Below are 115,343 nucleotides of genomic sequence, written 5' to 3' on the forward strand. Positions count from 1 at the left end.
GGCTCTTCCGGATTCTAACCGGTAAGCCATATCTAAAAAGGTATCTCTTACCTGTCGTACCTGTGCAACAGTTGTGCCGATACCAACCTGCTGCTGGCTTACAGCACCGTACTTAATCGTATTATATAATGTATCTGATTGTACAACCTGTTGTCTTACATAACCTGTCGTTCCGATATTCGCCAGGTTGTGCGCGGTTGTATTTAATGCATTCTGACTCGCTTGTAAGCCAGAAACACCAATGTATAGGCTGCCCATTCCACCCATCGTTCGTCACCTCATCATACTTTCTTATTGTTTCGCATCAAAGCCGCTTGTATTAATAAGTACGTCTCCTTTGTTATAGGCATCCTTGCCATAATTAGCTGTTTCTGGTGCTTTTCTCATACTTTGGTACAGACTTATCTCAAATCCGACCATCTCCAGAGAATGTTCTAACAGCATTTGATTATTCTCATTGATTGCCGCCATCATCCTAACCGTCTCACCTAGCTTATCATGCAGCTCGGCAAGCCTTTCTTGTTCTGTCGGCTGACCCTTCAGCATCTCAATGATAGTTCTCAGCTTTAGTTCTTCAACATCCTTGTTGAACACGATTGCAATATCTTTCATTACTTCTGCTCTGGTTTGCTCCAACTGCTGGATGTTCTCCACAATCGGCTGCTCCCGTTCCGTAATTTCATGTAGTTTTTCAATGTTTCCCTCTACAATTATGGTTGTCTTTTCCTTGGATAGTTCAATCAGCTGCTCATATGCGCTATCTTCTTTCTCTAAGACATCCATCAAAGTTTCCATTAAACTTGCCACTTGACATCCTCATTTCATTTTCTAATTCCGTTTTACCGGTTTAGTACATAAGTTTCTCATAGCTTGCAATCACCTTACTTGCAAAATCATCTGCACTTACATTGTAATCACCTGACTGAATTTGAGATTTTATATTATTTACCAGTTCTTCCCGCACATCATCGGCTTCTGCCACTGCTTTTTTCGCAATCTGGTAATCAAGACCTTTTTGTGAAATTTCTAACTGGTCGTTCTTGCCTTTCGGTGCTGTCTGCTGTACATTCTTTGTCTTCTCTGTATTGTAAATCTGGCTTATTTGATTATAGGCTTCTATACGCATAATAACACTCCTTTCTGCATTTCAAATAATTCTTACTATATTTATCGGCCGTTTGATTTAATACTTTAGGTTTTTTTTAATTTTATTTTAAGAAATCACTAAAAACGGCTCTGCTAGCACCGCAGAGTCGTTTTATGTAAACCAGTTATTTTACTTTTTTTAATATAACAGTTGCAAAGCTTTCAAGCTTTTCATTTTCCTCGCCATAAATAATCTTATATTCTCCAAGCGGCAGTTCCATGTTCACCGACTCTCTGTTAAAATTCTGGACAAAGAGATACATCGCCGCTTCAGATTCCCTTGTCGTCACCTCGACTCCTCTTGGGATATCAGAAATCGGTACTTCCAGCTTTTCCTCTCTGACCACCGCCTGAACAAGGTCATCGTAAAAAGCGCCTTCCATATCTGCACAGATGTAGTACGCCTTTCCTTTTTTGTATTCATTGCAAGTCAGAACCGGGAGCCCCTTGTAAAAATCATCTTCGTACTCCATAAGCACCTTTGCATCGGACACTCTCACCAGCTCGCACAGGTTTTTACAAGTGTAGCGTTTATGCAAAGCAAGCGCATTGTTTTCTACAGGAACTCCGGCATTTTCCTCACCGTCATACAATCCATCAATCTCCGTACTTCTCAGACCAAATACATCCATAAGTCCGTTTGGTGTACCGCCCAAGAAACAAGAATCGGTATCGTCCACAATTCCTGACCAGAATGTCATTATTGCAATTCCGCCATTCTCTACAAAACTCTTTATTTTGTCAGCAATTCCGGCACGAAACAGATAGAGCATCGGAATGAGCACGATACGATAGGCCTCCAAATCATCCTCCATATCGATGATATCGACATCCAATCCTTGTCTTCGAAGTGCCCCATACATTTTGTCCGCAGTTTCCTTGTAAGGCATCCCGATATTTCTCGGTCCCTGTGAGTCTGTAATTGCCCATCTGTTTTCCGTATCATACAAAAGTGCTGCCTTTGGATATTGCATCGTTCCCTTCAACTCGGAAAGAGCTGCCATATCCTTTCCGATGCGGCACACCTCTTGATAAACCCTCGTATCTTCACCGCCATAGTGGTCAATCACTGCACCGTGGAACTTTTCTGAGGCTCCCCTGCTCTGTCTCATCTGGAAATAGAGCACGCTGTCAGAGCCGTGCGCAATCGCCTGCATGGATGCAGCGTGCAGCATGCCGGGTTTTCTCAGCTTACTTACGTCCTGCCAGTTCGTGGAAGACGGGGAGGATTCCATAAGCAGGAACGGCTTTTTCAAAAGACTCCTCATAAAATCATGCTGAAGTGCCGCATCCAGCGCCACGTCTGTCTCCGGTCCTCTGTGCCATTCCGGATAGCTGTCCCAAGAAGAAAGTTCAATGACATCCTTAAATTTTCTATAATTTAACCCTTCATAATCTCCTATAAAATTAACGGTAACCGGTTGCCGACAACCACCGTCGTACATTGCTCGTTTTTCCTCTGCGACAAAGTCAACGGTCTGTGCCGTCACAAAGCGTTTCCAATCGAGGCTCAGCGCATGCAGCAGCATTTCGCCGTTTGGAGACGGGCTTTCAATCTGGTCAAAGCTTTGGTAGGTATGGCTCCAGAATGTGGTGTTCCATCTCTTGTTCAGCTCGTCTATCGTCCCATAGCGTTCCTTCAGCCATTCTCTAAACTGCTCCTGACAAAGCGGGCAATGACAGTCTCCAATGTACTCATTTGAGAGATGCAGCGCCAAAACACCCGGATGACTGCCGATTTCTTTTGCCAAAACCATATTTATCTCTCGTACCTTCCTGCGGTACGCAGGTGAGGTATAACAGTGATTTTGGCGTCCGCCAAAGAGGTTTCTCTCACGCTTTTCATTCACACGCAAAACCTCTGGATAGCGTTTTGCCAGCCATTGCGGTCTTGCCCCGGAAGGAGTGCCAAGTATTGTATAAATTCCGTTTTTGTACATCTTGTCAACTATGTTGAGAAGCCAGCCTGTTTCGTATTTTCCTTCCTCCGGCTCAAGCTTGCTCCACGCGAACATTCCCATTGTCACAAGATTGATTTCTGCCTTTAGAAAAAGCTCCAAATCCTTTTCCAGTATCTCCGGAAATTCCAGCCATTGCTCCGGATTGTAGTCACCGCCGTGTAGCAGCTTATCAAGTTTTATTTCTGTATTCATTTCCATTTTTGTTCTCCATATCTTCTTATCGCTTACATTGTAGAATCTTTTATTAAAACATTGTAGCCAAGTGTCAGCTTATCATAATCTGCGTTTTTGTTCATGGCATCTAACAGCTTCTTGGAAGCAACGCCTCCCATCTCTGTTACGTCAAACTCAAGGCAGGTCACAGACGGATAGCAGTTTGCCAGCAATCTGCTGCCGTAGCAGGAAGCAACTTTTACATCCTGCGGAATTCTTACCTTGCTCTTATGCAGAGCATTCACCACACTCAGGCAGATATTATCGTCAAGGCATAAAATACACTCAACGCCCTTTTCCAAAAGCTCTGCCACATCTTTTTCCACGACCGAGGGATAAACTGCTCCCGTATAGAGCAAATCTTCGTCCAGCAATGCTCCGGCTTCCCGGTACGCCTCCCTGATGCCCTTCAAACGGCTCTGGGTTACAATATGTCCGCCATCACCGCAAACGCAGGCGATTTTCTTAATATTCATCCGTAGCAGTACGGATGCCAAATCCTTGCAGCCACCCTCCTGATCAAAATCTACCTGGATAACATTTTCTTCTGCCCAGCTTCCGATTACAACAAAGGGAACGTTTTGTTTTTGCAGATAGCGTATTGCCAAATCATCCTCCATTGTTCTGGTCAGGATTGCTCCATCTATTTTATGCTGCTCTACTAAAGCCTTTAACTCCTGTATGTTGGCAGAGGTAGCCTTCACAATCATTACACCGTAGCCCCATGCCGAAAAACTATCATAGATGCTCAGCAAAATTTCCTGAAAATAAGGTGTTGCCGCATGTCCTGTCTCTCCGGGCAAAAGTACACAAATATTTTTCGATTTTTTCTCTGTTTTTTCATTTGTATTCGGTACCAAATGATGCTCCTCCAAAAACTGGAATACCCTGTTTTTTGTTTCCTGCCCAATCCGTCCCTTTCCTGAAATGGCGCGAGAGACGGTCGTAGGCGACATTTCTAGTTCCTTGGCTATTTCTTGTATTGTAATTCGTTCATATCCGTTCTCTTTCCCACACTGAAACTTCATCCTTTACCTCCGCCAAATTGGTTGCGCATTTTTATTTATTGCGTTATTTTTTTGCGCCGTAATGCTATTTTATCATAGTTTGTTTTAAATGAAAACTCTAAATTATATACAAACTTCTCAGCTTTCTCTTGTCTGATTTACACAAGCAGGGTGCGCAATAATATTATATTTGCGCACCCTGCTGTAATTTGACGTATTGCTGCTCTATTCTATTTTTGATTCTATTCCTTTTTCAAAAGCTCATGCAGCGCTTCGATATCCGTTTCTTTGAGTTTTATATTGGAACTCAGAGTTTTGCCCTCTGGTGTGGTTACATTAATTTCAATTATCGTTCCCTCTTTAATCGCATCTCGTCTCACCGCCTCCAAAAATTTCGGAAACTTGGGATGATTTTGCACAAAGGTGTCTTTTGCTTGTTTCATTTTAAATAATGATGCTGGATTAATCATTTGGGTTCTCCTTTTGTCTTATGAGCCGTAATAATGGTATAGCTATACGCATTTACGGTTATTTCACATTCATCTATATCGATATACCAGTTTTTACCTCTCCTGGTTATAACAGCGTTTGGCTTTTGAATTTCGTCACTGCACCATACAACTACATCCTCCACATCCAAGGAAAGATTTTTCTTAATTCGCACGATACCTAAATCAGTTGTATGTAATTTATCCAAGTTTTGTATCAGTTCGTATTTATTGTTTTGCATATTATCCTTTCGAGCCGCTGCTTTTGCAAACTGCTTCATCAGCACCTGCGTTGACCAGTGATACATATCCATTGTTTCATAGTTTCTGTATTCACATTCCGAGGCTACTAAAACCATGAGATAGATATCATACCACAATGCTCTGCGCCTCTGTTTTTCGGTTAGCGCCCCAATCCCATATCCTTTTTGAAAAAAGGTATTATCGGAATAGGTTCGAAATCCTACCTCCATCAAAGGATCTGCCCAAAGGCTTCTCTCCCAATCGATCAGCCCTGTAACTCTGCCATTTAAAACAAAAATATTGCCATCCCAGCAATCCCAATGTACCAGCTTTGGCTCTGTCACCTCTTTAAAAATTTCCTTATCCTCCTCCAAACAAGCCCACATGTTATCAATTGGTATTTTCAAATCTACATTGCCGTGCTTTGCGTCATTCACTCCGGCTTCCAGCATCTTTCGAAAAACCGGATACCACTCTTCCCCTTGAAATTCAGGTTGACCGGGATACCCGAAACAAGAGCAGCATATCTCGTTTATTTTTCTGTTGATTTCTCCCGTTTCGGTATAGATAGTCTCAATCTGATCCGGTGTAAGAGAGCTTTTGACCGCATTCAGACTCTTGCCCTCCAATTTTTCCATAAAAAAATACGGAGTTTCACAAATTGTACAACTGTCATCATAGCCAATCACTTCCGGAACCGGAATCTCTTCATATCGTGCCGCCGTTTTCATCGCTTCCACTTCGCTGAACATAATATTTTTTTCGTAAGTCATAATTCGAATTTCTTTTGACGGAGCAATCTTTAATATAACCTTTTGCTCATCACTCAACGTTATTTCGTAAGCCACATTGAAGTAACCCTCCGTCAATTCTTTATAGGTTTTCAGCTCAAGAGGCGAAAAATATTTTTCTACCATTTGTTTGATTGTACTCTTATCCTGCTTATTTTTCGTCAAGCTTTCCATCATATGCTCCTTTTCTTTTTTAGTATAGCATTATGAAAATATTAATTCAATCGGTTTACTGCCTCGATAAAAGCCTCCGGTTTAAAGCGGTGTATATTGTGATTACCGGACAGTTCCACAAACTCGCAGTCACCAATAAGCTCAGCTGCCTTTCTTGCCTGCTCATCGGAGGATGCTGCCATCAATATCCCATCCTCCGTGTACAAAGCCTTCACGTGGAGAAAAACAGTCGGAACCTTTATATCAGACAACAGTTTTTCATGGGGAATTCCACTGTGCCAAGAGTAATCATAAAAGTGTTCTCCAAAGAGAAAGTCATACTCGTTTACAAATAGGAATATGCCGTTTATAGACTCCGGCATAAAAAAGTATTGTACCGGCTCGGTTGGATGCTTTTCATGATAACGCTGGGCATAATTGGCAATGCCGTTCATCGATGATGTCATATAAAGCTGTCCCCATAAGCAATGTCTCATATAATATGCCTCCCAGCATTCTGTCTGTTCACCTGAGATATAGTCATGTATGTTTTTGTAGGTATCCTGATAAGCAAAGGATTTTTCAAAATAATTTTGCTCCGTGGAAAATACCGGAGGATCTTCCAGCACCGCACCGACAACCCTGTCACCGCCGTATGCCGCTACATAAGCCGCCAATATTCCGCCGGAAGAGTGACCGGATACCACGGCATCTTCGCCGATCACATGGTCTAGAAACCAAATCAAGTCATTACCGTTTTCCTTCAAATAATATGTTTCTTCATCATGCGAAGATTTTCCGTGCCCATAGCAGTCCACCGCAAAAACATGCCAGTTCTCACACAGTTTTGGCAGTACACGGACATAGTCCTCCCATGCACCAGTCTGACCGTGTATCAAAAGCAGCGCTTTGCCATTGTCAGGACCCTCTGCATAGTTAATTGTTTCGCCATTTGGCAATATAACCTGCTTTTCCGTATAGCCTGCCTTCCTCGTTTTTTTCAAGTCCGTCTGCCAGTAATGCGTGCATTTGTAACAGTAAACCGCTGCCGCTATTACTCCGATTATAATAATTAGTAAAACAACCAACCCTATGATTTTCAATGTTCTCCCCCTCTTCATCATTCTTCACCTGTGTCCTCTTGAAATATTCCGACATTTATGCTGTTTAGCATCGCTCTGGCAGCCTGCTCAAACTGTTCTGCCGGAACCAGCGCAATTCCTCTTGTTCCGGGATTGTCATCTCCCAAGACTACAAAGGTATCTCCTGCTTTCAATCGCATTTTATCTCTTGCCTGTTTCGGAATAACCACCTGACCGCGCTCGCCTAGCTTTGTTATGCCAAACATATACTTTCCTTTCGGCGGAATTCCCAATTTCTCCTCATCTGCATCATAATGAAGCAGGTCATCAACAGATACCTGATACAGCTCTGCCAATTTGTCACAGTTAATAATATCAGGGACAGTTTCCCCCGTTTCCCATTTCGCCACGGCCTGCCTTGACACTCCTATTTTATTTGCTACCGCCTCAATGGATAGCCGGCTATTCTGACGAAGATAAGCTAAATTTTTACCAATTACAATTTTCTTACTTTTCATACTTATCATACCTCCTGTTAATTTCAGTATATCACAGGAAATATTTTACACAACCAACCAAAGATAACTAAAAATGTTAAAAGCACCTTCAAAAGATTATTTTTCTTCTAAAGGTGCCCTCTGTTCTTTATCCAATCTACGCCTTACCGCAGACCATTTCTTCTTTCTGTTGTTTTACGGTCGCCACCGTTAAAAAAGTGAACGCGGTAATAAGTGGAAGTGCGCACAGCCAAATACCCGGCACTGCCCATTTAATCACTGCAACACAGCCAAGCCCTGCACCTAAATGGAAGGAGACAAGTGTAAACATGTAAAACTTAAACTTTCTCAGCTCTGCCGCATCCTTTGTTCGGCAGTACTCCGCCAAACCACAAACCGTCTGCCTTAAATTGTTAGTTGAGAAAATGGATGCACTATTATAGCCCTTTGCCCCGCTGAAGGTTCCCCACTGCAATCCTGTCATTGCAAATATTGGGTAAAGCGCAACAATCGAGTTCATTTTGGCGGGCAAAAATCCGGTAATCAAAATGCCTGCCAGCTCTGCAAGAATCGTAACATACCTCATATCAGCCTTGATATATTTCGGCAGCAAAAACGCTATAACCAATGTGCATATGTAGACAAGAAGGGCAAATACATGTATCAATAAATCACCGGCATTTCCACGTACCCCGCCTACCGTCAGATATATCATGTTTGCTGTTTGGGAGGAACCGAAATTTCCGCCCCGCTGCAGCAGCGCATATGCACCCAAAAATCCTCCGACAACCGACATATTATAATGTAAAATTAAATCTATTTCATCTTTTATCCATTTCAACATAATTAAATCTCCAATGTGCACAACAGAATATCTTCTTATTTGTAACACAGGAATTGCTAAGGGATACTCCCGAAATAACCAATGGGACCCTATTTCTCATTCAAGTTAATTTCTATCCGATTTTTCCAGCTATGATTAAGCGCCTCTTCCTGTAACGACAATTGTAACTTTTCATCATTACATCTACCCAAGGCTTCCGTTATGTTATTTACAGCCTCTGACACAGATTTGCTTCTATATACACCATCTATATCCGGCAGATTCGGCATGTCTGAAGTAATCACTTGCTTTCCACAGGCAAGATACTGATACAGCTCACTCGGTACTTTTTTCTGATGCCGTCCAAAGAACGGAAGAATCGCCACATCAAAACTATTAATCAAGTCCGGCAGTTCCTCATAAGTAGTTTGAACATAATGGAGATTTTCAAATCCATCTAACCAGACAGGATAGTCTCCATAAATATATCCAGCGAATATAATATCGCAATCAGAGTAAACTTCACAGATACACTGCACCATGGCAAAATAAATCCTGTTATCAATGGTGCCGGCAAAACCAATTCTTATCCTGTCTTTTGGAATACTGGTAACACTTGGGAGGAATCGGTCACAATCCACACCTCCCTGACAGAACAGGATCTGATGGTTCTGGTGTTGGTAGACCTGATAGTAAAACTCTAAATCCGCAATTTCATCAGAGCTTTGTCCTGTAAGTTGTCTATACTTTCCCGGAATCTCCCCTGTCACATACAGAAGTTTCTTTTCCTGTAAAATACGTTGTTTCTCCTCTTCCGAATATTTCTTCTGAGAATCAATCACTACAACATCACCTTCAACATATGGCTCTATCTGCTCAGCAATCGTTGGCATTTTATATATAGTCGGACAATGATATTCTTCAATCATATCAGAAATCGGCTTGTATTTTTGTATTACATCTAAACATCTCTTTGCCGCACCAGAATCCATATAATCAAATCTCTGACGTAATACAAATTGTCTTTCCAACTGATATTTTTCCGGTTGATTCATTGCCTCCCTCAGTCCACTCAACATAGTCTGAAAATCAAAGACCTTTTCTCCCGGCATATAATCTTCCACATGAGCAAAAACAAATCCTCTGTCACTAGTATACTCTTCGTAGTCCGGGATCAGATAAACAACAGGTCTGTCCAACAGCAAAAAATCATACGCAATGCTTGAGTAATCACTAATCATCACATCAAAGACATTTAAAATATCATAATATCGAATGTCATTATGAAAAAGCATTTCATCCGTCAGCTCCAGACACCTGTTATTGGTGTGAAACTCTCTTCCTGCAAAGGCCGTCTGCTCCACCGGATGTAATTTATAAATAATAGCCGCATGATTCTTCTCAAGAAATTCCAGCAGCTCATCATTCTTATAATCGGGAATACGAAATATATTATCTGAATATATGGTTCCAGAGTGAGAACTCATATTGGCTCTGAAAGACGGTGCAAAAAATATAAATTTGTCTATCCCAGCAATCCTTTCACCATAAATCCTATGAAGCAACTCCTTCCCCTTAGAATCAGACACCCCGTCCAATCGCGCTTGTCCTGTCACATAAATATGCCTCATATCAAAATGCAGCTGTGCCGCTAATTTAAAACGGTCATCCAGACTGTGAACACACATCAAATCCACTTTATCAAAGTAATCATGAAGCTTCTTAACATGCTTTGGATTCATTTCATAATTGTAATAATCATGCGCCTTGATACCACTGCCATGCCATAGATTCACCCATATCTGTCCTTCTCGTTTTCTTAAGGCAAGGAATGTATAGGAATTCATCACAACACAGTCAGCCTCATCTACTAACCTTTGCCCTTCAAGAGTATTATAAAGTGCACATCTAATTCCACGTTCCTTTATCACCTCCAAATACTCTGGGCGTTTCATAATCCAAGCTGTGTGAAATTCAGTGTTCTCATTAATATACTTCCATAACGCATATGAATTGCAGCTAAAATCCGGCTGTGACATAAATACAAACAGCATAATCTAATCACCCTCATTTTCTGTAAATTTTTTATATTGTGCATCCAGCATCTCCAGTTGCTTTGCTCCGCCTCTCCTGGTCCATGCAACATCTGTCTTAATGACTACTGCCGGATTCCCGGATACCACACAATTATTAGGTACACTTTTATTCACATGTGAATCGGCTCCGATAATTGCTCCGGTTCCTACTGTTACATTCTTTAAAATCGTTGCATTATATCCTATCCAAACATGGTCATGTATTAGCGTGCCATTATGGTTATTTATTTTCTTCATTGATTTTAAATCAAAAATAGCATGACCATCCTGAGCATGCAGTCCTACTCTATGGCTCAACATGCAATCCTTTCCAATTATAAGATAAGAATTTAAAGGACTGTAAAAATAATAGTCGTATCCGACTGTAGTTCCATCTCCTACTTCTAGCCGAGAATTTTCAATAACAAATAGCTGTCCGCCGCCAAAAAAAGTACAATTCTTACCAATACACAGTTCCCCGCCATCTAGTATTTTCCATCTTGTTATTTGCCCTATGTTTCCTGGGTTTATCCTCGTCCCCTCACCAATTTGAATCTTACAATTTTCACCAATGATTAAGGTAATATTATTTAACACTACGCTCTCTTCTATAACTAAGGTGCTGTTTTGGCCATTAAACTTTACAATAGCTCCCCCAAGATCTCCCACTATTTTATTTCCATTAATATCACAATACAACTTTCCATGATAGTTTCTTACCTCATTAGGAAAATATAAATAATCACTTTCTTCGTTGTATCCATAGTATCTCAATTTTTGTTCAATTTCCGCAAAATACGATGTACAAGTAACCACAACAAAAACTTCCTTTGCTCTTCCGTCAAGTACAGATGGATTAAAAACACTTGTTTTATTTTGTTTATCAGGGTTTACATCAACAACATATTTAATAACCCCGATATTCGTTTCTATAGCCTTCTTATAGAAACTGCATCCGTTTCCAGCCCCCCATAAAACAATATCTCTTCCGCTATATTTGTTTCTAATCAATTCAATAATAAAATCCAACCCATCCACCTTAATTATCCTCCAATTTTAACAAACCTTCCATGCACAGATAATCAGTACCCACATAATCAACTCCCATATTTAGCATTTTTTCTGCTTCTTGAAAGGAGTTTGTGTTAAATGCAAAAATTTTTTTATCGTTACACTTTGCTTGTTGAACAAGCCTTTCTGAAACAATCCCTTTTTGAAACGAGACACATTGAACATCCAAATTGCCGAGCTCTGAAAAAATCACTGGGCGAATGAATCCATCTGCCAGCATAGATGACGATATATCCAAAATAATACCAATACCTTCCATATGGCAGTTCACTACTTTTGCATCCTCTACAGTTGACACCCTTACAAAATGACCGTTTCGTAAATGATATTTGTCTGCACTTAAAATGCTGACTATCTTTTCCATCTGTTCTATGGTATTAGAACGTATATCAAATACAAAGGAAATATCCGGATATGATGATATAGCTTCAAACAAAGTTACAAAATCCGATGTTGGGTAATGTCCATAATATTTCATTTTCATAAACTCTCTATGAGTTGGAACGTCAGGAATTGTGTTACCATCTAACATTAATCCCAGCTTCTTATAAGTCGATTCATTCCAACCATTAACACAAACCAATTTATTATCAGATGATAATTTCAAATCAACTTCAAAATTTCTAAACCCATCATTGTAACCGTTCTCAAATGTAACTAAAGAATTCATCCCCGCATATTGATATTTATGTCCTCCCATTGCACTGGAAATCAAAGTTTCAGGCCATTCTTTTCTGCCCGCATTAATCTCTTTCTTGCTATTTTTCACGCAATATTTTTTCAGAAACAATACCAACGGTTCTTCTATATTAATTTTCTCTTTTTTACTTATATTAATTATGCCTTCTTCCATTGCTTGCATCATTTTATTAAATACAATATCAGCATCAAACATCGTCACATCTAAAAATCGCTTTTTATATCCTATGCTCTCTCCCCAGCGAACCATCTTATCGTTCCACACAAGTCCAATACTAGGCACATTCACAGCATAGGCTATAATATTCCCATGTAATCTTGTAGCTACAATTCCGCTGTACTCAGATATAGTTGTAACCAACTCCCAGACTTCCGCCGGTCGTGGAACAAGATACTCTTCACATTCTTCTTTCCCCAGATATGCCAACAACTCCCTATGAAACATATAATCCTGCAGCAGCCCATTTGAAAAAATCTGCCATTTGTATTCTGTTTCAGACTCTATTTTGTCAATGAGTTGTTTCCAAAACTCCAATTGATGTTCCCTAGAAAAACCTTTAACTCCATAATCCTCATAAAGTTCAGGCCTTGCAATCTGCAGACCTATGACTTTTTTTCTCTCACGTTCATCATTTATATGGTAAACTTCTGCAGCGAGTGATACCGGGTCCAGCACTTTCCTGCAATCCATATCTTTTCTTAGATAATGCTCCACAAACAAGTCATAGTCATCACGTATGGTAATCCCTTTGACACAAGCAGAATTAACGGCTTTTTTGAGAACCTGACAACGAGAGTCCGTTTCACTATATCCCTCTACTCCAACGCAATTAAAATAAATAGGAATATCATTTTTCTGAGCCACCTCTATGATTTCAGGTATAAACTCATAGAATAATTCCCGTTTATATTTAATCAAGCCTCCCCCTGCAAAAACAATGGCATCAGCTTTTTCTATGACCGCCATATCTCTGATATACATATTATAAAGATGAATATAATACTTCTCTATTCCTGCCATATCCAGAGATTCTTCCAAGATATATCTTGCACATTCCGCTATCGCCGGGTCTCCAAGATTACGATTTATGTATCCTACAAGAACTATATTAATTACTTGATCCTTTTCCATAGCTATCTTTTATTCCTTATTTTGATAATACTCAATCATTCTTTTGCCAGCATCTAATAATCCAAGCTTAGGTTCCCAACCTATTTTTCTAAGTTTCCCGGAAGAAATGCATACCTGTGAAACCACGCTTTTCACTGCTAGGTCCTTAGTTCTCGCTGCATAATCGTATTCTATGGCTTCAGCACTTCCTGAAATCAGCTCGGAAATTGTTTCAGCCAATTCTCTAACCGTAGCTTCTGCAGCTTCATTGCATACGTTATATACTTCTTTTGCTTCGCCTTTTGTCATTGCACAAAGCATACCAGTTATTACATCTGTGACATAAATAAAACTTCTCTTAGGCGTTCCGTCACCTTTTAAAATAATTTTTCCATCGGTCAGCATCTGGTTTATCATATTAATATGCAGACGTTCATCATCAAGGCCAATTCCCGGTCCCATGATTTGAGATGGTCTAGCAATCACATAATCAAGTCCTAATTTTCCATAACACATACACAGGCTTTCTGTAGCACGTTTCGCTGAAGCATATATATTTCTTGATGTCAAATGATCAATCACGCCTATGTCTGTCTCTTCATATCTCTTAAGCTCCGGGATATGTCCATATACATCTACACTCGAAATATACAGCACCTTGGCACCATTCCTTAACGCAATATCAGCCATATTCTTCATACCCATTACATTGGCATCAAAAACGGACATGGGATTATCCATTGTTATCTTTATTCCAGCCGGAGAAGCTGCATGTATTATATAATCTATTTTTTCATTCAGTTTCACTTCATCACATATATCCTGATACAGTATCTGAAAATCAGAACGCTTTAAATATTCTCCAAATCTTATATAGGCTTTATCCTTATTTCTACACAAAGCAACTACTCTTATATCAGAACCGAACAAATCATTCCTGCACAAAAATGTATGTATAAAAAACTGAGGAACATATCCATTGGCACCAGCAATCAGTATGGTCTTCCCTGTTAATTTACCCCAATCAATATAATCGGATGTAGCAACTGTTTTCGAATCCTCACTTACTATATTGTGCATTTAACAATCCTCCCTCTCTTCCCGAAGCAACTTGTTCTCCTGTTCAATAAATAGGGGGTAAAGTGCATTTACAATAGCCAGATCTTCAGGATAGGTTACTTTAATACAATATCTATCTCCCATTACCATGCCGCACTCCACACCTATATTTAACACAAGTTCGCTGTCTTCATTCACCTCAACTCGATTTTCATCATCCTGATAGCTTTTGTGAGCCTGGACAAGGACATTGAATCTGAAAATCTGCGGCCCTTGTTGAATAAACAATTTTTTCTTTTGCAGAGTTCTGTTAACTTCCTTACCATTATTGCTAAAAGTTATGGCATCTGTTGCTTTTATTACTGTAATACAGGCATCATATTCTTCTATGGCAGCATACAACTTGTTCATAGTTGCCTGAGATACAAACGGGCACACAGCCGTCATAATTATCACAGTATCTCTGGCTTTGGCTGGAATCGCCTGCACACCGCTGTATACAGATTCATATCTCTCTTTACCTGATTCAGCCAAATATCGAAACTTAGTAATATGAAATTCTTTCACCCATCTTTTTATTTCATCATGATAAGCCAGAGGTGCAACAATACAGATTTCATCAACATTCTTATTTTCCTCCGCTGTTTTCATGGAATAAGCAAGCATAGGATAACCTGTCAGCTCCACAAATTGTTTTGGAATATCTCCGTTAAATCTTACACCTTTTCCCCCGGCAAGAATCACTGCATAATTCATACATTTCCCCTTCTCTGCCCACAGCAGCAATCATATATTCTCTTTCCAACACACACCTGCTTGATTTCATCCGGTTCAGGAAGAAATTCAAGGCACTTCTTTTGATGTTCTGAAATCTGCACGAACTTACTTAAAAACAAATCTAGCAAATTAGAAAACACCTCATTAAAATAGTGTTTTTTATTCATCATCCTGAACATCGTTTCAACCGTCACCTCTTTATTTGAGATGCCATTAGGATATTTATAATCCGTAATCATAATCGGCTTTTTAGTAGCTAAATACAGTGCACTTAAGGAACCTCCTGCTCCGTAATAGCAGTCTGAAACAGCCACAGCTTGGTGCCACTCTGGCGTTTCATCCATAATAACCCAATCCTTCTTTATAAAATATTCTTTAAACTTTAAATATTCTTCTAATATCTGAGGACGCATGGATTTCATGCTTTCATATGTCAGAGGATGTTCTCTCCAAATAACTACATACTCTTTTGAGTATCGTTCAAATATCTTCTCTATTCTTTTTAAGTTCTCAACAAAATAATCACCATTATTTAAAATCAAACTAACATTTGTATTAAAAAAAATAACTTTCTTTCTGCCTTCACCACTGCCTATTTTCGCTTCCCATTGAAGCGGAATTCTCTTCGCTCCATCAGAAAACAGCTTGTCAAATTTAGGAGACCCTATACCCAATATTCTATTATCCTGATATGCCTTATCTGTATATTTCCCCGCCAGTTTGTGCTCTTCTGCCCATGCTATAAATTCTGTTACATATATTTTTTTCATTTCCTCAGATTGAACAATAACCTTGTCTGCATATATGACCCCTGGTAATGAAGCAAAATGCTTTATCTTGTCCACTTCAAACCTGTTCTCCAACTTGATTTCATGTAGCACAAAATAAGGAACATATACCAATTCGTCTGTATGCTTTTTTAATTCCCTGCAATAAAACTGTGGATAAACGCTTGTTGCAAAATTCCAATTATCATAGGGATTATGCACAAAGATAACATCCGGCCTATTCTCCTCAATCGAAAATTCCTGCCAGGATGTAATTGGAATATTTTCTGGAAAATCCTCTCCCTCGTAGTGATTTCTTCCAAAACTCCCATCTGGGTTCTTATCATAATACGGAATAGGGATAACATACACCTCACACATCGGATCTTCTTTTGCGGCGAAATAGATACTTTCCAGACTATCCCACATAGACGCCTTATATGGCAAAAAGACAATTATCTTTTTATCTTCCGGAAGCAAATATTGTATATCGCTCTCTATTGCGAATAAAAGCTTTCTTGTTTTCTTTAAAATTCTTTTCATTTCACAGCAATTCTCAGGCAGACTTAATTGATATACAAATTCACAGTACTCTTCCAGTTTATGTATCAAGTCTGATGTGTTTATATCTTTATATAAAAGTTCGATATAGTTTCCCAAGTCAACTGCCTGAGACTGACAGTCTGTAAGAACCTCCACATCAATTTGCTGTTTATTTTCAATTTCTTCATTTATTTTTTTGAAACTTCTTATTAATAAAATAAGACCTTCCTTTTTGATTCTTCCCATAAATTCCCCTCTTTGCAATAAGTTTCAGCTCTAGTAATATTCGTACCAGCTTCCTTTCTTAATGGCGCACTTATCATAAGGATTATTAATACATTTCTGTCCGTGGTAATTACCACTTTGCTCCTAACAAACTCAACACCATTTAGTGTAATTGATAACTGTACTCACATACCTCGCACGTATATTTTCCATTCATTCTTTTTCCCTAAATACCACTCTTTAAACATATATTTCCAATACCTTTCGAGTGTATCTAAAGCATTTTAATTCCATTTATCTGGTGCTTACACCTTTCCGTCCTCAGTATAGCACATCACTATTTCTTCTGCAATCATAAAGATACTGCTTGCGTTCTCGCGGTTTTATCCACAGCTCCCCTTGTTTTAGCATGATGTTATAAACAACTATGGGGGATTATGCAAAAAATTCTTTATCAAATATTAGTTCAAAAAACTTCATCAACATTTGATTATTATTTACTCTCCAAAGTATGCGATATATCAAAAAACGCTTCGTGGCATGTCTCCGTCAAAATATCGAAAATACTTCCTGATATAAAATGCCATCAAAAGGTCAAATTTTATTTTCGAATCATCTAACTCAGTTTCTAATAACTCTTTAATCTTTTTCATTCTATAGATAATGGTATTGCGATGGGTATGCATGACTGAAACCGACATTAAAAGATTACAATCAGATAATAAATATATTTTTAGGGTATTCATATACTCCGTACCATGTTCTATATCAAACTCTTCCAGTTTTCCCAAACCTTTTTTGCAAATCGCCTGAAGCCCTTCTGGGTCAGATGAAGAAAAAAGTATTTGAAAAATACCCAAATCGTCAAAATTAACTGATTGAATATTCCAAAATATCGCCCTTTTATAGCATTGGCTTATTTCAGCTTATGAAGCAAGACTCGTCAACTGCGTGGAACGATTAAACATGGGACCCGACGAGGCAAAAAAATGATTGCATCGGTTGATAAAGTCAGAGAATCTTATCACAGACACTACTGTGGTTATTCTATGTCTGACAAAGACTACAAAGACATTATGATAGTTTCGAGTCTGCTTGGAATAGATGAAACCTGCAATATCTTAACAGAAGTAATTCGTAAAAAGTTTAATCTTTCTAAATAATTTAGTTTTTTTAAACAAAACAAATATTACACAAACTTAATAAATGTTATTATTCAAGCAACGGAGCTTTCAAAAGAATATTGCGTAAATCACGGACTTATTATTGAAAGCGCAGGCGCTTACTCTAACGTCATCCGTTTTCTTTGCCCGCTTGTTGTCACAAATGCACAACAAGACAAAGGACTGGAGATTTTACAGGCTGCTATTGTGGCTTGTCGATAGTGCTACTCATATCCCTTATAAAGTGCGAGTAAACTCGCGCTTCCCTCTCTCTGATGCTTTCAATTTAAGTTGCTTTCCTACAAAAAACCTCTAATCCATTTCAGATCAGAGGTTTTTTAAAACCTTACTTTTTATAATCAAAATCCGGTATCTTATTCCATCTTTCTCTGAAATAATGTGCTGCAAGTTTTGGTTTTCGGTCTCTTGTGAAAAGTCCTTTCTTATTTCCCTGAACGCGCAGTAAGCTTTGGCTGGTTGCAAAATCTGCGAAATTCCATGCCTGTTCCCCCACTACAAATTCATACTCATCAAATACCTGATTGTTCATCTTATAGTACTCCACCTGGTATTCTTCTGTGTACATAACAGAGGTGGTATCGTGAAAGCCCATTACCGTATCTGCTCCATATTCGGTAAACAGCAACGGCTTTCCTATTTTGGACCATCTGTCAAGTTCTTCTCTCAAAGCTGCTTCCGGTCCTTCCAAATCAGGAGCACCTGCATACCAGCCATAATAGCGGTTTAAGCAAATGACATCACTTAGTGTTGAAGAGCAATCCTTTTCCGGACCATACTCTCCCATCTGGACGCTAACCAGAGTACATGGGCGATTCTGCGGATCTAGTTTTCTTGCAAGGGAATAAAGCGGTTCAAAATATTCATAAGCTCCTTTGGAGTAAGAATCAGGCTCATTCGCAATACTCCACATAACAACACATGCATGGTTTTTATCCCTTGCAATCAGGTCACGAACGACCTCTTTGTGATGTTCCTGTGTCTGTATTCCATTTTCTTTATCAAAGGTGCTGATTTTTTGTCCATTGAAATTTGCACCGCCGCCAAACTCAAGATTAACGCCAACTGCCGTTGTCTCATCAATCACTACGATTCCTTCCTCATCGCAAAGGCGCATCATTTCTTCGCTGTATGGATAATGGCTGGTACGGAAGCTATTCGCTCCCTGCCACTTCATAACGGATATATCTTTTGTATTCATCGGAAGATTGATGCCTCTTCCATTCGGGAATGTATCTTCGTGCTTTCCGTATCCTTTGAAATAAAAAGGCTTCTCATTAATCAGGAAATTAGTCCCATCAACACGAACGGTACGGATACCGTATGGCAATGTATAAACATCCTCTCCAAATGTCACCTTCACTTCATACAAGTAAGCATTTAGAGGCTGCCACAAATGTACATCCTTAATCTCCAAAGTTCCTTTTGTTCCTTCCGATGCGGCTACCAGCATTTTGTTTTTGTCAAATACCTCTACCTTACAGCTACCAGCACCAACGGTATCAATTTCATAACCAAGCGTTGCATCTACTCCCTTTACCTCCGGAACAATTGCAATATCTGAGATATAATTTTTAGGTGTCGTATAAATTTTTACCGGACGTGTGATTCCGCAATAGTTAAAGAAATCAAAATTAGGATTGTTCTGTGGCTTCTGAGGCACCTTAGAAGAAAAATTAACCAATCCGCCGCCCAGCATGTTGTTTTTACCGCCAACAGGAAGGGTTGAATAATCAATTACATTGTTTACAGCAATGGTAAGAAGATTATTTCCCTCCAACAACTTATCTGTGATTTCCACTTCAAAAGGAAGGAAGCCGCCCTTGTGTTCCGAAATCAGTGTTCCATTCAAATAAATATTGGCATGGTGAGTAACCGCCGCACAACGCAATACAATTCTCTGCGTTTTCATCATTTCCGGCATCGAAATCTGTCTCTGATAAAAGACCCAGCCATAATGGTCCCTGAATTCAGCTCCTTCCTTTAAATCATTATAGGAAGCAGGCACCGGCATGGTCATGGCATCCTCGAGGGGTGCCTTATACCAGCCTTCCGCAAATCCATTTCCGTTATCTAGTTTAAAATCCCACACTCCGCTCAAATCACTCAATATTCTTGACGGTGTCAAAATCGGATATAACATAATTTAATTCCTCCTTATTTTTCAACTCTACTTTTAATTTTATTTTTTAGAATTTCTGCATTTTTTTCCACTGTTTTCTTATTAAGCGGGTAAACAAATTTTAGTGCAAGAGACAGCAGGATGAAACCAACCGCCGGCACAAGACAGGTAATGTTATAAATACCATCAACAACGGTCTGATCAAAAGCAGTCAGGGATGTATAACCTATAAAAGAAAGCAGGCCGCCAACCAGACCAGAGGACAGTGCTTGCCCAAGTTTACGTGCAAATGAATAAACAGCATAAATTGTTCCGTCCGATCTTATTCCTGTTTTTACCTCCGAATCATCAATAACATCTGTAATCATTGCCCAACATACCAGATTAAATAAGGCAATTCCAATTGTTGACACCAAATAAAGTCCAACCCATATCCATACATTTTTTGTATGTAGAACAAAAGCAATCACAAGAGAGGCAGCTCCAATTGTAGTTCCAATCATTGCCAGCTCTTTCTTTCCGATTTTTTCTAAAAGCTTTACTGTAAAAGCGGACAAAACCAATGTGAGTACACTCTGAAGCAATAACGTTAACGATAAGGCTCCGGCATTGCCAAAATAATTCGGATAAATGTAGCTTCCCATTCCATTCAGTGTTAACTGTGCCAAAAGCAAGAGAAGTGCACAGATAATAATTCCAACCAACGCACGGTTTGCCAGTGTAACTTTTATAAGACCGGATAAGGAGAAACGCTCCGTTATTGTTTCCATTTTCACACGCTCTGTCGTCATATGATAGCAAATCATATAGCATACAACAGCGCCAACAGAACAGGCAAGAGCCGCAAAAAACATCTTTTCTCCTGAAAATGCCGTATTTCCGGACGCGTCTTTATAATATACCACCAGCGGAAGAACAACACCGATTACCGTACTCGCCAAGGTAGCTCCAATTGTACGGAAATTCGAAAGAGCTGCTCGCTCTCTTGGCTCCGCGGTGATAGCAGAGGCCATCGAACCATAAGGAATATTAACACCGGTGTAGCAGACGCTCCAAAGAGTGTAAGTAAAAACCAACCAAAAGATTTTAATCGGCATACTCATGTCTTGTAACCACACGGCATACATCAGAACCGATGCAACCGCTACCGGTCCGCACATTCTTCTTATCCATGGAGCAAACTTTCCCTTTGCCCCTGACTTGCTTCGGTCGCAGATCTGCCCCATTGCCACATCCGCAAATGCATCTACACACCTTACGAGCATCATGATAAAACCTACAACTCCTGCCGATACTCCCATAACGTCTGTGTAAAACTTTAATAAAAACATGGATGAAAGTATAAATGTGAAATCATTTCCGAAATCACCAAACATGTACCCCATCTTGTCAGTAAACCCAAAAGGCCTTACCTTTTTTGTTCCAGCATCCATAAAGAACCTCCTTTAATAACATCAACTGTTTTAAATCTAAATCCATTATATCAATGAGGATGCCAAATAATTAGTTTTATATTTTGTTTTAATATAACAATATTTATTTATGATTGATATTACAAAATATTTTGCTATATTAAATAAATATTATACAAATGCATATTAATGAAAGGGGAGTGACAAGCGGATATGACGATGATAGAATTTACGAGAAGCTTTTTAGGAGAAATCAAAATTCGCACAAAGCTTTTATCGTTTCCAATTGAATGGGATGGCAACAGCGAGTTTGACCTCGGATTAAGAAAAAACCTTCTGCAAAATTTGAATCAGTTTTCAAATACTTTTCCGGACCTAGAGCTAATCCTCCAGGAAAAACAAGGTATTTATATCGTGGAAGATTTATTTCATTGCAGTTACCTCATCTTTCCACTCCCTGATTCAGAAGAATACGATTTACTGCTTGCGGGACCGTTCATTTTTACCAATCCAACCGTAAATAGTATTCGGACACTGAATGAACAGCTAGGTATTCCCGAGCAGTATGAAACATTCATGAATCAGTATTTTTCATCTCTGCCGGTTATCCATGACAGAAATCTTTTACTTGCCTACCTGCAATGCTTTGGCAATAACTTTTATGAAATACCGGATTGCCAGATTAAACATTTGAAAGCAAAAAATGATTCCGGACTGTCCTTCAAAGAAGGTTCAAAAATTGACAGCAGCTCTGAAACCGCCAAGAACATAGAGGACCGATATAAAAAAGAAGAAAAATTAATGGACTATATTTCTGTGGGTGATTATGAAGAAGCAGAAAAACTGATGTTTAGCTCTGCCTTTGAACTGGAGCAAAGACTTTACGATACGCTGAGAGATCAAAAGAATTATCTGATTATTGCAAATACGCTTATGAGAAAAGGTGCACAGCGCGGAAATGTCCACCCTGTATATCTGGATGCACTTTCCAGCCGTTTGGCATTGAAGATAGAAGGTTTGAATTCTATTTCCGCCTGCGGTGATCTAAAAAAAGAAATGATAAAAAAATATTGTTTTTTAGTTCAATCTCATTCAACCAGAGATTATACGCCAGTTATTCAGAAAGTGATAAATTACATTTCAATGAACTTATCTTCCGATTTAAGCCTTTCACAGCTGGCTGCTGTCTTTTCGTTAAATCGCAGCTATCTCTCAAATCTGTTTACAAAAGAAGTGGGAACTACGCTGACTACCTTTGTAAACGAAAAGCGAATGGATCATGCTATTTATCTGCTCAATACAACCTATGACTCCATTCAGGATATTGCCGCCGCATGCGGGATATCTGAACTGGCTTATTTTTCAAAGCTTTTTAGAAAGAGCAAAGGTATGTCCCCGTCAGAATACCGGAAAATGCTTATGGAGCAAAACTGAGTAGTACACAGAAGCTTCAAAATATTGAAAAATACTCTCTGATATAAAAGGCCATCAAAAGGTCAAATTTTATTTTTGAATCATCCAGTTCACTATCTAGTAATACTTTAATCTTTTTCATTCGATAGATAATTGTATTGCGATGTGTATGCATGGCTGAGGCTGACTTTAAAAGGTTACAGTCAGATAATAAATATATTTTTAGGGTGTCCAGATATTCCGTATCATGTTCCATATCAAACTGTTCCAGTTTTCCCAAATACTTTTTAGAAATTGCCTGAAGTACTTCTGGGTTAGATGACGAAAAAAGTATTTGAAAAATACCCAAATCATCAAAATTAACCGATTGAATATTCCAAAATATAGCCGCTGCCAACGAAAACATCGCTCTTTTATAGCATTGACTGATTTCGACTAAAGAATCGATGGTATTACTGATTCCTATTATAATACTATCACAGAACAAAAGGACTTCAATCAATTCATTTAAGGAAAGGTCTGAAGTAGAGGTCATATAAATTAAAATCTTCCTGTTTTCATGCTCAAACAGATGGTATTTTAGCCTATGATGATTTAGCACAAACGTGATTCTAGTCATATTTTGCAGGTTTTGTATGGCTATCATCCGATACTGCGCATCGGTCGGGAAGCCATATTGGTTTAAAGAAAGAAGAATATTTTCATGGACCACATTTTGGTAGATTGCACCTTGAAAAGCAGCATTTAAATGCTCTGTACTTTGCGTATTGTGCAAAAGAATGCTGCAATAGTCCTGCATAATATCAATCAGATGAACTTCCCAAGGCATTGTAAATAAAGGAAAATGATTAATCTCACAAAACGCCTTGATTTCCTCTGTTATGTCGTCATCTTCCAAATATTTTCCAATGTTAATCAGTATACCACTGCAATTGCAAGTAACCAGAGAGCAAATAAATTCGCTAAGTTTTATGTTACTCTGAATAAACAAACCAGTTGTGATGACCAACTCTCCACCTTTTAAAAAAGATACATTCTGAATATCCTCTGCCAGATAAACCCAAGAAACCGAGTTCGTCAATCCTTGTTCCCCGCATTGAAGGGCAAGATTGTATTTTTCTTTTGCACAATCATACAAATCTACTACCTGTGCCTTCATAATCCATCCTCCTTTTATCGGTCATTATAATGGGTTAGTATAACACACATTGTACTCTGAGTACAATATTCATAATATTTTTTGGAGTAAATAGCCATTTCCCTTCTCCTCATTCCGAGCTATAATAAAAAAAACAGAAGGAGCATAAAAAAAGAAAGAGGTGTTCTGTATGAGTGAAAAATTTGTTATAACAATAGCAAGACAGTTCGGGAGCTTGGGAAGACCCATTGCAAGACTCATTAGCGAAGAATTAGGTATCGAATATTATGACAGAGATATTGTAGAAATGACCTCCAAAAATTTAAATCTTCCTGTTTCTGCCATCAGCAATGTGGAAGAAAGCGCAAAATCAGCATTTTTCAATATGAATTATCCACTGGGTATCGGTACGACTGCCATGCAAGACTCCATTTTTGATGCACAGCGTAAAATTATTCTCAATCTGGCAGAAAGAGAATCCTGTATTATCGTAGGACGTTGCGCCGATTATATTTTAAAGGGCTGCAAAAACATTATTAATATTTTTATTTATGCGCCTTACGAAGCAAGACTTGCCAATTGTGTTGAAAGACTAAATATGGGACCGGATGAAGCAAAAAAAATGATTGCATCCGTTGATAAAGCAAGGGAATCTTATCATAGACACTATTGTGGTTACTCTTTGTCAGATAAAGATTATAAAGACATTATGATAGATTCTAGTCTGCTTGGGGTGGAAGGAACCTGTGATATCCTAACAGAAGTTATCCAAAAGAAGTTTAACATCTCCAAATAAAGGTAACCGGCAAATAAATTAAATAAATATTACCATTCACGCAACGGAGCTTTTTAAAGAAAAGTCCGTTGCTTTTTATATTTGTTCACAGAAAGGAATAGAGGGTGAAGATATGGCATTAATCGAAATAAACAACTTATCTAAATGTTTTGATGATTTAGAAGTATTAATAGACGTTAATCTTTCTGTTGTGCAGGGAGAGGTGGTCGTTATCATCGGTCCATCCGGTTCTGGGAAAAGTACCCTCCTTCGCTGTATTAACCTTTTGGAGCAGCCAACGGGAGGCGAAATCAGATATTCGGGAGAGGACATTACACATCTTGGCAAAAAGGTGACCGACTTTCGAAAACGTGTAGGGATGGTATTTCAACGTTTTAACCTTTTTCCTCTGAAAACTGTATTGGAAAATGTAATGTATGCCCCTGTTAAGCTAAACAAAGTTCCGGCTGCCGAAGCAAAGGAGGCTGCTCTCGAACTACTTCGAAAGGTAGGACTTGAAAATAAAGCGAATTCTTATCCAGCTTCTTTATCGGGTGGTCAGCAACAACGTGTAGCAATTGCAAGGGCCTTAGCAATGAGGCCAGACATCCTGCTTTTTGATGAGCCTACTTCCGCTCTTGATCCTGAACTAGTGGGGGATGTTTTAGAAGTAATGAAGCAGCTTGCAAAAGAAGGAATGACCATGATTGTCGTTACACATGAAATGGGATTTGCAAAAGATGTTGCGGATCGAGTTATCTTTATGGATGGCGGTTACGTCATAGAGGAAGGTGCTCCAGCCGATATTTTCACACAGCCTAAGAATGAACGAACCAAGTCATTCTTAGCCAGAGTTTTATCATAGGAGGAATTCATATGGAATTACATTTTAAAAAAGCTTTCGACACTCTGGGCCCTAGCCTGCTGGGTGGAATTGGAATTGTAGTTTATATCACGCTAGTCGGATTTGCCTGCGCACTTATTGCAGCATTACTCATCGCAATCGGACGGCTTTCTAAAAATAAAATTTTAAGTGGTTTTTTGGCTATTGTGCTTGAGTTAATTCGTGGTACACCACTATTGGTTCAATTCTTTTATATTTATTATGTTGTTCCGGTACTGTTAAATGGCTTACTATCCACCCTTGGATACAAAGCAAACATTCAGCTAGAAGCAGCTACATGCGGAATTATCGGCTTTGCAATTAACTATGGCTGTTATATGTCGGAGGTTATTCGCTCGGCAATACTTTCTGTTGATCCTGGTCAACGTGAAGCAGGTCTTGCTCTTGGGTTTAGTGAACGTCAGGTATTATTCTGCTTCATTATTCCTCCTGCACTGCGCAACTCAGTTCCAGTATTCGGAAATTATCTTGTTATGTTAATTAAAGATACTTCCTTACTCGCCATGATTTCCGTGCAAGAGCTTCTTCTTCGAACAAAAACCTTCGCTTCGCAGACTTTCCTTACTGTAGAAGCCTATACGCTTCTTGCTCTCATCTATTTACTATTAAGCATACCATTATCGCAGCTTAGCAAAATTATAGAAAAAAGGATGAAACGCTCTCGCTCCTAATGGGGAAGTTTCCTTTTCCTAATCAATTTGTTGCACTATAAATTAATTATATAAACAAGGAAGGAAGTAAAATTATGAAAAAATTTATGAAGAAAAGACTAATGACCTTATTATTTACCTTATTACTATCCCTTGCAATGCTGGCAGGCTGTAGTACAAAGGAAAACGAGGAAGCCAGCACAGCTGATACTTCTACACAAGACGCCTCCACTACTGATGCTTCTTCTGAGGATGCCGAGGAGCAGTCCACGACTGGTGAATCCGATTTACTAAAAAGCATTAAGGAGCAAGGTTATATTGTAATTGGCTCCTCGAATGATGCACCTTTTTGTTATATTGACGTTGAAACCGGAGAATTAAAAGGAATTGATATCGAAATCTTAAAAGAAATTTGTAATCGTCTCGGAATACCGGACATTCAAATGAAGATAGTTGACTTCTCTAACCTTTTAGTTGAGCTAAATAACAACAACATCGATATGGTTGTAGATGCTATGTATGTAAAAGAGGAAAGACTTCAGATTGCCGCCTTTACTGACAAATGGTATCAGGAAGGTGAAGCTGTTGTTATTCCTGCCGACTCTACCATTACAAGCAAGGAGGACTTAAAGGATAAAACAATTGGCGCACAGCCTGGCACAACCTTTTATGAGACCGCACAGGCATGGCTAGATGAGGGAAAAATTGCAAAGCTTGATGCCTATGATAGTCAGGCAACCTTAATGACTGCAGTCAATATGGGAAAAGTGGATGCTGTTGTCACGGATGGAATTGTTGCCGGATATACACTCTCTACAGACAGCTCCTTAAATTTGAAGCTTCTGTCTCCTTACGAAGCTGAGGCAAGCGGTCAGATTGGTGCAGCAGTACGCTTTGATGACAAGGCTTTTCTTGAGGAAGTTAATACTGTTTTAAATGAAATGAAAGAAGATGGCAGCCTACTCGCTATTCTTGAAAATTATGGACTGACAGAAGATTATTTTGTCGACGTAGAGGCTGGTAAAACAACAAATGTAAAATAGCTATAACGTTTCAGCACGATAGAAACAGGAGGTTTTTAAATGGAATTTCAATACTATCTGCCAGTAAACCTGGTGTTTGGACGCGGTAAGTCCGATTTAATTGGAGAAAAGGCCGCAACTTTAGGGAAGCATGCTCTTATTGTCACTGGAGGGCAAAGCACCAGAAAGTCTGGCTTACTTGCCAGGGCAGAAAAATTATTGGCAAAAAGCAATGTGGCCTATACCCTTTTTGATCAGGTAACACCAAATCCTCTTACCACTACGGTATATGACGGTGCAAAGCTGGCGATAGAAAACGGCTGCGACCACGTCATCGCATTAGGTGGAGGAAGCAGTTTGGATGCCGCAAAGGCAATTGCTTTTCAAGTTGTCAATGGTGGGGATATCACAGAATATATTTATGGTAAAAAAACCAGTGACAAAGCACTTCCTGTTATCGCCGTTCCAACGACCTGCGGCACAGGAAGTGAGGGCAATGGCTTTGCCGTTATGACAAACCCAGATACACTAGACAAAAAATCACTGCGCTGCTCTGCTATTGTTCCGGCCTACTCTATCATTGACCCCTTTCTTATGCAGACAATGCCAAAAGACACCTTAGCCTCTGTAGGTTTTGATGCCCTATGTCATAACATAGATGGATATATTTCCACGATTGCGCAGCCACTCACCAACATCCTGGCGCTGGAAGGTGCCAGACTTGCCATTGGCAGCTTAAAGAAGCTTTACCAAGGCAACGGCAATGAGAGTAACTGGGATGACTTATGTATGGCAAGCACCTTAGGCGGTATGGTTATTAATACCGCCGGTGTTACCGCACTTCATGGCTTAGAGCATCCTGTCAGCGGCCTAAGAAACGCCGTACATGGGAGAGGTTTGGCAGCACTTGCTCCTTTTGTCTATGAAGCATCTATTTGCGGAGCACCAGAAAAATTTTATCTTCTCTCAAGGCTTCTTGGGGGCAATGATGAAAATGATTTTGTTGCAAAATTAAAGGAACTTCTTGCTGACCTTCATCTAACCGAAACACTTCGGGATATGGGGATTGAAAAAAACGATGTAGACTGGCTCACGCAAAACTGCTGCAAGGTATCCGCTCCAAGCATTGCAAATCATCCTGTCGTTTTCACACCTGACGAGATTAAGCGCATTTATCTTTATGCCCTTTAACAATTTTTAACCACTACTGAAACGTGCATCACAGCACAGAAATGGAGATTATTATGCTAAAAGATTCTTTACCAAATATTAGTACTCCTTTACCAGGTCCAAAAGCTTCTATTATTTTGGCAGACAGAAAAGAGCACGTACCAAATGCAATCACATCCGTATATCCTTGTGTCATCAGCCGTGGAGAAGGGGCTATGATTGAAGACATAGATGGCAATCTATTCCTCGACTGGGTAGGCGGTGTGGGCGTCTTAAATATAGGATATAGCCACCCTGAGCTGGTTGAAGTCGTAAAGGAACAGTCTGAAAAATATTTTCATGCTATGATGAATATTGTCACCCATGAAGGTTACATCAAGTTAGCTCAAAAAATGAATGAAATCGTACCTGTCAAAGGAGCAAAACGAAAAACCATGTTTGCTAACTCTGGCGCAGAAGCAATTGAAAACGCAGTTAAGATAGCAAAATCCTATACTGGCAGACCGAATATCATTGTATTTTCCGGCGCATTTCACGGAAGAACTCTTCTCTCTGCTACGATGACCGCCAAAAAAGCTTATGCCGTAGGGCTCGGTCCTTTCCCTGACGGAATTTACCGTGCAGAATTTCCTTATTTGTATCGAGCACCTAATTTTAACACAGAGGACGATGCAATCACTTATTATATTGAAAAACTGATGAAAGTATTTGATGAAGCATCTCCTGCTGAATACGTTGCCGCAATTGTAATGGAACCAGTACAAGGCGAAGGCGGATTTATTCCCGCACCAATTGGATGGGTAAAAGCAGTCCGAAAAATATGTGATGAGAATGGAATTTTGCTAATTGCCGATGAAGTTCAAACTGGATTTGCACGTTCCGGAAAAATGTTTGTATCCAATTACTGGGGAGAGGCCGGATGCCCTCCCGATATTTTAGCATCTGCCAAATCCATCGCTGCCGGTATTCCGTTGAGTGCCATCACTACTTCCAACGAAATATTTGATGGTGTTAAAAACGGTATTATCGGCGGTACTTACGGCGGAAATGCGCTGGCCTGTGCCTCTGCCCTAAAGGTCATTGAAATTATTGAAAGAGATCACCTATGTGAACGTTCCCTTGAAATTTCCCAGAAATTAGAGAAGGAATTTCATTCCTGGTTAGATAAATACGAGGAAGTTGGCGACATTCGAGGCATTGGTTGTATGATGGGTATTGAATTTGTGACGGATAAAAAGTCCAAGAAACCGAATTCTAAAATTGTTTCAGACATCGTACAGTATTGCGTAAATCACGGACTTATTATTGAAAGCGCAGGCGCTTACTCCAACGTCATCCGTTTTCTTTGCCCACTTGTTGTTACAGATGCACAGCTAGACAAGGGGATGGAAATTTTACAAGCTGCTATTGTGGCTTGTAGATAGTTTGTTATTCATATCTTCGAACAAAGTATGCTTCGCAAAAAACCTCTAAATTGAGTACTATTACTACATCAATTTAGAGGTTTTTTGCTTTGATTATATCTTATTGTGTTATTCTAACACTTTTGATAAAAACTCTTTTAATCTAGGATTTTGAGGATTTTCCAATACTTCTTTTGGTTTTCCGTCTTCTGCAATCAATCCGTTTTCCAAGAAGATAACACGGGAAGCCACCTCTTTGGCAAATCCCATCTCATGTGTTACACAAATCATCGTCATTCCGGATTTTGCCAATTCCTTCATTACTTCCAGTACCTCTTTGACCATTTCCGGATCTAGTGCCGATGTAGGCTCATCAAACAGAATTACATCCGGTTCCATGGCAAGTGCCCTGCAAATAGCGGCTCTCTGCTTTTGACCTCCTGAAAGCTGCTGCGGATATTGTGCTGCTTTGTCTGCTAGTCCTACTCGTTCTAACAAACTAAGTGCCTTCTCCTCTGCTTCTCCCTTTGACTTTTTCTGTAATTTAATTGGTCCAAAACTAACATTTTCTAAAATAGTCATATGCGGGAACAGATTAAACTGCTGAAAAACCATCATCATTTTCTGTCTCTGCTCATTTAAATTTGATTTGTTGTTAGTCAATTCTTCCTTTTCAAAAAAAACCTGACCTTGCGTTGGCTCTTCGAGCAGATTCATGCAACGCAATAACGTTGACTTTCCGCATCCGGATGGACCAATCAAAACGACCACTTCCCCTTTTGTAATCGTTAAGTCAATTCCATTTAATACATCTAAGTCTTTATAAGATTTTTTTAAATTCTTTACCGTAATAATATTATTTTCCATCCGTCCGTAACTTCCTTTCCATTGCGCTTACACATGCAGTTAAAATAACAACAATGCATAAATATACCAGAGCAACAGCTATAAGCGGCAAGAACGCTTCAAAGGTTCTGCTTCGAATATAATCTCCGCCTCTCGTTAAATCCATAATTCCTATGTATCCGGTAATTGCGGTTTCCTTTAATAATACAATAAATTCATTACCAAGTGCCGGCAATACATTTTTCACCGCCTGCGGCATGATAATATATCGCATAGTCTGCGGATAAGAAAGTCCCATACTTCTGGCTGCTTCAAACTGCCCAGGGTCAATCGAATTGATACCCGATCTGACAATTTCTGCAATATAAGCGGATGAGTTTATACCGAATGCAATAACTGCAATCAATACCTTATTCATATCTGACGATGCAAAAACAACATAATAGATAATCAGCAACTGAATCATCGTAGGGGTACCACGAATTATTGTCAAATACCCTTTCAGCAACAGATTGAGCAATTTATATTTACCGGTGCTGTCACATGCGGTTCTCAGAATACCTACCAAAAATCCAACCACTACACCTAAAATAATTGCAAGTATGGTAATTTCCAAAGTGGTTAGCAATCCTTTTACAATGTACATATAGCGGTTATCATCTATAAAATTATTGTAAATCTTTTGTTTCAAGGATGTGATCGTATTGCTCTCTCCGTTTCGAACTACAATTACCTGTGTTGATGTGGTATAAGAATCTGTAAAATCTATACTTTGGAGACGTTCCTCCGTTACAGTCATTCCGGCTATTCCAATATCTGCCTTTCCTGATTGCACTGCATTGATAATCGCATCAAATTCTATATTCTCCACTTTAAGATCCATTCCAATTAAGTCACAAATAGCTTGTGCTAAATCGATATCGATGCCGACTATCTCTTCTCCCTGCATATACTCATATGGTTCAAATGTTGCATTCGTTGCAACTACCAAAGTTCCGTTGGTACGTTCTACCGTTGTATCTTTTTCATATGGATATTGCCCCTTAGTGCTGTCTCCGATATAATTTTGTATAATTCTTTCTATTGTTCCGTTTTCATTTAACGTCGCAATCGCCTGATTGATTTTTTCTTTTAACTCTGTATTCTCTTTTGAAATACAGATAGCATAATCTTCCTGAGTAAATTCATCCTCCAAAGCAGATAAATCCGTGTTATTATTCAAAAAAGCTTCTGCCGGCGCTTTATCCACAACAATACAGTCTACTTTCCCCTGCTTCAGTGCCTGTATTGCATCTGCCGCCTTCGTATAACGCAAAATTGTAGAGCCTTCGCTTTCATAGTCTGACACATATAAATCTCCTGTTGTTCCTAATTGAACACCTATCGTGGCGCCAGCCAAATCATCTGCGTTTGATACCGGTGATTTTCCAACACTATTGCTTCCGCATCCACTAAGCAAAAATGTTGCTGAGAGCATGACAATAAGCATTATCATGCCTAAAGCCTTGCGTTTTATAAGTCTCTTCATTAATTTCAAATCCTCCTTGTGACAATTGTTTTATTCCTGTAATTTTAAATATTGCATATAATCTCAACATTCCATTTCAAAAAATTTCAATTGATTCATTGGATAAAATCAACTTCAATCCTTATAAACAATATCTCATACTAGTTGATTATATCTGTTCATGCATGATTATTCAAGATATAATATTAAAAATACAATTATGAATTTGAAATGCTTAGACAAAATTACAATTATGTCTATTGGTGGATAAATAAGATATATTGTTGATTGATTATAAATCTAAAGATGATAGAATAAATGAAATAGACATATGTCTAAATATAAACATATGAAAAAAATATAACAGAGGTGAAGGAATTATGAAATACAATCTAAACGGCAAACCCAATCGTTTTGCACAAAGAACATTATCCGATTTCTCAAATGCGTTATTTACCCTACTGTCAAAAAAATCCTTTGAAGAAATAACCGTTAATGAACTATGTGAAATCAGCAACTATCCAAGAGCCACATTTTATAATTACTTTGAGGATATTTTTGATCTGCTGAATTATTGCTGGTTAAGTCTTACAAAAGAAATTTATACAATTATGGAAAACTGCCCCTGCACAAGCAAATATCCTATTCCCTATGAATTAGTTGCCGAACATTATAGCAATACAATTTTGTTGCTGATTGAATGGTGTTTTCTGAAAAATAAGTGCAGCTCGAAAGAGGAAGCAATCGAACATCTAAAATATTTATTGAATGGCATATGAAAGGAGAATTAAATTTATGATATTTTATTTTTCGGCAACAGGAAATTGTAAACATGTTGCACATAGAATTGCAAAAGCCACAAATGATGAATGTGTTTCAATTACGGAATGTATGAAAAACAGTAATTTTTCATTTTTAATAAATAATGATGAAGCGATAGGATTTATAATCCCAACATATGCGTGGGGACTACCGATAATTGTAAGTGATTTTCTTGAGCAAATAAATATAAAATTTGATAAAAAACCATATGTATATTTTGTTGCTACATATGGTACAACACCTGGACAGACCGGATTTTTTGCAAACCGTTATATGAAACAAAAAGAAGTTCCGTTTACTTCGCAGTTTAGTGTTAAAATGCCAGATACATGGACGCCTATCTTTGATTTAACTAATCAAGAGAAAGTTAGGGAAATGAATATCAATGCCGAACCACAAATTGACTTCATAATTGAGAAAATCAGAAATGGTGAATGTGGAGATTTTATGAGAAATAAAGTTCCCCGTTTTGCAGCTAAAGTAGTGTATAATCTTGAATACGATGTAATGAGGAAAACAAAGAATTTTTTTGTTGAAGATACATGTGTAGGGTGTGGACTATGTGCGAAAAAGTGCCCGGTAAGTGCCATAGAAATTCAAAACAAAAAACCTATTTGGATAAAAGAACAATGTGTCATGTGTTTAGGATGTCTACACCATTGTCCAAAATTTTCTATTCAATATGGAAAAAACACAAAGAAGCATGGTCAGTATACAAACCCAAATGTTAAAATATAGCAAAACATACTTACGAATAAGATAAGAGCAATAAGACTTGAACAAAGCAAAAGCCAGCGCCTTTAGACGCTGGCTTTCGCTTTGCCTCTTATAGGGGCAAGCAAACTACCTGTTTGACGAGTGATTATGATTTTTACTCAACTGCCACTATACTCCACATTTGATTATACCCACCATTGCTTGTCCATTGAATGCAGGCTCCTCCATCAGCGGTGGACTTTCCGTTCATGTCCAAGACTTTTCCGCTGTAGCGGTTCGTAATTGTATAATATCCATTGCCTGCATCTTTTATGGACCATTGCTGATTATATCCCCCATTTGAAGTCCATTGGATACAGCTTGCACCATCACTGGTGGACTTTCCGGTAATATCTGCCACTTTACTGCTGCCCACATTTTTTATCGTATAATAACCATCACTATTTAATGTGAATATCCACTTCTGGCTATTCCATGCTCCATAAGTATACTGTTCGAGCACTGCACCATCCACTTTTGAGCCATCTTTTACATTAATAGCTTTTCCACTATTTCGATTGACTATTTTATAAGTCTGACTCTGCTCAATGGTACCATAGCGGCTATCATAAAATGCATCAATTGCAGTCGTAAATTTCAGTACCTTGCCGGACACAACCTCTGTTGCTCCTAAATGATAGCTGTCCGGTAAAACAGAAGAGTTAGCTTCCGGTTCCCAATAAAATACTCCGATACCCTTGCTATTCGGAACTGCTTTCACCGCATCCAGCGTCGCTTTCACCACGTTGTAGGAATTGGCTTCCTCGGTTTCAACACCGCCCACTTCACAAACCATAACTTCTTTGCCATATCTTGAAACCATATCATTCAAATTGGCTGACAAATAGCTGATTGATTCGGTATAATCTGTTCCCAGCCAGTATGGATAGTACGACATACCGATTACATCTGTCTTTCCTCCATAGGTGGTAATAAAGTTATCAAAAAACCATCTGAATGTTGTATTGTTATTTCCATTCGCTAAATGAGTTACCACTTTTGAAGAGCTGCTTACCGCTTTTACAGCATCATATCCGCTGTTTAGTAATTGTGCTAATTGAGCGAAATTATTACTGCTCTGGCCATATGGCAAAAGCATTCCGCTATTGATTTCATTTCCTACTTGTACCCACTCCGGGTAAATTCCTTTTTGTGCCAGTTGAGACATTACAGAGTATGTGTGATCATATACATCTTGTTTCAGCTGGGTAAAGGTATGCGTGGACCATGCAGACGGAATATCCTGATATGCCGGATCCGCAAAATGGTCACTGTAATGGAAATCTACCATGATACGAAATCCCATACTATTAGCCCTTTGCGCCATATACAAAAGTCCTGCGGTGTCTGAATACCCTAACATACATGTCGTTCCGTCATTCTTTGTCCAGGTAAAATCAGACGGTGGATTTACAAACAAACGTAATCTGATTGAATCAATTCCATGATCCTTTAGTATTTGCAGCGCATCCTTCGTATAGCCATAATCATCCTGCCAAGTAACACCGCTGTTTTCCAATTGATTCAGCCAGCCAACATCCGCACCATACGCAAAACTGCTTGCTGCTTTGGCCGTTTTCGCCGGTAAACTAAAACAGCCCAAAACCATAATAATACTTAAAAATACCGCCAACACCTTAAATCTGTTTCTCATTTAAAATACCCCCTTAATTTTATTAGAATGTCATAAGTGACAATTCTTTTAAAAATTAATCTTCAAATTCTGTAATACGATCTGATATATTGCGATAACGAAATCTTGCCATCTGGTTTTTCTCCAATACATCTTCTTCCGTACCGGTGTACTGGCAACGTATACAATAATATTCGCTTTTATCTTCATCATAAAACATATCAATATCCAAATCTCTCATAAAACAGGACGGACAGCGATAATTTAGTCTGCCTTTGCCAGATTGAGCCATGTCGTAAATACCTCCTTATCCTTTAACTTGGTTGTGTATCCCAATGTAAACATAGGGGAGAACGCATACCCTTCCTTTATATATCCAACCGCATCCTTCTGATCAGCAGATAAACTAACATAAGTTTCAATATCAGGGATAACAGCAGATACTTCGGTAGCACCAACCATTTCATCTTCTTTGCACTTATATCCATATTTAATTTCTCTGCTTTCCTTACCATCGGTACAAGCCAAGGTGATATTGGTCATATCTTCGGCATATTCGGTTGTTCCGTAGCATGCAACCATATATTCATTTAATTCCACTTCTGCTGTCGGATCGCTCATTTCTAAAATAGTTCTTTCCGTTTTAATCCGAGAGCTTCCTTCTTCAAAATAAATCTTAGTCTGTAATTTTAACGTTAAATCAGAGAACTTTATCTCCACCGGATCCAACGTCAATATTCTTGTTTTCTTGCCTTCCGCCAGGTTATCTTCTGAGAATTTAGCCTTTGTACGGCATAGGCATAAATCCACTTCTTCTCCATTACGTGTTAATTTGGCACTTTTTACCGTCCCTTCTCCTGCGTAATGAGTGAAGTATCCTGCACGGTATTTTTCCTGAATTAAGAATGGGTAGGAGGCATCTGTTACATGCTTTGTCCCAATACCAACAGGCCATTCCAGTTTTGCTGCATAAGGACGAAGATCAACGATTGCACCGCCCTGATCCATATTCACACAAGCTCTTAAGTACGGGTCGCAATACCAGAACAACTGCTTATCGGAACCATACAGTATATCCTTCCAAAGTGCACACTCCGGTTCTGTATAAGTTCTTTTCTGACGATAGTAATCTGCAAATTCAGCCATGGTCATATCATCTAACTGACCTTCTTTTTTTAACTGACCGTAATATGCCATACCGTCCTCATAAGATTTCAGAAGCAATTCATAAGGTGCTTCCCAGCGTCCCATTTTATTCATCCAGCCCGGTCCTACAAACATCATGTTATAAGCATATCCGTTGTTGTATTTCTCTAAATGACGATACTGGTCAATGACATTAAATAAGTATGGAAATTCTCCATCTTGATAAATCATACCACGCAGTACGTTTTGTGGGTGAGTTCCGAAGTTAGAACCATTTCCGTCATAACACGCTATCAAATCTCTGGAGAGATGAGGAATTGCTACAATTCCGCTGTCTTCCGCTTCATTGGCTGCCGGTGCATGTACGTTTTGCTTCGACGGAATCCATGGTGCCCAAGGACCGCCGTCCATGAAGGTATACCACGAATTGTTACACGTATGATATGCCTTGGGACCTTCTTCCCAACAGGTAGCAACTGCACATTTCACCATTGGATATTTTTCTTTTATGTAATTGATTAATTCTGCATCCATATAGTAGGAACCCGTTGATTCCGGATAGAAACCAAACTGTTGATAAAATTTCTCAAATACATCATCTACTATCGATTTCTTGTCTTCCATAGAAAACATCCAGATACAGAAATCTTTGGTCTTATATTTATCACGGAATTCCTTGCATGGAAGTCCTAATAAAGAAAGCGCAATCTCATCACCATATTTCTCGTGATCTTGTTTTGCAAGTTCTACTGCCTCGTCATTGAACAAACTGGCATAAGTCATCTGGATTGTGGTTTTTAGCCCATTCTTATGAGCGATAGACTGTTGTGTCTTAAAGATATCCAATGATTCGGTCAATAATGCATTTCTGCTGATATCCTCTTCTTTCCCATGTCCCGTTATTTTCTCTGCATACTCAGGAACCATTTCCGGACGATGGATGATATTAACTACAAATTTATCCATGAATTAAAACTCCTTTAGTTTTTATATTTCAAATTCTATTAACCCTTTACTGCACCTGTAATACCGTTTGCAAAGCTCTTCTGCAACAGGAAGAAGATAATAACGGTAGGTATGGTACATAAAAGTACACCCAACATCAAGCTGCCGTAATCGGTGAAATAACCTTCCGTTAAGTTGGCAATCAACATCGGCATCGTAATACTATCATTATCCAGCATAATTACTTTTGGCCACAGATAGTTATTCCATGCATTCATAAACGTAATCGTCATAGCCGCAGCATAGGTTGATCGCATTGTTGGAAAAAACATCTTAAAGAAAATTCCAATCTCACTGACGCCATCAATTCTTGCCGCCTCAATTAAATCATGAGGAAAAGAACGGGCACTCTGCCGAAACATCATAATCAGGAAAGGTGTTGAGATAGATGGTAAAATAAATCCCATTGTTGTATTTAATAAATTTGCTTTCGAAAACATCTGAAACAAAGGGATCAGAGTAGCCGCAAAGGGTACCATCATTGCCAGCAAAATAATTGAGAATATAGTATCCTTTCCTTTATCATGATAAATCTCAAATCCATAGCCCGCCAAAGAACAGATTATCAAGGAAGCCAAAGTACAGATTATTGCATATTTAAACGAATTAACCATAGCTCCGCTTACATTCTGGGAAGCAAGCAGATTCTTCATATTTTCCAGAAGATAAGTACCCGGAAACAATTTTCCGCGAATGACATCCACACTTTTATTAGTAGCTGCACATGCCATATAATAAAGCGGAAAAACGGACAATAGGGAAACCACGATTAAAAATACATACTGTCCTGCATTCTTTACTTTTTTTCTCGTTTTTAACATTAGATTTCCATTTTTATTATTGGTCACGTTTATCACCTACTTTCATCTGAACAAATGCCAAGATAGCTACCAAAATAAGAATCAGATACGACATTGCTGCAGAATATCCAAAGTTTGGTACATATTTAAAGGATGTATTGTATATGTAATGGGACATTGTTATCGTTGCATTGGCAGGACCGCCGTTAGTCAGGTTGACTGATTCATCGAACAACTGCAATGTACCATTTGTTGACATAATTGTTGTTAAAAGAATGGTTGGTTTTAATAAAGGAACAGTAATCTTTCGGAATGTCTGTATAGGAGACGCTCCGTCAATTTTAGCCGCTTCATATACGGAATAATCAATGTTTTGAAGACCGGACAGATAAAACACCATATTATAACCGGTCCATCTCCATACTAACGCTATAATAATGATAATTCTTGCACTGGTTGCATGACCTAAAAAGTTATAACCAGTATCTAAAATTCCAAGATTTATTAAAGTAGTATTAACAAACCCGTCTACTGCAAAAAGAGAACGGAAGATAATCGCATAGGAAACCAATGATGTTGCGCATGGCAAGAAGATTGCCGTACGAAATAGTCCTTTAAATTTTAAATCTTTATTGTTTAGTATGGATGCCAAGACTAATGCCAGCACCAGCATAATCGGCACTTGAATAATCAAATAAATAAAATTGTTTTTTAGGGATTGAAGAAATACAGTATCCTGAAACATTCTTACGTAGTTTGTAAATCCTGTCCATCTGATTTTTGCACCAATACCCGTTTTTAAAGACAGTATAAACGCCTGTACCATCGGCACAAAACTCATGGCTACAATTAACATTACGGCAGGAGCAAGGAATGCCCAACCAGTTAAATTATGTTTTTTAGCCAGTGTTAATTTTTTCTTACGTCCGTCCACCTGACTACCTCCTTAATGACTGAACAAGATTAAAGTGTCTGTTTCGCAAACCACTTTTTCATAAATATGGGGAATAGACCCAGGTAACCAAGCAATTCCCCATATTTTATCACTTATTTGTATCTGTTCAGAGCCAAGCAAATTTGATGAAGATATGCTTAGGAGTGCTCGCATTCCTAAGCATATCCTTTATCAAATTTATTTGGCGGATACGCCTCATCACGAAAACACGAAGTGTTTTCGTGATTGGTTCTGAACAGTTACACTTATTTAATAAGACACATTACTTTTTAAAATAACAATTACTGGCTCATTGCGAAATTTACAGTGTCTTCCGCTGTCTTTAATTCTGTATCGATATCACTTCCATTCAAACTATTCGTAATAGCAGTTGCAACTGCATCACGTGCTTCGTAGAAGTATACACCTGTGTTACATGCCGGAATTCTTCCTGCATATACAACAATCTGTGTATAGATAGGTTTTTCACCAAAGAAATTATTTGTCTCAGCATATGCAGCACTGTCTCCCGCCGGAAGATAGGTAGCAAGAGCACCGGTAGAAAGAATGTTATCATAAAGCTCAGTGCTTCCGCCAAATGTACTTCCTAAGAAATCAGTAGCAAGATCAACGTTTTTACAGTTGCTTGTAACTGCCCAGCTAGAACCGCCTTGGTTTGCATAGTTAGTAGCTGTTGCTGCTTTTTCAAGTCTCGGCATATTTGTAACGCCCCATTTGCCCGCCTGATCTGTTGCTGCCTGTATGGAAGCCATAATCCAGCATCCGTTCATTGCACTGGCTACAGTTCCGTTGTTAATTGTTGCAATGTACTGATCCCAATCATTTACTTCGATCAATACTCCTGCTTTTACCATTTCCTGATAAACTTCCATAACTTCTTTTAATATAGCATTGTCAACAATATTTGCCGAACCGTCTTCAGCGAAGAAACTTCCGCCTGCTGACTGAAGCATCATAACAAGTACATCTGATTCACCTGCGATACAAGAAAGTAATGGTTTTCCGGTCTTTGCAAGGACATCTTTACCTTTTGTAAGGTAATCACTGAATGTGATATCTGTAAAGTCATCTACTGTATATCCTGCCTGTTCCAAAACATCGGTTCTGTAACAAGCGATTACAGCACCATTATCAAAAGGAACACCATAGTTTTTGCTTTCTACTGTTGAAAATCCTGTTTTACCTGCTGCAAACTGTGTGAAATCAATAGATGAACCAGTTAAATCTGTAAATGCCTCCGGATAACTCATAACATTTTTCTGGAATGCACCATCCTGCATTAATAAAATGTCCGGCAATGTATCTAGCTGACCGGATGTTGCTGCTGTTGTAAGTTTTGTCTGAATATCAGCCCAAGGAGTTTCAACAATGTTTAATTTGAAATCAGGATGATCTTTTTGATAAATTTTTTCTGCTTCCTGCATTGCATTGATATTGAATGCCGGGTCCCAGCACCATACGGTCAATTCATTATCACCTGAGCTGGCAGTTTCTGTTGTTGTAGCTTCTGTTGTTGCAGTATCCGTAGTTGTCGCTTCTGCATCAGTTGCAGTATTAGCTTTGCTCCCACCGCATCCAGCTAACATGGATGATGCTAACACTACTGTTAACATGGTACTTAATAATTTCTTCTTCATAAAATTCCTCCACATTTTATAATTATTAGTTGCATTTTACTTCTCTACAACCGTGCGCAATCGGTTGATTTATTTAAAGTATACTACCTACTTCTTTTATCGTCAATGGACTGTTTTTATAGTTTTTATATTCTTTTTTTGTGAATTTGTCACAATTTTTTCAGTTTCTTTCTGGTTTTTTGCGCAATTATTGTACAATCGATTGCATATTTTTATTTGACAAAAAACGGCGGTATTCTGCTTGTTATCTCATTTCTTTCATAATATTTGCTTTCACATTTAAAACGTGTTAAACTTTTTATGCAATCGGTTGTTCTCAAGCAACCAAGATAATAAATATTTAATTTGGGAGGGATTTCTATGAAAGTTAACAACCTTTACTATGGTGCTGCATATTATGCTGAATACATGCTCTATGACAGAGTTGAGACTGATATGCAGATGATGAAAAAAGCAGGTATGAATGTAATACGAATTGCCGAGTCTACTTGGAGTACATGGGAGCCTCAGGATAATGTTTTTGATTTTTCCTATCTGCATCGCGTGCTGGAGGCAGCACTCAAATATGATATAAAGGTAATTATCGGAACTCCGACCTATGCCATTCCTTCCTGGCTAGCTAAAAAATATCCGGATATTTTGGCTTCTACTCATCAAGGTCAATGCCTTTATGGACGCCGCCAAAATATGGACATTACCCATCCTAAATACTTAGAATATGCAGAACGTATTATCCGCAGACTTCTAAAAGAGTGCGAAGACCATACACAAATAATCGGATATCAGCTGGACAATGAAACGAAGCCCTATGATACCTGTAGCTCCAGAGTTCAATCTCAGTTTGTCGACTATCTGAAGGAGAAATTTAAAACTACTGAGAATCTAAATCAGGCTTTTGGTTTAACCTATTGGAGTAACCGCATAAATAATTGGGAGGATTTCACCGATATAAGAGGGACTATCAACGCGAGTCTGGCTGCCGAATTTGAGAAATTTCAACGCAGTCTGGTAACCCGTTTTCTTTCATGGCAGGCTGATATTGTAAATGAATATAAAGAAGAGCATCAGTTTATCACCCAGAATTTTGATTTTGAATGGAGAGATTACTCCTTTGGTCTTCAACCGGAGGTAAATCAGCCGGCTGCCGCAAAAGCATTACATGTAGCCGGCGTAGATATTTATCATCCCTCTGCGGGTGCACTGACCGGCGCAGAGATTGCAATGGGCGGAACCTTAGGGCGCTCCATTAAGAAAGATAATTATCTCGTGCTGGAAACCCAGGCACAGGGTAATCCCGGCTGGCTTCCTTATCCCGGACAATTACGCCTGCAGGCATACAGCCATTTGGCAAACGGAAGTAACAGCGTTTTGTACTGGCACTGGCATTCCATTCATCACTCTTTTGAATCCTACTGGAAGGGTGTTTTAAGTCATGATTTGTCCGAAAATGCTACTTATCTGGAAGCCTGCCAAATCGGAGCAGAGTGGATGGAACATGGAAATCTTCTTAAGAATTTAAAAAAGAACTGTCAGGTTGCGCTTATGCTCAGCAACGATGCTCTTACCGGCATAAAGTATTTTCCAATCAGTGAACATTTAAAATACAACGATGTGGTGCGATGGATTTTTGATGCATTTTATCGCCTTAATATTGAATGCGACGTTATTTATCCTGACGAGCTTCATTTAGAACAGTATTCTCTCATTGTTTTACCTGCATTATATAGCATGCATGACAAGACAAGTAAACGCCTGGATAGCTATGTACGCAAAGGGGGGCACCTTCTAGCTACCTTTAAATCCGGCTTTTCCGATCAATACCTTGGCATCTATCCTGATTCTCAGCCTCATGGACTTACCGATTGCCTTGGTATTACCTACAACCAATTTACGGTTCCTACTGAAAAAACCAGACTTGTAAGTAATTATTTTGATATTTCCGGTGACTGTGCTGTATCTGAGTGGATGGAATTAGTGGAAAAAACAGATGATGCAACCGAAATACTGGCAAGTTATCACCATACCTGCTGGGGTCACTATGGTGCTGTTACCCATCATGCATATGGTGCCGGTTCCGCGGCATACCTGGGTTGTTACTTTGATTCCACGACACTGGAACAGATTTTAGAAGTCTTATGTAAAAAAATGAATATTACTACTTCCGATTATCATTTCCCTTTGATTATAAAAGAAGGCAATAACGACAATGGAGAACTCATACGTTATCTGTTTAATTATTCAAATGCTCCTGTTTCTTATCAGTTTATGGAAAATGAGGCATATGATATTCTGAGAGACCAAAAGATTAACCGGACAGATTCGATTACTCTAGAACCTTGGGGAGTTTCTATTCTACAGATAAAATAGATGCTGTCATAAGAAAGTGTGAGCCTAGCTCACACTTCGCGCTCGAGTGAGTTGCGAAGCAACAATTTTTACTCCGCGAGGTGCGCATAGTAGTTTTTATATCATAGGATTTTTGAAGAAGTTTTCTGCGACATGAGAAAAGAGTCGGCACTCCTTGAGCAGCCGACCCTTTTTATCTTAACCTTAGCGATTCCAGTTTGTCACCGTGGATTCTTTTAATATCATTTCATATCCAAGTACAGTTTTCGGCTGTACTTCTTTTCCTTCCATAATGGAAAATAGCGTATTACAGGTCGCTGTGCCAAGTTCAGGCACATCAAATTTTATAGAAGTAATGGACGGAATATTTTTATCCAATTCCTCACTATGATAAAAAGAAGCAACCTTAATATCACGAGGAACATCTACCTGATCCTGTTTTAATTTATCTAGAATTTTCTTACAAATAATATCATCCATTGCTATGATACATTCTGCCTGTTTCCTCAATGCATCCTCCACACAATTTTCAATTGCCAGTGTATCCTCCATGTCCAGATATACCATACGGGAATCCACATTCTTACCCCATTTTTCAAATGCTTCTTTAAATCCCTGACATCGGTTCTGCGTTACCACATGCTGAGTATTCCCGCCAATCAGGGCAATTCTTTCAACTCCTTCTGTAAGAAGAAGCATGGTGAGTCCGCGACAGGCGGCAAGATTATCATTATCCACCTGAATCACTCCTTTTTCAGAAGTGCTTCCTACCGTTACAAAGGGAAGGTTGCTCTGTTTTAAGAACTTCACGCAGGAATCATCCATCAGGGTTCGAAGTATGATTGCTCCATCCACTTTGTTATTCTGAACGATACGTTTTAGCTGCGAAATATCAGTATTGCTGACCATGGCAATCAATATATCATATTGTTCCTTGGCTGCTCTTTGAACAATTCCAATTAAACATTTCTGAAAAAACGGAAGTTCATTCGTTGCGCAGTCCGTCGGATAAGCAACACATATGTTATAGGTCTTTGACTGTGCCAGCCCTTTTGCCATAACATTTGGTTTATAGTCATGTTCTTGAATATATTTTAAAACTCGTTCTTTTGTTTTTGCTCCTATTCTACCATTACCAGATATCGATCTGGATACAGTAGTCTTAGAAACGCCTAACTCATCCGCTATATCAGCAATTGTAAGCTTTTTATTGCTTTCGGATATTTCTCTATTTTTGGCAGACATATAACATCCTCTTTTCATTCATTCTATTTATGACGCAACCTATTCGTGTCAATTTACAATGTCAGCGCAATCGCTTGTTCATTATAAATATAACACGTTACCGATTACTATGCAATAGTAGTGCTTGACAATGTTTTAGTCACTTATTTAGTAATTTTTATCACTAGGACGAATTTCCTCTATCTATTCTTTCAAAAATGTGTTAGTATTAATAGTTATTTGTTGACACTTCTAAAAGGAAAAATAAAATATGAATTTTAAAGATTTGAATCTATCACCATTAATCGTGAAAGCATTAGAAAAAAAAGGCTATACAGAGCCATCACCTATACAGGAAAAAGCAATTCCGCTTGTATTAGAAGGACGTGATTTACTGGGAATTGCACAAACAGGAACAGGAAAAACAGCAGCTTTTGCTCTGCCTATTCTCCAAAATTTAATGAACAATCCAAGCAAGAATAAGAAACCGCAAATTCGTTCTTTAATTCTTACGCCTACAAGAGAACTCGCATTACAGATAGGCGACAATTTTAAAGAATATGCCGCTAATACTTCGCTCAAAAGTTGTGTTATATTCGGCGGGGTGTCCGTGAAACCTCAAATTGAAGAGCTTCGTAACGGTGTTGATATTTTAGTCGCCACACCTGGTCGATTGAATGATTTAATTGGACAAAATGTAATTAATCTTGGGCATGTAGAAATATTTGTATTGGATGAAACAGATTGTATGTTAGATATGGGATTTATACATGACGTAAAAAAGATAATTGCACTGCTGCCAAGCAAACGGCAAACATTACTTTTTTCCGCTACGTTACCGGATGAAATCAAGAAGCTTATTGCACAGCTTCTTAACAATCCTGCTAAAGTTAAAATAAGTCCTGTGTCCTCTACCGTAGATTTGATTGATGCAGTTCTTTATTATGTAGATAAAGGAAACAAACGTCAATTACTCACTTATTTACTTAAAAATAAGGAAATCACCTCAACTCTTGTATTTACTCGTACAAAGCATGGTGCTGACAGGGTGGCGAAGTACTTAGAAAAATCTAAGATTAAAGCAGCCGCTATCCATGGAGATAAATCTCAGGGAGCAAGACAGCAGGCGCTGAATAATTTTAAAGAAGGTAAAATCAGAGTATTGGTTGCTACTGATATTGCGGCCAGAGGAATTGATATTTCACAGTTATCCTGTGTAATCAATTTCGATTTACCTAATACTCCTGAAACTTATGTGCATCGAATTGGACGTACCGGACGAGCCGGAATGGATGGCAAGGCTATTTCCTTTTGCAGCATTGAGGAAAAAGAATATGTATCCGATATTGAAAAATTAATCGGCAAAAAAATTCCGGTCGTTGCGAAACATCCTTTTCCTATGGTGATACTTACACCGGAACCAAAAGAAACAAAGCAGCGTCCGCCAAAATCAAATAATGTTGTTTCATTGTCCAAATATCAGGCTAAAACTAAAAGGCCACGGAAAATTTTGGATAAGTAAATCAAGCGGTCAAATCTATTGTAAAATTTTTGTATTTAACATAAAATAGAAGATATCAATAGAAAAATCCTTTTGGAGGAACAAAACACATGTATCATACAAAGCGAATCGGCGTTTTTATTTCACATATTTTTGGTTCTTATCAGCGGCAGGTATGTCAGGGGATTATTGACAAAGCGTTTGAATATGGCTATACTGCCGAGATTTTCACCTCGATGGATGGTGAAAACCTCGGTTTTTATGGCATTGGCGAAGAAAGCATTCTGCATATTCCAAATTACGATAATCTAGACGGCATGGTTTTTGCTTCTGAAACCTACCTTTCCCTGGATTTACGCGCCAAAATACTCGAGAATCTACAGACCGCCTGCGATTGCCCGATTGTTGAAATTGCGGTCAATAATCTATATTTTCCAACCATTTCATTAGAGAACAACTCCACAACAAGAGATTTGACGAGCCATTTGATTACCGAACATGGCTATTCACGCATCTGCTATCTCGGCTGTGCATCGGAGGCATTTTTCTCCGATGCGAGAGAAGGCTACTACCGAGAGGCGATGAAAGGACATGGTCTCAATGTCGGAACCTATGACATCTATCCGGCAGAGTACACCTTAGACTCGGTTTCAGCAGCGCTCTCTCACTTTAAAAAGAACGGAAAGCCGGATGCTGTTGTTTGCTACAACGACCGGTTGGCACTGCTTTTTATGGTTGCTGCTTTTGCAAGCGGCTACCGAATTCCGGAGGAGATTGCGATTACCGGATGCGACGATACGACTGACGGCTACAATGCCCAGCCGGTACTGACCACGGTTTCATTTCCGGTTTACCAGCTTGGCACAACTGCGGTTGAACAGCTGATCCACCTGATTGACGGTCAAAAAATTCCTGCGGTTACAACGGTTAAGGCTTCCGCTATTATACGCAATTCCTGCGGCTGCAATCAGTGCACGAATCCAAACCCTGCATTTTTCCAGCATACGCTGACAAATCGCATCACAGTACTTGAAAACTCCATCTTAGGCTCGATGAGTATGTCCGCCGCCTTTCAGCATATCAATGATATCGATGACGGTGCTGATTTGCTTGCAACCTACATCGGACAGATTGACCACTGCCGTGAGTTTTATCTCTGCCTGTTTGCGGACTATGACTCTGTCTCAAACCATATCTTAGAAATCACGGAAAACGAGGAGGAAAGTGTCAGCTCCAATACGATTCTTTTAAAGCTCGCCATCCGAGACGGCAAACGGCTTCCGGAGTGCAGCTTTAAAAAACATGCTCTGCTGCCGGAGCATATTTTAAAGAACTCGGAATCTGCCTACATCTATACTCCGCTGTTCTTTGAGGACAAGGCTTTTGGCTACGTTGCGCTCGCCTATGAGCAAAACCGGATTGACTACCATTTCCAGCTCGTGCAATGGCTGTTGAATATCAACCAGATGCTGCAAAGCATTTGCGAGGCAAAACGCACCGGCTTGCTTGTCAACCGCTTAGAGGATATCTATATGAAAGACATGCTGACCGGACTCTATAACGCACATGGCTACAAGCACCGGGAACCGGAGCTGCTGGCGCAAGCGGCCGCGGGCTGTGAGTGGGTATCCTGTTTTATCTTCGACCTCGACGAACTCAAGAAAATCAACGACCAATTCGGACATGAGGAGGGAGATTTTGCGCTCTCAGTCGTCGGTCAAGCTCTTGAAAATTCAGCAAAATCGGAAGATATCCTCGCACGGTTCGGCGACGACGAGTTTTATCTGCTTGCCAGAAACTGCACGGAAACGGATGCAGAAAAGCTGGTTGGCGATATTTATAAGTATCTCCAAAATTACAACCGGCTCAGCAGCAAAAACTATCGCATTTTTGTCAGCAGCGGCTATGCAACCAGACTGGCAGAAAGCGGGTTTGATTCCAATTCGGTTAAGGAGCTGTTTGCGCAGGCTAACCAGAATATGAAGTTAGAGAAAAAGAGGAAATGAGAACTCTTTTACTTCAGCTTCATATTCTTCCGATACTCGCTCGGCGAAACCCCACATGCGCTCTTAAACAGCTTCATAAAATGTTTTTCATTGTCATAGCCTACCTTCTGGCTGATTTCATTGACACGCATATCTGTCTCTTCTAAAAGCTTCTTCGCCTCTTCCATGCGGATGTTTTTAAGGTAATGGACAAAGTTATTGCCGGTATACTGCTTGAACGAGTGTGAAAACAATGAGTAGTTCATTGAAATATGATTTGATACAACTGCCATGTTCAAATCATTGTAGTAGTTTTTGCGAATATATTCAACCGCCTCCGATATCTTCTGCTTATTCTTATTCGCATCAAAGCGGATGCTGATTTTATCATGGAACGCCAGAAGCCAGTTCATGAACTCTTCCTCATACGCCGACAGGTTTGAATAGGAGAATATTTCTTTTAGCCTCTCTATCGTCTCGGCTTCCTCGGGCAGGCTGTTGCGGTAGGTCTTTGCCAGCTCCTCAAAGAACTCCTGCATTCCGCTTTCAAAGTCCGTCTCGCTTAAACTCTCATTCTTTACGACATAGAAGAACTTGTTCCATATCTTCAGCACTTCCTCTGTCTTATCGGTTCCAAGCAGTTGTACCCGCTGTAAGCGTTCTTCCTCCTGCATCCGTTTTGACGCCTCTTCTAACATCTGCTCCGGAATCCGCTTATACTCTTTCTCATAATGCATCGTTTCCTGATTTGTACAAAACGCGCGGCGCCTGGCTTTAACAGCTTCTTTATAAGCCTTTTGCAACTCTCCGATTCCGTTGTGCTCTCCGCTGATCCCGATATAGGCATGTGCCAACTCATTTTTTAGCAGCAATTTCAAATTGTCTTGCGTCACGATAAAAACATCATTGCCCTCAATATCCTGCAAATAAATATGGGAATCCCGCATCTTGTCTATCTTGCCCGTATTCCGGCAGCAGATATAATAGGTTCCGCCAAAAAAATCCTTTTCGTACTGTTCCCGCAGAGTATTCATCTCCTCCTCGGTCACATTTTCATTGATCATCAGATATTTAAACTGCTGATAGCCGATTTTGCGGCTTGCGCGCTCGCTTTCCCGCGTGCTCACGATTTCTTTTTCAAGCTTTTCCAAAACCTCGATAATTTTTTGTCGCTCAATGGGCTTTAAAATATATTCGCGCACACCCTGCCGCATCATCTCGACCGCATACGAAAAGTCGTCGTACCCGCTGATTGCAACGGTCAGGGGCTTGTGCTCTAACTCCTGCATCCTTTGCACAAGCTCGATACCGTCCATTTTTGACATACGAATATCAGTAAACATTACGTCAACACGCTGTTCACGCAGGATTTCGAGTGCAGTCTCCCCATTGTTGCACTCTATGATAACCTCTACCGGAACCCCACTTCTTTGCACCATCGTCTTGATGCCTTGACGAATCATTTTTTCATCCTCTACAATTAATAATGTTTTCATAGTTCCTTCTCCATCTCCTATTCCGGTTGCTGCTTCTCTCCCTCCATATTGCGCGTTACCGGAATGCGGACCATAATCTTTGTGTAGCAGCCAAGCATAGAAGCAATCCCTATTCCATAGCCCTCACCAAAGCTCATATGCAGTCTATCCTGCACATTCTTTAATCCGATTCCATTCCCCGAGCCCCCACTCGTCTCTATTTTTCCGGCTATCTTACTGCGTAAACGCTTCACCGCCTCTTCGGTCATTCCCTTTCCGGCGTCCATGATTTCAATTACGCAGTCATCGCCGTCTAAAAATCCTTTGATGTAAATGTTCGTATCCTCCGCCATCTGCTCAATACCGTGGTAAATCGCATTTTCCACAATCGGCTGCAAGGACATCTTTGGTATTTCCTGCTTACGCACCAGCTCCGGTATGTTGAGTGAAAGATAGATTTCATAATCAAATCGCAGATTGATAAGTGCCAGATAATTGCGAATATATTCCAACTCCTCTTCAACAAGCACATTACCCGAAGCCCATTTCATACTGTAGCGCAGCAGCTTTCCAAGAGAGGTAATCGCATCAGATATCGCATATTCTTCATCAATCTCCGCCATCATCTTAATTGTTTCCAATACATTATAGATAAAATGTGCGTTAATCTGATTCTGCAGTGCACGGATTTCTGAGTTCTTAGTCAAAACCTCACGTTTGATATTGTCATCCATGAGCTGCCTAATACGTTCTAACATCTTATTAATCTGAGTTCCAAGCTCTCCCACTTCGTCCGAGCCGCAGTTTTCAATGACTACCTCTAGGTTGCCCTTTTGCACCTTGCGGATGGATTTTAAAATATCGTAAAACTGCCCAAGCAGATGCTTTACAATCAGGTTAATCACAAAGGTCAGCACGATCGCAATCAGAAACATTCCCGCCACAAACTGATTTCTTGTATGGTCCACGCGGCTGACATTTTCCGTGATATCCTGCACCGAAAACAGCCTTCCGGAAAGCTCCTTAATATACATGTAGGAAATAACCAGATGCTCTGAGCCGTTTTGCTTATAATAGGTTGTAATCTTATCCTTTTGAATGTCATCTCCAAGTTCTGCCAAAATCAGATTTCTGGAATTGGTTTGCTCATTGTCTCCAAAATAGATGCTCCTGTTCTCCGTCACAAAACAACTCCACTCATTATCAATTTCCTCATACAGACTTGGAAACATGTTCTTCATTGTCATTGCCGCTTCTATCGTACCGATTTTGCCATTCTGGTAATCAATGATCGGTGTGACAAGCGATACGATTTTACGGCTCGTATCCTGCTCTAGACTGTCGAAAATCACATCGCGGTAATTGTAGTGCCAGCCAAAACTATCCTTTTTTTGCGCCCAAGAGAGCTTCTGCATCCGCGAATTCCGGTAGAGAATCGGCATCATCTCCTGGACCTTGTCATTCGTGGCATAGACACGCACACCATACAGCAATGGATTGTTGTTGACAAGACGCTCTAGCGATGCAATATCCGTGTTGTAAAATTCCATCAGCTCTTCCGTTGTCATTCCCTCCCCAGTCACCGAACGATTTAAGACATCAAGCAATGCAGTGTCGCTTAAGAAAAACTGGGTCGTCATATTTACGGAGTCGATGTTGTTCTGAATGCTGTCCTGATTTCGCTCCATTGTGTACTGCATGTAGTTGACACTCTCATTGATTACATTTTTCTCCATATTCATAAACAGTACACCGCCGATAACCACAATAGGAACAATAACAAAAACCAGAATAACAATGGTAAATTTAACATTCAGTTTTAATGCATCCCAACGGCTGCTTAGTGATTTTTTCATACGCCTATCCCCTATTCCTCAAGTCCCAGCTTCTTCTTCGCCTCTACCATCAGCTCTGTCTTCACCTGCTGTACTTCGTCATAGCCCAGTGACTCCCGCTTTTGCACAAAATCAGAAAGCAACTCGTCAAATTGTTCTTCGGTATCTGCAAGCAGCAGCTTTGGCAGTGTCGTGCTCCAGAGCGCCGTAATCTGCTTATCCGCATAGGTGACCTCGGAATCCGACGGAAGAATCATATCGTACTGTCCGTTATAGACCACATATGGATAGGACCACTCCTCCATCTGTGCAATCGGCTCTATGGACTTCTGCTTCCACTTAAGCTGCATAATATTATTCTGAAGCATCCAGTAAGTATCATCCGCACCATAGAGCCTGTCGTACTCGGCGCGGTCTGTATTTAGAACATCCTTCACCTCCTGCTTGATGACCGGTTCTCCGTCTACCATATCATAAGTCTCACCCTCAACACCAAGGTAAATCATCATCTGCCCATGCTCGCTGATTAAATAGTCCATAAACTGAATTGCCCGATCGGGATTGCTGCAGTTTTTTGATATCAGCGTAATCGTCCAGCCGTTGATTCCGGTCGTCGGAAGTGTCGGAGCGTCCCCTTCGGCATTCTTTGGACCGTCCACCGCCATATAGATGCTGTCCGGATCTGTCTCATACAATGCCTTTTGCTGCGCCACCATATCCGTGTACTGGTAAATCATGCAGAAATATCTGCCCTTTTCAATCTTCTCCTCCATCTGCGTCCGCTGGTCAATAAAGATATCGTCTGCCAGCAATCCTTCTTCACCAAGCTCGCGGAACACTTTAAGCCAAGTAATGTAGTCCGCATCCGTATAGCGGTCATAGATTTCCCCATCCTTTTCCCATGGAATCGCAAGAAAATTCATTAGGTATTTATCAAACGAGACATTGCCGTTACCGTTAAAAACGTCACCGCCAATCGGAATCAGAGGCTCGCCATTAACCTCCGGGAACATCTCGGCTGCCTTTTTCACCGCGGCTTTAAATCCCTCCGGCGTCGTCATGTCCGGACTTCCGATTGCCTCATAGATATCCTTGCGCACAAGAAAATCCTCATTTGAGCTGATATTGTCATGCTCTTCCAAATCCGCCGGCGTACACGAGGAGTTCGGATATCCATAGATATTACCGTCTTCTTGTGTGTACCAATCTAACTGTGCCTCTCCTGCCACCTGATAGAAGTATATATCATATTCATCTGCCAGTTCATTGAGCCCATAAACCATATCATTTTCTATCATCTCGTTAATCTGCGGCTCCCACCAGCCAAGCGTAATCAAATCCGGCAGCGAATCCGAGGCAATCAATGCGTTTAACTTCTCTGTCTCATTTCCGCTTGGTGTAATAAAGTTGATATTTACACCGGTTTCTTCCGTTATTTTCTTTGAGACAAGATTCTCTCCCCATGGGGTAGTAAACCAGGAATAGTTCACATACCAGTCAAGCGTGACTGGTATGTCTGCGTTTAACTGCCAGCCCGGTGTGTCCGCCGATGATATACCTTCCATCCCTGTCAGCTCTTCTGTTCCCATAGACTCCTGCTGCGTATTTCTCTGTGATTTGTCTGCATCTGCCGCACAACCCATCACCACCCCGGCGGCAAGTATGGCTCCCATAGCTGCCCCAACTATTCTTCTCTTCATTTGTCTCTCCTTGTGCAATCTGTGTTTAGTACCCCTTCACAGTCTGACGAAGCTTACATATATCGTATTTCGTCAGTTTCCTTTTCTTATTTTTATTATATAATCTATACTGCTGCATTTCAATTTTATTATTCTTGTATTGATATGGAAAAGAGCAAGACAACACCAAAGTATTGTCTTGCCATTTATAAATCAAAAATGAAAGGAGACGGATTATATCAAATGCTGTTACTCTTTTACACCTCCGGCAGAAATACTGCTGATAATGTATCTTGAGCAGAAGCAGAATACAATCAGAATTGGAATAACGGAGATTGCAACTGCCAGATAGATAGCACCCTGATTTTTCTGAATATCCTGTGAAGAGTTCAAAGAGGCAATCATAACCGGGAGTGTAAATTTCTCCGGTGTATTGAGCAATATCAATGGTATAAGATAACTGTTCCAGTTACCGATAAATGCGCCAATTGACATGGTTGCAATGCCAGGAGCCATAATCGGAAGCACGATTTTATGGAATATTCGGATTTCACTTGCTCCGTCAATCCGCGCGGCCTCCAGCAGTGCCTTTGATAAGGTTGCCTGTGTATACTGTCTTAAGAAAAAGACGATTCCCGGTGCAGCAACGGCTGGTAGAATCAATGGTATGTAGGAGTTTACCAAGTGCAGCCTGGTACAAAGGTTATAAAATCCAATCAAGCTTAACTGTGCCGGTATCATCATAAAGACAACAATTACCTTAAACAGCAGGCTGTTACCCTTGAATTTGTAAATCGCCATTGAATATGCCGTAATCGCCGAGAAATATGCAGTCAAAAGTGTTGCCGGTACTGCTACCTTTAAACTGTTCCCAAATCCCGCAAACAGATTGAAGTAAGCGGAAACGACTTCCCAATTAGCTTTTAAACTGTTTCCCGGAATCAGTGTGAAGGAACGCGTGATTTCCACACCGCTTCGGGTCGAATTTACTATCATCAGTAAGAATGGAAACAAGCAAAGTGCGGATAACAGTATCAAAAACAAATATAGTAATGTCCTATTGATTTTCGTGGCTACGTTTCCCATACTAGTCCTCCTTTGAACCTAATAGTTTGAACTGAATTACCGAAACAATCAGTATTATGAAGAACAGTGTGTACGCAATTGCCGATGCATAACCAACCTGTCTGGTCTGGAATCCAAATTTGTAAAGATACATAACCGCTGTCTGTAGGCTTCCGGAAGGATTTCCTGCGGTTCCACCTTCTGCCATAAGGAATGGAAGGTCGAACATCTGTAATCCACCAATTAACGAGGTTACAAACACATATAATAAAATCGGTTTTAACAGCGGCAGTGTTATTTTACCAAATACTTTCCATCTTCCTGCACCGTCTATGGCTGCAGCTTCGAAATAATCCTTCGGAATTCCCTGTACTCCTGCCATCAAAACGATGAAAGAATTACCAAACCACATCCATGCACTGACAACGGCTACAACATACGGTGCCGTCGATGCAGAACCCAGCCAGTTAATCGGCGAAGCGGTAATGCCTAAAGACACAAGTATCTGGTTGATTGATCCATACTTCCAATCCAATAAAGTCTTAAACAAGAATGCTACCGACGTAGCTGCAATTAAGTTTGGCAGATAGAACATTGCACGAAAGGTTGCGAGTCCCCGAATCTTGTATTTGATATCGCTGAATATAATTGTCAAAAGAAAGGCCGTTCCCAACTGCACTACAATGTTCACACCCCAGATTTTACAGGTGTTTCCCAATGCTCTCCAGAAGAATTTATCGGTCAAGGCTCTCTTGTAATTCTCAATTCCATTAAAGACAGAGTCTCCAAAGCCTTTAAAATCAGTAAAACTCAGATATAGTGTACGAAACACCGGATAAATACTAAATATAAAAAAGATAGTAACAAAAGGTAGAACAAAAAAATAGGCTACATTATTTCTGTTTTTCTTTTTGGTTTTTGTTATTACTTCCCTAGCCATCCCATTACCTCCAATTTCTTTATATTCCGGCGGACGGGAATGTCCGCCGGAATGAATTGCCGTCCGCTTACTCTCTGTTAACGGTAAGTTCTGGGTAGGTTGCTTCAATTTCATCATAGAATCCGTTGATTGCATCTTCCTTTGACTTTTCGCCTGTCTTGATTGCACTGATTGCATTGTTCCAAGCGTCGCCGATTGACTTGTCGTAACGTGTTACTTTAGAATAATCAATTCCTTTTGCCTGCTCTGACCAGAATTTGTATAACTGTTGGCCACCGTAGATATCGTTAGCATCCTCTGCATGTGCTTCCAGTACCGAAATAAGGGAAACAGTGTCGCCCTGGGAAGCTTCAATCCACCAGTTTGATGTTTCTTCATCTAACGTACAGAATTTTAAGAAATCCCATGCAAGGTCTTTTCGCTCTGATGAGGAAGAGATACCGATATATGTACCGCCGCTAAAACCATAAGAAGGACCGGTACATACGCCCCACAATCCTGATGTCTCACCAGCGTTGTCTCTCATAGTAAGAACACCCCATGAAGGAAGTCCATAAGCAAATACTTCTGTGGTATCCATGTCTGCTGTTGCCTCTGCGAACGCTTCAGCATCCCATACGTTGACGGAATCGTCACTATAGCTCTGGATATCGGCTGAAAGAATTGGAATTTTGCCGCTCATAGCCTGATACCACGGCGTTGACCACTGGTTTGCATATGCAGTCAGATCGTTCTGGTATAAGCTTACACAAAGGTCCATATAGTCATGTCTTGCCTGATCTACATTTAATGTGTTATCTATTACCCAAGCAGAATCTCCTGCGAAAAAGCTAACCTCTACATCAGATGCAAAGATTCTGTATCCTGCATCTTTTAAAGCCTGTGCTGTTGTTAAGATAGTTTCATAATCTTTGAATAATTTTCCGACTTCTTCCGGAGCATCTGTTCCAAATACATTCTTTGCAATGTCTCTGCGGTAGTACATTCCGGCTGGTGTAATCTGATAGGAAATTGCTCTCTGGATACCTTCGGAATCCTGTCCAACCTCCCATACATAATCAACGATCTTGTCTGCATAATCCTGTGCATTATATGGTGCCTGATTCAAATCCTCAAAAAATCCTGCATCGTACATATCCTCTAACATCTGAGGTTCTCCGACGATGATATCAGGCTCAGACTCGCCGCTAAGTAATGCGGTCTGAACTTTTGTAGGGTAATCTGCCGGAGCGATAACTACAGTCTCGATATTCACGTTTGGATTAGATTCCATGTACTTTTTTGCAAATTGCTCTAAGTCTGCTGCGAGTGTCCACACTACGAGCTTCTCGTCACCGGTACTTGTTGAAGCATCGCCGCTGGCTTCTGTCGATGCATTGTTGTCATTGCTGTTTGCATCCCCATTTGTCTTTGCAGTGTTGTTTCCGCAAGCAGCAAGGGAAATTACCATTGTGCCCACCAACATAGCCGAAACTAATTTTTTCAGTTTCATATTAATCCTCCTTTTTTTCAACATCTATTGTTTGTTGATAGTTGAATTATAACTTCTTGTTCCTCTGCTTATAATGTTCCAAATTTTAAAAAGGTGTTATTTTTTTATTTATACAAATAAGTCTGAATCGAATGCGGTGCGACTGCTGTCTCAATACCCAATCCCTCTTCACGCAAGGTCACCGGCAGCTCATCTTTTGTTGTATTTAACACTACGATTACGCGCTCTCCGTCCGGATTGAGAAAGCCTGTTACCTCAAGCTTTCCGCTGTATTTTGTCGTTCCAATCCGCACGGCACCCGCCTTGATGTAGCGGCTGAACTGCCCGATGTAATAGTAAGTCAGGCGCTTTTCATAGGTGTTTTTTGACGGATTACACATCAGCGGCGCAGCGCAGAAGTTTCCGACATGGTTTGGTCCGCCTTTTTCATCAAGCAGCAAATTCCAGTCGAGTGAAGCGTTAATTCCGCCGTTTAAGTTGCCGAGAATATCGTGAGCGTACATCTCTGCCTTTTCCACCTCTCCCGAATCTGCAAAGCGAGAATACTCGACACAGCCTTCGGTAAAAAAGACCTCCTTGTCCGGGTACTGCCTTTTTATCAATTCGATAGAGTCAAAATGGTCACCGGTGTACCAATGGACTGCCGCTCCTGCAATGTATTTTTCTGCATTTGCATCAGCAACCGTTTCCTTAAATCTCTGGTATGCCTCCTCTTTGTTGTGATCCCATACAAACATTTTTACATAGCCAAGCCCTGCCGCTTCCAATGTCGGTCCAAGGTGTTCGCGAACAAATAAGCTCTCCTCCTCGGATGTGTAGACGCAGGAATCCCAAGTCTGTACTGCCATCGGCTCGTTTTGTATCGTCAGATAACCGATATGAATGCCCGCCGCTTCATATGCACGGATGAATTTCACAAAATACTCTGCCCAACTCTGATAATATTCCGCTTTCAGCTTACCACCGTGGTTCATGTCGCCGTTGGTTTTAAAAAATGGAGGCGGGGACCAAGGTGTCATGAGAAACTCCATCGGATTCTCGACTGCCGCCTGAGCGTCCATAATCATCGGAATGATTTCGATATAATCATGTGCAATGTCAAACGTTTTCAGCTCCACATCGCCGTCCTCAATATACGTGTAGTTGCCAAGTCCAAAGTCACAGCTATTCATATGTACCCGTCCGAAGTTATAGCGCAGGCCGTCTTTCGAGAAATAATCCGCAATGATGTTCTTTTTCTTATCATTGCTTAAAAGTGCATAGTTGTGTGCCGAGGCTTCGGTAAATGCGCCGCCAAAACCTCGGAAGTTCTGATACTTCACCTCCGGATAGACATTTACGACATGCATACAGTCACCGACTGTTTTCGCCTCGTATTCTTTTTCTGCCCAGAATTGCTCTTTTGTGGTGTCTGTTTTGATTTCTGTTATATTTTTCATGGTATGTACCTCCTTATCGCAATGTAATCTCAATACGAACAATGCTTCCTTTTCTAATATCCGCAGCCATTTGACCGCTTATCATTTCATGTGCCGTCTCTGCCGTGCTTCCGTTTTTGTAGACCAGATTCATACCGCAGATTTGATACTCACCCGGCACATAATCCTTCTTATCCTGCATGAAATACCGGACCTCGGTCTTTCCGAGCAGGGTTGCCGTTACTGTGTGCTTTTCAGTAATCAGATATTCCGGAATCGCAGGCTGAGGTGCGAACACCAGCTCACCATTCCTTACTTCAAACGGAGTCCTTCCAAACATCAGAAGCTTCCATATACTGATAAATTCAATTGTTGAACCGCTAAGACGCGCCACAAATCCCTTTCCATGACAGTTCTTGTTTGGATTCTTGCTGCTTGCAATAAACGACGAATTTTCGTAAATGCTCCGGCCGTATACCTTCGAATCCAAAAACGGAACTGCGGCTTTTTTAAAATCGGAGAAAAATTCCCGATACAGCCCGCTTTTTAACAGCTCAAGCAAATACTTGTATTCCATGTGCAGCCAGATGGACTCATTTTCCAGCCATCCCGGTGTAAACGCACGTGCGCGGCCAAGCTCAAAAGATGCATTTGCAAGCGATGCGTTTACCTTGTACATGGAAAGTGCGCTGTCATAGAGGTCACTGTTTTTCACATTTCTGTACAGTTCCCGTTTCTTTTCCTTTTCCTGCTTTAATTTCAGGTAACGAACCGGACCCTCTAAAAATTCCGGCACCATACGGACATTGAATTTTTTAGGATGAATTCCATCTTCTTTTTCCTCGTACTCCGGAACCTCATAGGTGAAGTAGGTCGGACAGATGCCGCCTCCGAACCGGCATGCTTTTTCAATACCGTGGAGTACGGTTTCCCTAAAGCCTTCAACCTGCTCAGCAAGTGTCTCCGCCATGCAGCTTACTCTTATTCCCGCGATTCCCTCATAGACCTTGTCACGGTATGCTTCTTTTGCGTCGTTGATGCGGTTCCAGAAAGAAAGTACCTCACCGGCACCTGCCAGCTCTTCGTGTTCCGAGCGGTTAATTGCATCTATTTCTTGTATAAGAGATGCCAGTTCTTCTGTCAGTGCTACTTCTCCCGGATATTTTTTTAAGGCTTTTACTGTGTACTCAAGCATCCGGCAAAGCTCGTATGTCTCTGCCATGGAGGAGCCGAACATGCCCGGCATACCATTTAACGCATCGTACCAGCCCGGCTTTCCGCCCTCCATCTCGACACCCATACCGTAGGCGTCGAGCGCCGCAAATTTGACGGTACAAAGCAACAGCAGCTTTTCTATCAGACTTACACGGACGATGCCGCCCTTGCCATAGTCGCTTCGTACAAGCTTATCAACGGTGTTTCTGCGGCTCTCCTCATTTAAGGCATGATACTGCCGCAATCCTTTCGATGTAATTTCATAACGCTTATAGCGGTGGTTGATATTTGCCTGTGAGAGAAAATAAGTGTAGTCTTCTTCGTAGAGCATTTCCTTCTCTTTCTCCGGGAAAATTTCCAAATACTCCTCTATCAGGTCCAAATTGTACGTCCAATGGTCACTCCAATAGCCCTCGCCGAAATTTCCGTTTACAAGGCTTTCTGCTGCGTCAATAATCCGGAAAAACAGGTTTTCCTCAAAGCTCTCCTTTAACACCTCGCTGAGCTTACTATAGAGCGCACCCGGCGTAAATGCCTTTGTCGCAAAATCTATCAGTTCTTTCTGCTCTGCCCCTTTAAGCGACGCGAATACGACTTCGGCTTTTTCTGGCTCAAGCTGATAGGTTATCTTCTCTACGCCAAGCGGATTGTAGCCGTCTAATTGAATTAAGCTGTAAAAAGCCTTGATATTCTCCCTCCCTACAAACGGTGCAAAGAATGTGTCGCAACGGCGGTTCTGGTTTACATCACGGAAGTTGCCGTTTCCCTGTGAGTAGAACTCCGGGAGCATCGAAAAGTAGTTGTAATCGCGTTCTAAATCACCATGCTTTCTCGAATAGACATAGAAGATTTTTTCCTTTCCAAGCCGCATCGGGTAACCACCGCGCAGAACGTTATCCATATAGGTGTATTTGCAGTATTCATCGAATGCCGGTAACGCTGTCTTAGTTGTAATTCCACGGCATAGCTCTTCTATAAGCCCCTCTGCCTCTGATTCCTTTTGCTCGAAATATGCTTGATCCTTCTTTTCTTCTAAGAAGTCTTTTAAAAACTCCTTTTTCTCAACCTGCCCAATGATTTCATAGAGTACAACCGACGCCTGCGGCGCTAATTCACTTTCCACTCCATAGAAGCTGCAAGGAATCTGATTCTGCGTAATCTGATGCTCGGAAAGTAATACCTGTAAGCCCTTTTCCTTGAAGCCGACGGCAGTTGTAAGGGAATTGTCATAACCAAAGACTAACTCCGGGTCAACAAGCGGATGCAACAAATTTCCGTCCGGTTTGTATGCCATCGAGAAGTTACCGCCCTCAATCCGGCTGACCGCCGCCGTATCATCCAGGCTCATGCGGACGCGGTAATATGGTACATTTTTCTGCACATCCTCAACCTGCATCCATGCCTTTGTAGTCTGTGCCATCTCCTTTATACTCGCAAGGTCTACGCCATATGGAATCACGGCAGGCATTCCGTCGAGCACCTCCAGGTGGATTGTCTTGCTGCCGGTATTTGTCACCGTGACCTTTCGTACGAGCGCACCCAGTTTTTCACCCGGCAGGGTAAAATAGGTGACCTCTGTCAAAAGTCCCTCTGCATCGTTTTTTTCTAAGATAGACAGCCCGTTTTTGGAAATCCTCATCTCATGGGGAATGTCCTCGCTTAGAAAGCTCTCAAAATAGCTGCCGTTTTTTCGAAGAAAAGTTCGAAACCCCGTGCGTTTTACGTTTTGATAGGCTGTGTGAGCGGGATAAAACTCCATGATTGCATGATCCTTATTATCCACGCCGAAGCTTGCCACACATTGACCGCGATTTACATAATAGCACCAGATTGGAATGCCGTGTAATCCCGATATTCCCGGAAGAAAGCTGGAAAAGTTTGATTCCTTTCCATAATTTTTTATTACAAAATCTTCTGCTTTTTCTTTCATGATGTCTCTCCTTCTATTATTCTAGAGTCAGCTCTATTTCATGTACGGTGTCATCTAAGGTCATAAGAACTTCCCTCTCTATTACGAATTTCGCTCCAGACTCTGTGATTTTGCTTGCCGCAGTGTCTATGAGCACCTTACTGATTCGATAGCTTCCGTACTCTTTTTTCTGCGGATTACAAATACAGATGTGAAGCTGCTTTCCTGCAAAAATCAGATCTAACTGCGCGTTGCCGGCCTCATCAAACTGATCTGCCATAAGCTTTGGCTCAATACAAAGGTCGCCTGCCACTCCGCGTACGCCGAACACCTCCGTTATCATCGTAAGCAGATACCAGCTTGCCGCTCCTGTCAGATAATGGTACATCCCGCGTCCGTTTGCATTAAAATACTCCGGAATGCCCGGATAAATCCGGCTCGTTTCAAAATCCATTGCCGTGTCCGCAAGCGTCTGCAATGCCTTGTAGCCTTCCTTTGCAAATCCTCTTTTGTAAAGTGCATTCGCATACATTACGGTCATGTGGGAGAATACGGCTCCGTTTTCCTTCTCTCCATAAGCAAAGCCAAACATTCTGCCAAGGTCAGTCTTTATTTCATGGAAATCTGTGTTCAGCTGGTAACCGCCGACTTCTTTACGGTAGAGGTATTGATCCGCGCTCTTTGTGATTTCTGCGACCTGCTCTTTTGTTGCCGTGCCACCCATAATCGAAAACACCTGACTTGTCAGCATCATACGGACACCGTTTTCATGAGCGCCCTCAACCTGGTAGCCGCTGTTGTCGTAGTAGCCGTTGAACCAGCTATTGCCCTGTCCGTCGTCTACCCATTCGCTCTTACGGATATGCTCCATCATCCAATCCGACTTTTTCCGCAAGTTCTTTGCAATTTCCGTTGTTTCTATGCACACCGTTCTCCCATTGAGGTTATGCTTGCAAGAATCCGTATACTTGGACAGGAGCCCCTGTTTTTCTTGTATATCTTCATAAATCGCCGTGTTGTCCGTTAAGAGTATCTGGATTTCCTCTATCAGTTCAAGCTGTGTAGAACCTGTTTTTTTCGTATATAGCTCTAGGCAATCGGCAAGGTCACGCAGATTTCCGGCATATGCATTTGTAAATGCTACGCTCTCACCGCGCTGCTCTGCCATGTCAAGCGCGTCATTCCAGTCCGCGCCGCGCATGCGGATGTGATTGTGCTCACCAACCTCGTAAAATGCGCAGAGATGCTGTAACAGCAAATGCTCTATGATACTTCCGTAATAGACATCTCCCTGCACGTCCTTTTGCAGATTTCCATAAGAGTCGTTCCACTCTTTATCCACTGAACAGCCACGTTTTATCTGCCGGTCCTTGAAGTAAGGAACTTTCTGATTTAAAATTGCAAGGTCACCTGTCTGGTCGATATAGAGCTTTGTCGTCAAAAACGGCCAAACACCGTGATCCATCCATACCCTCGTGATATTGTTGCGGTCTGCTATAAATTCGCCTTGCTTTTCCCCGATAATCGTTGCATTGGTGCCGTCCACACGGACACCACCGAAATTATCTAATAACATCTGACGAACACCATCCGGATTCATCAAAAGCAGAGCAAGGCAGTCCTGCCACAGATCCCGCCATCCTCTTCCTCCTTTGCCGTAATCGTGGTGCGGAAGGAACGAACAGCCGTAAATTCGTCTTAGCATCGGCTGGAAGCTGACCCAGCCCATATAGTGGTCAAATGCCGCATTTCCCGTATGGAAGCTGACATTTACCTTTTCCTTCCAATATTGCTTTGTAGCTTCAAATGCCTGCTGTACCTGCTCTTTTTTGCAGTATGCCGTGAGTATGTTATCTATTTTCTCGGTTTCACTTCCTGCTCCCAGCAAGATGGTATAGCTGACGCTCTCACCCCGCTGTAAGGTCACTTCTGCAAAATGCAGTCCTCCGACTGCCTCTTTGCCCGCAAGATTGGTGCCTGCGGGAATGCCTTTTGCATTTTCAAGTACAGCACGCGGTCTGATATAGTTTCCGCCCTCTCCGATAAAATCCTCTGCCGACGGGTAGAAATCCATCGGCGCGCTGCCGTCTTCTGTCATGCCGCAGACGAAATAGGTCACTTCATTTTTCTGATGCCCTCTTTCGTCAAATGAGAGTGTCGGTTTTACCAGCACACCGTACTCTGTCGTATCAATCCGATGCAACAAGGATGTCACGTGTCTGTGGTCGCGGATGTTATCTGCGCTTCTTCCATAGATGGGAACTGCCGCCGTCGGAACAAAGGTCACATCATTTTCGCCGATATTATGTATTTCCACCTGCATAATCTCCACATTGTCCCCCACCGGAACAAAGGAGAGCACTTCCGCCTTTAGTTGCCAGCGCTTAGAGGTTCGCGTCATTTTGTGCCACATAAAGCCTGCCTGAATTTCACTCTCATCCTGCTCGTTTGTAAACTTTTTGCTTTCCTCCTCCGCAGACGCTCCGACAGCCGACCAATTACCGGCATCTGGTATATGACACCAAAAATTTCTGCCGGAGCGGTTGTTGTGAAGATTCCACGCGCTTACCGGCTCTAAAAGGAAGGTGTTCTGGTCTAGTTTGCTGTCTCCCGAAAGATTCGGCGTCACGGAGCTTTTGATGCCCTTCTCGCCTGCGATTGGAAAATATAAATCGCTGTAATTCTCCGGGTTTTTCATCGTGAATGTCCCTTTTTCCTGTAAAAATTGATAACCTGCCATTTTGCTTCCTCCTAGTTAGCTCTAATTCAGTTGTTTCTATCTTCTATTATTTTTTATTTCTTTCGGTTCCCTTATCTTTTTATCTTTCCTCGACTTAGCTTCTCCCGTCAGCTTAAAGCTTGCCACTGCAATTTCTAGCTCACGCATATTTTCTTCTAAGCTCTTCGCCTCTTCTTCGAGTGAGCCTGCCGATACAATTTGCCGTTCAAGCAGCGTGCTTGTTACATTTGCCGACTGCACGGTGTCCTCTGAAAGTTCGCGAATGGCACGGATTGATTTGAGGGCAACCTTCCGCTCCTGATTCATCTCCTCTACCTCTCCGGTTACCTGCTGCATATTCTGAATCAGACTTTCCATAAAGGTGTGTATTTCGGAAAATACCTCCGATGTGTTTTGCACACTCTTTTCCTGCAATGCCACGATGGCTTCGGCGGTATGAACCTTGTCGATAGCGTTGCCGGAACAAGTACGGATACCTTCTATCAGATACTGTATCGACTGTGCCGTGTTTGCCGAGTTGTCTGCAAGCTTGCGGATTTCCTCTGCCACGACCGCAAAGCCCTTGCCGTTTTCTCCTGCTCTTGCCGCTTCTATCGAAGCATTTAGGGACAGGAGGTTCGTCTCCTCTGCAATCTCACGGATGCTGTCTACAAAAACAGAAATATCGTTTAGCTTCACGCTAAGTTCCATCACCTGTTTCTGCACCTCGTCGGTCGCCTCCGAAGTCTCCCTCGACTGACGCGCCATGTCCGAAACCGCACCGATTCCGCTTGTCAACGTTCCCTTTGAATGGTTGATTTCATCGACAATTGTTAAAATCGCACTGCTCACCCTTTTTATTTTGCCGGAAAGCCCTTCCATCTGCTTATCACAGTTTGTAATCTCCTGATTCTCGCGCTCGATAATATTTAAGATATCTTCGATCTGAACACTCATGTCTACAACCATACTACTCACCTGTTTGCTTGAAGCACTGACCTTCTCACCGGAGTTCGATACAACTCCAATCATCTTTTTTACGGTTAAAACGAGCTCCCGCATTCGAGCCACCGTATTGCTGATTGCCTTATGCAGCTTTCCAAACTCATTTTTAGAGGATCTGTGCCGCACCGTTTCCTCTAAAAGCTCACCCTCTGCCACTTTATCAAGCTTTGAAACGCTCCTTGTGATGTTCCTGCCGATATTTGAAACGATGAGAGTGGCTATTAAGATTGCCGCAATACACGCCGTTACCACTAACACAATCGTAATCCGTCCGATGCTGTCAGAGCTTTTTGTAATGACCGACTTTGGCACCATGACACTCACATAGCCGCCAGTCGTATCACTTTTGCAGGACATAAAATAATAGGTGATACCTTCATAATCCACATACTCCGACATCGTACTTTTTGATGAAGATACAAATTCCTGATAGAAATCCGTATCCGAAATGGAAATGTCATTGCCGCTCTTTAGCTCGTGTCCGTCTGCGGTGATAAAGGATGCTTGCGCATTCTCACCAAAGTCTAACTGTTTTAATAGTGAAAGCACCGCATCCCTGCTGATGTCCACAACGGCCAGTGCCTTATTGCTGCCTGCGGAAATTGTCCTGCTGCAATAGAGAATGTAATCGTCCTGACTGATTTCCATTTCTTCATCGATATATGGGTGGCTGCTGCCCCAATGCACATAGGCATCTGTGAGCAATCCGCTATCCTCCGACTCCAAAAGCCCTTCCATAAAGCTGTCTATTTCCGATGAACTCATAGTTTTTGTCGTGATAACCGCATTTCCTGAAAGCGGAATAATATGTATCGCAGAAATCATGTCGTTTGAGGTTTCTTTCACGTTCAAGTTGTTGCGTATTGCTTTTTTCGCCTGACTTTGTTTTGCGCTGTCAGAAGCAAATCCCCCCAAAGAATAGGCGCTTACCGTCGCATCCTGTGAAAGCTCCGAAGTTGTTGTTACGACAGACTTCATTGCCTCCTCTATCGTTATTACTGTCATTTCAAGCGCGGTCATCGAGGATGCCTCGTAGTTCATTGTCATTCCTTCTGAGGATTTTGAATAAGAAACCACACCCACTGCTATAATGAACAAAATCGGCACCAAAAAGCCCAAAATAAGCTGTATTCGTATGGAAATCCCTTTTGCTTTTTCTGATCTCTCCCGTGTCTTTTCCTGTTTTTGAATCAATCTCTCCTTCATGTAATACCTCCTTTTGCTTATTCTATTAAAATTCTTTCTTCGAATTAAGGTTCCATTTATTATTTAGGTATCTTTTTTTTAGTTTTGGAAAATACAATTTTTTATAATTGATTACCTCGTAATAGATGACATTAAAAAAGCCACTACAGAGTTTACAACTCCATAGTGGCTTTCCTGCTATTTTCTAATAGTTCTCTATCTTCCATTTGAGAATTTACACTTGAAATATACATATATTGTTTCTTACGTTCTAAAACCAGTTTTTGATACCATTCTGCCCGTTCGATTTGTTCTTTCTGGATTTCTCCATTATGCTGAACGGAAATACCATCCGCCAACGAGATGATTTTTATTCTTTCATGTCAAGCTGCTGCTGACTTTGTTCCAGATAAGAAACAAGCTGTGCCCGAGCTGACAAATCGTCATTTTCTTCTAACCAAGAAGCCAAATCCACATTGTTTGAAATATTCTGAGCCAACTGAATTTCTTCCATCAACAAACCGTTAATTGCCTGTTCCAAGCTATCCGTCACAAGTTCAGAAATCTGCTCAATATTTTCCAAAATCATATCATTATATTGACGATTGCTTATAGTACCTATAATTAGAAATCCACGTATAGTTGCAAGGCAAATAAATAATGTTGTTCCCCAAAATACTCTTTCTCTCATGCAGACCTCCTGAAATACTTTTAACAGCAATATAACTGAACAATGTCGCATACAAGATATTTTAGCCGTGAATTGAGTATAGATAAACTCTTCATATTTATTATCATATAGGCGTACCAATAAGTCAATCGACATCACTTCCCTATAATCTTAAATATTAATAAAGTCTTGTTTATGAATCAAAAATAAATTGAGTTACTTTGCCAAGCTATATTTTTTCTTTTTTATTTGCTATAATTTAGCAAATAAAGCAGAGTGTGATAAAAACTATAAGGAGGATTATAAAATGAATGTATTATTGTTATGCTTAAGTGGATTTGAAACTATGGAATTTAGTGTCTTTGTAGATGTCATGGGATGGGCACGTGACGAAATGAATTGTGATATCAACGTAACTACCTGCGGTTTTGAAAAAACTGTAAAAAGCACATTTGGAATATCAATTGTAATGGATACTACAATAAATGAAATCTGTGTAGATGATTATGATGCACTGGCTATTCCGGGTGGTTTTCAAGAATATGGTTTTCGTGATGAAGCGTTTCATGAGAGTACATGTAAATTAATCATAAAATTTAACGAACAAAATAAGCCAATCGCATCTGTATGCGTAGCTGCTTTTGCATTGGCGAAAAGCGGCATTTTAAAAGGAAAAAGGGCGACAACCTATCATTTGATGGACGGATTAAGACAAAGGGAATTAGCCCGATACGAGGGCATAACAGTTATTAATCAACCAGTTGTGGTGGATGGCAACATTATTACATCGTCTTGTCCTGAAACAGCCATTAAGGTGGCATTAAAATTGCTGAAAATGCTCACTAGTGAAAAAATGGCACAGTCTATTGGAGAGATGATGGGATATGGACAACTTTTTCAAATTGAAACCATGGCCAAAGAGGGGAAATAGAAAGTAAATCTAGCTGTGTATTGCTATAAAATTTTAGCAGGATACCTTCTGCACTATATCAGTCAACTGAAGTGTATTTCTCTCCCCATTCTCCTATTGCATCAAAAACAGGAATAATGGCAAGACCGCTTTCGGTCAGAGAATATTCTACATGCGGGGGGATCTCATTAAACTGTATTCTCTTTACAATTCCCTTTTCCTCAAGACCTTTTAATGTTGTTGCAAGCATCGTATTGGAAATCTCTGGAATAGCCTTGTTCAATTCACCAAACCTCATGGTCGGCTGCTGAATTAGCTCATAAATGATTCGTGCATTCCACTTTCCTTCAAAAATAGATAACCCTCTCTTAACCGGGCATTTTTCTATATCTACCATAATCGCTCCTGTTCTATAGTAAGGTACGCAAAACTATGTAAGAACAAACTGCGTACTTGATAATTATTTCTTATATAGTATAATTTATTTACTGACATAAATCAAGTCTAAGGGTAAAGGAGATAATAAAAATGACAAATGCAGAAAAAGTCGGTGAATACCTGAAAAAAGCAGAAATGTTTTTTGTAGCAACAGAGGATGGTGACAAGCCAAAAGTCAGACCATTTTCATTCTATACTATATTTGAGGATAAGATTTACTTTGGTGTAGGTACATTTAAGGATTGCTACAAGCAGATTATAGCAAATCCCAATGTAGAAATTTCCGCCTCAAACGGAAAAGGCTTCCTTCGCTACTATGGCAAAGCAATCTTTGTGGAGAACCAAGCACTTCTTGACCAGGCGTTTGCGGAGGCTCCGTACCTTCCAAAAATGTATAATGAAACGACCGGAAACAAGCTTGGAATGTTTTACCTCGCAGACGCAACCGCTGAGTTCAGAAGTTTGTTTGAAATCGAAGAATCACTTTCTATGTAATGACTGCGGGAGAGGACGAGAGCTCTCCCGGTTTTACTTAATACTTGTCAAATAAAAGGGCACCTACATCTAGTTTTTCAACTAAATGTAAGTGCCCTTCAAATCATTCTATAAACCTGTCAATCGGGATTTCTATGGATTGACTTTGACGCTCCAGAAATCTGTATACTAATTAAGGCTCTTCATCGTCGGAAACAACAAAACATCACGAATCGCAGGTGAATTCGTCATAATCATAACCATACGGTCAATTCCGAATCCGATACCGCCTGTCGGTGGCATACCTACACTCAATGCATTCAAGAAATCTTCGTCCATGCTACTCGCCTCGTCATCACCCTGAGCCTTCAGCTCTTCCTGAGCCTCGAAACGCTCTCTCTGGTCGATTGGATCGTTTAACTCGGAATAAGCGTTTGCCATTTCCCAGCCGTTGATGAAGAATTCAAAACGCTCTACATATTCCGGATCTTCCGGCTTTTTCTTCGTCAGAGGAGAAATCTCAACCGGGTGGTCCATAATGAAGGTAGGCTGAATCAAATGATCTTCTACGTATTTTTCAAAGAAGAGATTCAAAATATCACCCTTCTTGTGTCTTGCCTCAAACTCTATGTTATGCTTCTTTGCTAATTCTTTTGCTTCCTCTGTTGTCTTTATCTCGGTAAAGTCAACATTGCCGTATTTCTTTACCGCATCTACCATAGTCAAACGCTCAAACGGCTTTGACAAATCAATCTCATGCTCGCCGTAAGTAAGCACTAAAGAACCGTTTACTTTCTGCGCAACATGGCGATAGAGGTTTTCTGTTAAATCCATCATGCCATGATAATCGGTGTACGCCTGATACAGCTCCATCAGAGTAAACTCCGGGTTATGTCTTGTATCAAGCCCTTCGTTTCTAAATACTCTTCCGATTTCGTATACACGCTCCAAGCCGCCTACGATAAGTCTCTTTAAATACAGCTCCAAAGAGATTCTAAGGTGTAAATCCTCATCCAATGCGTTAAAATGCGTGTCAAACGGTCTTGCCGCTGCACCACCCGCATTCTGCACAAGCATAGGTGTTTCCACCTCGATAAAGTTCTGCTCATCTAAGTAGCTTCGAACCGCATGAATAACCTGAGAACGCTTTACAAAGGTTTCTTTTACGTCCCTGTTCATGATTAAGTCTACATATCTTTGTCTATAACGAATATCTGTGTCCTTTAAGCCGTGGAACTTCTCCGGAAGTATCTGTAAGCTCTTTGACAGAAGAGTCACTTCTGTGGCATGAATGGATATTTCGCCTGTCTTTGTCTTAAACACTTCACCCTTGATACCGATAATATCACCGATATCATATTTCTTAAAGTCTTTGTAGGCTTCCTCACCAATATTATCTCTTGCAACATAAGACTGGATATTGCCCGGTAAGTCCTGAATATTGCAGAAGGAAGCTTTCCCCATAACACGCTTCGACATAATACGTCCTGCAACAAATACCTCTTTGCCTTCCATTGTCTCAAAATTATTGATAATATCTGTGCTGTGAGCAGTCACATCATACTTGGTAATCTCAAAAGGATTCTTACCGGCTGCCTGAAGCTCCTGTAATTTCTCATGACGCACCTTGATTAACTGGTTAATATCTTGTTCCTGTACATTCTTTTCTTCTGCCAAAATTTTCACTCCTCTTAGTTGGATCTTTGAATATCCAATACTTTGTATTCCGTAGTTCCCGCCTGTGTCTCCACTGTTACGACAGCACCGATTTTTGCGCCAAGAAGTGCTTTTCCTACCGGTGATTCATTCGAGATTTTTCCCTGTAAGCTGTTTGCTTCGGTGGAGCCCACAATTTTGAATTCCGTTTCTTCATCAAACTCAAAGTCAAATACTTTAACCTTGCAGCCAACACTGATTTTATCTAAATCTACTTCCTCTTCTACAACTACTTCTGCATTTTTAAGAATTTTCTCAATTTCTTCAATTCTTGCTTCAATGTCTCTTTGTTCATCCTTTGCAGCATCATACTCTGCATTTTCGGAAAGATCGCCCTGCTCTCTGGCTTCTTTAATCTTTTGCGCAACCTCTTTCCGCTTGTTCACCTTTAAGTCTTGAATCTCATCCTCTAATTTTCTAAGACCTTCATAAGTTAATAAATTTTTCTTCTCTTCCATCTTACACTACACCCTTCCTGTACTAAATAAATATATAAATTTGGATTCTCCAACCCATTATTTATGCTCGCAATTAGAGAATTATATCGTAAAGGCACCCTGTTGTCAAGATTTCCTCGTACTTTTTATCGCAAACTATATGGTTTTGTCACATATTTACACTTAAATGAGCAAGCTCTCACCCATGAATTGCATCAATACTTCTACATGGCTAAACTGTAATCTCAAAGTATTATACTTGATTCAAGTTCGTTTTATACCAAGTACTCGTCCAAAAGTAAAACCAACGAAGACAAATCTTCTATTTCATTCACCCTGCCGCGCAGCTTTGCGCAATGCGGATACCCTGTTGTATACCATGCCGTATGCTTTCGCATCTCTCTAATTCCGATGAATTCACCTTTATACTTCACCTGAAGTCTTGCATGCTCCATAATCATTTTCTTAAGCTGTTCTATCGTAGGCTTTTCAACTATTTTTCCCGTTTCAAAATATTCTCTGATTTGAGAAAACAGCCATGGATTTCCCTGTGCACCTCTTCCTATCATAATACCGTCACAGTTCGTCTCCTCCAACAGCTTGGCGGCACTCTGCGGGCTGTCCACATCACCGTTTCCGATAACCGGTATTGAGACGCTTTCCTTCACCTGACGGATGATATCCCAATCTGCCTTTCCCGAGTAATACTGCTCCCTCGTCCTTCCGTGAACCGCAATTGCGGCGGCTCCGCTGTCCTCAATGATTTTTGCTATCTCCACAGCATTGATGTGAGCAGCATCAAATCCTTTTCGTATTTTTACCGTAACCGGCTTTTGAATGGCTTTCACTGTCTGAGTCACAATCTCTCTGACCAGCTTAGGGTCCTTCATAAGGGCTGAACCTTCCATATTATTGACCACCTTCGGAACTGGGCAGCCCATGTTGATATCAAGAATATCAAATGGCTTCTCCTCAATCTGCTTTGCTATTTCACTCATAATATGAGGGTCTGAGCCAAATAACTGCAGCGAAACGGGATTTTCTTCCTCGTGAATCTCCATCAAGCTCTCTGTGTTTTTGTTCTTATAGTGAATCGCCTTTGCACTGACCATCTCCATACACAAAAGTCCGGCACCCTGCTGCTTACACAGCAATCGAAATGGCAGGTCCGTTACCCCTGCCATAGGCGCTAATATTAAATTATTTTCCAGCTCTACATTTCCGATTTTTAACTTCATTTTATTACCTGCTGCTCTTTGTACACCGTTTATAAATGCAATGCAATCCTTTTAATGTCAAATTCGGGTCATAAATGTCAATCATCTCTGTCTCTTCTGCAATCATTTTCCCTAATCCTCCCGTTGCAATTACTTTGATATCCGATAGTTTGCTTTCTTCCTTCATTTTCTGAATAATATATTCTGTTTGACCAATATAGCCAAATACAATACCCGCCTGCATGCTTGATACGGTATCCTTGCCCAAAATGCTCGGCGGCTTCTTAATCTCAATCTTGGGAAGCTTTGCGGCCTCCTGCCACAATGCCTGGACCGACGTGCTGATGCCCGGTGCAATGACACATGCGCCGAATGTTCCGTCCTCCGTCACCAAATCATAGGTCGTCGCCGTCCCAAAGTCAATGACGATAGCGGGACCACCATACAGCTCATGTGCGCCTACCGCATCTACAATACGGTCAGCTCCGACTTCCTTTGGGTTATCCGTACCGATACGTATTCCCGTCTTAACTCCCGGTCCAACAATAATCGGCGTGATATCAAAGTATTTTATAATTGCGTTCCTCAGGGAATACATCATATCCGGCACAACGCTTGCGATAATAACATCCTCGATATCCCGTACCGTAAAATTTCTGTGCTCAATCAGATTGCATATATCAATTCCATATTCATCAGAGGTCCTCGGCATTTTCGTTGTCAGACGAAATGTTCCGATTAACTCTTCCTTCGAAAAGATTCCCAAGGTTATGTTCGTGTTTCCTACATCTATTACCAAAAGCATAACGTTATTCCTCCAGCTTGATATCTTCATTTAAAAAGAATACCTTGTAAAACATCTCCAAGGACTCCATAAGCTCTGACTTTGTCCGCTGTATTTCTTTAATCTTAAGTCCGCTTCCGATTTCATCATAGAGAATATCCTCCTCGTCAAAGGATACTTCCAAATCCAGACTGCCGTCCTCCTCATACACGAGGGTCAGGATGCCGCCTACCTCCTCGGTAAACAAAACACACATGATTTTAAGCTCGTCCTTAATTCCCTGCGGCAAAGTCTCAAAGTCCTCATTTATATAAAATTTTTTCTCATAGCCGTTCGAGCCGCATAGAACTACTCTGTCCTGATACATATTACAATTCCCTTTCCTTAAACTATTATAAGAAAGTGTGAGCTTTGCTCACACTTCGCGCCCGAGCGGGTTGCGAAGCAACAACTTCCACTCTGCGAGGTGCGCATAAATAATTTTTCATACCATAGGAAGTTCAGAGAACTTTCCTATGGTATGAAGCATATAGGTACTATGAAAATACGAAACCGTTACACATATCCGTAAATTCCTCTTACCGACACCTCGCCGGCAAAAACTGTCTCAATCTGTCCGTTTTCTCTTAGTACAAGCAGCTCGCCCTTTTCATTGATTCCCTTGGCAATGCCGGTGTAACTTTGCTGTGTTTGGGCTATGATAACCTCTTTCTCGCAGTTGATAAGAAGCTTATTATACTCCTCCTGCTGCAAGCTTAGGTTTTCCTCTTTCATAAAAATATCATATTCCTCTTCAAAATGTAAGAGGATTTTATTGATAAGACCGGCTCGGTTCACTGCTTTGCCCTTCTCCATTTTGATGGAGGTAGCCTTTTCCTTAAGCTCCTCCGAAAACGAAGTCGCATTCACATTGATTCCCACACCAATCACAACATGATTGATATAATCCAGCTCTGCACTCATTTCGGTCAAAATACCACAAAGTTTTTTTCCATTTAAGACAATGTCATTGGGCCATTTGATAAAGCAAGGAAGGTCCGTAACTTCCGTACAAGCCTTCACCACTGCAAGTGCCATAACAAGTGTCAGCATGGAGGCTTTTAGAGGGCTAATCTCCGGTTTTAGCACAAGTGTCATAAAAACACCTGTATCTTCCGGTGATTCCCATGTTCTGCCCCGTCTGCCCTTGCCGCCAGTCTGCATATTTGCCACAACAAGAGCACCTGCCTCTGCACCCTCCTCGGCAAGCTGCTTTGCTTTTTTATTGGTAGAGTCAATTTTGTCAAAATAGTATAAGTCCCTGCCTGTCCACTTTGTCCTCAACGCAGTTTTTATCTCGCTAAAAGAGAGAATATCCGGACTATCCTTTAGATAGTAGCCTTTATTTTGAACCGCTTCTATCTCGTAGCCTTCTTCCTTCAACTGCTTGATTGCCTTCCACACAGCCGTTCTGGAGACACCAAATTCCTCACAGAGCTCCTGACCGGACAGATGCTTATCCGCTTCCTTTAACAGGGCTAACAGTTTTGTTTTTAAATCAAAAGTTTTCAAAGCTTCTTATTCTCCTAATGTTGCCGCTATAACTGCCTTAATCGTGTGCATACGGTTTTCTGCCTCGTCAAACACAACAGATGCCTTTGACTCAAATACCTCATCTGTGACTTCCATCTCGGTAATCTTAAATCTCTCGCCCATCTCTTTTCCGGTTTGCGTCTTTAAATCATGAAAAGCAGGCAGACAGTGCATGAAGATTGCTCCTTCTTTGGCATTATCCATCACCTTTTTATTCACCTGATAAGGGCTTAATTCCTTAATACGGCTCTCCCATACCTCCGGTGCCTCTCCCATTGATACCCACACATCGGTGTATATAACATCCGCGTTTTTCGTGCCTTCCTCTACATTCTCGGTCAGCTTGATGGTTGCTCCTGTCTCTTTTGCAAATGCAAGACATTCCTCCACCAACTTTTCATTCGGAAAATATTCCTTTGGCGCACATGCCACAAAATTCATTCCCATTTTCGCACAGGCGATCATCAGAGCATTTCCCATGTTATAACGGGCATCACCCATGTAAACGAGTGTCACGCCCTTTAATCTTCCCAAATGCTCTCGAATCGTCAGCAAATCGGCAAGCATCTGTGTCGGATGATCCTCGTTTGTCAGACCGTTCCAGACAGGAACACCGGCGTATTTTGCCAACTCCTCGACAATCTCCTGCCCGTAGCCTCTGTATTCAATTCCTTCATACATTCCGCCAAGCACTCTTGCTGTGTCAGCAATGCTCTCCTTCTTCCCTATCTGGGAGCCGCTCGGATCCAAGTAGGTGGTGCCAAGTCCCAAATCATGAGCTGCCACCTCAAAGGCACATCTTGTTCTCGTGCTTGTCTTCTCAAAAATCAATGCTATATTCTTACCCGGGTATTGCTTTGGCAATATCCCTTTCTTTTTCTTATCCTTTAGCTCAGCGGACAAATCGATGAGATACTCGATTTCTTCCGGTGTAAAATCCTTTAACGTTAAAAAATGTCTTCCTTTTAAATTCATGCTTCCTCCTTCTTGCTCACCTAAACGTCCAAAATCGCACGGATAAATTCAGGTAATAACAGCAAATCCTTTTTCGCTCTCGCTTTTTGCAGAACTTCCTTGCGAAAAGCTTCGATTGTATAAATTTTATATTTTTGAACTCTTAAAAGCTTGGCGGCAGCCTCCAGTGTACTGATATAAAGCCCGCCGTAAGTCCATTCCTTTCCCAATTTCAACTCTGCCGCAACAGCGTTTAACACAAACTCCAGATAACTTCGCGTCAGGAGCTCTTTTGATGTATCTATTTTATAATAACCGCATAAAGCCGTCTTATTGTCCTCTGAAATATGAATCAACTGATTTAAATAATAACACTCTTCTTGATTTTCTTCAATATAATATATTTTACCTTTTAATCCGTATATAAGCCGCATTGTGTCATAATAACCGATTTTAATATTTCTTCGGCTCTTCGTGCTGTCAAAATCCAATATATTTCCCAAATCAACCCGCGGCTCAACGGATAACACCGTGATATCATCGGAAAGCTTTACTTTCTTTTCTCTTCCCGGCCCGAAAATGCGAACCATAATAATATCCTGATAGCCTCGTTTTACAAGGGATTCCAGCGGCACATTGTTAAACATACCTCCGTCCATATAAGTTTTTCCGTGCAGCTTCTCATTCTTGAATACAGGCAGATAAGCACTTGCCAACAGCAAGTCAGGCATCATACCTTCTTCGACCTCCTTCATATCCAAATCAAGCTCCCTCATATCGGAAATGGAAAAGGTGAGCAGATAAAAATTTATCGCACCATCCCGTATTAGCTTTTCATCAATATTTTCCGCAATCAGCTCTTTCAGTGGCGTGATATCAGCTCCTCCGTCCACAAAAAGCTTCATTGAATGCTTCAATGCCTCCGTCATTTCAAGCTTTCCCTGAAATACCTGAGACATGATGTTATCATCCACCTTCATCACCTTAGAATAGGAAATATTCTCCCAAAGTTTTTCCGTCTTCTCCAAGTCACCCATGCATATCATCGCAGCATTTAAGGCACCTACGGAGGTTCCCGCAACACCGCTGATTTTAATTCCGGCTTCATTAAGCGCTTTCCAGGCTCCCACCTGATAAGCTCCTCTGGCACCGCCGCCCTCAAGTACAATACCGTATTCTTTTGTCATGTCAATAACAGGCTTCATATACATTCTCCCCAGTGCTTTGATATAGAATGTGCCCCGCACATTCTTACGCCAGGCGCGGTCGGTGTAACCGACATCTTTCTTTCGCTCCCGTGTGCTTACATATTTCCTATCATATGAATCAACAGCGGCAGGGATTATTAAATCCGCACCGCTGTCAAAATTCTCTCTCATTTTACTTAGCTATCTTTTGCTACCTCTGTAATAGCCTTCACCATTCCTGCCATTCCCTGAATGTCGGAAGGGATGATAATCTTCGTTGCCTTGCCGTCTGCTGCCTTCTCAAAAGCCTCTAAGCTCTTCAACTGCAATACACTTGCATCTGCTGCTGCTTCCTTCAAGAAACGGATACCATCAGCCTTCGCCTGCTGTACTTTCGCAATAGCGATTGCTTCACCTTCTGCCTCTTTGATCGTCGCTTCTCTTCTAGCCTCAGCTCTCAAAATTGCTGCCTGCTTTTCTGCTTCGGCATCCAAAATCGCTGATTGTTTGTTACCCTCTGCAACAAGGATGGTAGACCTCTTCTCACCCTCTGCTCGAAGAATTGATTCTCTTCGCTCACGCTCTGCCTTCATCTGCTTTTCCATTGCATCCTGAATAGCTGCCGGAGGAATGATATTCTTAAGCTCGACACGGTTCACCTTGATTCCCCAAGGATCTGTTGCAACGTCAAGAGCCACTCTCATCTTTGTGTTAATTACCTCTCTTGATGTAAGTGTTTCATCCAGCTCCAAATCACCGATAATGTTTCGAAGTGTGGTTGCCGTCAAGTTCTCGATTGCCATAAGAGGATTATCAACACCGTATGCATAAAGCTTCGGATCAGTAATCTGATAAAATATTACAGTGTCAATTCGCATTGTTACGTTATCCTTCGTGATAACCGGCTGCGGTGGAAAATCTGCAACCTGCTCCTTTAAATTTACTCTTCTTGCCACACGGTCGATGAAAGGAATTTTAATATGAAGCCCTACATCCCATGTTGACTGGTATCCACCCAAACGCTCTAAAATAATAGCCTGTGCCTGCGGAACAATTCGTATGCACGTTGCCAATACAATTAAAATAACTAAAACCAGTATTAATACTAAAATTTCCATTATTCATTATCCTCCCTTTTCTCTTCCACAATTAGTTTCACTCCACTGATCTCTCTAATCACCACCAACATATCTTTTGGAATTATCGTATCCTCGTCGACAGACCTTGCACTCCATTCCAGTCCATTAACGTTCACGCTTCCTTCACTCTTAATGTTGCTGATATCAGCCGTCACGATTGCTGTTTTTCCAATGAGACTCTCTACATTGGTCCTGGTTCTGTTTTGATTCAAATACCGCATCGCAATCGGTCTTGTAAGAAACAGCAGTACAAACGATACAAGAAAAAATACGATTATCTGTACCACCAAAGGTGCGCCAAACACTCCTGTCACAAAAGCCGCCAAAGCTCCGCCGGCAAACCAGATGGTTGTCAATCCCATTGTTAATATTTCTATCACAATAAGTATAACAAATAGAATCAACCAATACATATCATACATATCAAGTCCCCCTTTTCTGCAATTGTATGTAGTTAATCTTTGAAACTTGCGGTATATTTTCCGCATTTTAAAAAGACTACCTCATTTATTATGTTACTATAAATCATACTTTATTACAAGTTTCTTTATTACAATCTAATTATTTTTTTTTAAATATACTTGATATTTTATGCATTTTAGTGTAGTATTTGTGTATACTAAATGTAGTATTAAAAACTACTTGTTGTTTTATTCAAGATTTCAAGTAAGTTTTCGAAACCACTTTAATACATTTTAGATAGGAGGAGTAACTATGAAATCATTTAAACCAAAGGACCCGGGAAGCGCCATCACCCATTTTATCGGAATGCTTATGGCAATGTTTGCCGCGACACCGCTGCTTATCAAGGCTGCAAATAAGCCGGATAAAATTCACCTCATCTCACTGAGCATCTTTATCGTGAGTATGATATTATTATATGGAGCAAGTACGACCTATCATTCTCTTAATTTATCAGAACGTACAAACCGTATCCTCAGAAAGCTCGACCACATTATGATATTTGTGCTGATTGCAGGCTCTTACACACCAATCTGCCTTATCGTTTTAAACGGAAGCGTCGGAAAAATACTTTTCACTCTTGTATGGGGAATTGCCTTAGCCGGCATTTTAATCAAGGCTTTTTGGATAACCTGTCCGAAATGGTTTTCCTCCATCCTCTACATCGCAATGGGATGGGTGTGTGTGCTCGCTTTCACCCCTCTTGTAAATGCACTGTCTCCGGCAGCTTTTGGCTGGCTTTTGGCAGGAGGTATTATTTATACTCTTGGCGGCATCATCTACGCTTTGAAGCTGCCGATTTTCAACAGCAAACATAAAAATTTCGGCTCACATGAGATATTCCATCTGTTTGTTATGGGCGGAAGCATCTGCCACTTCATCCTGATGTACTTTTTTGTCGTTGCTATGCCGGTCAGTTAATATAAATTATCAGAAATAAAAACTTCTGAGAATGCTCCCAAAATTTAAGCCACAAAGGAAGTAATTATTACAAATCGTTACCGTTTAGCCATATGGCTTTACGGTAACCATCAATCTTCCTTCATGGCTTTTTTGTTGTTTTTCTCTTAATCGTTTTGGAAGTCTTTGTAATCAACTTTTCCTTCTGTGCTCTTGTCAGGTGCTTAATCTCCCATTCCCGTCTCATCGCCTCTTCCTTGCTCTCAGACCGCTCATAGTAGACCAATTCAACCGGCACTCTTGATTTCGTATATTTGGCACCTTTTTTACTGTTATGTGCTTCCAGCCTTTTGTCCAAATCATTCGTCCAGCCTGTATAGAGTGTATTGTCGCTGCATTTTACTATATAGGTATAATTCATATCTGTTTTCGTCCTTTTTTGACTAATCTCATTTTCCTCTAGTATAAGCCTTTTGTCAGAGGCAGTCCAGCAGAAAATAAGCGGGTACAGACTTTTACTATCCCTTTAAACCAGAGGTAGAAATGCCCTCCACGAAATATTTTTGTGCAAAAAAGAATAAAAGTATCGGCGGAAGCATTGATACAAAGGACATGGCAAGTACCTGACTCCACTGCGTAATAGCTCCCTGACTGTCAATGGACATTTTAAGCGCCAGTGACAGTGTATATTTTCTTACACTGCTGATATAAATTAAATTGCTGAAATAGTCATTCCATCTCCACAAAAACTGAAATATAATCACGGAAAACACGGCAGGCTTCATCAAAGGCAGCAATATTCTCACATAAGTCAAAAACGGATTGCAGCCGTCGACATAGGCGGACTCATCCAGTTCCCTCGGAATACTGCGGATAAACTGAACCTGCAAAAAAATGAAAAACGGATAGCAGGCAAACAGTGCCGGAACAACAAAAGGCTTGTAACTGTCAATCCACCCCAGATTGTTAAAAATGATATAGCGCGGAATAATCAAGACTGCATCCGGCAGCATCAGCGTTGAAATCATTAAAATAAACAAAAATTTCTTAAATGGGAAAGAAAATCTTGCAAAACCGTAAGCTACAATCCCCGTCGAAAGTACGGTAAACAAAACCGTAGGCAGAACCAATGCAAAGGTATTTGTATAAAAGGTCAGATAAGTAAACTGATCACTGCCCTTCCAACCTGCAGCAAAGGAGGCAAAGGAAAATGACTCCGGGAGCAGGGACAAGGAGCCAAACAACTCCGTATTGGTTTTAAAAGTTCCCATGAACAGCCAGATTAGGGGATATACCATAAAAAATCCGACCAAAATCAAAAACAGATAGATTAAAATTTGCCGACCTTTTTTTGTCTTCATCATACATTTTTCCCTCCGTCTTCATAGTAAACCCAAGTGTTGGAGGAGCGAAACAGCAGCAGGGTTATCGTCAGTACAACAAGAAACAGCACCCATGAGGTGGCACAGGCATAGCCCATTTTTAAATTTTTAAAGGCTTCCTCATATATTTTTAAGCCCAGCAAATATGTCCCCTTGTTTGGCCCTCCGTTTGTAATGATGAACGAGGAGGTAAACTCCTGCAAGGCATTGATGGACTGCATCATCAGGTTAAAGAAAATAATCGGTGAAATCATAGGAAGTGTAATTGTAAAAAACTGCCTTATCTTGGAAGCTCCATCCACTGACGCTGCCTCATAAAGCTCCTGCGGAACATTTTTAAGCCCTGCGAGAAATAAAACCATAGAGGAGCCAAACTGCCATACAACTAAAATACTGATTGTCACAACAGCGATATCAGGATCCCCAAGCCAGCTCACTGCCGGCAGCTTCACCACCGCAAGCATTTGATTTACAATTCCCTCCTTCATAAACAGAAACTTCCACAGAATAGAAATAGCAACACTTCCTCCCATGATGGAAGGGAGATAATAAACCGTTCGAAATACGTTAATTGCCTTTAACTTCATATTCAGAAGCATCGCAATAAACAGGGCAAATACCAGCTTACACGGTACGGACAAAATCGTATATTTTGCGGTTACCCACAATGATTTTTTAAAATAACGGTCCTCTGTAAACAAGTCTATGTAGTTCTCCAGCCCAACCCAATTTGCCTTGGAAAGTATGGAAAAGTCTGTGAAAGAATAATACAAGGAAGCAAGCAGTGGATATAACTGAAATGCTAAAAAACCAATGAGCCACGGGCTGATAAACAGCACTCCCCACTTCCAGTTTTTCGGGTAATGTTTTAATTTTTGCGTCACAATAACTGACTCCTCTCCATAAAGCGGGCTGCCAAAGCAACATTTCCTCTAAGGCAGCCCATAGAATTCATCACAAATTTATTTGGTATCTCTCAAATCACTTAAAACCTTTTCGTATTGAGTAATAATTTCTTTTGCTCCATCCTGCGGTGTCAAATCTCTGTAGATTACTTCCTGCAAGATGTCCTTTCGGATTGTCTCAAGCTCTGTATTTCCGCTTATCGTATTGATGGTGTAAGAATCCGGTGCTGAAATCTCCAATGCCTTTTGCGCAATCTCATCTACTAGATTGTTATCCTGCAAAGCTTTCATAGACGTGCTGCTTGCCGGAAGTCCTCTGGAATCCAATACAATAACAGAAGCCTCCTCGGAGTTTGCAAACCAATCCAGAAACTTAGCTGCCTCCTCCTTGTACTTTGAGTTATCATTGATAGAAAATCCGAGATTACCCGAAAAATCAACGCCTGAACACTTAGCATCTTCCAGACGTGGAATTGCCATAACACCGATTTCTCCCTCGATTGAAGCTTTATACTTAGCAGATGTATTGCTTACGTCTAAAAGCATACCAAGCTGTCCGTTAACCCATTTTGTATTTTGCTCCATTACGCCTACAAAAGCTGCACTTTCGCCAAACGGTTCAAAGGTGTTGGTGCTGTATAAATCCAAAATGTTCTGCAGCGCCTCTGTCATCTGCTCCTCGGTAAAGTTCAGTGTATAATCCTCATTTATAATGCTTCCGCCGGTCAACTGTGACAGATACTCCAATAGGACAAGACGATTTAAAACATCAATATCGGCTGCCATCAAATATTGGTCCGCGTTCGCGCTGTTTACTTTGGCTCCGACTGCCTTCAAATCATCCCAAGTCTTAATATCCTCCGGATTAATCTCATTTCTTACAAAAAACTCTGTGTTATAATATAAAACCTGTCCAGCTAACGTCGTGGAAAATAAAACCGATTCTCCGTCATAATTACCGGAACGTTCCAGTACACCTGCATCAAGTGTGCTCAAATCAATCGGAAGTGCCGACATGTCCGCCAGATAATGTTCGGAGCCTTGCACATCACTAATCCAATCGCGGTGAAATTGGAAAATATCCGGAGCCGTTCCACTGGACAATGAGGTTACCAGCTTCTCATAATATCCATCGTAACCCATGTATTCGCCTTCAATTACCACATTTGGATTTAACTCCATATACTTTGAAATTGCTTCCAATGTCGCCTTATGTCTGGCATCACCGCCCCACCATGCAAAACGAAGCGTAATCTTTTCTCCCGAATCAGTTCCGGCATCGTCCGTCTTCACTGCGTCCTGTGTCTCCTGTGTCACCGCAGTATTCTGCGTATTGGCTGACTCCTGCGTGGTATTTGATGAGCAGCCCGCCAGCAGCCCAATCATCATGGTCGCTGACATCAGCATAGAAACAAATCTTTTTTTAGACATTCTCATAAAAATCCTCCCATATTTTTTGTTAGAACCAGAAAGCCGCTTTCCTTCTACGCTCTTATTCTAGCAGACTTTTAATTTCATTGTAACGTCTTATCCTTTGTATCGGTATCATTGTTTTTCTTTTTACTTTGGAAAAAGGTATCATTTCTTTAGGTTTGTTCTCTCCCCTTTGTATTACGGGTACAGAAATTGACACTGTCTGTCGGATTTGATACTATTTATCTTAAGCAAGCAGGCGGAGGCGGTTTCTCTCCTGCTACAGTCAGGGGGAAAAGATTATGTTTGAGCTTTTAATCGTCGATGATGAGTTTCATTCCAGAAATACATTAAGCAACTGTTTTCCTTGGAATTCCGTTGGCTTTCAGGTTGCAGGCCAGGCATGCGACGGAAAGGAAGCTTTGGAATTCATCAAGGAGCATTCCGTTGATGTCATATTATGTGATATCCTCATGCCTGTTTTATCCGGTATTGAACTTGCAAAGCGCCTGTCCGCTGAAAAATCCGCTCCTATCATTGTATTTTTAAGCGGGCACCGGGAATTTGAATACGCACAACAGGCGGTCAGCTACGGTGTACGCTTTTATGTTGTAAAGCCCGCACGTTTTGAGGAACTCTTTCATGTTTTTACAACCTTGAAGGAGGAGCTGGAATATCGACAGGAGAAAAGCCCGCAAGACGGCGATATGGATTTGGAGCATCAGGACCTTATTATCGGAAAAATTGTCCGCTATATCGAGGAAAACTATCGAACAGCAAGCCTAAAAGGGGCAAGTCAGACATTATACATGAATTCTTGCTATATCAGCCAGATATTCAAGGAGCGGACGGGGCATAACTTTTCTGATTGCCTGATGGAAACCCGTATGAAAAAAGCAGTGGAGTTTTTAAAAAATCCGTCTTGCAAGATATACGATATCAGCAATCTGGTCGGCTATACCCAGCCAAAAAATTTTACCCGCGCATTTAAAACCTACTACGGTCTAAGCCCAAAGGATTATCGGGATAAGCTGCTGTTTGACCTGTATACCCCCTCCACGAAAGGCAATTGACACATGAATATCAATACGAAAAGAAAACCGGTTACAATGAAAAAGCATTTTTTTCTCCATCAGTTTCTGCGTAATTTTATATTTATCATGCTGCCAATTGTTATCATAGGACCCTACTTTATGCTTCAATATAATCGTCTTGTAAAGCAGAATGTGGAGCAAAACACATGGAACATGCTCTACCAGATTCAGAAAAATACCTCCACCATAACGCAGGCTGTCAACAACGGCAGACTTTACTTCAGAAATAATTCCTCCGCCATCGTGGAGTGCAAAAGCGCTCTGAAAAACGAGAGCCTGTCCTATTCGGACCTCGCGAATATTCAGACCGTAAGTCTGTATCTTCGAAATCTGGTAAATGCCAATCCTTATTTTTATTCTGCCTATATTTATTTTAACAACGATAACAATCGATTTTTAACTTCTGATGTGGGGCTTGCCAACACTTCCTCCTATTTTGACACGGACTGGCTCGACTCCTATCAAAGCTCAGATAAAAGTGTGTGGTGCGAGGTACGCGAGCTGACCCCATATTCTTTCTCCACGCCTACCAAAGTTATCTCCATCTATCAGAAGTTAGTATCCTCTCTCGCACCGGACTTTGATGCTGGTGTATTGGTTGTTCAGATTGATTGTGCAAAGCTGAGTGAGTATCTGAATTCTCTCTCCCTCTACAACAATCAGCTTATCTGTTTTTTTGATGCAGAGGGAACCGTATTGTTTGAAAATCAGGATATGGATATTAATCAGCTCAGTAAGTACCTTTCCTCTAATGCCGATACCGATAAAGATTATACGATGCAATCCATCCGTTATCAGGGTGAGAAGCAGATTTTATCTGTGTTTCCGGCATCCGATAAGATTAGCTGGACATGCCTCTCCCTCATACCGTCAAAAGAGCTTTATCACGAATCCTTTCGCATGATGCTCCTATACCTTTTCGTCATTGTTGCCGCCCTGCTTTTGAGCATCGTCCTTGCCATATTATCCGCGCACAAGGATTACAGCCGGCTTGAGAGGATATTAGATACCTTGAATAACGTGGATAAGGAACCGCTTTCCTCCTCGCTTTCCACCCTAAACCGCAGCTATGATCCCTATGGATATATTATACAAAACATTTTGGAAATGTTTATTGAGCAGAAATATCTCAGGCTTCAGGTATCGGAAGAAAAGTATAAAATAAAGCTGATGGAAATGCAGGTTTTACAGCAGCAAATAAACCCGCACTTTTTATTTAACACTCTTCATACCATATATTGGGAAGCACTCGGCATGACAAAAAGTGCCAATCCATGTGCCAGCATGATAGCAGACTTATCTTCTCTCATGGAATATGCCCTTTCCAACCCCGAAGAACATGTGAAATTGCAAGACGAACTGGATTATTTAAAGCACTACTTAAATATTCAGCTTGTGCGCTATGAAGATAAGCTTAATGTACTCTGGGATATTGATGAAAATGCGGTTATCTACACTGTTCCGAAAATGATTTTGCAGCCTCTCGTGGAAAATGCCATCTACCATGGTATCAAAGAGAAGCCGAGCAAAAGCACCTTAAAAATCAAAGCCTATTACCGCCATGACCATCTTTCCATCCAAATTGTAGACAACGGTGCAGGGATTGCCAAGGACAAGCTGCATCTGCTTCAAAAACAGCTTGTTAAAGTGAGTGATCCGGGCAATCACATCGGCATGCTAAATACAAATAAACGCCTTGCTTTCACCTTCGCGGAGGGGTATTCTATTAAACTATGGAGCAAGGAGGGCTTTGGCACCTCATTGATTTTAAAAATATCCGCCAAATAAAAAAGCGGACAAGTCCGCATAAATAATTAAGGGACATCCCTTGCGGAATGTCCCTCATTCTATCTAAAGCAATCGATTAAAACGTATTGTTTCCATGCATTGCACCCTGTGTTCCCAACGAGAATCTATGGTAAAAATAAGATCGATTGCATAATTTTAGATATGTAGCTTCTCGTTGGAGGGTTTCACTACATCATATCTTATTGTATTCACAAAAGAAACTTTAAGTTCCTTTTATTCTAAAAAGTTCAACGGGTTAACCGGAGCATCATCCTTCGTCAGCTTAAAATAAAGGTTGCTGCCTTCGATACTGTAATATTTGGTAGGCTCGCTGATATAACCAATCAGACTGCCTTTTGCCACAGTATCACCTTCTTTTACCTGGACTTCCTTCAACTGTCCGTAAATTACATTATATCCGTTTCCCAAATCCATCTTCATGGATATTCCTGTCTCTTCATCTGTGTATATCTCCTGCACTACTCCGTCGGCAGCACAAGTTACTTTGCTGTTGACATCTCCTTGTATAATGAGAGCAGAATTATATTTGTACTGGTTTAAGGTTGCAAAATATACGGTGCTGTCCATGCTGTAATTGACAAGCACATTTCCTGAAATCGGCCATGCCATTTTACTTTCTGCCTGAAAATTCAGAGCCTTTACATTCGCATTACTTTGTGTTGTAGTGCTTTCGACGTCTGTCTTGTTCTCCTGTATATCTTCTTTCTCTTCCGTATCTTGCTGCTCTTCTGTCTCATTTGCAGCACTCTTTTCTAACAGATTTGTATCCTCTTCCGGTTCTATATATTCATCTGTCGCGTCCATCACGTTGTCCAGTCCGAAGTTATCCGCCTGAATATTTTCTCCTGCCACTGTATTTACTTTTGTCTCTTCCTCTGCGATTTGAGCACTGTCAGGCAATTCATTCAAATCGACCAGATTGGAATTATCATTTTCGATATCCTTTGATGATAACAAACTTGTCCCTGCCACAGCAGCCGCAATTGCCATGAACGCCACTGCGCCGCCAACAACTGCTTTTTTTCTTAGCTTTTCTGTAAAAAATTTTCTCATCATAATAATCACCTCGACTATAAGTTAAAGAAATAAGCAGAACTTATCCTCTTTAATCATAGGTTTGCCCGATTATCAGATTTTATTCACGTACAATGTCGATATTTTGATAATAATATTTTAAAATTTCTTTGTAACTTTTCCCTTGCTTTGCCAGCTCATTTGCCCCATACAGGCTGAGTCCCAGACCATGCCCCTTGCCTGTTACAGAGAAGGTAATTCCCTTATTTTCGGTCTTCATTTCAAAGCAGGCGGAGGGTAAAGACAGTGTTTTTCGAAACTGTTCCCCGCTCATTGCCTCTCCGTTTATTTTTATCCGTTTCACATAGCCTTGTTCATCGCCTTCCAGAACAATCGGCATATTTGTGATTTCCGTTTGAAATAAATCACTCATTTTGTCAAAAGAAATCGATACCACCGAAAAATATTCCTCCGACTCCACATCTTTTTGACTTGAAACACTCTGTAAATATGGATATTTATCACTGCCTAATGCATCCTCTCCACTTCTTGTCGCGCTGGCACTAACCGCGTGAAATGCCGCTTCAATGGGCTGCCCTTCATATTCGATAATTTCGCCTTTTGTTTCCGCTACAATTTCCTGGAGCAGTTCATAGTTTACATAAAAATCTTTATAGCCCCAATGCTCCTCCATCTGTAAAATATTCACATATCCCAAATTTAATTCACTCGTATTGATGGACTTTCTGCTTCCGATTTTTTTTATGATGCTTGTTCGTGCAATGACACTCTGCGCTTTAATTGCCTCCCTTTCATAAGTGACAGAAATCTGTGAGGCTAATACCCCGATTATATACTGTTCCACATCAAGCTCAAGCTGAACCTGATTGTCATTTACAAGCACACTTTTGGAGCTTTGTACCGTCTCTTCTTTTGCAAAATTGACGCCGCCTTCAAAGATCGTCGTGACTATGTAGGGCAACAAAAGTATGGTGACGGCAACAAAAATAAGGTTTTTACCGTAATGTTTCATATACCCCTTCATTACCTGTGCTTTATACCAATATATGCAAGAAAGTGTGAGCTTAGCTCACACTTTCTTGTCCCCAATGGGTTTCATAGCAATAATTTATGCACAGCATTTTGTTTTTATCAGCTCGCCAGCCGCCTGTTCATTCATCGGTCTGCCTGTATAATATCCCTGAATATTGTCACACTTCATATAGCGCAAAAAGTCGTATTGCTCCTTTGTTTCCACGCCCTCCGCTATCGTCTCCATGTTCAGCTTATGCACCAGCTCAATGAGAGCATCGGTGATCTCCGCCTGTCTGTTATTCTCTGTAATATCGTTGATAAAGGACTTGTCTATTTTGAGCGTATCAATCGGAAGGTCCTTTAAATAGGTCAATGAGGAATAGCCTGTACCGAAATCATCCAAAGAAAGGCTTACACCGATTTCCTTCAGCTCATTCAAGGTGTCCATAATGCTGTCGATATCGTTAATAAAAACACTCTCCGTAATTTCGAGCTCAAGCTCTCTCGGATTCATTTTATACGCATCAATGACACTGCGCACCAAATTGACAAAGCCAGGCTTTACAATCTGCGCTCCCGAAACATTGACTGACACGATACCCATGTGCCCGTATACTTTCTTCCAGCTTACCCAAGTACGGCATACTTCCTTGAGCACCCACTCCCCGATTTCCAAAATATCTCCGTTTTCTTCCGCAATCGGAATAAAAACGGCGGGGCTAATCCAGCCAAGATCGTCATCATACCAACGGATTAATGCCTCAAATCCCCTGAATTTATTCTGATAAAAATCGTACTGAGGCTGGTAGTACATTTCAAAGCCATTATTTTTAATGCAGGTCCGCATTTTTTCTTCCAGTATCATGCGGTTTTGCATATCGTTATTCATGCCGGGTTCAAACATAAGCACGGAATTCTTCCCGGATACCTTCGCATGGAACATCGCAATATCTGCGTATTGCAGAAGGTTTTTGCCCTCCTCGGTCTGATCCGGATAAATGGAATAGCCCATGCTGGCAGTCAGGTGGATTTCTCGTTTGTTCACCTCAAAACTTTGCTCAAAAAGTGTTCTAATCTGGTTAACAGCGCGTTCCACAGCAGATAAATCCTCATTGTTAGATATAACTAACACAAACTCATCGCCTCCAAAACGCATCACTTCAAAATTTTTCTGGCTGCATGCAAACAATCTTTTGGCAACCTCTTTGATAACCGCATCGCCGGTTGCATGTCCCAACGTATCATTTATTTTTTTAAAATTGTCAATTCCGACAAACAGCACCGCCACTTTATCGCTCATCAGCTCTGCCTCGGACAACTTCAGCGGAATAATCTTTTCAAAATAAGCTCTGTTGGGAAGCCCTGTCAGAATGTCGTGATCTGCCAGATATTCCAGCTTCTCATTGTGTTCATTAATATGGCTATAACGCAGATGTTCGTTTCTTTCCTTCCTTAATTCCAAAGAGTAGGTAGCACCCAGCACGATAAAAATAGCAACGAACACCGCGCCGATGATAATATTCTGAGGCAGCTTTTCCTGTCCCATAAATAAAATCAGACTGTATAATGCCACAAGAAACACAGCCTCCACTATAATGATTTGTATTATGTGTCTTCTATAGTCGATTTTTTTATTAATATTCATAGTAACCTTCATTTCCTAATGATGTTTTTATCCATAATAATCTTAACATTAAATGCGACGGCTGTAAACCAAAACCATCCAACTTTTCTATGAAATGGCATGAAAGAAATTACTGCATAATTTCTCATGACATAAAAAACAGCAAGTGATTTTTACTACCATCACCTGCTGCTTATTATATCCACTTATTTCCGTTTTATAACTACTTTATCCAATTTCCATATATCATCTACATATTGCTGAATTGTTCTGTCAGAGCTGAATTTACCGGAGCATGCCGTGTTCATCATTGCACTTTTCGCCCAGCCTCTCTCATCACGATATGCCTCCTCCACACGCTTTTGTGCCTCTGCGTAGGAGCGGAAATCCTTTAGTATAAAATAGGTGTCTGCCCGGTCTGAGGAGTTCGTATTCAGCAAGGAATCGTAAATCTCCCGGAATAATTCTGGATTTTCCGGTGCATAAAAACCATTGATAAGCTGCATCAATATCTTTCTGATATCCTGATCGTTATTGAAAATATCCATCGGATTATAGCCGCCTTGTGTCTCGTATCTGATTACCTCATCAGATGACATGCCGAAGATAAAGGCATTTTCCTCGCCTACCTCCTCAACAATCTCAATATTGGCACCGTCCATCGTTCCAAGTGTAAGCGCTCCGTTCAGCATAAATTTCATATTGCTCGTTCCGGAAGCTTCCTTACTCGCCGTAGATATCTGCTCACTCACGTCTGCCGCCGCAAAAATCCACTCCGCAATGGATACACAATAGTCTTCAATGAAAACAACCTTAATTTTATTGTTGATGGATGAATCATTGTTGATGACATCCGCCACAGAGTTAATAAGCTTAATCGTAAGCTTCGCCCTCCTGTATCCCGCTGCCGCCTTTGCACCGAAAATAAAGGTTCTCGGATAAAATTCCATATTCGGATTTTCTTTTATCTGATTGTATAGGTACATGACATGCAGGATGTTCAAAAGCTGTCTCTTATACTCATGAAGTCGCTTCACCTGTACATCATAAATCGAGCGCGGGTCTATCTCAATGTTGTTGTGCTCCTTGATATATTTTGCAAGACGTATCTTGTTCTTGTATTTGATGTTCATAAACTCCTGCTGTGCCCGCTCATCGTCCGCATACAGGGCAATTTTATGAATTTGAGGTAAATCGGTAATCCACTCTCTTCCGATGTGCTCACTGACCCAATCCGCAAGTACATAGTTGCCGTGGAGCAAAAATCTTCTCTGGGTAATGCCGTTTGTCTTGTTGTTAAATTTATCCGGCATCATCTCATAGAAATCCTTTAATGTCTGCTTTTTCAGTATTTCCGTGTGAAGCCTTGCAACGCCGTTAACGGAATAGCTCGCTGCAATGGCAAGATGCGCCATCTTTACCTGTCCGTCGTATATAATTGCCATGCTCGCCACCTTCTGGGGCTGATTTGGATAGAGCGCCTGAATATCCAGAATGAAACGGCGGTTAATCTCCTCCACAATTTGATAAATTCGAGGCAGGAGTCTGGAAAACAGCTCAATCGGCCATTTTTCAAGTGCCTCGGACATGATGGTATGGTTCGTGTAAGCACATGTCTTTGTCGTAACCTCCCATGCTTCCTCCCAGCTTAAGCCCTCATCGTCCATCAAAGCACGCATAAGCTCCGCTACCGTTACCGTCGGATGCGTGTCATTTAACTGGAATGCCGCCTTCTCATAAAACTTCTTGATATCCGAGTGATTTGTCTTATATTTTTCCACGGCTGTCTGCACACTGGCAGAGATAAAGAAATACTGCTGCTTCAAGCGCAGCTCTTTGCCGGCGTAGTGGTTGTCGTTCGGATAGAGCACCTCACATATGTTTCGCGCGAGATTTTCCTGCTCCACCGCCTTCTGGTAATCTCCCTTGTCAAAGGAGTCAAGCTGAAATACCGTGACAGGCTCCGCATCCCAGATACGAAGTGTATTTACAAAGTTATTTCCGTAACCTGTGACCGGCATATCATACGGCACTGCCTTGACAGACTGATAGCCCTCCTGAATAAAACGGGTTTTTCCGTTCATATCGGTCGCAACCTTCACATAGCCTCCAAATTTAACAATCTTCGACCTCTCCGTCATTTTCAATTCAAAAGGATTGCCGTGCTCCAACCAGTAGTCAGGAAGCTCAATCTGATAACCATTCTCAATCTTTTGTTTAAACATACCAAAATGATAGCGTATTCCACACCCATAAGCAGGATAGCCAAGTGTCGCAAGGGAATCGAGAAAACAAGCTGCCAAACGTCCAAGACCACCGTTTCCAAGTGCTGCATCCCGCTCCATATCTTCCACCGCGTTGATGTCAATCCCAAGCTCATCCAGTGCCTCCATTACCTCTGTATAAGCTCTTAAATTTACAAGATTGTTGCCGAGCGCTCTTCCCATCAAAAACTCCATGGAAAGATAATAGACGATTTTCGGATCCTCCTCCTCAAATCTCTTCTGCGTCTCCAACCAGTTGTCAATGATAACATCCTTTACTGCGTAGGATACTGCCTGAAAAATCTGCAATGAGGATGCTTCATCAATCGTTTTTCGAAACAGCTTTTTTACACTGTCCTTTACACTCTCTTTAAAATGTTCTTTCTCGAATTGTTCATTATACATATGGCTCCTCCTATAATGGAAAGATGCCCCAAAACAAGCCGCAACATACATAGCATTTCATGTTTCCATGCAAATGTAAATGACTTATTTGGGGGCACCTCCTTTCATGACTTGAAAAAGCTCTGTTACTGCCTTTCAACACCTATGATAACTGTTTCGCCATTGATATTCCATTCCTTGGCATAACCCTTCGGCTCGCCCTGAATGATATCCAATGCCAATACCTCACTCTTAATTTTATCTGAGAAGCTGCGGAAAATTTCAGCAATCTTTTCATTCTTGTCATGGTAAATCACAATCTTATCCATCACTTCAAAGTCCGCTTCTTTTCTCATTGTCTGGATCTTACTGATCAGCTCTCTCACAAAGCCTTCCTCAATCAATTCAGCTGTCAGATTTGTATCCAGCACAACGGTTATCTCATTGTTGCCATCCGACACATAGCCTTCTGTCTGAGCCATCTCAATAAGTAAATCTTCCTTTAATAGTACAACCTTTTCACCTGCAATGTCAAGATGCAGTTCGCCCGATGCATTGATTTCGTCCATCGCCTTGTTGCCGTCAACCTCGATAAGTGCCTGACGAATCTGGTTCAGCTGCTTGCCGTATTTCGGTCCTACCGTCTTTAGCTGAGGCTTAAAGCTGTAGGAAGTAAAGTCTCTCACATCGTCCGTAAATTTTAATGTCTTCACATTCAACTCGTCAAGAATGATTTCGTTGTAGAATTCGGACAACTCAAACGGAGCCTTGATAAACATATTACCGATTGGCTGGCGGTTTTTGATGTTTGCCGTATTTCTGCACGCACGGCCCATCACAACGATATCTAACACCATATCCATGTTCTTTTCCAGCTCTTTGTCAATGTGTGCCTCATCCACAGCCGGGAAATCACACAGGTGAATACTCTCCGGTGCTGCCTTGTCAACGGTTCTGACCATATTCTGGTAAATATCCTCTGTCATAAACGGAACCATAGGTGCCGCCGCCTTACAGATGGTAACCAATGCCGTATATAACGTCATATATGCATTGACTTTATCCTGTGGCATCTCCTTTGCCCAGAAACGGTCACGGCTTCTTCTTACATACCAGTTACTCATATCGTCCACAAATTCCTGAAGCGCTCTTGCTGCCTCCGGAATTTTGTATGCCTCAAGACTTTCATCTACCGTTTTTACCGTAGAATGCAGCTTTGACAGCAGCCATTTATCCATGACCGCAAGCTTATCATATTCCAGAGTGTATTTTGTCGCATCAAACTTATCAATATTGGCATAGAGAACAAAGAAAGCATAGGTGTTCCACAGCGTTCCCATGAATTTTCTCTGACCTTCAACCACAGCTTTTCCATGAAAGCGGTTTGGCAGCCAAGGTGCACTGTTGATATAGAAATACCAGCGGATTGCATCTGCTCCGTATTCACTTAAAGCATCAAACGGGTCAACTGCATTTCCTTTGGATTTAGACATCTTCTGTCCGTTTTCATCCTGAACGTGTCCAAGCACAATAACGTTTTTGTAAGGTGCTTTGTTAAAGAGTAAGGTTGATTCCGCAAGAAGGGAATAAAACCATCCTCTCGTCTGATCCACTGCTTCACTGATAAAATTAGCAGGGAACTGTGCTTCAAACAGCTCTTTGTTCTCAAAAGGATAGTGATGCTGCGCAAACGGCATGGCACCTGAATCAAACCAGCAGTCAATTACCTCAGGTACTCTGTTCATCTGCTTGCCGCACTTCTCGCATTTGATTGTGACTGCGTCGATAAACGGTCTGTGAAGCTCGATATCCTCCGGACAGTTATCGGACATGGATTTCAATTCTTCAATGCTTCCGATGGAGTGCATATGTCCGCACTCACACTCCCAAATATTGAGCGGAGTTCCCCAGTAACGGTTACGGCTGATTCCCCAATCCTGCACATTTTCAAGCCAGTCACCGAAACGTCCCTTACCGATGCTCTCCGGAATCCAGTTGATTGTGTTATTGTTGCGAATCAAATCCTCTTTGACTGCCGTCATCTTGATAAACCAAGATTCTCTTGCATAGTAAATAAGCGGTGTATCACATCTCCAGCAGTGCGGATAGCTATGCTCAAAGTTCGGAGCAGAAAATAACAGTCCTTTTTCCTCAAGTGACTTCAATACAAGCGGATCTGCTTTTTTACAGAATACGCCTGGCCAGTCTGTCTCCGTGGTCATCTCACCCTTGGCATCTACAAACTGCACAAACGGAAGGTCATATTTTCTTCCTACATTCGCATCATCCTCACCGAAGGCAGGAGCAATATGAACAACACCGGTACCGTCTGTCAGGGTTACATAATTATCGCAGGTCACAAAAAATGCTTTTTTCTTCTGCTTTTCTGCCGTCTCAACCGCAAACGGAAACAACGGCTCATATTCTTTATATTCTAAGTCCTTGCCTTTATATGTCTCTAAAATCTCATAGTTATCTTCACCAAGCACTTTATTGCACAGTGCTTCCGCCAGATAATAGGTACTTCCCTCACTCTTTACTTTTACATAGGTCTCCTCCGGATTCATACAGAGTGCCACGTTGGAAGGAAGAGTCCAAGGTGTTGTGGTCCATGCAAGGATTGCTGCATCCTCACCTTTTACACGGAATTTTGCAATCGCAGATTTTTCCTTTACATCCTTATAGCCCTGTGCCACCTCATGGGAGGATAGCGGAGTTCCGCATCTTGGACAGTAAGGCACAATCTTAAAGCCTTTGTATAAAAGCTTTTTATTCCAGATTTCCTTTAATGCCCACCATTCGGATTCGATAAAGTCGTTGTGATAAGTTACATATGGATCGTCCATATCTGCCCAGAAGCCAACTGTCGAGGAAAAATCCTCCCACATACCCTTGTATTTCCAAACGCTTTTCTTACAATGATCGATAAACGGCTCCAAACCGTATTCCTCAATTTGCTCCTTGCCGTCCAAGCCAAGCAGCTTCTCAACCTCAAGCTCTACCGGAAGTCCGTGAGTATCCCAGCCTGCCTTTCTCGGAACCATATAGCCCTTCATCGTTCTGTAACGCGGAATCATATCCTTGATAACACGCGTCAGCACATGACCGATATGCGGCTTTCCGTTTGCGGTCGGCGGTCCGTCATAAAAGGTATAGGTCTCGCCTTCCTTTCGGTTTTCAATACTCTTTTCAAAAATCTGATTTTCTTTCCAGAAGTGTTCTGTTTTCTTTTCTCTCTCAACAAAGTTGAGGTTTGTCGATACTTTTTCGTACAAAATGCTACCTCCATTCTAGTAAAATGTGCTAAAGCACATTTTCGCGCCGTGCACCGCCGGCAAAGCCGACCTTTTCCTCTCGTGTGCGTGCGCATAATAATTTTTGTATGATAGGAAATTCGGCAGAAGTTCCTAATCATACAAAAAAATCCTCGTCCCGCAAAACAGGACGAAGATTAGACTATCGTTATACCACCTATTTTTACATACCTCCATATTTACCATTTGTAAATACTTCTATACGCATTCCTATTAACGGTGGAAAGCCGTCAGCACCTACTTATTCCGTGAAGCAAACGCTTCCTTCCTTTTCAGCCTGCAACTTAGGAGTGATATTCAATCATTTTTACTCGTACCGGTCTTACACCGACACCGGCTCGCTTGAACTTTCGAAATAATCTACTCTCTCCGTCATCGTCTTTCTTATTTTTACTTACAACTGACGTTATTATAATACTGATTGCTTGGAATTGTCAATTACTTATGCGTAAATTTATCCGCTTCCGCTTTTAAATTGCCCGCGATATCCTCTGTCGTTTGAATTTCCTGACGGACAATCTGCATACGGCTCACTAAATCTCCGGTTGCACCTGCTGCGTTGGTGATACCTGCCGCAGAATCTTCAACTGTGGAGGTAATGCCGCTAAATGCTTCCACAATATGACTTATCTCTGCTTTTGCTTTGTCCGCATTGCCCAAAAACTGCTCCATAATCGTATTGATGGTAACCGCATCATCATTGTATTGTCTGCCTGTCTCCACAAACTTCTCATAATCCTGAATCACATAGGCGTGAATAAATTCCAAAATCTTCTCTGCGCTCCCCGACAAATCGCCGACCGCTGCGGTTACTTCTCCGCTTAGCTCCTGAATGCTGTTTGCGGTATCCCTGCTGTTATCAGCAAGCTTTCTAATTTCCTCGGCAACAACGGCAAAGCCCTTTCCTGCCTCTCCTGCCCTTGCCGCCTCAATGGAAGCGTTTAGCGCAAGCAGGTTTGTCTGGCTCGATATTTCTAAAATCTCGGTTGTCAATTCGTTTATTCTGGAAACCTGCCTGCTGTTTTCCACAGATTTTCTGACTACCTCACTCATCTCGCCCATCATCTGGTTCGTTCCGGTCCGGCTCTTAATTGCATCCTCCTGAAGCCGTTTTGCTCTTTCCTTCATCTCGTTTGTATACTGTATATTATCTTCGGTTTTGCCGGAGATACTCACTACCTCTGTTTCCACCCTTGCCGCCGCCGAATTTACTTCCATGATGGTTGCGGAAACCTCTTCCATACTTGCAGACAGCTCCTCCATCGTCGCAGAAATATCTGTGGCATTTTCATCTGCTCCTTTTATCTGGAGAGACACGCTCTCAACCGTCCTATTCAGTCCGTCAGAATTACCTACAATACCGTTCATCACTTTTTCCAGGGTTTCCAAAAATATATTAATTCCCTGCACCAACTGTCCGATTTCATCTTTATTTTTAATTTTAATTCTTCCTGAAAGGTCACAGCTTTCTTCCTTTAAGCCCCGTATCAGCTTGTCTAACTGTTTTTTAGCATGAACGGTCGGTTTGATGACAATCCCGTTTATTACCGCCATACAAATGCCTATCAAGACAGCAAGCGCTACTATCATAATAACTACGAGCAGAGAAGCCCTTTCATATCTGTTATTTAAATTTTGAACGGACGCATCCATAAAACTGTCCGTGTTGCTCTTCATATCCGTAAGCTGACCCTTGATTGCCTCTGAGGTCGTATTAAACTCGTCAAGCAGTGACTCAAGCTCTGTCTGGGAGGCACCTGAATTCTTTGCTGCCATAATTCTGCTTACCACACTGATGTAGGATTTTACAGAATCGTTAATGCCTTGCAGTTTTTCAAGCTCCTCGTCACTTTTATTTATTTTAAACATCTCCAAAGAGTTTGCTACCGTTCCAAGATCGGATGATATCTGGCTTCCAAGCTCCGATGTTCTGTCAGCGGACACCGAATAAATATAGCGGTAAACATTATTTTGAGATTCCTCCAAGACGCCTGTGAAGGAAAATATCTGATTAAATTCCGTCATCTGCGTGACCGATATATCCTGAATGCCATCGTTTACGCCCCTCATGCTGTTATTAACCAAAAGTCCCAGCAGCAAAACCGCTATAAATTCCAATACAAAAAAACTAAAAATTTTGTAACTCAGCTTTTTATTCATATTCCCATCTCTCTCCTTTGTACCTATATTTTCCTTTTTTCTCCCTCTTTTATTATACATATTGCATGGAAATTCATAAGAAATCAATAGGAATTACGCAACTTCGTAAGATTTTAACCCATTCCAGTAAAATATTACCTATTGACTTTTATTAAACTTTTGGAACTTTTATTCTTGAATCAGTATCCTCTTGAACTTTGTCAAAAACAATGCTAGAATATAGAATACGTCAGTATGTTATTCGTTAGGCTCATACGACTTATGCATGTTAACTTAAGGAGGATTTATTGTGGCTTTTAAAATTTTAATAGTTGTTTTACTTGTTCTAATTGTAGCCCTCGTCGTTTTGTATTTTCTCGGAAAACGTCTTGAGAAAAAGCAGGCGGCACAGCAGCAGCAGATTGAGTCAGCTGCACAAAATATAACAATGCTTATTATTGATAAGAAGCGTATGAAGCTGAAAGAGGCAGGCTTACCTTCTGTTGTATTGGAACAGACACCAAGACTTCTGCGTGGTTCCAAGCTGCCGATTGTCAAGGCAAAAGTAGGACCTAAAGTAATGACTTTAATTTGCGATGAGAAAATTTTTGATTTGGTTCCGCTGAAAAAAGAAGTAAAAGCAGTTGTAAGCGGTATCTATATTACAAGTGTAAAAGGCGTCAGAGGACCTTTGGAAGCACCACAGAAGAAGCAGAACTTTTTCAAGAGAATGACTTCCAAACTCTCAAAAGGCGATAAGAAAAGTAAATAAATATAAAAAAACAGCCAAGCTCCTCATCCATGAGAGGTTTGGCTGTTTTTTTATACCGAATGCAGTTATATAGTGATATCTTCCTCTTGCATTCGCGCCCATCAATATTTCGAATCCTTATATAAATCATAAGAAAATTTTAAAGAACCAAGATAAAAAGTATGGCATAATAACAAAAGAGGATAAACGATGAATAAACTAAATCTTTTATAATAAGGGGAGAGAATTTAAATGACGAGAAAAAGAATGATGATTTTAGCCGTATTGGCAATATTTTTCTTAGTAATCGGATTATGGGGCTATAAACAATATAGGACATTACCGGTTGTTTATTGCACTTCAATTTATCCGGATTATAGCGTACAAGAGCTTGTTGCTGAAGCAGAACATATCGTTTATGGAACAGTGGACACAATAGAGCCGACTCAAATGCGAGAGGTGCTTGTTTCTACAACATTAGATCCCTCTAAAACAGAGGACGCTTTGTATTACCCCGTGACTCCCGTGATAATAAGTGTAGAAAATCCAGTTAAGGGAAGTGTATCAGACAAAATAGTTTATTATGAAGAGAGCGGCGCGACAGAAACCTATATCCAAAAACCGGAAGGCTATCAAATGAAACAAGGAATGAATGTTATACTTTTTCTGAATGAATCCGGTTACGGCTGGGGAAGTCAAAGTGTCTATCCTGTTATAGACAATCAGGTTATTTTACACGAAAAAGCAATCGGGGATATTTCACCGGATAAAATAACCAGCTTTTCTGCTGAAGCGATAGGAGAAAAATATGGTATCACGTCATCATTCGAGGAAGACACTATTTCAACAACCAATTTGAGTGATTTTTTAGGGTTAATCAATTCTTACAAAGAATAGATTTAATTTCCCCAGCTGCATCAGTAAATGTCAGCTCAAATAATTCATTATGTGCCACCTCTTCTACACTGATAATATCAGAAATTCCTAACATGCCTTTTCTGAAATCCATTGTCACTATACGCTTTGCGGCTTCTGCGGCGATCAATCCGGTGAATCTTCCCTCATCATGTCCCGATCCGCATAGTACCTGTTCTCCGGATTGGATAGATACCATAAAAGCATCTGTTCCAAATTTAGGTTTTCTCAAAAATGTTTCAGCAATCTGATAAATCTTTTTATGTTTTAACAACCCAAATAATCCGATTTTTTTAGCGCCATAAAGGAATACCGTTACACTTGATAAATCAAAACCTAAGTATGTTGTAAAGCTCTTGTCCGCATACTTTTGATTTAATATGTGCTGGTCAACAAAATTAAAATTATATGTTCGCAGCCTCTTTTGACCGGTATTTACCGTGCTTTTCAGTTTATATGGTCTGATTTGTCCAAGGGTTTTATGACTATAGTCTTTTAAAAAATTATCCAAAGTCCATTTGATTGCGGCATCCCCATGCTTTTCTCCCAAGCCTAGAATAAGTTGTATCTCTATCTTTTCTGCTGAAGGATATAGACTAACAAACTTCTCTGCCAAAAGATTCGTAAGCCCCGGAGCTAATCCAACGCCCAACAGAATTCTGCTTGTTCCTCGCAGCTGTAATTGCTGAATTTTTTCAATATATTCCGAGTTTGCGGTTACATCCATATAATCAATTGCATGTTCATCACAAAATTCAACAAGCATGGTGTTCTCTTGGTCTACGCAAACAATAACACAGTAAACATTTTGCATTTTGGTAAAGTCAATATTGTTAATATCCATCTCACAAATTTCTGCCTGTATTTTTTCTTTATCTAAAAACCTTCTTATTTTTTCTTCTTTTCGTCCAACCAGAATTAAATTGTAGTTCTTCAGTTCTCTTGTAATATATTGTCCTACTTTACCGTGTCCGCCTATGATCATAATCTTATTTTTCGTATCCATTTTTATTCTCCTGATATTTTTCAAAATTAATTGTAAATAGAAGCAAAACCTTATGCGTGATTTTGAATCAAATCAATTGCATGATCTAAAAAATCTTTGATGGATGCTAATTTATCACCAGAAGTATCAGACAAAAAATCAAAAAGAGCTTTATCATATTCGTCATGATATTTTTTATGAGCATGGTAGGCAATATGTCCTTTTTCCGTCAAATGCAGCAAAGAGCGCTTTTTATCCTCCGGATCGTCCTCTTTGATAATTAGACCGCGGTCACTCAATTTTTGCAAGGTTTTGTGAACCACTGGTCGGGTGATTCCGAATTTGCGGGCTAGTTCCGCGCTGTGAATTCCGGGGTAGTCCCCAATCATTTTAATCATGTGAATCTCACCGCGGTAAAATACCATGTCCTCATTGCCAAAGTTCAGGACATTCGTTTTGCTGTTTGCAATTTTCTCAGTCAACTCAATAAATGAGCGGATAACATCGCCGGAGCCTACTGAGATATCTGTACCGCTTTTACGATAAAGCTGTCTCTCAAACATAGCATCCTTTGCTCTCTCTACGATAGCCAGACCAGATTTTTGTGACGCTTCTTCAATCTCTTGGTTACTAGGTGGAAGAGGGACACCGTCCAAGAAGCCAGATAGCCAGCTTAACATATTAACCGGAGCATTGTTTTTCTCAACCGCATACTGACCGATTATAAGCAGATAGCCTCCTTCTTTCAATGATTCGGATATTTTTTGCATAAAAACGGACAAATCACCCTCTACAAAATTTAAAATACCGGAAGCAATGATAAAGTCATACGGGCCTCCAAAAGGATCGGTATTAAAATTGCCTGAAATTACTTCAATCTTCTGCTGGGCATTGTATTGGCATACAATCTCCTTTGTGGTCTCAGCCACATCAGGGGTTTCCAGAATCGTAGCTTTGCTGTTCGGAAAGCGTTTCACAAACTCAATGTCTAAAATACCCGTACCTCCTCCCAAATCCAAAATATGCAGAGGTTGGTCGCAATCGGGATACAGCGTAATTATTTCATCAATAAAAGCCTGTACCCGCCCGGTATACATTTCTGGAATTGTTACCCGTGCAAGTTCCGTAAAATCATAAGCTGCTCCGCCAGCAGCATGGTCTTCCTTTACCTTTTGCTCCAATTGTTCTAAGGATGTCATTTTTTCACGGAATAAAAGTGCATCACCTAAAAAAACTTCGCTATTGCGGGATAAAAAATCTTTTGTTTCCGGTGTGTTGGTGTAAAAATCTCCCTGTTTATCAGCCAATCCGCAGGAAACCAGCGATAAAAGCAATAATTCAATTTGCTTTTTGTCACAGCCTATTACTTTCGCAATGGACTCTGCTGTTTGCGGCATATCCAGATGGGAAAAAATATTCAGCCGAATTGCTGCAAAAAGCAACTGCGCCTCATGGTAGTTGTTCATAATTTTATAATAACGTCCTGGGCTATTTTCCATAAGATACATAATTTTGAATACCTCTCTTTGCTAGAATTAAATACAGGTTAGCATTGACTAATTCATTGTTAATATAGCATATATTTTAATTGTTTGTCAAGCTAACAATTATTTTATTCTTAAGGTCAAGCGGGTAAAAGTATCAAAGGCAAAGCATTATGTGATACCTATAAAAGAATGGGATAAGAATAGGAAATAACCCTATAAGGGTGTGTCAAATAGATTCTATTTGACACACCCTTACATCGGCGCTTCCAGTGAGAAGCTTTTTGCTGTTTTAGATTTTATCTGAATTGCAATCTTGCATTCCGCAAGATGTTCATAGTTGATGTCCAGATTATAAGCCACCTGAACATTGATGTCCTCGTCCTGCTCTTCCACTCTTACGTCATTTGCCAGAATTCCGATCATCAGATTGCCGTAAGGTGTATTATAGCAAGTTATATTCTTCTTATCCTTCTCAAAAACCATGTGTACGTTTGTCACGCCTTTTTTTATAATATCAACCCCATTATCCGAGATTTTCAGCGTGTTTTTCGTGCTTCCCTCGAAGCCCTCCAAAACCTCTTGAAAAATAACATAGTGCTTGTCATTTCTCTTGTAGTATTCTCCCACCGTGATAATTTCCACCGGTTCTCTGCTCTCCGGATCTATGCTGTCAAATTGAAGCCCGGTTATACTTAGTATTACTTCTTTTGTCATTTGTTTCCTCCGTTGTATATCACATTTTCGACCGGCAAAACTCTAAAACTCCTCAATATTAATCAGCTTTGTCGTTGAAATATCATAAGGCAGAATAGAATTGGCAATCTGTTTAAATTTGTCCGAGCCGTCACTGACGTAAAATTCATATCGCGTGCCGTCATTATTCTTATGGTTGGTACAGATTAAATTCTTCTGTTCCAAGAGCTGCTTAAGCTCAAGCGCCGTCTCATAGGCGGGATTTACCAATGTGATGCCGTCTCCGGCTATTTTTCCTACCGTGGAGCGCAAAAGCGGATAATGGGTGCAGCCAAGAATAAGCGTGTCAATTCCGGATTCCTTTAGCTCACCTAAGTATCTTCGTGCCACTTCATCCGTCACGCTGTCCTTAATCCAGTTTTCTTCCACAAGCGGAACAAATAGGGGACATGCCTTTCCTATAACAGTCAGCTCAGAATTTTTTTTATGTATGTACGTGGAATAAATTCCGCTGTTAATCGTAGCTTCGGTTCCGATTACACCTATTTTTCCGTTGTTCGTTGTCTCGACTGCCACCTTAGCTCCTGCTTTTATCACACCGATAATCGGAATATCAAGTTCTGCTTCCACCGTGTCCAACGCATATGCACTCGCGGTATTACATGCCACAACAATCGCCTTCACCTGCTTTGTCTTCAGAAAACGGATAATCTGTCTGGAGTACCGGATGATTGTATCCTTCGACTTGCTTCCATAGGGAACTCTTGCCGTGTCTCCAAAATACACGATACGCTCATTCGGCATCTGGCGCATAATCTCTTTTGCCACCGTCAAACCGCCGACGCCGGAATCAAACACCCCGATTGGTGCATCATTTGTCTCTTCCTCTATTTTATGAATGATTGAACTCATTACTTCCTCCGCTGTCAATTTATACCTGACTAATTATTTAAAAATTTTAAATATTTAAATGAAACTTTTGTGTTGCTGCCCGACAAAAGCATTTTATACTCTTCGGGTGTAAGCATGCCTTCCAAAGTCTCTTTTACCTCATCATTTACCACCGCGTAGGTACCTTGCACAAAACAAAGGTTAGGGTACATGACACACCACCAGTTTCTGCCCTCTGCCTTGCCAAGCTTAATTCGCAAAGCATCATAATAGCCCGCCGGAAAAATGAGGCTGCCGTATTCCTTAATTGGAAAATAACAGTTTTCAAATTCCGCACTTACAGTATATTCATAGCCTTCTCGTTTCACAACCTCCGCGGCAAACTTTTCGATCTGATCCAGATTATTTTCCAGGACTGTACGGGTTGTCTCCAAATCCTCAGTTCCTGTCAAAAGAGTCTGCATATATTGCAAGGTCTCATTTTTTACCGTCAGCTTAAGCTGCTGCGCCTCGTCCGTGTCATTGTCCGCAATGACATGAAAGCGGATAATTTTATGTGCCAGTGAGCTTTGCAGCTCATCCTGTTTTTCTGCCTCTTCATATCCTGCTTTGCTTATGTACACTTGCCCCATTGCGCCTATTCCTATAACTGCTATTGCGAAAATAGCAATCCATTTTTTTATACGTTTCATTTCTGCAATACCTCCCAATCTAATATACCGGAAGTATTGACAGAGTTTTTAAAACTTATTCGTTGCTTTTAATACTTATGATAACCGCCATTTCCTGATTGTCAATATGGTTGCATATTGTGGTGGTTGCTCTTTCCTTGTCTTTGTTCTTCAGGCAGTCAATTAAAGCTTCATGCTCTTCCACAAGTCTCTTGTGGCTGCTGTAGTCCTTGATATACTCGATTCTATAACGATACATCTGCTCTCTCAGGTTATTCAGGATGAGAATCAGTCTTTCATTTCCCGTTGCATTATAAATAACATCATGGAAATTCACATCTGCTTCTGCAATTGTAGTCAATTCCTTGGAAACAATGGCAGATTTGAATTTTTCCAGAGACACTTCCAACTCATCTATCACCTCGTCCGAAACCTTGTCACAGGCAATCTGCATAGCAAGCTCCTCTAACGCTCTTCTGACTTCCAGCGTATCACGCAGACTTTTCTCTGAGATTTTAGCTACCTCTGCACCTTTTCTCGGCACCATTGTAACCAATCCCTCCAATTCGAGCTTACGGATTGCTTCTCTGATTGGCGTTCTGCTTACTCCGAGTCTCTGTGCCAGCTGGATTTCCATAAGGCGCTCTCCCGGAAGCAGCTCTCCCTTTAAAATAGCCTGTCTCAATGTATTAAATACCACATCTCTGAGTGGAAGATATTCGTTTATATTTACCTTTAATGTATCATTCATTTCCCTTACCTCCTGTTGTTGAATACGTTTGTCAAAAATGTTTGTTTGATCTGTCTGTTTGATTTTAATAATCCGTATGCCTTACGTGCTTTTTTATAATCATTAAAAATCCCAAACACGGTAGGTCCGCTTCCGCTCATCATAGCGTTTAAAGCACCATTGTCCCTCATAAACTGCTTGATTTCTTCTATGATGGGATATTCCGTTATGGTCACGTCCTCCAAAACGTTGCCCATCCTCTCAAGTACACCGTTTAAATCATTTTCCTCGATTGCCTGCACCATCCCATCGATATCCGGGTGCACTTTAATCTCATCTGCTTTCAAATTGCCGTATACAAACTTCGTAGAAACGCTGATACCCGGCTTTGCGATGAGTATATGACATTTTGGAAAAGGTTTTAAGGGGGTTAATTCCTCTCCGATTCCTTCTGCAAGCGCCGTCCCTCGCATAATGCAGTAGGGAACATCGGCACCGATTACCACAGAGCGTTCCATAAGCTGCTTTTTGCTTAATCCGAGCTTAAACAGCTTATTCACTCCCATTAAGGTTGCCGCGGCATCAGTGCTTCCGCCCGCCATTCCCGCCGCCACCGGAATATATTTCTCAAGATTAATGCTGACTCCCTGCTCGATATGAAATTCATCCAACAAAAGCTTCGCAGCCTTGTAGACCAGATTATTTTCATTGTTCGGCAAATAATATAGGTTTGTCTTTACCTTGATATCCTTCTCCTTTATTTTCTTAATGGAGATTTTATCATACAGGTTTATTGTCTGCATAATCATCCGTACTTCATGATAGCCGTCCTCCCGCTTTCGAACGACGTCAAGCCCCAGATTAATTTTGGCAAGTGCTTTTAGCTTTATTTGATCCATTGCTCTCCTCCAAATGCCCCATGACACTTTTATATTGTATTATGTATACATTATAAACACATTTTCTGTAAAATGCAATGTCTATTAAAAACTAATTCCATGCAAAAAAGTACTGATTTTTATTGAGAATCTATTTCTCTGAAAAATCAGTACTTGATCGTTATGATAAATTAAGATAAGTCGGCAGCGGTTATTCGTTTTTTTCTCTTGTAAGCTTTCGAATTTCTTTTTCATATTGTGGGTATTGTTTTAACAAATCATCTCTTTCAAACAATTCAAAATCTCGGTAATCAAAGCCCGGTGACACCATACAGCCCACCAAAGCAAATCCTTGCTTATTCATAGCTGAACCAAATATATAATCCTTTGGAACTAATACCTGAGGTGTTTCTCCCTTTTCCACGTCAAGTCCAAGCTCTTTTGTGATAAGTTCTCCCTTGGGGGTTATCATATATATGGTTAAAGAAGAACCTGCATGATAGTACCACATTTCATCTGACTTTAGTCTGTGAAAATTAGAGACTTCACCATCTCTAAGAAGAAAATAAATACTTGTCCATAGTTTTCGTACTTCCTGTCCCTCAAGATTATTTTCGCTCACGGGAATATTCTCGGATGAAGCCTCAATTTCTTTATAAAAGCCACCTTCTTGATGCGGAAGCATATTTAACTTTTGAACAAAATAATCTGCTGTATATATTTGCTTTTCCATGATATTCATATTATCACTACTCCTTTTTTTATTATCTTTAAAAAATTATATCCCTATCTCTCGCATCTTCTCCCCAATCTTTTTCATTCTTTCCTCCACATCCCTTCCGCTATACGGAGGCAGTTTCATTTCCGTCACAATTTTCCCGTCGCACATAAACAAAACACGCTGTGTTTGTGCCGCTATCTTTGCATCATGGGTTACGAGCATAACCGCCGTACCTTCCGAATTGATTTGGGAAAATATATCCATAATCTCCTGCGCAGATTTTGAGTTAAGCGCGCCCGTTGGCTCGTCGCCGAAGATGATTTTAGGGCTGTTCATCAGTGCCCGGCAAATCCCCGCACGCTGAAGCTGTCCTCCTGAAACCTGCGTAATTTCACGTTTTTCAAGCTCCGCGATACCGACTCTTTTCATAAGTACTCTTGCTTTTTCAGTGATTTCTGCGGCATTTTTTCGATTGCTTCGCATGGACAAAAGAATAATATTGTCAAGGATATTCAGGTTTTTCAGCAAAGTGGGCTGCTGGAAAACAAAACCCATTTTAGTCTTACGCATATCAGAACGCTCATTTTCTCCTAACTTTGCCAAGTCCTTGCCGTCAAAAAGGACGCTTCCGCCGTCAACGTCTTCCATTCCGCTTAGGGCGAACAGCAGCGTTGATTTTCCTGAACCGGAGGGTCCCATAACCGAGACGAACTCTCCCTCACTTATTTTAACACAAACTTCGTCAAGAACCTTGCACTTTTCATCGCCTTCGCCGAAAAATTTTACTATATTTTCACCGGTAATGATTTTTTTCATAAGCTACTCCTTTATATTTTCCCATATTTTTATCTGCTCTACATCAGATGTACCGGTAATTGCCGCAATAAGCACCGCACATACCATCATCAGCGGACAAAGCAGGTACGCTGAAAGAGGATTTACGGTAAACTGAAAGGAGGCGGCTCCAAACGAGGAGATAACCATACCCGCAAGCACCTCTCCAAGAGTGTTTGCCAGAAGTGTACCGGCGATAATCCCTACAAGCAAAACGGATATGGAACGGGAAGCATACTGTACTCTGATATCCGAGCTTGTAAAACCCAAGGCTTTCATTACGGCAATGGAATACCGGTCCTTTGCCACCAGCATTTTTATAAACAGCAATGTAATAAGAATCGTTATAATGAGCGCTGCCACAGTTGCTCCATAGGATGCCTTCTTTATGGAGTTTATCGTAGAACCGAATGTCTGCCAAATAAAGCCTTCCACCCCCGTAACCTTTGCAAATTCAAAGCTCTGCCCATATTCCGAAACCTTTTCGTTTATATAAGACGGCTCCAAAAGCTGTGCACACACAATGCACCACATAATGTCTGCCGAATTATCGGCAAAAACAGCCTTTGCAGTTTTGCCTCCGTTGGTGATGTCGGAGTAGATGCCGCATACCGTAAGCTGCCTTTCCTTCCCTTCGATTACAAGCGTAATGGCATCACCTATCTTTTTTCCCAGTTCATCGGCATTTATCATCGAAAGCGCAATTTCATTCTCTGCAATAGGCGCTCTGCCCTCGGCATATTTTATCGGGAACAAAGAATGGTCGCCAAGTTCAATTTTTATATTTTCTTCCAAGCCCTCCTGCGTCTTTGCTTGAAAGCTTTTTGTTGTAAATACGGCGTATTTTAAAATATCACTGTCACTTTCCATAACCCTTGCAATCTCAGCCGCTTTTTGGGGAATATCATCCGTCTGCTGTATGTCAAGGCGCATATCATAGCTTCCTATTCCCATATATAGGATGAAATCCTTTGAGGAAATGGTATTGTATAAATTTTGCGGAACAATAATGATAAAGGCTGAAAGCACAAGAACTGCAAGCATTGTGGCATACAACCTTTTTCTCGTCAGTACGTCTTGGATGCCAAGAAAAATATTGGTGTCAAACAACCTGTTTTTACTCAGACAAAAATTCCTCTTGCCTCCCTGCTCCTCCTGAACAACTCCAAAACGCATTGCCTGCGCGGCGGATATTTTTCGGAAACGTTTCAGCACTCTGCCCACATAGGCAAGAATCGCCGCAAATACCAACAGAACACCCATTATCCCAACCAATAAGGCCAAAAGAGAATTTCCGCTTTCTCCCATATAAAGCCGTATGTTTTCCAGAAGCATCCCTCGAAACAGAAACGAGAGCGCAAAGCCGCTTAGACAGCCTGCCAAGGAAATTGCTGCATATTTTGCAAAATAGAGCTTTTTTATATGGGAAAGACTCAGCCCTATTGCCTTCATAATTCCTATCTCCCGATAATCCTCTTCAATTTTTGCCATAAGCGTAAAGCGGATGCACATAAATGCCATTGCAACCACAAGTATGCTTACCAGAAGTATCACTGCAATCATCAGCCCGTCAGAGATTGCATTAATGGTTTTAAAAAGCGGATAGGTAATTGTCGGACCGTTTGCTTCAAGTCCGGCGGCGGTATAGGCGGTTTGGAAGGCATCAAGTTCAGACAGTTCCTTTAACCTAAACTCAATGAGATACTCTATGCTTCCCAAAGCTTTGATTTTTGTGTAATCATTTTCGCTGACAAGAAATCTTTTTGAGGAAGCCAGCAGGGAATTCATTTGGGAATCCCGCAAAAATCCGGCAATGACAAATTCCTGTTCTCCTACTGACACTTTGCCGCCTACCTTGGCAATGCCGTCCTTCCTATAGCTTACAGGTACATAAATTTCCCCGTCGGACACCTGAATCACCTTTCCGTCCAAATCAAGGAGATAATCGAAGGTTTCGCTTTGAATACAAAATCCGTTGTCCTGAACGCTGTCTGCAAGCGTGGTTTGGTCAAGCACAATACGGGCACCGTCCACATTCAGAAATTCCAACACCTGAAATTCGTCCACGTCGGGATTTTCCTGTGCAAAAGCCTCAAGCCGTCCAAAATCAATCGCACCGGAGTGCATCTGCATAAAATGCGGTGTTTCGGCTTTTGTCATCAATGTATCTATGGCACCAAAGAGATTTACAACAAGCACTGCCGCAAGCGATACAAGCATAGCGGCGGCGGCAATAAACAAAGTTATGGTCAGCGTGATAAGCCTGCTTTTCGAAATATCATTGCGAATGATTCTGTAATACATAAACCACCTCAACTTTCAAGATTTTTAACTGATTTTATATGATAAAGAATTACTGCTGCCACACATAACATTACTCCGGCAATCATAATAAGAAAGCCGGTGCCCCGCCCGCTTCCCGTACCGGTAATTTTTCCTACGGTGGAAGCAAGGCTTCCGTTATCCAGAAGCAAAGGAGTGAATATATAATCTGCAAGTACACCTGAAACCGCATATGCGGCAACATATCCGAGCTGGGAAATCACACCGATCAGCCCCCATGCTCTGCCTTGAAGTTCGTTTTCAATATTCGTGCGGATAAGAAAATCCATGCTTGTATTTGCAAAGGGAAGCATTGCAAAAAACAAAAATCCTGAAACGCCGATCAATACCGTACTTTCACGCAGCCCAAACACCGCCATAAATATTCCCGCACAGAAAAGGGAAAGAGAAAGTATTTTCACATAGCCTTTTTTAATCGAAAGAATTCCTATGATTACACTTGTCACCAGCATACCGGAAGCAGAAATTGTTTCAACGGTTCCCAATACGGAGCTGTTGGAAAAAGAAAGTATGAGCGGCATCGAAAGTGTCTGTATAAAGCCGAGGCAAAATGTGATTGCCGATGCCATCATGACAAGTACAAGCACACCTCTTTTTTCTGAAACGGCGCCCCATCCGTCCTTGAATTCGCGGATAAAGGATTTTGCCGCTTCAGATTTCTTTGAGGCTAGACCGCTTCGTACCACAAGAGTTGAGGCGACGGTTACAAAAAACGTACAGATATCGATTACAAGCAACAGCTTGATATCCGAAACAGCGAGTAAAAATCCCGCGATTATAGGGGAAATCAGATACTTCGCAGAACCTGCCACTTGAACGAGTCCGCTTGCCTTTGTGTACTGCTCCTTGGTGAGCAAATCCGTAATCGTCGCCTTGTATGCAGGCTCAAGCAACGATGAGAATATGGAGCTTATGGTAACTCCTACACAAATCTGCCATAGCTGGGCTTCCCCACGAAGCATACAAATTAAAATAAATACAAGCCCTGCCCCTGAAAGGCTGTCACCAAGCACCATAAGAAGTCTGCGGTCGTATCGGTCCGCAAGCACTCCTGCCACGGCGCTCAAAAGAAGTGACGGCATAAATGCCAGCAAGGTTACAAGTGCCATTGACGATACCCTTCCCGTCTGCTCAAACACATAGACCCCAAGTCCAAATGACGTAAGCCCGCTTCCTATTGCGGAAATAAATTCTCCTGACCACAGAAGAAGAAATTTTTGAAAGGATTTTCCTGAATTATTCATTGCCGCCTCCATTTTTACTGCCAAACATCTGCATAACGCCGGTAAGACTTCCGCTTTCCATACCAAGCAGCCTTTCCACGTTAAAGGTAAACGCACGGATACGGGTCATTCTTTCCTCTTCTGTCATTTCAACCGTACTATCATCAAAAATTGTATTCGAATATACCACCGCCATCTCCATACACTCGTAAGGAAACGGCGTATGAAACATCCCTTGCTCTATACCCTCTTTGATTATTTCAGTAAGTATGGGGGTAAGCCTGTTGATGATTACCCTCTGTATTTTTTGATGCATAAGAGCGTTTTGGGGCTTGTGGATGTGTTCAATGATTTCCTGACCGTTTCCCTCGCTTATATTCAATGCCATCACAACACGGACAATACGCTCATTTACCGGTATACTCTTATCCGCGGCAATGTCCTGCGCTGCGCCTAGAATACGGGCATTATACCGCTCAATCAGCGCATCCATAATATCTTCCTTAGACTTGAAATGATAATACAGCGTTCCCCTCGCAATTTTTACCTTTTCCAAAATATCATTTGTACTTGTGCCGTCAAAGCCTTTCTGACCGAACAGCTCATCTGCCGCATCAAGTATTTCATTTCTTCGTTCGTTTGCTTCTTTTACAACTCTCATGTTTACCTCTCCATTTTATAGACCGACTGTCTGTCGGTTATATAATATACTATACTGCGCCGCTCTTAAACTGTCAAGAGCGTACCGTAATTAAGGTTCTAAAATTTCCCAGAAAGCTTCCTAGTATAAAAAATATGCCGGTTCAGATGTTTTTGAACCGACATATTTTTGTCCCTGCTTGAAATACAATTCTCTTAATTTATTTAGTTATCTGTGGAGTTTCTCTGTCCAACCTGATATTCATCGTAATTTGCAAACATATGTGCAATCGTTCTTGGCTTTGTTCCGGTTAAAAGCTCAAAATCATTTGTGAACTCGCTCATTTTATCCAAGCGGATTGCTCTCGCAAATGTAACCATACCGTCACTGGAATAAGGAGCCGGTGAATCCTTTTCAAACTGTCCCTCCGTTGTTCTCGGAACCCCGATGGAGTCGAAGAAATGATATACGTCCTCCTCGGAAACATCATTTAGCACGACATTCATACCGGTCTTCTCATTTCCGATTGCAATAAATTCAGCTAAGGTCAAGGACTCCGGTCCGTTGATATTCAATATCCTCTTATGCATTTCCTCCTTGGTCAGTGCATAGGCTGCTGCAATTGCACAATCCTTTCTGGAAATATAGGACATTTTTCCGTCTCCCTGACAGCTTGCCATCGCACCGTTTGAGGTTAGATAGCTTGTAATCATGGCTTCCGCATATTGGGAATTTCTTAAGAATATGTAGTCCATTCCGATGCTCTGCACGTATTCCTCTGTAAATGCATGGTCGATTTTCTCAATACTTGGGTTTTGGGGATCTGTCGCATTGACAAGTGAGGTGTATACCACCTTTTTCACTCCTGCTGCCTTTGCCGCATCCACAGCATTTTTATGGGCAGTCTGGCGTTTTTCGCCAACAAAAGGAGCTGATATAACAAGTATCACATCTCCTCCCTCAAATGCTTTCTCAAGTCCCTCTCTATGATTGAAGTTTGCAACTCTTGTGTCAAAGCCTTCCTTTTTAAACTTCTCAAGCCCTGCTTCAAACGGGCAGGTCAAAATAAGTGACTCCTTGTCCACCAGCTTTGTGATTGTATCTACTACAAGTCCTCCAAAATTGCCGTCCACACCCGTAACAATAATTTTTGCCATTACGTTTCCTCCTTGTTAATTTTTTGTCATTCTTTATGGTTTTATCTTAATACACCTTACCATAAAAAAACAGAGGAGAAATTCTTATAAACATTATAAGTTTTTCTTATAGTGTTATCTGCCTGTAGTACTCTTTCGTTGCCTCCACGAAATCCTGCACAAACGGCTTGTTATTGCCCGCCAGATATCCCATACAAAAGTCGGCGTGATGATGCGTGTTATCGATGTCAAGCACCCACACTCCGTCCTCCTCACTCACAACCTCCCTGGAGGTCAGCCCAATGCCCTGATTAAACCGGACCGCGAGCAACAATTCCTCAAGCCCGTCCACCTCCTGCACGATATGAGGCGTCACACCGTCCTTTTTAAATGCCTCGATAAAATCAAAATAAAAGTTGTTTCCCATCTTTTTTGAAAAAGAAATAATCGGCTCGTTTGCAATTTCTGCTCCATCCACGGATTTTCTCTCCGCCCACGGATGCTCTGTCGAGCAAATCACACACACCTTATGCTTTAGAAGGTTGACAACCTCAATTTCCCCTTTGTCCCTGAAGTCATTCGTAATCCCGAAGGCAACGTCCAGCTTTTTTTCCTCCAGCAAGCTGATCCCGCTTTGAAAATTTATCTTTTTTACATCAATCTGAATTTCCTTGTACTTCTTTTTATAGATGTTCAAAATATAGGGCAGATGCCGTTTCTCCATAGGTCCCGTGATACCTATGCGAAGGGTGTTCTGACTTTTATTTCCTATATTTTGTACGTCTTTTACAAGCAATTCGTATTGTTCATACAATTTTTTACATTCTTTGTAATAAAACTTTCCCGCCTCCGTCAAAACGGGTCTGTACTTGCTCCGGTCAAACAGCTTGACTCCTAGCTCTGTCTCCAGCAAATCAATCTGCTGGCTGACCGCCGACTGTGACAGATAGAATTTCTTAGCTGCGGAGGAAAAACTCCCGTTTTCCGCCACACTGATAAAAAAAAGTATTTTGCGACTCAACATAACAGCACCTCATTATTATTTTCTCCTTGCACAATGCAATCCTTATCGTTATATTTTATACGACTTCATGAGAACTGTCCAGTTTTAGCCGTTTCTTAATTTTCCTGAATTAAGCGGAAATTAAAACCCAAACTTTAGCTGCGGCAAAACCAACTAAACTCTGTTGGCTTTACCGCAGCTATGATTTATGACTTTCTTCTATTCTTTATACACTCTTTATAATCAGTAAATTATCTCCTGCCTTGATGGTATCACTGCTCAAATCGTTTGCTTCTTTTATTCTATCCACAGTTGTGTAGTATTTTTTTGCAAGTTTCCACAGTGAGTCATCTTTTCTCACAACATATCCTACAATACCCGGCAATGCCTCCAGTTTTGCGTAATCAAGCGGCTCTTCTCTGACATCGGTTATGATGTTTTCTTCCATTTTATTTAAGACAAGCACATTCAGGTTTGCAACTGCTTTTATCTCTACTTCCTCGCTGTCCACCATGGATGTCGCCAATTGGTCTAAATCAGCCTTGATGTTATAAATGGAATTCTCGCCAATTCCTTTTGCCTCTACAATGTGGTTGAACGGAATCACACCTCGCATTACATTAAACGGCATGTTATCATCCGCTGTTATGTACAAAATTGCAACCTCAATCACGCCTTCCACGCTCACAGCGTCCTCGACTGCTATTGTCTCATCTATTTTTACATCGCCCGTTGTGTGGCAAATTTGCAAGATTCTTGATTGATTATTCGGAATTTTAAGTTTTTCAGCCACCCTTGTCTTTGCAAAATTTTTCACCACAAGCCCTTCAAAATTTCCGACCTGCGTTACCGGTGTAAGCTCCATATGAGGAGAATATACATCTTCAACGATGCTGACCTGATCCTCCTGATACAGCTTGATATCCAAATTCAGAGCGCCGTCGATATTGATAAGCCTCTGCTCGCCGTCATAGTCAGGCTTTGCCTCAATATCCATATGATCAACAGAAAGGTCGATATCGGCTATCATATCCTCCCTGCAATCACTGCAGTCAATCGTGCCGCCAAACGGAACAAGCGCCTCGACAAATTGGAGTGAGTGATCCTCATCCTCTCCCTTGTACAGTACAAACACAGCCAAATCTCCTTTTATAGAAATCCCCTGATCCATCAGCCGGGTTTCCACATTTCGAAGTTGCACGTTGGTCCATACAATTTCATATATATTAGGTTTATTTTGATTAATTGAAATTTCATCTTTAATTCGGAAAATATCCTTCTTGTTTACGGCTAGTTCCACAATATCCAGGCTCTTTTTCAAGTTTTGAACATCCTCACCGCCCACAACATCCACCGTCGTCTCCTCCGACACAAGCTGTTCGACGCATAAAATAAAGGTGACAATCGCTTTTACACTGATTTTTCTGGAGTTAATCATGGAAACATTAAAGTCCTCCGTCTCCCACCTTATCTTAATGCTGTCACCGTCCATCGCTCCTTCGATGTTAATCGTCTCTTCAAACGGAATCTCCCCCGATAAACTTTGGATTTTCTCATCGGAAGAATCGCTGACATACAGCACCTTAAACCGAAGCTTTCCTCTCACAAGGGCATGACCATCCGCCGCCTTTACCTCCGTAATGATAATTTCACTGGAATCCTGTATGATGTTTATCACGTCCGCCTTGCTGTCCGGCACATTATAGTCATCTTCCAACGTAACTTGGTTGACGGCTTTTCCTTTTAATCCGTTCATGTGTATGTTCTTCTTTACCAGTTCCAATATATCGCCTCCGCTTTCTTTATTCGTTTGAAAATAGCTTTCCCACTTATTTATATTTTCATTTTGCGGATTTTATAACATGTTTTTGAAAAAAAGGCAAAAATGTATCGGCACTGTGATATACTTAAGGAAGTTACACGACTAATACTGAGGTGATTAAATGAACGGCTCCGATGAAAAACGTTTATGTAAAAAATGCCTTCTGCTGGAATTTCCGGAGGGGGAATATTTTAAGCATTTATATGAATATATTGACAGTCTTGACGCAGACATCAAGGCAGACGAAACTGAGTACGACAGACGGCTTACAATCTGCGTGGAATGTCCTGATTATTTTCAGGGAATGTGCCGTGTATGCGGCTGCTTTGTGGAGCTTCGCGCGGTGATTGCGGAGAATGAGT

The 115,343-nt window shown here is 40.9% G+C and carries 96 protein-coding genes (2 of these 96 cut by a window edge); 20 read left to right on the forward strand and 76 right to left on the reverse strand.

Annotated features, from left to right (window positions below):
* The 19 genes from flgK to CTY48_RS14700 all read right to left on the reverse strand — a co-directional run.
* Window positions 1-267, reverse strand: partial view of a flagellar hook-associated protein FlgK gene (gene flgK, locus CTY48_RS14605; RefSeq protein WP_099469207.1) — the start only. Its footprint begins 1,548 nt before the window's first position; 267 of the gene's 1,815 nt are visible here — the first part of the coding sequence; it begins with the start codon at window positions 265-267; its stop codon lies off the left edge, out of view.
* A gap of 24 nt (window positions 268-291) precedes the next feature.
* A complete protein-coding gene (locus CTY48_RS14610) occupies window positions 292-807 on the reverse strand; it encodes a flagellar protein FlgN (protein ID WP_099469208.1) in 516 nt (171 codons plus the stop codon).
* A 40-nt stretch (window positions 808-847) separates the two neighbouring features.
* The gene (locus CTY48_RS14615; protein WP_099469209.1) at window positions 848-1,126 is read right to left on the reverse strand and encodes a flagellar biosynthesis anti-sigma factor FlgM; all 279 of its coding nucleotides are present in this window, start codon (window positions 1,124-1,126) and stop codon (window positions 848-850) included.
* A 145-nt stretch (window positions 1,127-1,271) separates the two neighbouring features.
* The gene (locus CTY48_RS14620) at window positions 1,272-3,305 is read right to left on the reverse strand and encodes a beta-galactosidase (protein ID WP_328587809.1); all 2,034 of its coding nucleotides are present in this window, start codon (window positions 3,303-3,305) and stop codon (window positions 1,272-1,274) included.
* A 26-nt stretch (window positions 3,306-3,331) separates the two neighbouring features.
* Window positions 3,332-4,348, reverse strand: a complete 1,017-nt coding sequence (locus CTY48_RS14625; RefSeq protein ID WP_099469210.1) for a LacI family DNA-binding transcriptional regulator — start codon at window positions 4,346-4,348, stop codon at window positions 3,332-3,334.
* Between the two features lie 221 nt (window positions 4,349-4,569).
* Complete coding sequence (locus tag CTY48_RS14630) at window positions 4,570-4,797, reverse strand: hypothetical protein (protein WP_099469211.1); 228 nt, start codon at window positions 4,795-4,797, stop codon at window positions 4,570-4,572.
* Window positions 4,794-6,023 (reverse strand): DUF3781 domain-containing protein, encoded by a 1,230-nt coding sequence (locus CTY48_RS14640; RefSeq protein WP_456298591.1) that lies wholly within the window; start codon window positions 6,021-6,023, stop codon window positions 4,794-4,796. Before CTY48_RS14640 ends, CTY48_RS14630 begins: the two co-directional genes overlap by 4 nt.
* 41 nt (window positions 6,024-6,064) lie before the next feature.
* Window positions 6,065-7,105 carry an alpha/beta fold hydrolase gene (locus CTY48_RS14645; protein ID WP_236354946.1) on the reverse strand — a complete coding sequence of 347 codons (1,041 nt, stop codon included), beginning with the start codon at window positions 7,103-7,105 and terminating at the stop codon, window positions 6,065-6,067.
* 17 nt (window positions 7,106-7,122) lie between these two features.
* A complete protein-coding gene (locus tag CTY48_RS14650; protein ID WP_328587810.1) occupies window positions 7,123-7,602 on the reverse strand; it encodes a helix-turn-helix domain-containing protein in 480 nt (159 codons plus the stop codon).
* 136 nt (window positions 7,603-7,738) lie between these two features.
* Window positions 7,739-8,425 (reverse strand): YoaK family protein, encoded by a 687-nt coding sequence (locus tag CTY48_RS14655; protein WP_236354948.1) that lies wholly within the window; start codon window positions 8,423-8,425, stop codon window positions 7,739-7,741.
* 89 nt (window positions 8,426-8,514) lie between these two features.
* The gene (locus CTY48_RS14660; RefSeq protein WP_099469214.1) at window positions 8,515-10,458 is read right to left on the reverse strand and encodes a CDP-glycerol glycerophosphotransferase family protein; all 1,944 of its coding nucleotides are present in this window, start codon (window positions 10,456-10,458) and stop codon (window positions 8,515-8,517) included.
* 3 nt (window positions 10,459-10,461) lie between these two features.
* Window positions 10,462-11,508, reverse strand: coding sequence for an acyltransferase (locus CTY48_RS14665; RefSeq protein ID WP_143452729.1), 1,047 nt, complete (start codon window positions 11,506-11,508; stop codon window positions 10,462-10,464).
* A gap of 10 nt (window positions 11,509-11,518) precedes the next feature.
* A complete protein-coding gene (locus CTY48_RS14670; RefSeq protein ID WP_099469216.1) occupies window positions 11,519-13,381 on the reverse strand; it encodes a polysaccharide pyruvyl transferase family protein in 1,863 nt (620 codons plus the stop codon).
* A 9-nt stretch (window positions 13,382-13,390) separates the two neighbouring features.
* The gene (locus tag CTY48_RS14675) at window positions 13,391-14,440 is read right to left on the reverse strand and encodes an NAD-dependent epimerase/dehydratase family protein (protein ID WP_099469217.1); all 1,050 of its coding nucleotides are present in this window, start codon (window positions 14,438-14,440) and stop codon (window positions 13,391-13,393) included.
* Window positions 14,441-15,175, reverse strand: coding sequence for an IspD/TarI family cytidylyltransferase (locus CTY48_RS14680; protein WP_099469218.1), 735 nt, complete (start codon window positions 15,173-15,175; stop codon window positions 14,441-14,443).
* Entirely contained in the window at window positions 15,172-16,752 is a 1,581-nt protein-coding gene (locus CTY48_RS14685; protein ID WP_099469219.1) for a glycosyltransferase family protein, read from the reverse strand. The genes CTY48_RS14680 and CTY48_RS14685 overlap by 4 nt, the downstream gene beginning before the upstream one ends.
* A gap of 500 nt (window positions 16,753-17,252) precedes the next feature.
* The gene (locus CTY48_RS20100; protein WP_408609855.1) at window positions 17,253-17,477 is read right to left on the reverse strand and encodes a helix-turn-helix domain-containing protein; all 225 of its coding nucleotides are present in this window, start codon (window positions 17,475-17,477) and stop codon (window positions 17,253-17,255) included.
* Window positions 17,478-18,240: 763 nt separating this feature from the next.
* Complete coding sequence (gene uidA, locus CTY48_RS14695; RefSeq protein ID WP_099469221.1) at window positions 18,241-20,055, reverse strand: beta-glucuronidase; 1,815 nt, start codon at window positions 20,053-20,055, stop codon at window positions 18,241-18,243.
* 14 nt (window positions 20,056-20,069) lie between these two features.
* Window positions 20,070-21,467: an MFS transporter gene (locus CTY48_RS14700; protein WP_099469222.1), complete on the reverse strand. Its 1,398-nt coding sequence runs from the start codon at window positions 21,465-21,467 to the stop codon at window positions 20,070-20,072.
* A gap of 192 nt (window positions 21,468-21,659) precedes the next feature.
* Here CTY48_RS14700 and CTY48_RS14705 point away from each other — a divergent pair, with 192 nt between their 5' ends.
* Window positions 21,660-22,880, forward strand: coding sequence for a helix-turn-helix domain-containing protein (locus CTY48_RS14705; protein WP_099469223.1), 1,221 nt, complete (start codon window positions 21,660-21,662; stop codon window positions 22,878-22,880).
* Between the two features lie 16 nt (window positions 22,881-22,896).
* Here the strand turns inward: CTY48_RS14705 and CTY48_RS14710 are convergent, their stop codons facing one another.
* Window positions 22,897-24,018, reverse strand: coding sequence for a PucR family transcriptional regulator (locus CTY48_RS14710; protein ID WP_099469224.1), 1,122 nt, complete (start codon window positions 24,016-24,018; stop codon window positions 22,897-22,899).
* 169 nt (window positions 24,019-24,187) lie between these two features.
* Here CTY48_RS14710 and CTY48_RS14715 point away from each other — a divergent pair, with 169 nt between their 5' ends.
* The 6 genes from CTY48_RS14715 (at window position 24,188) to CTY48_RS14740 (ending at window position 29,942) form a co-directional block, all read left to right on the forward strand.
* Window positions 24,188-24,793 (forward strand): cytidylate kinase-like family protein, encoded by a 606-nt coding sequence (locus CTY48_RS14715; RefSeq protein ID WP_099469225.1) that lies wholly within the window; start codon window positions 24,188-24,190, stop codon window positions 24,791-24,793.
* Between the two features lie 112 nt (window positions 24,794-24,905).
* Complete coding sequence (locus tag CTY48_RS14720; RefSeq protein ID WP_099469226.1) at window positions 24,906-25,637, forward strand: amino acid ABC transporter ATP-binding protein; 732 nt, start codon at window positions 24,906-24,908, stop codon at window positions 25,635-25,637.
* 11 nt (window positions 25,638-25,648) lie between these two features.
* Window positions 25,649-26,347: an amino acid ABC transporter permease gene (locus CTY48_RS14725; RefSeq protein WP_099469227.1), complete on the forward strand. Its 699-nt coding sequence runs from the start codon at window positions 25,649-25,651 to the stop codon at window positions 26,345-26,347.
* A 74-nt stretch (window positions 26,348-26,421) separates the two neighbouring features.
* Window positions 26,422-27,369 (forward strand): substrate-binding periplasmic protein, encoded by a 948-nt coding sequence (locus CTY48_RS14730; RefSeq protein ID WP_099469228.1) that lies wholly within the window; start codon window positions 26,422-26,424, stop codon window positions 27,367-27,369.
* A gap of 39 nt (window positions 27,370-27,408) precedes the next feature.
* Window positions 27,409-28,539 carry an iron-containing alcohol dehydrogenase gene (locus tag CTY48_RS14735; RefSeq protein WP_099469229.1) on the forward strand — a complete coding sequence of 377 codons (1,131 nt, stop codon included), beginning with the start codon at window positions 27,409-27,411 and terminating at the stop codon, window positions 28,537-28,539.
* A 53-nt stretch (window positions 28,540-28,592) separates the two neighbouring features.
* The gene (locus CTY48_RS14740) at window positions 28,593-29,942 is read left to right on the forward strand and encodes an aspartate aminotransferase family protein (RefSeq protein ID WP_099469230.1); all 1,350 of its coding nucleotides are present in this window, start codon (window positions 28,593-28,595) and stop codon (window positions 29,940-29,942) included.
* A 108-nt stretch (window positions 29,943-30,050) separates the two neighbouring features.
* Here the strand turns inward: CTY48_RS14740 and CTY48_RS14745 are convergent, their stop codons facing one another.
* Together CTY48_RS14745 and CTY48_RS14750 are read right to left on the reverse strand one after the other, a co-directional pair.
* Window positions 30,051-30,788: an amino acid ABC transporter ATP-binding protein gene (locus tag CTY48_RS14745; RefSeq protein WP_331463184.1), complete on the reverse strand. Its 738-nt coding sequence runs from the start codon at window positions 30,786-30,788 to the stop codon at window positions 30,051-30,053.
* On the reverse strand, window positions 30,778-32,295 hold the full coding sequence (locus tag CTY48_RS14750) for an ABC transporter substrate-binding protein/permease (RefSeq protein ID WP_099469231.1): 1,518 nt from the start codon (window positions 32,293-32,295) through the stop codon (window positions 30,778-30,780). Before CTY48_RS14750 ends, CTY48_RS14745 begins: the two co-directional genes overlap by 11 nt.
* Before the next feature lie 359 nt (window positions 32,296-32,654).
* Here CTY48_RS14750 and CTY48_RS14755 point away from each other — a divergent pair, with 359 nt between their 5' ends.
* Together CTY48_RS14755 and CTY48_RS14760 are read left to right on the forward strand one after the other, a co-directional pair.
* Window positions 32,655-33,053 (forward strand): TetR/AcrR family transcriptional regulator, encoded by a 399-nt coding sequence (locus CTY48_RS14755; protein WP_099469232.1) that lies wholly within the window; start codon window positions 32,655-32,657, stop codon window positions 33,051-33,053.
* Between the two features lie 16 nt (window positions 33,054-33,069).
* Entirely contained in the window at window positions 33,070-33,834 is a 765-nt protein-coding gene (locus tag CTY48_RS14760) for an EFR1 family ferrodoxin (protein WP_099469233.1), read from the forward strand.
* Between the two features lie 133 nt (window positions 33,835-33,967).
* Here the strand turns inward: CTY48_RS14760 and CTY48_RS14765 are convergent, their stop codons facing one another.
* From CTY48_RS14765 to CTY48_RS14790, 6 genes are all read right to left on the reverse strand, one after another.
* Entirely contained in the window at window positions 33,968-35,506 is a 1,539-nt protein-coding gene (locus tag CTY48_RS14765) for a glycosyl hydrolase 53 family protein (protein WP_099469234.1), read from the reverse strand.
* Between the two features lie 55 nt (window positions 35,507-35,561).
* Window positions 35,562-35,777, reverse strand: a complete 216-nt coding sequence (locus tag CTY48_RS14770; RefSeq protein ID WP_099469235.1) for a hypothetical protein — start codon at window positions 35,775-35,777, stop codon at window positions 35,562-35,564.
* The gene (locus tag CTY48_RS14775) at window positions 35,750-37,597 is read right to left on the reverse strand and encodes a hypothetical protein (protein WP_099469236.1); all 1,848 of its coding nucleotides are present in this window, start codon (window positions 37,595-37,597) and stop codon (window positions 35,750-35,752) included. Before CTY48_RS14775 ends, CTY48_RS14770 begins: the two co-directional genes overlap by 28 nt.
* Window positions 37,598-37,635: 38 nt before the next feature.
* The gene (locus CTY48_RS14780; protein ID WP_099470179.1) at window positions 37,636-38,457 is read right to left on the reverse strand and encodes a carbohydrate ABC transporter permease; all 822 of its coding nucleotides are present in this window, start codon (window positions 38,455-38,457) and stop codon (window positions 37,636-37,638) included.
* 16 nt (window positions 38,458-38,473) lie between these two features.
* Window positions 38,474-39,370 carry a carbohydrate ABC transporter permease gene (locus CTY48_RS14785; protein ID WP_236354950.1) on the reverse strand — a complete coding sequence of 299 codons (897 nt, stop codon included), beginning with the start codon at window positions 39,368-39,370 and terminating at the stop codon, window positions 38,474-38,476.
* Between the two features lie 302 nt (window positions 39,371-39,672).
* Window positions 39,673-41,028, reverse strand: a complete 1,356-nt coding sequence (locus CTY48_RS14790; protein WP_099469237.1) for an ABC transporter substrate-binding protein — start codon at window positions 41,026-41,028, stop codon at window positions 39,673-39,675.
* Window positions 41,029-41,388: 360 nt separating this feature from the next.
* Between CTY48_RS14790 and CTY48_RS14795 the strand changes: the two genes are divergently transcribed.
* On the forward strand, window positions 41,389-43,395 hold the full coding sequence (locus tag CTY48_RS14795; RefSeq protein ID WP_099469238.1) for a beta-galactosidase: 2,007 nt from the start codon (window positions 41,389-41,391) through the stop codon (window positions 43,393-43,395).
* 183 nt (window positions 43,396-43,578) lie between these two features.
* On the opposite strand, the gene CTY48_RS14800 is transcribed toward CTY48_RS14795, so the two are convergent.
* Complete coding sequence (locus tag CTY48_RS14800) at window positions 43,579-44,619, reverse strand: LacI family DNA-binding transcriptional regulator (protein ID WP_099469239.1); 1,041 nt, start codon at window positions 44,617-44,619, stop codon at window positions 43,579-43,581.
* Window positions 44,620-44,869: 250 nt separating this feature from the next.
* Between CTY48_RS14800 and CTY48_RS14805 the strand changes: the two genes are divergently transcribed.
* Together CTY48_RS14805 and CTY48_RS14810 are read left to right on the forward strand one after the other, a co-directional pair.
* On the forward strand, window positions 44,870-46,120 hold the full coding sequence (locus CTY48_RS14805) for a DEAD/DEAH box helicase (RefSeq protein ID WP_099469240.1): 1,251 nt from the start codon (window positions 44,870-44,872) through the stop codon (window positions 46,118-46,120).
* A gap of 89 nt (window positions 46,121-46,209) precedes the next feature.
* Window positions 46,210-48,105: a GGDEF domain-containing protein gene (locus tag CTY48_RS14810; RefSeq protein WP_099469241.1), complete on the forward strand. Its 1,896-nt coding sequence runs from the start codon at window positions 46,210-46,212 to the stop codon at window positions 48,103-48,105.
* 8 nt (window positions 48,106-48,113) lie between these two features.
* On the opposite strand, the gene CTY48_RS14815 is transcribed toward CTY48_RS14810, so the two are convergent.
* The 11 genes from CTY48_RS14815 to CTY48_RS14865 form a co-directional block, all read right to left on the reverse strand.
* On the reverse strand, window positions 48,114-49,580 hold the full coding sequence (locus tag CTY48_RS14815) for a response regulator (protein ID WP_099469242.1): 1,467 nt from the start codon (window positions 49,578-49,580) through the stop codon (window positions 48,114-48,116).
* Between the two features lie 17 nt (window positions 49,581-49,597).
* Window positions 49,598-51,415: a sensor histidine kinase gene (locus tag CTY48_RS14820; RefSeq protein WP_099469243.1), complete on the reverse strand. Its 1,818-nt coding sequence runs from the start codon at window positions 51,413-51,415 to the stop codon at window positions 49,598-49,600.
* Window positions 51,416-51,426: 11 nt separating this feature from the next.
* On the reverse strand, window positions 51,427-53,094 hold the full coding sequence (locus CTY48_RS14825; RefSeq protein WP_236354952.1) for an extracellular solute-binding protein: 1,668 nt from the start codon (window positions 53,092-53,094) through the stop codon (window positions 51,427-51,429).
* Between the two features lie 228 nt (window positions 53,095-53,322).
* A complete protein-coding gene (locus tag CTY48_RS14830) occupies window positions 53,323-54,159 on the reverse strand; it encodes a carbohydrate ABC transporter permease (RefSeq protein WP_099469244.1) in 837 nt (278 codons plus the stop codon).
* Between the two features lies 1 nt (window position 54,160).
* Window positions 54,161-55,078, reverse strand: coding sequence for a carbohydrate ABC transporter permease (locus CTY48_RS14835; protein WP_099470182.1), 918 nt, complete (start codon window positions 55,076-55,078; stop codon window positions 54,161-54,163).
* A gap of 67 nt (window positions 55,079-55,145) precedes the next feature.
* Window positions 55,146-56,570, reverse strand: coding sequence for an ABC transporter substrate-binding protein (locus tag CTY48_RS14840; RefSeq protein WP_099469245.1), 1,425 nt, complete (start codon window positions 56,568-56,570; stop codon window positions 55,146-55,148).
* Window positions 56,571-56,674: 104 nt separating this feature from the next.
* Window positions 56,675-58,009, reverse strand: a complete 1,335-nt coding sequence (locus CTY48_RS14845) for a glycoside hydrolase family 30 protein (RefSeq protein ID WP_099469246.1) — start codon at window positions 58,007-58,009, stop codon at window positions 56,675-56,677.
* Between the two features lie 13 nt (window positions 58,010-58,022).
* The gene (locus tag CTY48_RS14850; RefSeq protein ID WP_099469247.1) at window positions 58,023-61,133 is read right to left on the reverse strand and encodes a hypothetical protein; all 3,111 of its coding nucleotides are present in this window, start codon (window positions 61,131-61,133) and stop codon (window positions 58,023-58,025) included.
* Window positions 61,134-61,149: 16 nt separating this feature from the next.
* Entirely contained in the window at window positions 61,150-63,852 is a 2,703-nt protein-coding gene (locus CTY48_RS14855; protein ID WP_099469248.1) for a GH36-type glycosyl hydrolase domain-containing protein, read from the reverse strand.
* A 36-nt stretch (window positions 63,853-63,888) separates the two neighbouring features.
* Window positions 63,889-66,042, reverse strand: a complete 2,154-nt coding sequence (locus tag CTY48_RS14860) for a methyl-accepting chemotaxis protein (protein ID WP_099469249.1) — start codon at window positions 66,040-66,042, stop codon at window positions 63,889-63,891.
* Window positions 66,043-66,391: 349 nt separating this feature from the next.
* Window positions 66,392-66,712 carry a hypothetical protein gene (locus CTY48_RS14865; protein ID WP_099469250.1) on the reverse strand — a complete coding sequence of 107 codons (321 nt, stop codon included), beginning with the start codon at window positions 66,710-66,712 and terminating at the stop codon, window positions 66,392-66,394.
* A 286-nt stretch (window positions 66,713-66,998) separates the two neighbouring features.
* On the opposite strand from CTY48_RS14865, the gene CTY48_RS14870 reads away from it, so the two are divergent.
* Window positions 66,999-67,622 (forward strand): DJ-1/PfpI family protein, encoded by a 624-nt coding sequence (locus CTY48_RS14870; RefSeq protein ID WP_099469251.1) that lies wholly within the window; start codon window positions 66,999-67,001, stop codon window positions 67,620-67,622.
* 58 nt (window positions 67,623-67,680) lie between these two features.
* Here CTY48_RS14870 and CTY48_RS14875 read toward each other — a convergent pair whose 3' ends face one another.
* On the reverse strand, window positions 67,681-67,998 hold the full coding sequence (locus tag CTY48_RS14875; protein WP_099469252.1) for a winged helix-turn-helix transcriptional regulator: 318 nt from the start codon (window positions 67,996-67,998) through the stop codon (window positions 67,681-67,683).
* A 131-nt stretch (window positions 67,999-68,129) separates the two neighbouring features.
* On the opposite strand from CTY48_RS14875, the gene CTY48_RS14880 reads away from it, so the two are divergent.
* Window positions 68,130-68,534, forward strand: coding sequence for a pyridoxamine 5'-phosphate oxidase family protein (locus CTY48_RS14880; protein WP_099469253.1), 405 nt, complete (start codon window positions 68,130-68,132; stop codon window positions 68,532-68,534).
* 168 nt (window positions 68,535-68,702) lie between these two features.
* Here the strand turns inward: CTY48_RS14880 and lysS are convergent, their stop codons facing one another.
* From lysS to CTY48_RS14930, 10 genes are all read right to left on the reverse strand, one after another.
* Window positions 68,703-70,190 (reverse strand): lysine--tRNA ligase, encoded by a 1,488-nt coding sequence (gene lysS / locus CTY48_RS14885; RefSeq protein ID WP_099469254.1) that lies wholly within the window; start codon window positions 70,188-70,190, stop codon window positions 68,703-68,705.
* Window positions 70,191-70,204: 14 nt separating this feature from the next.
* Window positions 70,205-70,687 carry a transcription elongation factor GreA gene (gene greA, locus CTY48_RS14890; RefSeq protein WP_099469255.1) on the reverse strand — a complete coding sequence of 161 codons (483 nt, stop codon included), beginning with the start codon at window positions 70,685-70,687 and terminating at the stop codon, window positions 70,205-70,207.
* A 254-nt stretch (window positions 70,688-70,941) separates the two neighbouring features.
* Window positions 70,942-71,904 carry a tRNA dihydrouridine synthase DusB gene (gene dusB, locus CTY48_RS14895; RefSeq protein ID WP_099469256.1) on the reverse strand — a complete coding sequence of 321 codons (963 nt, stop codon included), beginning with the start codon at window positions 71,902-71,904 and terminating at the stop codon, window positions 70,942-70,944.
* 4 nt (window positions 71,905-71,908) lie between these two features.
* Window positions 71,909-72,688, reverse strand: coding sequence for a type III pantothenate kinase (locus CTY48_RS14900; RefSeq protein WP_099469257.1), 780 nt, complete (start codon window positions 72,686-72,688; stop codon window positions 71,909-71,911).
* Between the two features lie 4 nt (window positions 72,689-72,692).
* Window positions 72,693-73,034 (reverse strand): DUF6145 family protein, encoded by a 342-nt coding sequence (locus tag CTY48_RS14905; protein WP_099469258.1) that lies wholly within the window; start codon window positions 73,032-73,034, stop codon window positions 72,693-72,695.
* Between the two features lie 188 nt (window positions 73,035-73,222).
* Window positions 73,223-74,218: a biotin--[acetyl-CoA-carboxylase] ligase gene (locus CTY48_RS14910; protein ID WP_099469259.1), complete on the reverse strand. Its 996-nt coding sequence runs from the start codon at window positions 74,216-74,218 to the stop codon at window positions 73,223-73,225.
* 6 nt (window positions 74,219-74,224) lie between these two features.
* The gene (gene argF, locus CTY48_RS14915; RefSeq protein ID WP_099469260.1) at window positions 74,225-75,214 is read right to left on the reverse strand and encodes an ornithine carbamoyltransferase; all 990 of its coding nucleotides are present in this window, start codon (window positions 75,212-75,214) and stop codon (window positions 74,225-74,227) included.
* A 20-nt stretch (window positions 75,215-75,234) separates the two neighbouring features.
* Window positions 75,235-76,572 (reverse strand): patatin-like phospholipase family protein, encoded by a 1,338-nt coding sequence (locus CTY48_RS14920; protein WP_236354954.1) that lies wholly within the window; start codon window positions 76,570-76,572, stop codon window positions 75,235-75,237.
* 5 nt (window positions 76,573-76,577) lie between these two features.
* Window positions 76,578-77,498, reverse strand: coding sequence for an SPFH domain-containing protein (locus CTY48_RS14925; protein WP_099469261.1), 921 nt, complete (start codon window positions 77,496-77,498; stop codon window positions 76,578-76,580).
* On the reverse strand, window positions 77,498-77,941 hold the full coding sequence (locus CTY48_RS14930) for an NfeD family protein (RefSeq protein WP_099469262.1): 444 nt from the start codon (window positions 77,939-77,941) through the stop codon (window positions 77,498-77,500). Before CTY48_RS14930 ends, CTY48_RS14925 begins: the two co-directional genes overlap by 1 nt.
* 292 nt (window positions 77,942-78,233) lie before the next feature.
* Between CTY48_RS14930 and trhA the strand changes: the two genes are divergently transcribed.
* A complete protein-coding gene (gene trhA, locus CTY48_RS14935; protein ID WP_099469263.1) occupies window positions 78,234-78,902 on the forward strand; it encodes a PAQR family membrane homeostasis protein TrhA in 669 nt (222 codons plus the stop codon).
* A gap of 121 nt (window positions 78,903-79,023) precedes the next feature.
* Here trhA and CTY48_RS14940 read toward each other — a convergent pair whose 3' ends face one another.
* The 4 genes from CTY48_RS14940 to CTY48_RS14955 form a co-directional block, all read right to left on the reverse strand.
* On the reverse strand, window positions 79,024-79,302 hold the full coding sequence (locus tag CTY48_RS14940; protein ID WP_099469264.1) for a GIY-YIG nuclease family protein: 279 nt from the start codon (window positions 79,300-79,302) through the stop codon (window positions 79,024-79,026).
* A gap of 97 nt (window positions 79,303-79,399) precedes the next feature.
* Window positions 79,400-80,242 carry a carbohydrate ABC transporter permease gene (locus CTY48_RS14945; protein WP_099470184.1) on the reverse strand — a complete coding sequence of 281 codons (843 nt, stop codon included), beginning with the start codon at window positions 80,240-80,242 and terminating at the stop codon, window positions 79,400-79,402.
* The gene (locus tag CTY48_RS14950) at window positions 80,242-81,150 is read right to left on the reverse strand and encodes a carbohydrate ABC transporter permease (RefSeq protein ID WP_099469265.1); all 909 of its coding nucleotides are present in this window, start codon (window positions 81,148-81,150) and stop codon (window positions 80,242-80,244) included. Before CTY48_RS14950 ends, CTY48_RS14945 begins: the two co-directional genes overlap by 1 nt.
* Window positions 81,151-81,225: 75 nt before the next feature.
* Window positions 81,226-82,605, reverse strand: coding sequence for an ABC transporter substrate-binding protein (locus CTY48_RS14955; RefSeq protein WP_099469266.1), 1,380 nt, complete (start codon window positions 82,603-82,605; stop codon window positions 81,226-81,228).
* A 278-nt stretch (window positions 82,606-82,883) separates the two neighbouring features.
* On the opposite strand from CTY48_RS14955, the gene CTY48_RS14960 reads away from it, so the two are divergent.
* Together CTY48_RS14960 and CTY48_RS14965 are read left to right on the forward strand one after the other, a co-directional pair.
* Window positions 82,884-83,654 carry a response regulator transcription factor gene (locus CTY48_RS14960; RefSeq protein WP_099469267.1) on the forward strand — a complete coding sequence of 257 codons (771 nt, stop codon included), beginning with the start codon at window positions 82,884-82,886 and terminating at the stop codon, window positions 83,652-83,654.
* A gap of 3 nt (window positions 83,655-83,657) precedes the next feature.
* Window positions 83,658-85,463 carry a histidine kinase gene (locus CTY48_RS14965; RefSeq protein ID WP_099469268.1) on the forward strand — a complete coding sequence of 602 codons (1,806 nt, stop codon included), beginning with the start codon at window positions 83,658-83,660 and terminating at the stop codon, window positions 85,461-85,463.
* 234 nt (window positions 85,464-85,697) lie between these two features.
* Here the strand turns inward: CTY48_RS14965 and CTY48_RS14970 are convergent, their stop codons facing one another.
* The 6 genes from CTY48_RS14970 to CTY48_RS14995 form a co-directional block, all read right to left on the reverse strand.
* Window positions 85,698-86,540, reverse strand: coding sequence for a M23 family metallopeptidase (locus CTY48_RS14970; protein ID WP_236354957.1), 843 nt, complete (start codon window positions 86,538-86,540; stop codon window positions 85,698-85,700).
* Between the two features lie 79 nt (window positions 86,541-86,619).
* Window positions 86,620-87,531: a SpoIID/LytB domain-containing protein gene (locus CTY48_RS14975; protein ID WP_180272739.1), complete on the reverse strand. Its 912-nt coding sequence runs from the start codon at window positions 87,529-87,531 to the stop codon at window positions 86,620-86,622.
* 96 nt (window positions 87,532-87,627) lie between these two features.
* Complete coding sequence (locus tag CTY48_RS14980) at window positions 87,628-89,178, reverse strand: putative bifunctional diguanylate cyclase/phosphodiesterase (RefSeq protein ID WP_180272740.1); 1,551 nt, start codon at window positions 89,176-89,178, stop codon at window positions 87,628-87,630.
* Between the two features lie 185 nt (window positions 89,179-89,363).
* Window positions 89,364-91,826 (reverse strand): glycogen/starch/alpha-glucan phosphorylase, encoded by a 2,463-nt coding sequence (locus tag CTY48_RS14985; RefSeq protein WP_099469271.1) that lies wholly within the window; start codon window positions 91,824-91,826, stop codon window positions 89,364-89,366.
* A 125-nt stretch (window positions 91,827-91,951) separates the two neighbouring features.
* Window positions 91,952-95,080, reverse strand: a complete 3,129-nt coding sequence (gene ileS / locus CTY48_RS14990) for an isoleucine--tRNA ligase (protein ID WP_099469272.1) — start codon at window positions 95,078-95,080, stop codon at window positions 91,952-91,954.
* Window positions 95,081-95,557: 477 nt separating this feature from the next.
* Window positions 95,558-97,279, reverse strand: a complete 1,722-nt coding sequence (locus CTY48_RS14995) for a methyl-accepting chemotaxis protein (RefSeq protein ID WP_180272741.1) — start codon at window positions 97,277-97,279, stop codon at window positions 95,558-95,560.
* A 289-nt stretch (window positions 97,280-97,568) separates the two neighbouring features.
* Here CTY48_RS14995 and CTY48_RS15000 point away from each other — a divergent pair, with 289 nt between their 5' ends.
* Both CTY48_RS15000 and CTY48_RS15005 read left to right on the forward strand, forming a co-directional pair.
* The gene (locus tag CTY48_RS15000) at window positions 97,569-98,030 is read left to right on the forward strand and encodes a hypothetical protein (protein ID WP_180272742.1); all 462 of its coding nucleotides are present in this window, start codon (window positions 97,569-97,571) and stop codon (window positions 98,028-98,030) included.
* 231 nt (window positions 98,031-98,261) lie between these two features.
* Window positions 98,262-98,906, forward strand: coding sequence for a hypothetical protein (locus CTY48_RS15005; protein WP_099469275.1), 645 nt, complete (start codon window positions 98,262-98,264; stop codon window positions 98,904-98,906).
* Here CTY48_RS15005 and CTY48_RS15010 read toward each other — a convergent pair.
* The 15 genes from CTY48_RS15010 to CTY48_RS15080 form a co-directional block, all read right to left on the reverse strand.
* Window positions 98,887-99,930 carry a saccharopine dehydrogenase NADP-binding domain-containing protein gene (locus CTY48_RS15010; protein ID WP_099469276.1) on the reverse strand — a complete coding sequence of 348 codons (1,044 nt, stop codon included), beginning with the start codon at window positions 99,928-99,930 and terminating at the stop codon, window positions 98,887-98,889. The genes CTY48_RS15005 and CTY48_RS15010 overlap by 20 nt on opposite strands.
* 50 nt (window positions 99,931-99,980) lie before the next feature.
* A complete protein-coding gene (locus CTY48_RS15015; protein ID WP_099469277.1) occupies window positions 99,981-101,417 on the reverse strand; it encodes a methyltransferase in 1,437 nt (478 codons plus the stop codon).
* Between the two features lie 231 nt (window positions 101,418-101,648).
* Complete coding sequence (locus CTY48_RS15020; protein WP_099469278.1) at window positions 101,649-102,110, reverse strand: DUF1934 domain-containing protein; 462 nt, start codon at window positions 102,108-102,110, stop codon at window positions 101,649-101,651.
* A 42-nt stretch (window positions 102,111-102,152) separates the two neighbouring features.
* Complete coding sequence (gene murI, locus CTY48_RS15025) at window positions 102,153-103,001, reverse strand: glutamate racemase (RefSeq protein ID WP_099469279.1); 849 nt, start codon at window positions 102,999-103,001, stop codon at window positions 102,153-102,155.
* Window positions 103,002-103,030: 29 nt separating this feature from the next.
* A complete protein-coding gene (gene spoIIR / locus CTY48_RS15030; protein WP_099469280.1) occupies window positions 103,031-103,672 on the reverse strand; it encodes a stage II sporulation protein R in 642 nt (213 codons plus the stop codon).
* 55 nt (window positions 103,673-103,727) lie between these two features.
* Window positions 103,728-104,402, reverse strand: a complete 675-nt coding sequence (locus CTY48_RS15035; protein ID WP_099469281.1) for a GntR family transcriptional regulator — start codon at window positions 104,400-104,402, stop codon at window positions 103,728-103,730.
* A gap of 5 nt (window positions 104,403-104,407) precedes the next feature.
* On the reverse strand, window positions 104,408-105,280 hold the full coding sequence (gene ispE, locus CTY48_RS15040; protein ID WP_099469282.1) for a 4-(cytidine 5'-diphospho)-2-C-methyl-D-erythritol kinase: 873 nt from the start codon (window positions 105,278-105,280) through the stop codon (window positions 104,408-104,410).
* A gap of 190 nt (window positions 105,281-105,470) precedes the next feature.
* A complete protein-coding gene (locus CTY48_RS15045) occupies window positions 105,471-106,001 on the reverse strand; it encodes a cupin domain-containing protein (protein WP_331463186.1) in 531 nt (176 codons plus the stop codon).
* Window positions 106,002-106,037: 36 nt separating this feature from the next.
* Window positions 106,038-106,796 (reverse strand): ABC transporter ATP-binding protein, encoded by a 759-nt coding sequence (locus CTY48_RS15050; RefSeq protein WP_099469283.1) that lies wholly within the window; start codon window positions 106,794-106,796, stop codon window positions 106,038-106,040.
* 3 nt (window positions 106,797-106,799) lie between these two features.
* Window positions 106,800-109,118, reverse strand: a complete 2,319-nt coding sequence (locus CTY48_RS15055) for an ABC transporter permease (RefSeq protein ID WP_099469284.1) — start codon at window positions 109,116-109,118, stop codon at window positions 106,800-106,802.
* Window positions 109,119-109,126: 8 nt separating this feature from the next.
* Entirely contained in the window at window positions 109,127-110,401 is a 1,275-nt protein-coding gene (locus CTY48_RS15060; protein ID WP_099469285.1) for an MFS transporter, read from the reverse strand.
* Window positions 110,394-111,041, reverse strand: coding sequence for a TetR/AcrR family transcriptional regulator (locus CTY48_RS15065; RefSeq protein ID WP_099469286.1), 648 nt, complete (start codon window positions 111,039-111,041; stop codon window positions 110,394-110,396). The genes CTY48_RS15060 and CTY48_RS15065 overlap by 8 nt, the downstream gene beginning before the upstream one ends.
* Window positions 111,042-111,244: 203 nt before the next feature.
* Entirely contained in the window at window positions 111,245-112,177 is a 933-nt protein-coding gene (locus CTY48_RS15070; RefSeq protein ID WP_099469287.1) for an NmrA family NAD(P)-binding protein, read from the reverse strand.
* A gap of 106 nt (window positions 112,178-112,283) precedes the next feature.
* Complete coding sequence (locus tag CTY48_RS15075; protein WP_099469288.1) at window positions 112,284-113,180, reverse strand: LysR family transcriptional regulator; 897 nt, start codon at window positions 113,178-113,180, stop codon at window positions 112,284-112,286.
* A 205-nt stretch (window positions 113,181-113,385) separates the two neighbouring features.
* Window positions 113,386-114,942, reverse strand: a complete 1,557-nt coding sequence (locus tag CTY48_RS15080; protein ID WP_099469289.1) for a DUF3794 and LysM peptidoglycan-binding domain-containing protein — start codon at window positions 114,940-114,942, stop codon at window positions 113,386-113,388.
* Window positions 114,943-115,102: 160 nt separating this feature from the next.
* On the opposite strand from CTY48_RS15080, the gene CTY48_RS15085 reads away from it, so the two are divergent.
* Window positions 115,103-115,343, forward strand: partial view of a DUF6171 family protein gene (locus CTY48_RS15085; RefSeq protein WP_180272743.1) — the 5' portion only. Its footprint extends 26 nt past the window's final position; only the first 241 of its 267 coding nucleotides appear in the window; the start codon lies at window positions 115,103-115,105; its stop codon lies beyond the right edge, outside the window.

The sequence above is a fragment of the Konateibacter massiliensis genome, from assembly GCF_900184995.1.
GTDB classification, from domain to species: domain Bacteria; phylum Bacillota; class Clostridia; order Lachnospirales; family Lachnospiraceae; genus Lachnotalea; species Lachnotalea massiliensis.

Bases quoted from the DNA above. Each gene is read 5' to 3' on its own strand.
- CTY48_RS14615 (WP_099469209.1), bottom strand. From the start codon at position 1,126: ATGCGTATAGAAGCCTATAATCAAATAAGCCAGATTTACAATACAGAG.
- CTY48_RS14620 (WP_328587809.1), bottom strand. From the start codon at position 3,305: ATGGAAATGAATACAGAAATAAAACTTGATAAGCTGCTACACGGCGGT.
- CTY48_RS14625 (WP_099469210.1), bottom strand. From the start codon at position 4,348: ATGAAGTTTCAGTGTGGGAAAGAGAACGGATATGAACGAATTACAATA.
- CTY48_RS14630 (WP_099469211.1), bottom strand. From the start codon at position 4,797: ATGATTAATCCAGCATCATTATTTAAAATGAAACAAGCAAAAGACACC.
- CTY48_RS14640 (WP_456298591.1), bottom strand. From the start codon at position 6,023: ATGGAAAGCTTGACGAAAAATAAGCAGGATAAGAGTACAATCAAACAA.
- CTY48_RS14650 (WP_328587810.1), bottom strand. From the start codon at position 7,602: ATGAAAAGTAAGAAAATTGTAATTGGTAAAAATTTAGCTTATCTTCGT.
- CTY48_RS14655 (WP_236354948.1), bottom strand. From the start codon at position 8,425: ATGTTGAAATGGATAAAAGATGAAATAGATTTAATTTTACATTATAAT.
- CTY48_RS14660 (WP_099469214.1), bottom strand. From the start codon at position 10,458: ATGCTGTTTGTATTTATGTCACAGCCGGATTTTAGCTGCAATTCATAT.
- CTY48_RS14670 (WP_099469216.1), bottom strand. From the start codon at position 13,381: ATGGAAAAGGATCAAGTAATTAATATAGTTCTTGTAGGATACATAAAT.
- CTY48_RS14675 (WP_099469217.1), bottom strand. From the start codon at position 14,440: ATGCACAATATAGTAAGTGAGGATTCGAAAACAGTTGCTACATCCGAT.
- CTY48_RS14680 (WP_099469218.1), bottom strand. From the start codon at position 15,175: ATGAATTATGCAGTGATTCTTGCCGGGGGAAAAGGTGTAAGATTTAAC.
- CTY48_RS14685 (WP_099469219.1), bottom strand. From the start codon at position 16,752: ATGGGAAGAATCAAAAAGGAAGGTCTTATTTTATTAATAAGAAGTTTC.
- CTY48_RS20100 (WP_408609855.1), bottom strand. From the start codon at position 17,477: ATGAATACCCTAAAAATATATTTATTATCTGATTGTAATCTTTTAATG.
- uidA (WP_099469221.1), bottom strand. From the start codon at position 20,055: ATGTTATATCCGATTTTGACACCGTCAAGAATATTGAGTGATTTGAGC.
- CTY48_RS14700 (WP_099469222.1), bottom strand. From the start codon at position 21,467: ATGGATGCTGGAACAAAAAAGGTAAGGCCTTTTGGGTTTACTGACAAG.
- CTY48_RS14705 (WP_099469223.1), top strand. From the start codon at position 21,660: ATGACGATGATAGAATTTACGAGAAGCTTTTTAGGAGAAATCAAAATT.
- CTY48_RS14710 (WP_099469224.1), bottom strand. From the start codon at position 24,018: ATGAAGGCACAGGTAGTAGATTTGTATGATTGTGCAAAAGAAAAATAC.
- CTY48_RS14715 (WP_099469225.1), top strand. From the start codon at position 24,188: ATGAGTGAAAAATTTGTTATAACAATAGCAAGACAGTTCGGGAGCTTG.
- CTY48_RS14720 (WP_099469226.1), top strand. From the start codon at position 24,906: ATGGCATTAATCGAAATAAACAACTTATCTAAATGTTTTGATGATTTA.
- CTY48_RS14725 (WP_099469227.1), top strand. From the start codon at position 25,649: ATGGAATTACATTTTAAAAAAGCTTTCGACACTCTGGGCCCTAGCCTG.
- CTY48_RS14730 (WP_099469228.1), top strand. From the start codon at position 26,422: ATGAAAAAATTTATGAAGAAAAGACTAATGACCTTATTATTTACCTTA.
- CTY48_RS14735 (WP_099469229.1), top strand. From the start codon at position 27,409: ATGGAATTTCAATACTATCTGCCAGTAAACCTGGTGTTTGGACGCGGT.
- CTY48_RS14740 (WP_099469230.1), top strand. From the start codon at position 28,593: ATGCTAAAAGATTCTTTACCAAATATTAGTACTCCTTTACCAGGTCCA.
- CTY48_RS14745 (WP_331463184.1), bottom strand. From the start codon at position 30,788: ATGGAAAATAATATTATTACGGTAAAGAATTTAAAAAAATCTTATAAA.
- CTY48_RS14750 (WP_099469231.1), bottom strand. From the start codon at position 32,295: ATGAAGAGACTTATAAAACGCAAGGCTTTAGGCATGATAATGCTTATT.
- CTY48_RS14755 (WP_099469232.1), top strand. From the start codon at position 32,655: ATGAAATACAATCTAAACGGCAAACCCAATCGTTTTGCACAAAGAACA.
- CTY48_RS14760 (WP_099469233.1), top strand. From the start codon at position 33,070: ATGATATTTTATTTTTCGGCAACAGGAAATTGTAAACATGTTGCACAT.
- CTY48_RS14765 (WP_099469234.1), bottom strand. From the start codon at position 35,506: ATGAGAAACAGATTTAAGGTGTTGGCGGTATTTTTAAGTATTATTATG.
- CTY48_RS14770 (WP_099469235.1), bottom strand. From the start codon at position 35,777: ATGGCTCAATCTGGCAAAGGCAGACTAAATTATCGCTGTCCGTCCTGT.
- CTY48_RS14775 (WP_099469236.1), bottom strand. From the start codon at position 37,597: ATGGATAAATTTGTAGTTAATATCATCCATCGTCCGGAAATGGTTCCT.
- CTY48_RS14780 (WP_099470179.1), bottom strand. From the start codon at position 38,457: ATGTTAAAAACGAGAAAAAAAGTAAAGAATGCAGGACAGTATGTATTT.
- CTY48_RS14790 (WP_099469237.1), bottom strand. From the start codon at position 41,028: ATGAAGAAGAAATTATTAAGTACCATGTTAACAGTAGTGTTAGCATCA.
- CTY48_RS14795 (WP_099469238.1), top strand. From the start codon at position 41,389: ATGAAAGTTAACAACCTTTACTATGGTGCTGCATATTATGCTGAATAC.
- CTY48_RS14800 (WP_099469239.1), bottom strand. From the start codon at position 44,619: ATGTCTGCCAAAAATAGAGAAATATCCGAAAGCAATAAAAAGCTTACA.
- CTY48_RS14805 (WP_099469240.1), top strand. From the start codon at position 44,870: ATGAATTTTAAAGATTTGAATCTATCACCATTAATCGTGAAAGCATTA.
- CTY48_RS14810 (WP_099469241.1), top strand. From the start codon at position 46,210: ATGTATCATACAAAGCGAATCGGCGTTTTTATTTCACATATTTTTGGT.
- CTY48_RS14815 (WP_099469242.1), bottom strand. From the start codon at position 49,580: ATGAAAACATTATTAATTGTAGAGGATGAAAAAATGATTCGTCAAGGC.
- CTY48_RS14820 (WP_099469243.1), bottom strand. From the start codon at position 51,415: ATGAAAAAATCACTAAGCAGCCGTTGGGATGCATTAAAACTGAATGTT.
- CTY48_RS14825 (WP_236354952.1), bottom strand. From the start codon at position 53,094: ATGAAGAGAAGAATAGTTGGGGCAGCTATGGGAGCCATACTTGCCGCC.
- CTY48_RS14830 (WP_099469244.1), bottom strand. From the start codon at position 54,159: ATGGGAAACGTAGCCACGAAAATCAATAGGACATTACTATATTTGTTT.
- CTY48_RS14835 (WP_099470182.1), bottom strand. From the start codon at position 55,078: ATGGCTAGGGAAGTAATAACAAAAACCAAAAAGAAAAACAGAAATAAT.
- CTY48_RS14840 (WP_099469245.1), bottom strand. From the start codon at position 56,570: ATGAAACTGAAAAAATTAGTTTCGGCTATGTTGGTGGGCACAATGGTA.
- CTY48_RS14845 (WP_099469246.1), bottom strand. From the start codon at position 58,009: ATGAAAAATATAACAGAAATCAAAACAGACACCACAAAAGAGCAATTC.
- CTY48_RS14850 (WP_099469247.1), bottom strand. From the start codon at position 61,133: ATGAAAGAAAAAGCAGAAGATTTTGTAATAAAAAATTATGGAAAGGAA.
- CTY48_RS14855 (WP_099469248.1), bottom strand. From the start codon at position 63,852: ATGGCAGGTTATCAATTTTTACAGGAAAAAGGGACATTCACGATGAAA.
- CTY48_RS14860 (WP_099469249.1), bottom strand. From the start codon at position 66,042: ATGAAGGAGAGATTGATTCAAAAACAGGAAAAGACACGGGAGAGATCA.
- CTY48_RS14865 (WP_099469250.1), bottom strand. From the start codon at position 66,712: ATGAGAGAAAGAGTATTTTGGGGAACAACATTATTTATTTGCCTTGCA.
- CTY48_RS14870 (WP_099469251.1), top strand. From the start codon at position 66,999: ATGAATGTATTATTGTTATGCTTAAGTGGATTTGAAACTATGGAATTT.
- CTY48_RS14875 (WP_099469252.1), bottom strand. From the start codon at position 67,998: ATGGTAGATATAGAAAAATGCCCGGTTAAGAGAGGGTTATCTATTTTT.
- CTY48_RS14880 (WP_099469253.1), top strand. From the start codon at position 68,130: ATGACAAATGCAGAAAAAGTCGGTGAATACCTGAAAAAAGCAGAAATG.
- greA (WP_099469255.1), bottom strand. From the start codon at position 70,687: ATGGAAGAGAAGAAAAATTTATTAACTTATGAAGGTCTTAGAAAATTA.
- dusB (WP_099469256.1), bottom strand. From the start codon at position 71,904: ATGAAGTTAAAAATCGGAAATGTAGAGCTGGAAAATAATTTAATATTA.
- CTY48_RS14900 (WP_099469257.1), bottom strand. From the start codon at position 72,688: ATGCTTTTGGTAATAGATGTAGGAAACACGAACATAACCTTGGGAATC.
- CTY48_RS14905 (WP_099469258.1), bottom strand. From the start codon at position 73,034: ATGTATCAGGACAGAGTAGTTCTATGCGGCTCGAACGGCTATGAGAAA.
- argF (WP_099469260.1), bottom strand. From the start codon at position 75,214: ATGAATTTAAAAGGAAGACATTTTTTAACGTTAAAGGATTTTACACCG.
- CTY48_RS14920 (WP_236354954.1), bottom strand. From the start codon at position 76,572: ATGAGAGAGAATTTTGACAGCGGTGCGGATTTAATAATCCCTGCCGCT.
- CTY48_RS14925 (WP_099469261.1), bottom strand. From the start codon at position 77,498: ATGGAAATTTTAGTATTAATACTGGTTTTAGTTATTTTAATTGTATTG.
- CTY48_RS14930 (WP_099469262.1), bottom strand. From the start codon at position 77,941: ATGTATGATATGTATTGGTTGATTCTATTTGTTATACTTATTGTGATA.
- trhA (WP_099469263.1), top strand. From the start codon at position 78,234: ATGAAATCATTTAAACCAAAGGACCCGGGAAGCGCCATCACCCATTTT.
- CTY48_RS14940 (WP_099469264.1), bottom strand. From the start codon at position 79,302: ATGAATTATACCTATATAGTAAAATGCAGCGACAATACACTCTATACA.
- CTY48_RS14945 (WP_099470184.1), bottom strand. From the start codon at position 80,242: ATGAAGACAAAAAAAGGTCGGCAAATTTTAATCTATCTGTTTTTGATT.
- CTY48_RS14955 (WP_099469266.1), bottom strand. From the start codon at position 82,605: ATGAGAATGTCTAAAAAAAGATTTGTTTCTATGCTGATGTCAGCGACC.
- CTY48_RS14960 (WP_099469267.1), top strand. From the start codon at position 82,884: ATGTTTGAGCTTTTAATCGTCGATGATGAGTTTCATTCCAGAAATACA.
- CTY48_RS14965 (WP_099469268.1), top strand. From the start codon at position 83,658: ATGAATATCAATACGAAAAGAAAACCGGTTACAATGAAAAAGCATTTT.
- CTY48_RS14970 (WP_236354957.1), bottom strand. From the start codon at position 86,540: ATGATGAGAAAATTTTTTACAGAAAAGCTAAGAAAAAAAGCAGTTGTT.
- CTY48_RS14975 (WP_180272739.1), bottom strand. From the start codon at position 87,531: ATGAAACATTACGGTAAAAACCTTATTTTTGTTGCCGTCACCATACTT.
- CTY48_RS14980 (WP_180272740.1), bottom strand. From the start codon at position 89,178: ATGAATATTAATAAAAAAATCGACTATAGAAGACACATAATACAAATC.
- CTY48_RS14985 (WP_099469271.1), bottom strand. From the start codon at position 91,826: ATGTATAATGAACAATTCGAGAAAGAACATTTTAAAGAGAGTGTAAAG.
- CTY48_RS14995 (WP_180272741.1), bottom strand. From the start codon at position 97,279: ATGAATAAAAAGCTGAGTTACAAAATTTTTAGTTTTTTTGTATTGGAA.
- CTY48_RS15005 (WP_099469275.1), top strand. From the start codon at position 98,262: ATGACGAGAAAAAGAATGATGATTTTAGCCGTATTGGCAATATTTTTC.
- CTY48_RS15010 (WP_099469276.1), bottom strand. From the start codon at position 99,930: ATGGATACGAAAAATAAGATTATGATCATAGGCGGACACGGTAAAGTA.
- CTY48_RS15015 (WP_099469277.1), bottom strand. From the start codon at position 101,417: ATGTATCTTATGGAAAATAGCCCAGGACGTTATTATAAAATTATGAAC.
- CTY48_RS15020 (WP_099469278.1), bottom strand. From the start codon at position 102,110: ATGACAAAAGAAGTAATACTAAGTATAACCGGGCTTCAATTTGACAGC.
- murI (WP_099469279.1), bottom strand. From the start codon at position 103,001: ATGAGTTCAATCATTCATAAAATAGAGGAAGAGACAAATGATGCACCA.
- spoIIR (WP_099469280.1), bottom strand. From the start codon at position 103,672: ATGAAACGTATAAAAAAATGGATTGCTATTTTCGCAATAGCAGTTATA.
- CTY48_RS15035 (WP_099469281.1), bottom strand. From the start codon at position 104,402: ATGAATGATACATTAAAGGTAAATATAAACGAATATCTTCCACTCAGA.
- ispE (WP_099469282.1), bottom strand. From the start codon at position 105,280: ATGGATCAAATAAAGCTAAAAGCACTTGCCAAAATTAATCTGGGGCTT.
- CTY48_RS15045 (WP_331463186.1), bottom strand. From the start codon at position 106,001: ATGAATATCATGGAAAAGCAAATATATACAGCAGATTATTTTGTTCAA.
- CTY48_RS15050 (WP_099469283.1), bottom strand. From the start codon at position 106,796: ATGAAAAAAATCATTACCGGTGAAAATATAGTAAAATTTTTCGGCGAA.
- CTY48_RS15055 (WP_099469284.1), bottom strand. From the start codon at position 109,118: ATGTATTACAGAATCATTCGCAATGATATTTCGAAAAGCAGGCTTATC.
- CTY48_RS15060 (WP_099469285.1), bottom strand. From the start codon at position 110,401: ATGAATAATTCAGGAAAATCCTTTCAAAAATTTCTTCTTCTGTGGTCA.
- CTY48_RS15065 (WP_099469286.1), bottom strand. From the start codon at position 111,041: ATGAGAGTTGTAAAAGAAGCAAACGAACGAAGAAATGAAATACTTGAT.
- CTY48_RS15070 (WP_099469287.1), bottom strand. From the start codon at position 112,177: ATGGCAAAAATTATTGTTACGGGTGTGGACGGCAATTTTGGAGGACTT.
- CTY48_RS15075 (WP_099469288.1), bottom strand. From the start codon at position 113,180: ATGTTGAGTCGCAAAATACTTTTTTTTATCAGTGTGGCGGAAAACGGG.